Here is a 115343-nt window from a genome sequence, read left to right on the forward strand (position 1 = left end):
CTCTCCCTGCTCTTCCTGGCAGGCGTCCTGATCATGGTCTTCATCGAATCCCCCCTCACCATGCTCGTCACCGCCATCGCCTCGGTGCTGATGGTCTTCGGCTGGTACGCCTGCCGGACCCGCATCCGCGAAATCGCCCAAACCCGCGACGGCTACACCGGAACCGCCCCCGTCATCGCCAACCCACCCGCAGAAACCTTCAGATAAAGCCCCGCACCACCCGCTACTAACGCCACAGCAGCCCAAACAGCCAAAGAAAGCCCATGACAACGGAAACCGAAGCACCCCTGACCGCATCCCACACCCCGCCCGCCGCCGTCGTGAATTCCGAGCAAGGCTCCCGGCAGGCCAGCCGCGCGGACCTGCCCCACGCCGGCGCAGGCCAGGCACTGAAATCAGCCGGGCACGTGATTGTTGATTCGCTGGTGGCCCACGGTGTGGAGCGCACCTATGTGGTTCCCGGCGAGAGCTTCCTGGACGTCTTGGACGGCCTCCATAATTCGGACATAGAAACCATCGTCTGCCGGCACGAGGGCGGCGCCTCGTACATGGCCGAGGCCGACGGAAAAATGAACCAGCGCCCGGGTATTGCGATGGTGACCCGCGGGCCCGGGGCTGCCAACGCGCATGTGGGGCTTCACACCGCCTGGCAGGACTCCACCCCCATGCTGCTGTTCGTCGGCCTGATCCCGTTTGCGCACCGGGACCGCGAGGCGTTCCAGGAGTTCGACATCAAGGCCTGGTTCGGTACGGGGGCGAAGCGGGTCATGGTCCTTGACCACGCGGAGCGGGCGTCCGAGATTGTGGCCGAGGCGATGTTCGCGGCCATGAGCGGGCGGCCTGGCCCGGTGGTGGTGGGCCTGCCGGAGGACATCATCCGGCACGAGATTGAGCCCGCGCTGCACCCAGCCATTCCGGTGGCGGCCGGCGGCATGAGCAGCACAGACGCTACCGCACTGGAGGCTGCGCTGGCGGAGTCCCGGAAGCCGCTCTTTGTCACCGGCGGCAGCGACTGGACGCAGGCCGCCGCGGACCAGCTGACGGGATGGCTGGAGCGGCACCATATCCCGGCAGCGGCTGAATGGCGGACGCAGGGCACGGTCTCCTTCGATTCCCCGTCCTATGTGGGCCCGATCGGCTACGGGCGGCCGCGCCCCACCTACGACCTGCTGGAGGAAACAGACCTGCTTGTCTTTGTGGGGACAGTGCCGGGCGACGTGATTACGGACGGGTTCGTCTGCCGGCAGGACTGGAATAAGAAGAACTTCCTGGTCACAGTGGACCCCTCACTCCGGGGCCGGTCGGGGCCTGTTTCACGGCAGATCCTGGCCAAGCCGGCGGCCTTTGTCCGCGACCTTGCGGGCCTTGACCTGCCGGTGAAGGACGAGTGGAAAACGTGGACGGACCGGATGCGGGGCGAGCAGGAGCGGTTCGCCGCACTGCCCCCGGCCGTGCCTGCAGCGGGCGCGGCCCGGATGGATACCCTGATGGCCAACCTGGTCCCCAGGCTGGCTGAGGATGCCATGGTGACCTTCGGCGCGGGCGAGCACACCAACTGGGCCCACCGCTATTTTCCCACCCGCCGCTACGCCTCCATGATCAGCGCCCGGAACGGGTCCATGGGCTACTCCGTTCCCTCGGCCATCGCGGCATCGCTGGCCGAACCCCGACGGCGGGTAGTCACCATCGCGGGGGACGGGGAGTTCCTCATGAACGGCCAGGAACTGGCCACCGCCGCCCAGTACGGGGCCACGCCGCTGGTGATCGTCATGGATAACCAGGAATACGGCACAATCCGCACCCACCAGGAGCGGCACTATCCCTCCCGCGTCTCCGGGACCCAGCTGAAGAACCCGGACTTCGGCCTGATGGCCCGCGCTTTCGGCGGTTACGGGGTCACCGTCACCGAGGACAAGGACATTCCGGCTGCACTGGACGCAGCGCTTGCCGCGATCGATGACGACGGCGTCTTCGGCCTGATCCATCTGATCGTGGAACAGCGCGTCAAGGCTTACTGAGCCGGGAGCGGACGGGGCGCGGACGACGGCGGGACATCCCGCCGTGGTCCGCTTTCCTTTCGTGGGCGGTGACGAAGGCATTGTGTATTGCGGTGAAGATCCTTGGCAGTGGCGCTGCCTAGCCGAGTCCCTGGAGGGTGGCGGAATATCTGCTGGATGCTGCGGCTTGTCGCTAGTGGGCCGCCGTCGGCTTGACGTCCCGCCGCGACACAGCGCGCGGGCCCCCTGAGCACGAGGCACTGGCGACGCGCGCGCATTCACGCAGCACACACCACGCAGCACAAACCAGAAGGAGCACCATGACTACCGGCGCAGGAACAGCAGCGGGCAACGGACGGACGGCCCTCGTCGTGGGAGCCACCGGCATCGCGGGCTCCGCCCTGGTGGACACCCTGGTTGGCGAGGGCTGGGCCGTCCTTGCCCTGTCCCGCAGGCCCGGCCCCGAGCGCACCGGCGTCAAGTGGCTCTCCGCAGACCTGACCTCGGCTGCCTCCCTGACCGCTGTGCTTGGTCCGGAGAACCCCTCGCATGTCTTTTTCACGGCGTGGTCGCGGCAGGCCACCGAGGAGGAGAACATCGCCGTCAATGCCGGCATGGTGCGTGATCTCCTCGCAGCCCTCCGTGGCAAGGACGTGGCCCACGTTGCCCTGATGACCGGCCTGAAGCACTACCTCGGACCGTTCGAAGCGTACGCCGCCGGAGAAATGCCGGACACGCCCTTCCATGAGGAGGAACCGCGCCTTCCGGTGCCGAACTTCTACTACGCGCAGGAAGACGAGCTCGGGGCAGCCGCGGCGGAGCAGGGGTTCACGTGGTCAGTGCACCGCGCGCACACTGTCATCGGTCATGCGGTGGGCAACGCCATGAACATGGGCCTCACCCTCGCGGCTCAGGCCACCCTGTGCCGGGACAGCGGGGAACCCTTCGTGTTCCCCGGATCCGAAACTCAGTGGAACGGACTGACTGACATGACGGAGGCGGGCCTGCTCGCCGAGCACATGCTCTGGGCCTCCACCACTCCGGCAGCCGCTAACGAGGCCTTCAACATCGTCAACGGCGACGTGTTCCGCTGGCGCTGGATGTGGCCCAAACTCGCAGCCTACTTCGGCGTGGAATGGGAGGGGTACCAGGGGGAGCCCCGCCCCCTCGAGCAGTCCATGGAAGGGCGGGAAGACCAGTGGCGGGAGCTTGCCGGGCGCCATAACCTCAGCGAACCGGAGCTGGACCGCGTGGCATCCTGGTGGCACACGGACGGTGACCTGGGGCGCGGCATCGAGGTGGTGACGGACATGGGCAAGAGTCGGGATGCCGGCTTCACGGGATACCGGCGGACGCTGGACGCCTTCACGGCACTCTTCGACCGCTACCGCGCCGAAAACCTGATTCCCTGACCGCAGCGCCACTACGCTCTGCGAGAACCGGCCGAATTCCTTCCTTCCGCCCCGGCCTAACTCCCAGCCAGCGGACGTAAACTGACCTTCGCATCACGTTCCGTGAGCCCCGAGTCAGGGAGCCGCTTTGCTCTGGAAACTGCTTGTTGAATACCTGCGGCCGCACCGGCAGCTGCTGATCGCCGTCGTGGTTTTCCAGCTGGCGCAGTCCATCGCGTCGCTGTACCTGCCCACCCTGAACGCGGACATCATCGACGAGGGCGTGGCCAAGGGGGACACCGGCGTCATCCTCAACCTCGGCGGCCTGATGCTGGGTATCACGCTGCTGCAGATCGTGTGCTCCATCATTGCCGTGTACTTCGGGGCGAAGGCCGCCATGGGCGTGGGCCGGGACCTGCGCGGGGCCATCTTCTCCCGGGTGGGGGAGTTCTCCGAGCAGGAAGTCACCAAGTTCGGCGCGCCCAGCCTGATCACCCGGTCCACCAACGACGTCCAGCAGGTCCAGCAGCTTGTGCTGATGTCCGCCACCATGCTGGTGACCGCGCCGATGCTGAGCATCGGCGGCGTGATTATGGCCGTCCGGCAGGACGCACAGCTGTCCTGGCTGATCGCCGTCAGCGTCCCGGTGCTGCTGATCGCCGTCGGCCTCATCATCATCCGGATGGTGCCGCTGTTCCGGAAGATGCAGAAGCGGATCGACACCGTGAACCGGGTGCTCCGCGAGCAGCTCACCGGCATCCGGGTGGTCCGCGCGTTCGTCCGGGAGGACATCGAGACCGCCCGCTTCGCCCGGGCCAACGAGGACGTCACGGACACCGCGCTGCGTGCCGGCCGGCTGATGGCGCTCGCGTTCCCCACCGTGATGCTGGTCCTGAACGTCTCGTCCGTGGCGGTGATCTGGTTCGGCTCGTTCCGGATCGAGGACGGCTCCATGCAGGTGGGCACCCTCATCGCGTTCCTGAGCTACCTGATGCAGATCCTGATGTCCGTCATGATGGCCACGTTCATGGCCGTGATGATCCCGCGCGCCTCGGTCTCCGCGGACCGGATCGGCGAGGTGCTGCACACCGAGTCGAGTGTCCGGCCGCCGAAGAATCCGCTCAGCAGTGCTGTGCGGCGCGGGGAACTGGAAATGCTCGACGCCGGATTCGCCTACCCGGGTGCCGATCAGCCCGTCCTCTCCGGGCTCAGCTTCACGGCCAGGGCAGGGCAGACGACGGCGATCATCGGCAGCACCGGCTCGGGCAAGACCACCCTGGTGAACCTCATGCCGCGGCTGTTCGATGCCACCACCGGCTCCGTGCGGATCGACGGCGTGGACGTGCGTGAGCTGCACCCGGACCTGCTCTGGGGCCACATTGGGCTGGTCCCGCAGCGGCCCTACCTGTTCAGCGGCACCGTCCGCAGCAACCTGCAGTACGGGAAACCGGACGCCACCGAGGACGAGTGCTGGGAAGCCCTGGAGATTGCTCAGGCCAAGGATTTCGTGGAGGAGATGGAAGGCGGGCTGGATGCGCCCATCTCCCAGGGCGGCACCAACGTCTCCGGCGGCCAGCGGCAGCGGCTGGCCATCGCCCGGGCCCTGGTGAAGCGGCCCGAGCTGTATATCTTTGACGACTCGTTCTCCTCCCTGGACACCGGCACCGACGCCCGGCTGCGCCAGGCCCTCAAGCGCAGCACCGCCGGCGCCACCCTGGTGATCATCGCCCAGCGCGTGTCCAGCATCGTGGACGCGGACCAGATATTAGTGCTCGACGACGGCAGGATCGTGGGGCGCGGAACGCACAGCGGGCTGCTGGCAACGTCCGAAACATACCGGGAGATCGTCTCCTCCCAGCTCGCAGCGGAGGAAACGGTATGAGCACCACGAACCGGCCGACGTCGGGCGCTTCCCACAGCGCCTCCACTAACAGCGCCGCTCCCGGCGGAACCGCACCCGGGGCCAAACCCGGCAGTGCCGACGTCGTACGCATTCCGCGTCCGGCGGGCGGACCGGGCCGCGGCGGGCCGTTCGGCGGGATGAACATTCCGGCGGAGAAGGCCATGAACTTCTGGCCGTCGGCCAAACGGCTGATGGGGAGGCTGCGGCCGGAGCGGGCGTGGCTGCTGCTGGTGCTGCTGACGGGCGTCGCGAGTGTGACGCTCTCGGTGATCGGGCCGCGGCTGCTGGGGGAGGGCACCAACCTGATTTTCGCCGGGGTGGTGTCCAAACAGCTGCCCGCCGGGGTGACCAAGGAGCAGCTGATCGCGCAGCTGCGGGCGGTGGGGGAGAACCAGAAGGCGGACATGCTCACGCCGATGGCGCTGACGCCAGGCACCGGGATCAACTTCGCGGCGCTGGGCAGCGTGCTGATGTGGGCGTTGGTGCTGTATGTGCTGGCGTCGGCGTTTATGTGGGTGCAGGCGTATGTGCTGAACGGGGTGGTGCAGCGGACGGTGTTCGGGCTGCGCGAGGAGATCGAGGGGAAGATCCACCGGCTGCCGCTGCGGTATTTCGATTCGATCCAGCGCGGCGAGCTGCTGAGCCGGGTCACCAACGATGTGGACAACATTTCCCAGAGCCTGCAGCAGTCCATCAGCCAGGCGGTCACCTCCGTGCTCACCGTGGTGGGTGTGCTGGTGATGATGGTGATCCTCTCGCCCACGCTGGCGCTGATCGCGCTGGTGACCATTCCGCTGACGCTGGGGATCACGGCGCTGATCGCCAAGCGCTCGCAGAAGCTGTTCGTGGCGCAGTGGAAGAACACCGGGGAGCTGAACGGGCAGATCGAGGAGACCTACACCGGGCATGCGCTGGTGAAGGTGTTCGGCCGGCAGCGCGAGGTGGAGGAGCGGTTCCGGCAGAAGAACGTGGAGCTGTACGAGGCGAGCTTCGGCGCGCAGTTCATTTCCGGGCTGATCATGCCGGCCATGACGTTCATCGGGAACCTGGTGTATGTGGGGATCGCGGTGGTGGGCGGCCTGCAGGTGGCGTCCGGGGCCATGCAGCTGGGCGATGTGCAGGCGTTCATTCAGTATTCGCGGCAGTTCACCATGCCGCTGGCGCAGCTGGGGTCCATGGCCAACCTGCTGCAGTCCGGGGTGGCGTCCGCCGAGCGGGTGTTCTCGCTCCTTGATGAGGACGAGCAGTCTGCTGATCCTGCTTCTTCGGGGGTTTCTGTTGACGGGGCCGGGCGGGGGCGGCTGGTGTTCGAGGATGTTTCGTTCTCGTATTCGCCGGACAAGCCGCTCATTTCTTCTTTGAGTCTGGTGGCGGAGCCGGGGCAGACGGTGGCGATTGTGGGTCCGACCGGGGCGGGGAAAACCACGCTGGTGAACCTGATGATGCGGTTCTACGAGCTGGATGCAGGGCGGATAACGCTCGACGGCGTGGACATCACCTCGGTGCCCCGGCGCGAGCTGCGCTCGCGGCTGGGCATGGTGCTGCAGGATACGTGGCTGTTCGGCGGGACCATCCGGGACAACATTGCGTACGGGCGCCCGTCGGCTACCGAAGACGAGATCCTGGAGGCTGCCCGGGCGACCTATGTGGACCGGTTCGTGCGGTCGCTGCCGGAGGGGTACGACACTGTTTTGGAGGACGAAGGTTCGAACGTGTCCGCCGGGGAGAAGCAGTTGCTGACGATCGCGCGGGCATTCCTGGCCCGGCCATCGGTACTGATCCTGGACGAGGCGACGTCTTCGGTGGATACGCGGACCGAGGTGCTGGTGCAGAAAGCGATGAGTGCACTGCGGTCGGACCGGACCTCATTTGTGATTGCGCACCGTCTGTCCACGATCCGCGACGCCGACCTCATCCTGGTGATGGAGGCCGGCCAGATCGTGGAGCAGGGCACGCACGCTTCGCTGCTGGCTGTGGGCGGGGCTTACGCGCGGTTATACGAGGCGCAGTTCGCGGCTCCGGTGGCGGAGGTTTAGGTATCGCGCAATCGCGCGTCCCGGCCCGCCCCGCGGCTGACCGCGGCGTCTACTGCAGCCAGACGCGCAAGATCCACGCGGTTGGCGGCGCCGGTCTTTCGCAACAGGTTCGAGATATGGGAGCTGACCGTCTTCTCGCTGATCATCAGGACCCGGGCAATTTCGCCGTAGGTCCTGCCGGCCACGACGTACTCCAGGATGTTCAGCTCCCGTGGTGTGAGCCCCGGGAGCCGCGCTGCAAGGGCCAGCGGTGTGGACTTGACCGGCATCAAAGGTATCCTTGCCTGGGCGGCCAGGAGCTCGAGGGCTGCCTGGACTGGCGCTGCTTCGAGTTGGGCCGCCAGCGCGTGTCCACGGTGAAGGAATTCAGCTGCACGTGGCCCGCGGTGGTGCCCGTGCAGCAGCAGGGCCTCCACAGTTCGCCTGCAGGCATAGGCTTCCTCCCAGGGCAGAAGCGCGTCCCTGAGCGCGTCGGCGGTTTTTCCCCACTGCGCTGCGCTGCCTGGCTCATTCCTCGCCCGCCCGAGCTCTGCGATGTATAGGGCGTTGAACGCCGCCACCTGGCGTTTGTAAAGTTCCGAATGCCCCATCCGTTCGTGGAGTATTTCCGGGAACCTTTCCTCGAGGCGGTGGGCTGCCGTCAGGAGTTCGGACGTGGGAAGGCCATGGTCCCTCGCCTCCTCGACCTGATCAGCCAAGGCGCGTGCGGCGACGGGCAACAGCCATTCGCACATGGTGGGAGGCGGACCGGGGCTGGTGGCGCCGGTCATGGCTGCCGAGAAGGCACGCCCGGGACGTCCGGCTGCCACATGGACTTCGGCGCGCACGGCGTCGAAGGTGAGGTTGAGGTAGCGGGAGTTTTCCTTGTATAGCTCCTCTGCCCGCTCAAGATAGACCGCAGCCTCGTCATGGCGCCCCTGCATCTGTGCCAGGCGGGCCGCCGTCAGCCTGGCATCCACGTCCCCCATCGGTCCGGGATCAAGTCTCATGGCTATCCTTAACGCCGCCCGGCATTTCCGCCACGCGCCGATGGCCAGGTAACTGGCCGCCTCGGTCCCCGCAATTTTTGCCGTATACGCATGCGGGGCTCCCTGCTGCATCAGCTCCTGCCTGGCGCGGCCCAGGAGGTCCGCGTACTCCGCGCTGGTCCACGGGCCCTGCGCATTTCCTGTCCAGTATGTTGCATGGACGAAGCCCCAGAAATCGCGGGCCCGGATTGCCTCCCGCGCGCCTTCGGCGGCCAAGCTCCGGGCAGCGGAAAACCGCTTTGCGGCGAGCTCAGCCATCGCCGCAGCAGTCAGTGCAAAGGACAAGGCACGGTGATCGCCTGCCTCGCGGGCCAGCGCGAGCGATTCGGCTGCAGCAGCCTCAGCGCCCGGCTCGCTGTGCCACATACTCGCGTGGGCGAACTCGGCCAGCGCCAGTGCATGTTGCCAGCTTCCCGGCACTGCGGCGGACAGCCTGACTGCCTCCCGGATGTCCGCCATCGGAAGAAACGCCTGCCCGGTGGAGAACTGGAGGTGCATGCGGCGCACCATAAGTTCGGAGGCTTCCAGCGGCTCCGTCACCGGGTCCAGGTGTGCGAGTAATTCCTCCGTTGCTTCAAGTTCAAGTGCCAGTGCGCCCGCATCCCGGGCTGCGGCCCGGAGCTTGTCCCAGAGATCCCGGGGCCACCCCAAAGCGTCCGGAAGGGCTGCATGCAGCCGGATCGCCCGCTGCAGGAGCCGGAGCGCATCACTGAATCCGCCTTCCGCCGCGGCCATGTCGGCGGCAGCGATCGCCCATCGCTGGGCCTCTGCAGGCCGGTCCGCCGCGGCGTAGTGATCGGCGAGCGCCACGGCATCGCCCGCGGAGGGCCCAGACCCAGTGCCCAGCCTCTGTTCATGGACGGCAGCGAACGCCGCATGCCATCGCCGCCGCTCGCCCGCATCCAGCCCCTGTTCCAGGGCTTCGGCGATGATGGGATGGTGGAACCAGTAGTTACCATCCTGGGTAACGTCCAGGAGGCCCTCCTCCACCGCTGACTGCAGGAGGGGCAGGACACCTGAAGGCCCGACGGCGGACCCGGCTATGGCGCGCAGTTCCGTACTGCTGGCCGGCCGTCCCCCGAGTGCCATGATCTGTGACAACTCACGGGCTCCGGACGATAACCCCCGCCATGAGCGCAGGACCGCGGATTTCAGATCGGGCGGAAAACCATCGGGAAGGCCCCGCGACTCGGCGGTGAGCCCCGCAACCAAGAGACGGTTGAGGTAGGGGTTCCCTGCCGAACGGGCGAAGACGTCAGTGACGAGCGACTGGTGCGGAGGTGCCCCCAGAAGTCCCCTGAGCTGTGCTTCGGTGTCGGGCCGGTCCAGAGGTTCGAGCCCATGTATATCCACCCGTGGCAGCCGCCGGACATCGGTCATCCAGCGATGGAAAGTACCTCCGGCCCGGCCTCCGTCAGTCCGCACGGTGCCGATGACGCCGAGGGGCCTGCCGCTGGGTCCTGCCACCAGGTACATCAGGACATCGAGGGTGCTTTGGTCAGCCCAGTGGAGGTCATCGATTGTCAGGATCACTGGTGAGAGCCGGCACAGCGCGGTCAGCCATTCGTCTATCAGGACAAGGACATCCGGGCGGGAATCCCCTGAGAATGCCACTGCCGGTGGCACTGGACCGGTGGTGCCGGCTTCCGCCCCGCGGAATGCAGACCGCAGTGCGAGGAACGGCACGTCCATGGACGACAAGGGCAGGGCACCGCCACGCAGGATGAGGGCGTTCGACGAGGCTGATGCGACAGCCCGTGTGACAAGCGCCGTCTTGCCGATGCCGGCGTCCCCGGTGACGATGTACGTCCTCGCTGTCCCGACGCACACGCTGTTGATGATGCCGGTGAGTTCGGTAAGGTCTGCTTCCCGTCCTACCAGTTCAGGACCGCCGGCGTTCCACACATTCGCCACAAATCCAGCTTGCCACCGCCGGGCCGCACGGGTACAGATCTGAGGGTACGCGGCCTCCTTTTAAGGGGGACTGCCGGATGTGGACGACGCACTGCCAGGCGGACAGTGGATTTGTCAGACAAACTGCTTTCGAAAGGACATGCCATGTCCGCGTCAATCAAATCATCAAACGCCTTGGGAGTCCTCCTGCCGCTGCTTCTTCTCGTGCTGGCCCCCGCTGCCTATACAGACACCGGCAGGAACGCGCCCGTCTCCTACGACGGGCCCAGCTTCGAGAATTGCCCGCTGACCAGGATCGGAACCCAGCTGGTCCGCTGTGACAACCTCACCGGCGCAGGGGTGTCGGCACCGTTCTGGATCCCCGAACAGTAGGGAACCCTGACACTCCGCATACATCGTGGCGGCACCTCATCGCCTGCAATGCCTGGACCAAGCGCTCTCACATATCCGCGCCGACGAACGAGCAGTTTTCATGACAGGCGGGCAGATCCTCGACTGGCAGCCACGACCCAGGGCTTGGTCAGCGCCATCCCGGGCTAATCGCTAAGAGGGAGGGCGACGCAGAGCAGAAATCGCATTGCCGTCGTCATCTTCCTCATAGAGACCACCGGAATCATGCCCAGGTGGGAGGTCTGCAGGTGGCGTCCGTGGCGATGCAGCTGGGTGACGTGCAGGCGTTCATCCAGTACTCGCGGCAGTTCACCATGCCGCTCGCGCAGCTGGGGTCGATGGCGAACCTGCTGCAGTCCGGGGTGGCGTCGGGGGAGAGGGTGTTCTCTTTGCTGGATGAGGAGGAGCAGTCGCCGGATCCGTCGGGTACTTCGGGCAAGGCGTCCGACGGCGGCCGAGCGGTCCGCGGCCGGCTTGAGTTTGAGGCGGTGTCCTTTGCGTTCTCGCCGGATAAGCCGCTGATTTCGTCGCTTTCTTTGGTGGCGGAGCCGGGGCAGACGGTGGCGATTGTGGGAGCGACCGGTGCGGGTAAGACCACGCTGGTGAACCTGATGATGCGGTTCTACGAGCTGGATGCGAGGCGGATATCGCTCGACGGCGTGGACGTCACCTCGGTTGCCGCGGCGCGGGCGGGGCTTATGCGCGGTTGTATGACGCGCAGTTCGCGGCTCCTGTGGCGGAGGTCTAAGGAGCGGGCGCGGCCTCTTGAGACCGCGCCCGCCGGAAAGTACGCCACTGGATGGCAGTTACGTCTCCGTATTTAATTTAGGTGTTCGTTGGCGGTAGAGCCTACGGCAGCCTTCACTGCAGCAACGAGAGAGTGGACGTCGGTCTCGGTGGTGTCCCACGAGCACATCCACCGGACTTCCCCGCGTGCCTGGTCCCAGTCATAGAAGCGGAAGGATTCCCGGACTTTCGCGGCTGCCCCCGATGGAAGGACGGCAAAGACGCCATTGGACTGAGTTGGTTGCGTCAGCGAGACGCCGTTAATGGCCGAGATTCCTTCGCTGAGACGTTGAGCCATGTCGTTGGACTGAGAGGCGGACCGCAGCCACAGGCCATCCGTGAGCAGGGCTATGAGTTGCGCAGAGACGAAACGCATCTTTGAGGCCAGTTGCATGTTCATCTTGCGCAGGTAGCTCATGCCCGGGTCGGACTGTGAGCCGAGCCAGATAACGGCTTCGCCGAACAACAGCCCGTTCTTAGTGCCGCCAAAAGACAGGACGTCCACACCGGCGTCGGTGGTGAATGCCCGCAAAGGAAGCCCGAGATGTGCTGCAGCGTTGGCCAGCCTTGCTCCGTCCAGGTGCAGTTTCATGCCCTTCGCATGGACGTGTTCAGCGATCCGTCGGATTTCGTGCGGCGTGTAGCAGGTGCCCAGTTCGGTGGTCTGGGTGATTGATACCACCAGCGGTTGTGCCCGATGCTCGTCTCCCCACCCCCAGGCTTCGGCGTCGATCAACTCCGGGGTGAGTTTGCCGTCCGGGGTGGGGACGGGGAGGAGCTTTATGCCGCCAATCCGTTCCGGGGCGCCGTTTTCGTCGGTATTGATATGCGCTGTTGCTGCGCAGATGACAGCGCCCCAGCGCGGCAGCAGGGCCTGCAGGGAGAGGACATTGGCCCCTGTTCCGTTGAAGACCGGATATGCGGTAGCAGCTGCGCCGAAGTGGGACTTGATGACCTCCTGAAGCGCTGCTGTGTAGGCATCCTCGCCGTATGCGGTGACGTGGCCTTCGTTGGCTGCCTGAACTGCTTCGATGATTTCGGGGTGAGCTCCGGCGTAGTTGTCCGAGGCGAAACCCCGGTAGGTCGGGTCGTGCAGACGCGTCGACAGTAGCTGCCGGACGCCTGCTTTGGAATCAACGCTGACGCTCATGCCTGGAGGCCCACGAGCTGGCCGGCAGTGAGGGGCAAGCGCTGCCCGTTGATCTTTTCTGCCTCTATGCAGAAGATCTGCTGAACAGCGTCGGCAAGGACACTGACATCGGTGTAGCCCGGGAATTTTCGTTGCGGCTGGGCTGCGCGCATCCGGTCATCCACCAGGGCCTTGACGACGAAGACCACGGCGGCTGAGTGCTGAGCGGAGTGGGGGCTTTCATTTCCTTCCTGCAGGTGCCGGAATCCGTCGGCTACTGCCAGGGTCCATGCCTCGGCGGCGGACTTGACGGCGGCATAGGCGGCGCCGCCTGCTGTCGGCGAGGAGGCGGACTGTGCGGACACCACGGCCAGGCGACCCGCAGGGGAGGCAGCCAAATCGTCGTAAAAAGCGCGGCTGGTGTTCCTCAGCGTGGTGAGGACGCTGGTGTGCAGGAAGTCCCAGTCTTCATCCGTCTGGCCCGTAATTCCGGTACCGCCTCGCCACCCTCCTACAAGATGGATGAGGCCGTCCACGGGACCCAGGTCGTTCCGGACAGACGCCGCCAAGTCCTCAACGGCCTGCAGGTCCGCGAGGTTGCAGGCATAGCCCGCGACGTTGTTGTACGCGGCCGCGAGCTCCTGCACCCGGTCCTCAAGGATGTCCACGGCGGCCACGCGTGCCCCTGCTTGCGAGAGGGCATGGACTACGGCGACGCCTGCGGCGCTTGTGGAACCGGCGACGACGACCGTCCGTCCCGAGAGGTCCTGGCTCATGCGCCCGCCTGGCCGTCGGTCTTCACGGGGCTCTGCCCGGTGATCCCGGCGGTTGATTCGATGACGGGGCGCATCTTTTTCTCCAATGCTTCATAGAACATCGAGAGGGGGAACTCGTCGTCAAGGATCTGGTCCGTTAGCCCCCGGGGTGGGCCGTCCAGCGGAAGCGCATCCGGTCCCTTGGCCCATACGGAGGCCGGGTGGGGGGTGAGGGTTTCCGAGACGAGCTCGTAGGCAGCGAGCCAGTGTGCGGTCTTCGGACGGTCGATTGAACGCCAGTAGAGTTCTTCGATGCGGAGACCCAGCTCGACGACCACCCCGGCGACGTCCTTCCAGTCGATGCTCAATTTTCCATCGGTCCAGTGCAGGACCCGGTGCTGGTGCATCCAGGCGAACAGCAACTGGCCGCCCACGGCGTCGTAGTTACGGACCCGGTTGCCTGTAATTGCGAAGCGGAAGATGCGGTCGAAGATCACGGCGTACTGGACCAGCTTGGCGTGCTTGCGGGCGTCTTCGGAAGCCGTTTCGTCCCGCTCGATGAGGACGGACTCGCGGAAGGCGGTCAGATCGCAGCGGAGCTCCTCCAGGGAGTACAGGAAATACGGCATCCGCTGCTTGATCATGAACGGGTCAAAGGGCAGGTCGCCGCGCATGTGGGTCCGGTCATGGATCAGGTCCCACATCACGAAGGTCTTCTCCGTGAGGTGCTGGTCGTCGATGAGTTCCGCGGCGTCAGCCGGCAGGTCCAGGGAAGTGATGTCGGCAGCAGCTTTGAGGACGCGACGGAACCGGGCAGCTTCGCGGTCCGCGAAGATGCCTCCCCACGTGAAGGAAGGGGTGCTCCGGACCGCTACGCTCTCGGGGAAGAGAACTGCGGAGTTCGTGTCATAGCCGGGCGTGAAATCGATGAAGCTGATGGGGACGAACAGCTTGTTGGAGTAGTTTGCTGCCTCCAAGTCAGCCACGAATGACGGCCAAATGACCTCGATGAGGACGGCCTCGAAGTAGCGGTTCGTGCTGCCGTTCTGCGTGTACATGGGAAACAGAACCAGATGCGGCAGCCCGTCGATGCGCCACTGCTCGGGGTGGAAGGCTACCAATGAGTCGAGAAAATCCGGTACGACGAAGCCCTCGGACGCCCACCGCTGGAAGTCCAGCACGAGCAGTTCAAGGTAGTCCGTGTCGTGGGGGAGGTGCGCGCGCAGGTCGTTGATGGAGCCCGTAATGATGCCGACATTCTGGCGGGCCTGGTCATGGTCAGCGGGTTCCGGAACGGAACCGTCCTGCACTTGAACCTGCTGCAGCCCGACGACGGCTGCCTTCAGAGCCTGCCATTCGGGGAGTGTCTTGAGGTCTTCTGCCCGGACGGTTGTCACTTCAGGAGTTGCGATTACAGACATGCTGGTTCCTTCCAAATTTGGGGATTCCTGAAGAAGCTAGCAGTGCGTAAGCATCCCTGAAGGATTATTCGGAAATGCATAAGAAATACTTTTGCTCACGGACTCCTCGTCAGTGCAATGCGTGCGTCTGACCTGGGGGTCGATGGTTTTAAGACAACCCAGGAACGGTGCATCACAATCAGCAAGCAGCGGTATCCGGACGAGTCGCGGTTCGGCCTGTGCCACGTGTGGCATCGGTCGAAGTTGCCTGCTCACTGCCTCTTGGCGCGCCATAGCAGATCATCAGGACTGCTTAGTCACTGGGCCTGAATAGATCAGCAACTGTTGTGCTCGGCGCGGATTGCCACCGCCTATGCGTAAGGATCTGGCCCGTCAGACGTGCAACATTCGTCGCGCCAAATGTCGCTTCCCTTGCCCGTGTTAGCTTGATCACCATCCTTCCCGGCCCGCGGGCTTCGGAAGGCCCAAACTCACCGCAGCTACCTTTTCGGAGGCACCATGGGACTTGGCTCCCACACGCAAGTAAGTGATCGGGCTATTGATTTCGAAGAAGAAATCAAACCCGATGGAACACAGGGGTCCTCCCTTGCGATAGCGGCAGATCGCCCTATCGACGAATCCACCAACGAACTCAAGCGCGGGCTAAACCACCGCCACCTGCAGATGATCGCCATCGGCGGTGCGATTGGTACCGGGCTGTTTGTGGCCTCGGGCAGCACCATTTCCCAGGCGGGTCCCGGCGGTGCGTTGGCCGGCTACGCGCTGGTCGGGCTGATGGTGTTCCTGTTGATGCAGTCACTGGGCGAGATGTCGGCCAAAATTCCGGTTGCCGGTTCGTTCCAGTCCTTTGCCACCCGTTTCGTCTCCCCGTCCTTTGGGTTCGCGATCGGCTGGAACTATTGGTTCAACTGGGCCATCACGGTGGCCGCAGAGCTGGTCGCGGCCGGAATCGTCGTGGACTTCTGGTTCCCGGGGGTCCCGGGATGGGTGTGGGCCGGGATCTTCCTGCTGGCACTCACCGGGCTCAACGCCCTCTCGGCGAAGGCCTTCGGTGAGTCGGAGTTCTGGCTCTCACTGATCAAAGTCAGCGCAGTGGTGCTCTTCCTGATCGCCGGTGTGCTGATGATTTTCGGCATCCTCGGGGATAACTCTCCGGGACTGAGCAACTGGGAAAACCGCGATGATGTGTTCCACGGGGGTTGGGTTTCGATCATCTCTGTCTTCATGGTTGCGGGTTTTTCCTTCCAAGGCACCGAGCTCGTAGGAGTCGCCGCCGGCGAAGCGAAGAACCCGCGCCGCGAGGTGCCGAAGGCTATCCGCACTGTCTTCTGGCGCATCATGCTTTTCTACATCGGCGCCATTTTTATCATCGGCTGCCTCATACCGTTCACCGATCCGAGCCTGCTGGCTTCCGGTGAGTCCGATATTGCATCATCACCCTTTACCCTGGTCTTCTCCCGCGCCGGAATCGCCTTCGCGGCGGCCTTGATGAACGCCGTGATCCTGACCGCAATCCTGTCCGCGGGCAACTCCGGACTATATGCCTCCACCCGGATGCTTTACGCCATGGCCCATGACGGCATGGCACCGAAGATCTTCGGCCGGACCAATTCGCGTGGTGTGCCGATCGCGGCGTTGCTCGCGACGGCGGCCGTGGGACTCTTCGGGTTCCTCTCCGCGATCGTCGGGCAGGGCGCAGCATACTCGTGGCTGCTGAACATGTCGGGCCTGTGCGGCTTCATCGTCTGGGCGGGAATCGCGGTCTCCCATTACCGTTTCAGGCGCGGCTTCCTGGCCCAGGGAAATAAAGTCAGCGACCTGCCGTACAAAGCATCCCTGTTCCCCATTGGCCCCCTGCTGGCCTTTGCCCTGCTCATACTGGTCATCGCGGGACAGAACTACGAGGCTGTGCTTGCCGGACGGTCCGTGGAGGTGCTTTCCTCCTACCTCGGGTTGCCGGTCTTCATCGTTCTATGGCTGGGTCACCGCTACGTCACCAAGTCCAAAGTTGTGCCGCTGCTCGAGATGGATCTCACGGCACCTAAGGACGTCGAGGACGAACCTATAGGCGCCACCCGGTAACCAGACGAGAAGGAGCGAAGCCGGGTGCGAACAGCACCCGGCTTCGCTCCTCCCTATCGATCAACGGCGGGTGCTGCGGCGCTCGCCCGGCAGGCACGTGAAGAAGGCTGGCTGCTGGACCGGCGCAAGCGGGACGACGAGCCATTGGCCGCCATAGAATTCCACATACGAATCCGAGGGGCACCGTGCGTAGGCTTCTTCTCGTGTCATGTTGATCAGTCTTTCTCGCTACGTCATTTGTCGCTGGGATGGGAACTGCTTTTTCCTCTTTCGCCGGAGGTGGGCTTGTCATCCATCGTCCCGTCATCGGCAGGTAGGCGAAACGCTATTTCTGGATGGTTCTAACCACCCCTTTTGGTAGGTGACCCGATTGGGCCCGACCATCCTGGTATGTAGGCGGCCGGCGGGACGGTTCCGGGCCCGTCAGGGTGGGCCGAAAGCGGGCCTGACCCGGGTGAAAAAATTGTGGTTGAGTGGGGAGCATGGCTTCCCCTATTGAGGATTATGCGTTGCTGTCGGACCTTCAGACCGGGCCACTCATAGCCCGGGATGGCAGCGTGGACTGGCTGTGTTTCCCGCGCTTCGACTCGCCGTCGGTGTTTAGCCGGATCCTGGGCACCGAAGAGCATGGCCGCTGGCTGTTGGCCCCCAGTGAAGCCGACGCTGAAGTTGTGGAATGGCGCTATATTGACTCGACCTTTGTCCTCCAAACCACTTGGAAGACCGGCAGCGGATCCGTCCTGGTCACCGACTTCATGCCGCTAGGGGACAGCGGGTAATCCCTTGTCCGCCGTATCACCGGTGTGGAAGGCAGCGTGGAGATACGCCAGGAACTTCGGATCCGGCCGGGATATTCGACGGTCCTGCCGTGGATGAGCCGGGTCCGCGACCAGGAGCCGACGGCGGCGCCGGTCCTGTTGGCCATGGCCGGTCCGGATGCTCTCGCACTGCGGGGGCCTCATCTTCCGCACGCCCACGCGCACGCCCACGAGGGGGAATTCCTCGTGTCAAAGGGCGAGCAGCTTGATTTCGAACTGACGTGGTTCCCGTCGCACCGCCCGTTGCCCGCAGCCACTGACGTTGATGTGGCCCTCGAGGAAGCCACTGACTATTGGAGCCGCTGGGGAAGTCACTGCCAGCAGGACGGCGTCTACGGGGGTGCGGTAAAGCGTTCGCTGCTGGTGTTGCGGGCCCTGACGCATTTTGAAACGGGCGGCATCGTCGCGGCACCCACCACGTCCCTCCCCGAGGATTTCGGCGGGCCGCGGAACTGGGACTACCGGTACTGCTGGCTGCGCGATGCGGCCTTGACGCTGGAATCGATGCTGACCCACGGCTACGAAACGGAGGCGCTGCAGTGGCGCAACTGGCTTCTGCGGGCCCTCGCCGGCGATCCCGAGCAGATGCAGATCATGTACGGGGTTGGGGGAGAACGGGAGCTTCCTGAACGCGAGCTGGCCCACCTCCCCGGCTACGAAGACTCCAAGCCTGTGCGGATCGGAAATGCTGCAGTATCGCAGTTCCAGGCTGACGTTGTGGGCGAAGTGATGGTGGCACTGGAACGACTGCGCATGGCCGGCGGCAAGGAAGACCATTTCTCCTGGGCCCTGCAGAAGGCGCTCCTGGGGTTCGTCGAAAAACACATCGACGACAAGGACTTCGGCCTGTGGGAGATGCGCGGCGCCGCACAGTACTTCACACACTCACGCGTGATGATGTGGGCCGCCTTCAACTGCGGGATCCGGGCCATCCAGCTCCACGGACTGCCTGGGGATGCCACAAAGTGGGAGAAGCTGCGGGACCGGTTACGGGAAGAGATCATGCGCGAGGGCTTCAACCAGGACATCAATTCCTTTACGCAGACCTATGGCGGAACGCAGACTGATGCGGCCCTGCTCGTGATGCCCCAGGTCGGCTTTCTCCCATACAACGACAAGCACATGCTCGGCACAGTCGCACGGCTGGAAGAGGAACTCCTGACCGACGACGGCCTGTTGCTGCGCTATAGCACAAAAACGGGCGTTGACGGCCTGGAACCGGGTGAACATCCTTTCCTCGCCTGCTCCTTCTGGCTTGTGGAGCAGTATGCGCGCACAGGGCGGCAGGACGACGCAAAGGCCCTGATGGACAGGCTCGTGGGCTTCGCCAACGAGCTGGGTCTGCTGAGCGAGGAGTACGCAACGGACGAGGATCGGATGGCGGGGAACTTTCCGCAGGCCTTCTCGCACCTGACGCTCGTCCGGGCAGCAGATGCCATGCACGGGGTGGACCGGCTCAGCCTGGCGGTCGACGCGCCCGATTAATGGCCCGTCGTCGGAGGGTGCCTCAGCCGGTAGCGGGGGCGGGCGGTAGGGGTGCCCACGAACGCTTTGGCGCGCAGTCGGGAACCTGGTGTACGTGGGCATCGCGGTGGTGGGAGGTCTGCAGGTGGCGTCCGGGGCGATGCAGCTGGGCGATGTGCAGGCGTTCATTCAGTATTCGCGGCAGTTCACCATGCCCTTGGCGCAGCTGGGGTCCATGGCGAACCTGCTGCAGTCCGGGGTGGCGTCTGCTGAGCGGGTGTTCTCGCTCCTTGATGAGCACGAGCAGTCGCCGGATCCGTCGGGTACTTCGGGCAAGGCGTCCGACGGCGGCCGAGCGGTCCGCGGCCGGCTTGAGTGTGAGGCGGTGTCCTTTGCGTTCTCGCCGGATAAGCCGCTGATTTCGTCGCTTTCTTTGGTGGCGGACCCGGGGCAAACGGTGGCGATTGCGGGAGCGACCGGTGCGGGCAAGACCATGCTGGTGAACCTGATGATGCGGTTCTATGAGCTGGATGCGGGGCGGATAACGCTCGACGGCGTGGATGGCACCTCGGTGCCGCGGCGTGAGCTGCGCTCTCGGCTGGGGATGGTGCTGCAGGATACGTGGCTGTTCGGCGGGACCATCCGGGACAACATTGCGTACGGGCGGCCTGCTGCTACCGAGGCGGAAATCATGGAGGCGGCGACGGCAACCTATGTGGACCGGTTCGTGCGGTCGCTGCCGGAGGGGTACGACACGGTTTTGGAGGACGAGGGTGGCAACGTGTCGGCGGGGGAGAAGCAGTTGCTGACGATTGCGCGGGCGTTCCTGGCCCGGCCGTCGGTGCTGATCCTGGACGAGGCGACTTCTTCAGTGGATACCCGTACCGAGGTGCTGGTGCAGAAGGCCATGCGGGCTTTGCGGTCGGACCGGACGTCTTTTGTGATCGCGCATCGACTGTCCACGATCCGTGACGCCGACCTCATCCTGGTGATGCAGGCCGGCCAGATCGTGGAACAGGGGACCCACGCTTCGTTGCTGGCCGCGGGAGGGCGTATGCGCGGCTGTACGAGGCGCAGTTCGCGGCTCCGGTCGCGGAGGTTTAGTGGCGCCGGCCCCGGTACCACTATGTTTATCGCGGGTTTTGTCGACGTGGTAACCGCACCGAATGCATGGTGTGGAAGAAATGCACCACTGACGTCATCAACTATTACTCAAAACTGACAGTACGGGGTCAGCCGAAACGACCGGTTGAGATTCGACTTTGGCCGTCAATCCAGTCCCAGGTGTATGTCGCAGTCTGTCTATGGTTGACCACAGTGCCGTGCTTTGGTGCAAAACGACTTCGCTTGACGGCAACTCGGGCGCCATTCAAGATGCCGTGGACCGTGGACCGTGGACCGTGGACCGTGGACCGTGGACCGTGGACCGTGGACCGTGGTGGCGTTCGGGGGCCAGCGGTCCGTGCTCCTGTGCGGCCACCAGCTCTTGTTCACACGTAGCCCCGAACAGGCGCCTTTCAGTGCGCAAAGTCCGGGTGGGCAGGTCAGCGGCCGACTCCCGCGGCCCTCCAAACCAACCTCGCCCACCTCCCGCTCGCGGCCCCACCAGCGCGCTGTCGCCGTAGTGACAGAAAGGTTAAACTTCTCGGTGGCCCCGCGCAGAGACCAGGCACTACCAACAATGCAGCTGAGCCAAAAAGGCTTTTCCGGGTGGGAATGGGACACAAGGATCTTGCACCCGGAAATTTCCTCCTATTCCGTCAGTTCAATCCTTGTCAGCAACGTACCGGGACGGTGTAGCTAGCTGTCCTGATTCTCACGGCTGACGCCGATGAGGGAAGCGTTTCGGTTGCTTCGCGAAACCTTCCAAAGGACATCAGAGTAGGTTCGTGCGTACCACGCCGCGAGCCCATGGTCCGTGAGTTGGAAATCATGCTTTATTTCGCGAGGGTCGAGCGAAGCTTTCTCTTCCAACGCTTCCAGAAAATCTCGGGGCATAGCCTTGCGGACGGTTACACCGTTGGCTTTCCGCACAAACCACCGTTCGTTCCCACCTGAATTCGATTCGACGAACCACCCGTGATTGCCTGTCATCGGTGAAGAGGGGATCTTGCGACGCCATAGCAAGTTATCGAAGTCCAAGTTGGCCTTGCGTTCGCGAAGAGCATCAATCACTTCGTCCGCATAAGACGGTTTATCCAACACGTCTTCCGAACCTGCAACAACGTCAACGCCTTCTGGGAGCGGTTCCGCAGTTGGACTGTAGGCTCGGTCCGCCGTCTGGCACGCATAAAGCCAAGAAGGCGAATGTGCCGGTTGCCGAGCTGGCAGACCTTCGCCCTGCAGGCCGAGGGCCTCATCGACGGGGGAGCGGACGCCTTCCTCATCGAAACCAGCCAGGAGCTCTTGCAGACCAAAGCCGCCATCAACGGCTGCAAACAGGCTATCGCACCGGCGTCATTCGGCTCCCCATCTTCGTCGAGGTGACTGTCGAGTATCAGTCGGCAGCTTCGTCGGCTAGGACGGCGCGGCTGTCAAAAACCGTAGTCGCTGTTTCAACCAGGTCACTGAGCCTGACGTCCAAGGCTGCGCTGATCATAGAACCGCCAAAATCAACGTCGACTCGAACGACTTCATCTTCTGTGTTTTTCAAGCCCAAGGCCACCGAAGAAACGAGGTAACTATCTTCAACGGACGTCGTTACGTCAGTTATATCCGCTCTGATATCAGTAGATTGGACTGCGTTCACAGACACGGACCTTTGGATGCCATGAAGGTCGACCTGCAGAAGCGTTTGATCTGCAATGAGTTCTCTTGCTTGGTCCCAGGACTTGGATGATTGGGCGGGAGCCCGCTTCAACTTGTGGGCGTCCCAAGCGACCGCGATCCGTCGAGCGGACTCCGGAAGTCGCTTGCTGAGAACGGTTCCCACGAAGGACCAACTTTCAGCGGGCACGCTTTTTGCTGGAACCCCGTCGAGTTGTTGCTGGTCGTCCATACCGGCACCGTCGCGACTATCCGTCGCGGGAGAGTCGTCAGTGATCCAAAGTCCGGAGTAGGCACGGCGGGCAGACCATGAATCCTTATTGGCCTCCACGAGGTCGGTCAGATCGAAGCCCTGTAGCGGGGCTGACATACGTTCTAAGTCCCGTAAGTCGAACAGCGTTCCGAACCGTCCCCAGAATTGAGCGGTCGGACGGTTATCGGAAAGAAGCAAGGCAGGTAGAAGCCACTCGAGTTCCTCGGGATCCAATTCGCCGGCAAGCATGTCTATTTCTTGCTGCTTTTCGGCGAACTCTTCTTCACCCATCTCCGAAAGCGCTATCAGGCCGGACAAGGCTTTGATCCGGAATGCTATCCGCCCGTCAAAGTGCGAGGAGATGATGTCCATCTGGCGTCTGACGTCGTCTGACGCTGGTTCGTCATTCTGGTCGTCAAAGTCATCAAGGGTGTCAGGAGTGATTAGTCCGCGGGCACCCTTAACAAAGTTGGTTCGCACTAGTTTCGCGAGCGGCGACGGCGCTTCGCTCGATAGGACTTCGGAGTTGAACGATGTCCCTATCGCAATGAGCCCTTCGGGTTTAGAAGCCGATTCCGTTTCCGCCTCAGCTATTAGTTCTACCGGCACTTGTGCCGTGTCCAGTGTCAGAACTGCTGGGTGGGTCGAGGGCAGGAACGTCATATCGTGCGCTGCAACGACGTCAGCGAGGCCATCCCGAAGGAATATGGGACGTTTCGTTTGACTGTGAGCCCAGATCGCTTCGAAGTCTGGGATCGCGCTATGGGCGTAGTATCCGGTGTCCAGCAGCTTTATCGAAGGATCTGCAGAACGTAGCTCGTCGGCAACTACAGTCTTGACTCGCCGAACGTAATCCCTGGGGTCTCGGGTGTCCGTTGCTGCTTCCAGCCGCTCCGTGAAGGTGGTCATTCGATTTCCTTGCGTTTGAGAAGGGTCCAAATGGACTGAACTTCATCCCCGGTTAAGGACAGCTCGTCCTGTCTTTCGCTCCACACGATTATCCAGAGACGGTCCCTGACGACTTGGGCGTCATCTACATTGAAGGGGTCAGCACCGACAATCTCCGGGTGAGCCTCGAAGGCCTCTTGGACTGTTGCTGTGGTAACAAGATCAGTCCAACTCGTGACTGCAAAAGGGTGGGTGGTGGCGTATATGAACTGATCGCCACCGTCAGTGCTTCCATTGACCTTCTTGTACCGGTACGCCGCATACGCTATTGCCACCATTTCAAGGAACATCGATCGCAGACCGCTATCAGACGTGTATCTCTTCCCCTCAACCCAGACGGGTACCGGTGGGTTCCGAAGTTGCGATCCTGCTATGTCGAACCGTTTGATACCCTTCGGGCCGTCCTTGTATCGGACTTCGCACATGCCGTTTTTGTGGTAGACGATCCATGGAAGATCAAAGTAGGTCGTGCTTTCTAGCCAGCGTTTAAAGAGAAATGCCCCTTCTCGACCAAGCTCCTGCGTTTCTTCCGCGGACATACTTCCCCTGAGTGCGTGCCATTAATCTCGTTTGGCACAGGCTATCAGCGCCACACAATGCCGTATCACCGCCTCACCTGCAGCGGGTCCTACAAGTACGGCCGCTCCAGCTCGAAGCCTCTTCCCTTGTGGAAGTGGGAGCAGTAGAACTCGATGACAATTCCCTCGGATTTGATCAGCATATCGACGGTGTGAAGTCGGTCGCCTTGGAGGAAGAACGGTGGAAGCCGCTGCGCTCTGTTTTGTCGTTCCCTGCTGCTACCGTTCGAGAAGTATTCAGCGACTAATGGGGGAACCATGTCAGACGTATCATCCGGCACTGCACCGGAACCGGAAAAACCGAAGAAAACACCCGGACGCTTTACTAAGCATATTGCTTTGGCGTGCACTTGCCTTTTGATCATGGCCTTCGTTCCCACGGAGGCTTTCCCGGTCAGTTTGCTACTAGCGGGCGGCGTGCTCTGGATACTGCTCGACTTCCTGAAGCAGTACAAGAAGGCTTTTGGTGCTCCCGCCGAAGGGTTCAGCATCAGCGCCGGAAATACTTATCGGACCAGCTTCGGTGCCCCGCCCCTGCCAGCCACCGGCTTGAAGCAGTACGCCGATGAGGTGTACCTGGCGAATGCGCAGATGCTCGCAGACCTGCAGCGACTCTGGGCTATGGATACCTTGGCTAAGGAACGCCATGAAGTGGACTTGGTGCGCAATATCGGTTCGGCTCAGAAGGAGTTGGCTGCGATGAAAGCCGAATTGGCTTTCGTTCAGGGCGAGGTTCTGGACGTCCGGCAAGTCGCCGACAGGCACAACGTGGGGTTTTACGACTACGAGCATCCTGCCGAGACGTCCGTGAAGCTCGCGGACGAGTTGGCGACCGTCCGTGCACGCATCAAAGACAAGCTGCGTGAAAAGACTGCTGTGACAACCGTCTCTGGCTTCACTTTCAACGGTTCAACAAAGGAAGGCAGCAAGTTCGTCCGCGACCTCTCTGCGCTGTTGCTTCGTGCCTACAACGCTGAGGCCGAGAACTGTGTAAAGACCGTGAAAGCCGGGAATCTGCACACTGCTGCAGCACGCCTTGAGAAGGCACGTGAGCAGATCGCCAAGCGGGGCACCATGATAGGACTGCAAATCACCAATGCCTTCCACTCATTGCGCGAGAAGGAACTTGAACTTGCGGCACGGCACCTGGAAGCCGTCGCCATTCAGAAGCAAATGGAAGCCGAAGCGCGAGCCGAAGCCAGGGAGGCTGCTAAGGCGCAGCGCGAGTGGGAAGCGCTTAAGGCCAAACAGCAGAAAGAGGTCGATCATTACGCCAATGTTCTCGTCCAACTTCAGGCCGCGGGAGACGTTGAAGGTGTCCAGCGTGTCCAGGAGCAACTCGAGGACGCAGAAGCAAAGCTCGCCGACGCAGAGGACAATGCGCTCAACACGCGCGCTGGGTATGTCTATGTCATCTCGAATCTCGGCGCATTCGGTGACGGGGTAGTCAAGATCGGCATGACGCGCCGCCTCAACCCCATGGAACGGGTGCGCGAACTTGGTGATGCGTCGGTCCCGTTCCTCTTTGACGTCCATGCCCTGTTCTTCTCCAAGGATTCAGTCGGGATTGAGACTATGCTCCACCAGCACTTTGCTGCGGAGCGGGTTAACCTCGTCAACCTGCGCCGGGAGTATTTTTATGCTTCCCCTTCGGACGTAAAGAACGCTCTGGTGGAGCACCATGTGGAACTCGTCGAATACCAGGAGAATGCGCCCGCAGAGGAGTTCGCCGCGTCCAAGGACCTGCGCGAGGCAAAGTTGGTTCCGGCCGCCGTCTAGCATCACCTGCGGCACTGGATTGGAACGGACGACGGCGGGAAGTCCCGCCGTCGTCCGTTCCAATATCGAGAAACCCACACCCGTGGTCCGTGGGACGAGAAGCTACGCAGCCATCTCCTTAGGAACCAGGCTCGGTCCGCGCTTGGAGCCCGCACGACGACCAAAGCGATTCGCCATTCCCGCCGCCGTAGTACACAGACACACAGCGCAACGTTCCAGCCCCCACCCGTAATCTGTTTAGATGCCTCGTTTCGCGCTTGATATTGAGTCCGTCCCCCGCCCCGCACGCGCCCAGGAGCTGCTGGATGCGGTGAACCACCGGGTCGTCATTGCCGACGGCGCCATGGGCACCATGCTGCAGGGCCGGGAGCTGTCGCTCGAGGAGGACTTCCTGGGGCTGGAAGGCTGCAACGAGATCCTCAACCACACGCGCCCGGACGTCCTCGCGGACATCCATGACGCGTACTTCGCCACGGGCATCGACGCGGTCGAAACCAACACGTTCGGCGCCAACTGGTCCAACCTCTCCGACTACGGCATCGACGACCGGATCGAAGAGCTCGCCCGGAAAGGCGCCGAGATCGCCCGCGAACGCGCCGAAGCGGCAGAAAAAACAGATGGACGGATGCGCTGGGTCCTCGGCTCGATGGGGCCGGGCACCAAGCTCCCCAGCCTCGGGCACACCACCTACGATTACCTCAAACAGACCTTCGCTCTACAGGCCGAGGGCCTCATCGACGGGGGAGCGGACGCCTTCCTCATCGAAACCAGCCAGGACCTCCTGCAGACCAAAGCCGCGGTCAACGGCTGCAAACGGGCCATCGTGACCCGCGGCGTCCGGCTCCCCATCTTCGTCGAGGTGACCGTCGAAACCACCGGAACCATGCTGATGGGATCCGAGATCGGCGCCGCGCTCACCGCCCTCGAGCCGCTCGGCGTCGACGCCATCGGCCTGAACTGCGCCACCGGGCCGGACGAGATGAGCGAGCACCTCCGCCACCTCTCCAAGCAGTCCTCCGTGGCCATCGCCTGCATGCCCAACGCCGGCCTGCCGGTCCTCGGCCCCAACGGCGCGCACTATCCGCTCTCACCCACCGAACTCGCCACCGCGCACGAGCAGTTCGTGCGCGAATTCGGCCTCGGCCTCGTGGGCGGCTGCTGCGGCACGACGCCGGAGCACATGGCCGCCGTCGTCGAACGCCTTGCGCCCTTCCGCACCAAAGCCCCGGTCACCAGCAGCGGGAACGGAACTACCGCCCGCACCCCCACCGAGCGTGAAGCAGGCATCGCGTCCCTCTACCACCACGTGAATTTCGACCAGGAGTCCGCGTACCTCGCCATCGGCGAGCGCACCAACGCCAACGGTTCCAAGGCGTTCCGCCAGGCGATGCTCGACGAGCGCTGGGACGACTGCGTGGACATCGCCCGCGAGCAGGTCCGAGTCGGCGCGCACCTGCTGGACGTCTGCATCGACTATGTAGGGCGCGACGGCGTGGCGGACATCAAGGAGGTCGTCTCACGTTTCGCGTCGGCCTCCACCCTCCCGCTCGTCATCGACTCCACGGAACCGCCGGTGCTACAGGCCGGGCTCGAACTCATCGGCGGGCGCCCGGTGGTCAACTCCGTCAACTACGAGGACGGTGACGGCCCGAACAGCCGCTTCGCGCGCATCATGCCGCTCGTGAAGGAACACGGCACCGCCGTGATCGCCCTGACCATCGACGAGCAGGGCCAGGCACGCACCACCGAGGGCAAGGTGGCCATCGCCTCCCGCCTCGTCGAGGCCCTGGTGGGCGAATGGGGGATGCGCGTCGAGGACATCATCGTGGACGCGCTGACCTTCCCCGTGGCCACCGGCCAGGAAGAAACCCGCCGGGACGGCATCGAAACCATCGAGGCCATCCGCCAGATCAGCACCAAGTACCCCGGCATCAACACCACCCTCGGCGTCTCCAACGTGTCCTTCGGCCTCAACCCGGCAGCGCGCATGGTCCTGAACTCGGTATTCCTGCACGAGGCCGTGCAGGCGGGCCTGACCAGCGGCATCATCGACGCCGCCAAGATCGTGCCGCTCGCCTCCCTCCCGGAAGAACAGCGCAAGGTGGCCCTGGACCTCGTCTATGACCGCCGCGAATACGACGCCGACGGCAACGTCACGTATGACCCGCTGGCCATCATGCTGGACCTGTTCGCCGGCGTCGACACCGCAGCGCTCAAGGACCAGCGCGCCGCCGAACTCGCCGCCCTGCCCACCGGCGAACGCCTGCAGCGCCGCATCATCGACGGCGAAGGCAAGGGCCTCGAAGCGGACCTCGACCTCGCCCGCAGCGAAGGCCTGAGCCCGCTCGGCATCATCAACGACCAACTGCTCGAAGGCATGAAGGTCGTCGGTGAGCGCTTCGGCGCGGGGGAGATGCAGCTGCCGTTCGTGCTGCAGTCCGCCGAGGTCATGAAGAACGCGGTGGCCCTGCTCGAGCCGCACATGGAGAAGTCGGACTCCTCGGGCAAGGGCACCATGGTGATCGCCACCGTGCGCGGCGATGTGCACGACATCGGCAAGAACCTGGTGGACATCATCCTCACCAACAACGGCTACAAAGTGGTCAACATCGGCATCAAGCAGGGCATCGCCGAGATCATGGCCGCCGCCGAGGAACACAACGCCGACGTGATTGGCATGTCCGGGCTGCTGGTGAAGTCCACCGTAGTGATGAAGGAAAACCTCGCCGAACTCCAGTCCCGCGGCCTCGCAACGAAGTGGCCCATCATCCTCGGCGGCGCCGCCCTGACCCGCGCCTACGTGGAGCAGGATCTGGCGGAGCAGTTTGAAGGCACCGTGCGGTACGCCAAGGACGCCTTCGAGGGCCTGGCCCTGATGGAGCCCCTGGTGCGCGTTGCCCGCGGCGAGTCTCCTGACGCCGTCGGCCTTCCGCCGCTGAAGAAGCGGATCCACAAGGGAGGTGCGAAGTTCACGGTGACCGAGCCGGAGGCAATGCCGGGCCGGTCCGACGTCGTGGCCGACAACCTGGTGCCCTCGCCGCCGTTCTGGGGAACGCGCATTGTGCGCGGCGTTTCACTCCACGACTATTCGGCCTTCCTCGACGAGCGCGCCACCTTCATGGGGCAGTGGGGGCTCAAGCCCGGCCGCGGCGAGGACGGCGCCTCCTACGAGGAACTGGTGGAACGCGAGGGCCGGCCGCGCCTGCGGTACTGGCTGGACCGCATCCTCGCCGAGGGCATGCTCGACGCGTCCGTCGCCTACGGCTACTTCCCGGTGGTCGCCGAAGGCGAACAGGTGGTGGTGCTGCACCACGATACAGATCCCGACGGCGTCCTCGGCACTGCGGGTCTCCTCGCCCCCGACGGTGGTTCCGGCGGTCCGATCGGCACCGACCGGCTGCGGTTCGACTTCCCGCGCCAGCGCCGGGACCGGCACCTGTGCCTCGCCGACTTCGTGCGCTCGCGCGAATCAGGCCAGATCGACGTGCTGCCGGTGCAGCTGGTCACCGCCGGCTCCAAGATCGACGAGTTCACGTCCAAGCTGTTCGCCGGGAACCACTACCGCGACTACTACGAGCTCAACGGCCTGGTCATGCAGCTCACCGAGGCGCTCGCGGAATTCTGGCATGCCCGCATCCGTACTGAGCTGGGTTTCGCCGCCGAGGAGCCGAAGGACACGGCCGGCTACTTCAAGCTGGATTACCGCGGTGCGAGGTTCTCGCTCGGGTACCCTGCGTGCCCGGACATGGAGGACCGCCGCAAGGTGACGGAGCTGCTGAAACCCGAGCGGATGGGCGTGGTCCTCAGTGACGAGCTGATGCTGCACCCCGAGCAGTCCACCGACGCGTTTGTGTTCCACCACCCGGAGGCGAAGTACTTCAAGGTGTGAGCTTGGGTTCGGTCCCTGGCCTGGGTGGGGCGTGGTTCTGAAGGCCGATAACAACGACGAAAGAAGGGCCGAATCCCCCAATGCGGGTCCGGCCCTTCTGCTTGGATAGTTCGGGCCCCGCCCGTCAGTGGCCTTGAAAAGCCTCAGCAAGCCACCACGAGCCCCCGTCCGAGGCGATTTTGGCATCGATCACCAGAGGGCGGGTTTGGGTTCCTGCCTGAAATTCCGCTACCCAGTCCTTTACCGGTTCAAGATCCTCTACCTTTCGGACCGCCACGCCTTGGGCGCCGAACCCGCGGGCAATCGCGGCAATGTCAGTCTCGGGGAACGTGACGCTGCCCAGGTCAGGGGAGTTATCCATCTCCGCGAAGTGGTGGACCTCCGCACCATAGGCGTCGTCGTTGTAAATAATGCACACCAAGGGCAGCCTGAGACGGACTGCCGTTTCCAGTTCGCTGATTCCCATGAGAAACCCGCCGTCGCCGGCGCCGAGTACCGGTAGCCGGGTGGGCTGGGCAATCGCGGCTCCGATGGCAGTGTAGAGGCCGAGACCGACGGCCTGGAATGCCTGGGTAAAGCAGAAACCAAACTCGTCGGGAACCGACAGGTACTGGCTCGGATATCCCATAAAGTTCCCGGAATCTACGGAAACGATCCTTTCGGCAGGAAGGATCGAATCCAGTTCACGGCTGAGCACGCGGGGATCAATCAAGCTGGTCGTGGAAAGATCCGGTGTCTCCACGTCCCGCCAGCGGGACTCCTGTTTGATGGCAAGGGCATTTTCTTCGGTGCGGAACTTTTCTTGAGGAATCGGCTGGACAGATCTTAGCTCGGAGAGAGCATCCTCGGCCGTCAGCGCCGAGTCTCCCAAGACCCCCAGCGAAATCTTCCGGTTGGCACCCAAGGACGCATCCTCGACGTCGACCTGCACAACGTTGGCGTCCGGAGAGATCAGGCGCCCGTGCCGCATGGTCCACATGTTCAGCGTGCAGCCCCATCCGACGATGAGGTCCGCACGGCTGATCAGTTCGGCAGTGAGTGGTGAAGAGAAGCCACCCGAAATGCCGAGGTTGAATGAGGCTCCATTAAACAGTCCGTTGGCGACGGCCGAGGTGGCTACCAATGCCCCGGCATGCTCAGCCAACTCAAGTATGGCGTCCCTGGCACCCCGGCCGCCGCGACCGGCCACAAAGACCGGACGCTCGGCCTTCTGAATGAGCTGAACCAGCTGCTTGACCATTGCTGGATCGGGACGGAGCCGTGCGGGTTCCTGAAGTTCCACGGCGCCCACATTGTCTGGAGCAGACGCTGACTGCACGTCCAAAGGCAGACTCAGCACCACTGTCCTGCGCTCATTTACCGCTGTGCGGTACGCGCGGACCGTATCGGCCACCGCAGATTCAGGAGAATGGATTCGTTCGGCCACCGCGCCGACACTGCGGGCGAGCCCGTCCTGGTCGATTTTGAAGTTGGACCGGACCGCAGCGCCCTGTGTATCGGCCGTTAGTACGATCATCGGGGTCCGGCTCTTCGCGGCTTCACCGACGCCGGTAATAGCGTTGGTCAGGCCGCAGCCCTGATGCGTAGTGACCACGCCTACCTTGCCCGACATCCGCCCGTAAGCGTCGGCCATCGTGGCCGCACCGCCCTCGTGCCTCGCTGCTGTGTACGGAACACCTTCTTGAACCAGCGTGTTCGTGACATCGAAGTTGCCGCTACCCACCACGCCAAAGACGTGGCCCACGCCAAGTTTGGCCAGTGTCTGGCCGACGAGGGCCGAAACGCGCACGTCCCCGCTCATGACCGTTCCACCAAGGCGTACACACGTGCCGGGCTCCCGGTTCCACCGACAATGGGAAGCGGGGCAACAGTGATCATTGCTCCGACAACGGGGAGCTTTTCCACGTTCCGCAGAGACGTTAACCCGTATTTATCGGCCCCCAAGAGGTAGTCATGAGCCGGGAACATTGGGTCAAAAGTGCCTGCCTGACCAGCATCGATTCCAACGGTTTCGACGCCAAATCCGCTAACGCTGTCGTGCTCTGCGAGCCATTTAGCTCCACGCGCGGACACACCCGGGGTGTGGGGTCCGGCTTCATCAGCATTGATGAAGTCAGTGGTGCTGCCGCCACGGCGGGACCACCCTGTCCTGTAGATTACCCAGCAGTTCGCCGGAAACGCTCCGTGTTCGCGTTCCCATGCCTCAAAATCCTCAGGCTCAAGCAGAAAATCAGGGTTCTGCTCCGCTTCCGTGGTCTTGTCAATGACGACCAGCGGACCGACAAGGCGTGACGGTTCAATCTCATCTACTGATTTGCCGTCTTTTCCGGAGATCCAATGCACGGGGGCGTCCAAATGAGTGCCCGCGTGTTCACCGATTGAGACGTCGTTCCACGCCCACGCGGGGCCCGCCTGATCATAATGGCTCACGGGCGAGAGGCTGAGCCCGACTGTATTGGCAAACGGATCGGGAAGGCTCAGAATCGGTGTCTCGCTGGATAACGGCGTGGTCAGGTCAACGAGTTGTATCGAACCGTCGGCGAGAGCTCCCGCGAGCCCTGATAGTACAGACATATATTTTCTCCTTATTACCGCGGGCCGCGGACGATTGATGCCCTGTTCCTGAAGCATGCCATCAGGCTGTCGCCTCACGGCCCGTGTTCAGGTACTAGCGCTGCGGGATTACCGCGATGCCTTGGATTTCGATCATGGCCTCTTTTTGCCACAGCCGCGTGACGCCGATGCCGGCCATGGCGGGGTACTGCGTGCCCGCCATTTCGCGCCAGATCCGCCCAATTTCACGGCCGTTGGCCATGTAGTCGTCAACGTCCGTGAGATAGATGGTCACGGTGACGAGGTCCTCTGGCTGTCCGCCAGCCTCACGCAGGGTGGTGAGCACATTGGAAAATGCCTGCGTGAACTGTTCCACGATGCCGCCGGGAACGATTTTCATGTTCTTGTCCAAGGCAGTTTGACCGCCCAGGAACACGGTGTTGTCTGCAAGCACGCCGTGCGCGTAGCCCGATGGTTTAGGCAGTGATGCCGGGTTGATCGTCTTGTGGCTCATGCTGTTCCTCCTCGTTGTTGCAACTGCAAAAACTTCTGAAATGCCTCTGTGCAGATCATTTCCGCCGTGCTACATTGAGGATATGTGACGATCGCAAAAAAGTCGACATATAGTTTTCCTGAAGGGACATCAGCAATGAAACTTGCCACCTTGCGCACCGCCACCGGAGGTACGACGGCAGCGCTCGCCACGGACGCTGGTTCGTATCTTGAGTTGCCGGCCAGCGACGTCGGGGCGCTCCTGGCTCAACCGGAATGGCGGAGCATCGTGGAGGTGGCCGCTGCATCTGCAGAGCAAACCGCCACTGCGGCCGCTGACGCTGACTTTGCCCCGCTATTGCCCCGTGCCGGGAAAGTAATCTGCTGCGGCCTGAACTACGGGGACCATATCGAGGAAATGGGGCGGGATATGCCCGAACACCCCACGCTTTTTGCCAAGTATGCAGACACCCTTCTGGGCGCGTCAGACGATGTGGAAGTCCATGGCAGCGGCCGGGTGGACTGGGAAGCCGAGCTGGCTGTCGTTGTTGGTTCTGACCTGTTCCGTGCAGACCAGGACCAGGCGCAGGCAGCCATCGCCGGATACACGATTGCCAACGATGTCTCCATGCGGGATTGGCAAAACCGAACCCTGCAGTGGTTCCAGGGAAAAGCCTTCGACCACACCACTCCGGTGGGCCCCGTCATGCTGACCGCGGACGAGGTCGACGGCGACTTCGACGTCCGTGGCTACGTCAATGGCGAGCTCGTACAACAGGGGAACACCAGCACGTTGGTGTTCGGCCCGGCGCAGCTCCTGTCCTATATCTCGCAGTTCACTGTCCTACGACCGGGTGACCTGGTACTCACCGGAACGCCCGGGGGAGTGGGGATGGGAATGACCCCGCCCCGTTTCCTGAGGGACGGCGACGTCCTCGTCACAGAAATCGATGGCATAGGCAGGCTGGAAAACCAGTTCCGGATCCACGCCCCCGTATCCGTCAACACGTAGTCCCACACCAACTGATTAGGAGCGACCAATGAGCCAGACCACCACCGAATACCGCCTCGAAGGCGACAATTCCATCTACGCCCAGGCTGACGGCAAGGTCATCCCGGTCGTCACCCGCGCCGGAGAGGAAGACACCAACACAGCGCAGTCCGGCGACTGCATCCGCGTCTCCGGCGTAAGCATCCAGCACACTCCGGCAACCAAAATCTGGTTCGGGCAGGTCTCTAACACCCCCGGCTACCGCTCGCTGCCGCACCATCACGGCGAGGCAGAGACCGGCGGCTACGTGCTCCGCGGCCACGGGCGCATTTACTTCGGCGAGAACTACCAGGAGTTCCTAGACATGAAAGCCGGCGACTGGGTGTTCGTGCCGCCGTTCATGCCGCACGTAGAAGCCAACATGTCCGTGACCGAGGAGCTGGTCTGGCTCACCGCGCGTACTCCGGAGAACCTCGTGGTCAACCTCGAGGACGTCGCCGACGAAACCCTCGCCGGTTACCGGAGGGCCTGAAACGCCATGGTCACTGGAACCCTGACCTCCGAGACCTTCCTCAAGGCCGTCGAACTGACGCCCGTTGAAGCTGAATTCTTCGACGAAGCCTACGAAGCAACCACCCAATACGTGCCTTGGCCCAAGGCTTACGGCGGGGACATGGTCGCCCAAGCCGCAGCCGCGATGATGCGCTCGGTGGACACTGACAGGCAGCTCCACTCCATGCACAGCTACTTCATGCGACCGGTGGATATCGGTTCGTCCGTTCGCTACGAACTGGAGCGTCTGCGTGACGGGCGCGGGTACTCCACCCGCACCGTCCGCGGCTTCCAGAACGGCAAGCCGGTCTACGCCGCAATGGGTTCCTTCCAGGTCCCCGAAGACGGACCGGACTTCCAAGCGGAGGCTCCCGCCGCCGTCGAACCCGATTCGCTGCGTTCCGCTGCGGAGGTGCTGCTGGACACGACCGCAAGTCCAGCTGCCGAGTACTGGTCCACGGGACGCAGTTTCGACATGCGTCATATTCCCGGGCCGGTCTACGTCGAGCTTGAGGGCGGTTCTGTGCCGCAGCAAGCCATCTGGGTTAAGGCCTTCGATACGCTGCCCGACGATGCGGACCTCCACCGCACCGCCCTGGCCTACGTTTGCGATTACACGATCCTGGAGCCGCTGCTCAGGGTCAACGGTCTTAACTGGTCCAGCCCAGGGCTTGCTACGGCGAGCCTTGACCACTCCATGTGGTTCCACCGCGACGGCCGGGCCGATGATTGGGTCCTCTACGCCCAGGAGGCCATTTCCGGCCAAAACAACAGGGGCCTGGCCATGGGCCGCTTCTTCGACCGGCAGGGAACACTCCTCGCCACGGTCGCCCAAGAGGGCATGATCCGCGCCGGCGCCTAAAACACCACCCATCAGCTTCAACGACGCACCAATGAAAGGAACGGCCATGAGCATGATGCCCTCGGCACACGTCGACACGTTCACCCGTGACCACTTGCCGCCCGCCGAGACGTGGCCGGCGCTCGAGTTTACCCTCCCGGAACTCCACTACCCCGAACGGCTAAACGCTGCAACCGTGCTGATCGACGACGCCGTCGAGACGTTCGGTGCAGACCGGCCGGCCCTCAGGACTCCAGACGGCGCTGTCTGGACCTACGGACAGCTGCAAAAGCGCTCCAACCAAGTGGCCCAGGTCCTCACGGAAGACCTCGGCGTCGTGCCCGGGAACCGCGTGCTGCTGCGCGGCCCCAACAATCCTTGGATCGTGGCTGCCTGGCTTGGCGTGCTGAAAGCAGGTGCGGTGGTTGTTACCACCATGCCAATGCTGCGCTCCAGCGAGGTATCTACTCTGATCCAGCTCACACAGCCGGTAATCGCGATCTCCGATCACCGCTTCGTAGACGAGCTCGCGGTAGCTGCAGGGGATGACCTCACCGTCCTGACCTATGGAAGGCGCGACGGCGACGACCTCGCCGCGCTCTGCCAGGCCAAAAGCGGGGAATTCATGGCTGTGGACACCGCCGCGGACGACGTCGCCCTGTTGGGGCCGACGTCGGGCACCACCGGTGTGCCGAAGGTGACCATGCACTTTCACCGGGACATCCTGGCGAACGCAGACACCTTCGCCCGCTATATCTTGGAGCCCACTGCGGACGACGTCTTCGCCGGTTCGCCTCCCCTTGCCTTCACATTCGGGCTTGGGGGATTGGTCGTCTTTCCGCTGCGGTTCGGTGCGTCGTCGCTCCTGACCGAAAAGGCCGGCCCGGTGGAACTCGCCGAGAACGCGGCGGCCGCCGGCGCCACCATCCTCTTCACAGCCCCCACGGCCTACCGTGCCATTCTCAAGGAAAAGCGCGGCGACCTGCTTCGCAGCCTACGCATCGGAGTCTCCGCCGGGGAGCACCTGTCAAAGGAAACGTGGGATGCAGTGCATGCGGCCACAGGTTTGCGCCTGGTCAACGGCATCGGTGCCACCGAAATGCTGCACGTCTTCATTTCAGCCGCCGGAGACGAGATCCGCCCCGGCACAACAGGTCGCGCTGTCCCAGGTTTCAGGGCCACCATCCTCGACGAGGAAGGCAACGAGCTCGGCCCGGGAAACATCGGCCGCTTGGCCGTCATCGGTCCCACCGGTTGCCGCTACCTCGATGACCCCCGGCAGGCGAACTACGTGGTCCGCGGCTGGAACGTCACCGGGGATACGTTCTCCTTGGACGAGGACGGATACTTCACTTACCAGGCCCGCTCGGACAACATGATCGTCTCCTCCGGCTACAACATCGGTGCACCCGAGGTTGAGGCCGCGATCGACCAGCACCCGGATGTGGTGGAGAACGCGGTAATCGGCCGACCAGATCCTGATCGTGGCAGCATCGTGTGCGCGTTCATCGTCCTGCGCGAGGGCGTCATTGGAGACGCCGTAAAACGCAAGGAAATCCAGGACTTCGTGAAGCAGACCATCGCCCCGTACAAGTACCCGCGGGACATCCGCTTCGTCACCGGACTGCCACGCAATCCCAGCGGCAAACTCCAGCACTTTAAGCTCCGCGACGGCCTCCTCAACGAGGACCCGACGAACAAAACACAACAACTTACCACCGCCGGCCAGAGCCAGGCCTAAGAAGGAGCATCACCATGAAAATCGCAATCGTTGGAGGCGGCCCCGGCGGTCTCTACTTCGCAGCATTGATGAAGCAGCTGGACCCGTCGCACGACATCACCCTCTGGGAACGCAACGCTGCCAGCGACACCTTTGGCTTCGGCGTCGTCTTTTCCGATGAGACGCTCGGCGGCATCGGCAACGCAGACCCCGTGGTGGCCGAGTACATGAGCCGGCGCTTCGCCCGCTGGTCCGATATCGACATTCACTTCCGCGGCGAGATGATCACCGTCGGCGGTCAGGGCTTTGCTGCCATGAGCCGCAAGGAACTGCTGGAGCTGCTGCAGCGCCGCTGCATCGAACTGAACGTCGACGTGCGGTTCAGCACTCTGGCCCCGGCCATCGAGGAACTCGAAGCCAACTACGATCTTGTCCTCGCTGCAGACGGCATCAACTCCCAGATCCGCGCCAAATACGCCGACTTCTTCCAGCCGGACCTGGACCCCCGCACCAACAAGTTCATGTGGCTCGGAACGGACCAGGTGTTCGAGGCCTTCAAATTCTTCGTGAAGGAAACCGAGTGGGGCGTCATGCAAATCCACGGCTACCCGTACTCGGATGAGGGCTCCACGTTTATCGTGGAAATGCACGAGGACGTCTGGCACGCTGCGGGCTTCGACGAGACCGCCAGCGAGATCTTTCCCCCTGGTGTTTCGGATGAGAAGGCGATCGCCAAGATCCGGGAGATCTTCGCCGAGGAACTGGACGGCTACGAGGTCCTTTCCAACAATTCCAAGTGGATCAACTTCACCACCGTCCGCAACCAGAGCTGGCGCAAAGGCAACGTGGTGCTGCTCGGCGACGCCGCCCACACCGCACACTTCTCCATCGGCTCAGGCACCAAACTCGCCATGGAAGATTCTCTGGCCCTGGCTGCCTGCCTCCACGAGCACTCCGATGTTGAGTCTGCACTGGTGGCCTACGAGGCGGAGCGCCGGCCCGTGGTCGCCTCCACCCAGCGTGCCGCGCAGGCGTCGCTGGAGTGGTTCGAGCGGATCGGGCAGTACAAGGACCAGGACCCCACACAGTTCGCGTTCAACCTGCTCACCCGCAGCCGCCGCATCACGCAGGAGAACCTGCGCCTGCGCGACCCGGAGTTCGCCCACGCGGTGGACCAAAACTTCGCCGAGTCCCAGGGCCTCACCGAGGTCGCACCAGCCATGTTCCAGCCATTCCGTGTTGGCGGGTTGGAGCTAAAGAACCGCATCGTGGTCTCACCGATGGACATGTACTCCGCGGTTGACGGCGTCCCGGGCGACTTCCACAAAGTCCACCTCGGTTCCAAGGCGCTCGGTGGCGCCGGCCTGGTGATGACCGAAATGGTCTGCGTCTCCGCAGCCGGCCGCATCACACCCGGCTGCAGCGGCCTGTACACCGACAGCCAGCGGGACAGCTGGAAGGAAATCGTGGATTTCGTCCACGCCCACTCGACAGCCAAGATCGGTGCCCAGTTGGGCCACTCCGGCCGCAAGGGTTCCACCAAGCTCATGTGGGACGGCATCGATCAGCCCCTGGAATCCGGCAACTGGGTGACTGTCGGACCGTCCGCGCTGCCCTACGGCCCGGAAAACCAGACGCCCGCCGTGCTGGACCGCGCAGGCATGGAAGCCATCAAGGAAGAGTTCGTCGCCTCCACCCTCCGCGCCGAGCAGGCAGGCTTCGACCTCCTGGAAATCCACGCCGCCCACGGCTACCTGCTGTCATCCTTCCTCTCCCCGGTATCCAACAAGCGGACGGACGAATACGGTGGCAGCCTGGAGAACCGGCTGCGGTTCCCGCTGGAAGTGTTCGACGCCGTCCGCGCGGCTTGGCCGCCAGCCAAGCCTGTGACGGTTCGCATCTCCGCCACAGACTGGATCGAAGGTGGCAACACATCCGACGATTCCGTCGAGATCGCCCGGGCCTTCGTCGCCCACGGCGCTGCCGGTCTGGACATTTCCACCGGCCAGATAGGCAAGGAAGAGAAGCCCGCCTTCGGCCGCAGCTACCAAACCCCCTTCGCTGACCGCATCCGTCAGGAAGTAGCTGAGCCGGCGGGAGCCGCCGTGATCGCCGTCGGTGCGATATCCAGTTACGACGACGTGAATTCAATCCTCCTGGCAGGCCGCGCAGACCTCATCGCCCTGGGCCGGACCCACCTCTACGACCCCCAGTGGACCCTGCACGCTGCCGCTGAACAGGAATATCAGGGCCCCGGCGCTGCCTGGATTCCGCAGTTCCGCGCCGGCCGCCGCAAGCCGCCGAGCGCCCGCACCGACGCTGTCCGTCCACGGCTGTCCCTTTTGAAGGAACAGGATTCCGACGCGGCCAATACCCACATGCGCTGGACGCCCGCTTCCGCCGCCGCCTCGCTGTTGGTGAAGTAGCCATGGCCACCCCTACCGTCAACGATTGGAAAGTTCCGACGCGCACGACAGGCCTGGTGTTGTTCTGCTGCTGGCTCGCAATCCTCGCTGAAGGCTACGACGTCGGCGTCCTAGGAGCAGTACTGCCTGCGCTTGCCGAATACAAGGAATGGAGCCTCAGCCCGCTGCAATTAGGCGGACTGGGATCCTATGCCCTGATCGGCATGCTTATCGGTGCACTGTTCATCGGCACGCTGAGTGACCTCGTCGGCCGCAAAAAAATGCTCATCGCCTCCATGCTGATCTTCTCGCTCACCCAGGCGGGTGCAGCTTGGGCGCCGACACCTGAGCTGTTTGGATTGTTCCGGCTGGTGGGAGGTCTGGGCATGGGCGGCGTGATCCCTGTGGCAGCAGCACTGACCATCGAGTACTCAGCCCCAAACAAACGCTCTTTCAACTATGGCCTCATGTACTCCGGATATTCACTCGGCATCGTGGCAGCCGCTCTGGCCGCACTGTTCGTGCTGCCCACCGGGGGATGGCGTGCCGTGATCTTCATTGGTGCCGTGCCGGTGCTTCTGGTGCCGGTGCTTTGGAAGTTCCTCCCGGAATCCCTCGAATTCCTCGAGTCCAAGGGCCGGAAGGCGGAGGCCAAGGCTCTCGCTGCCAAGCTGCACATCACCGACTATGTCCCGGTTGTCCCAGTGGCTAGCCGGCAGCAGGGTTCATCCCCGGATCCGTGGTGGAAGACAATCACGACGATGTTCTCACCTGCGTATCTGCGTTCCACGGTGTTTTTCTGGATCTCGCTGTTTTGCGGCCTGCTGCTCGTTTATGGTCTGAACACTTGGCTGCCAAGCATCATGAAGAAGGCCGGCTATGACCTCGGCTCATCTCTCACCTTCCTGTTGGTCTTCAGCCTCGCATCGGCCATCGGTGGCCTTATCTTGGGGCGTGCAGCGGATAAGTACGGCAAGAAGCTCATCCTCGTGGTGTTCTACATCCTCGGCGGCCTGGGCATCATGCTGCTTATTTTTCCGAACACTATGGTGGTCAACCTGCTGTTCGTGGCCTTCGCCGGCATCGGTTCCATCTCCACATCGCTGGTGCTCACGGGTTACATCGCCGACTACTACCCGGCCAAGATCCGCGGCACAGCCACCGGCTGGGCCTTGAGCTTCGCACGGCTCGGTGCCATCTCCGGCCCCCTGATAGGCGGCTGGATCGCTGGATCCAATCTGCCCTTCGAGGCGAACTTCGTGATTTTCGCGGGCATCGCGATGCTGGCGGCAGGTGCCGTTGTGATGATTCCCAAGCCCAAGTCCCCGTCCCCCGTACCAGCCCCCAGCGGGGACCCGGACGAAGAAAACGCCCTCGAGGCGCACTAAGGAGAACCATGGATCACGCTGGCATGCTGGAGAACGCCTCAATGGAGACACTCTCCCTGGGAAGTGCCGAGTTTCCGGAAGCGACCGTCGAGCGCACCGTCGAGTGGGTGGATACCGACGCCTCCGGGCACCAGCACAATTCGGCCATCCTCCGATGGGTCGAGGCCGCCGAGGCCGAGCTCTTCCGGAACCTTGCACAGCCGGCTTACTTCCCCAGCGCACCCCGGGTCCAGCAAGTAATCAATTACAAGGCCAAGCTGTGGTTCGGCCAGCGCGTCACTGCCACGGTAAAAATCCGTGCGCTTGGCCGGACCTCGCTGACGATGGCTTTCGAGGTCCGGGGGTTCACACCTGGCATTGCCGACGCCGGCACTGACGACGGCGGCACGGTGGCCGCAACCGGGACAGTAACCACTGTGCACGTCCCCCAGGGTGCTGCCGCCGCAGAACCGTGGCCCGTGGACTTTGTCAGGGCCGTCCGCGGCGGCAGCGGCAGAGGGCCCGACATTGGTTTAGTTTGATCGCCAAATCAACTGCAGGCCCTCGTAAACTCGGGGGTCTGCAGGGATCCAGGTTAGAGGTGTTCATGGCTCCAGAAAATGCCGTTACCGACGCCCTCCCCATGCCCAGACACCAGCACATCATCGTGACGGTATTTGGCCTGTACGCCCGAGGCGACCGGGGAGCTTTCGCCGTTTCGGATCTGATCACTCTCTTGAGCGACCTCGGAGTTGAGTCAGGAGGGGTGCGTTCCTCGGTCTCCCGGCTCAAAAAACGCGGTGTTTTGGAAAGTCTGAGGCAAGGCCGCTCTGCGTCATACAGGCTGGCGGCCGGGCTGGAGGACGTTTTCCGCGCAGGTGACGAGCGTATCTTCGCCCGACGTAGAGCGACAGTGGATGACGAATGGATCCTGACATCATTCTCGGTTCCGGAGTCGCAGCGACATCTTCGCCACCGGCTGCGGACGATTCTGACAAGGGTCGGCTGCGGCCAGGTGGCGCCAGGACTATGGATCGCGCCCGGAAATCTGGCATCCGAAATCAGCCCGCAATTGGAACGCGCTGGCCTGGCCGACTACGTGGATCTCTTTCAAGGTGCGCATCTGATGGCTGGCGAGATCCGCCACAAGGTCGGCCAGTGGTGGGACCTCCCTGCCCTCGACGCCCTGTACGCGGACTTCGTTGAACTCAACAGACAAGTGCTGGATCGCTGGGAGCAATTCCCAAACACCAACGATGGGTCCCACGAAACACTGAGGCAGGCGTTCGTCGACTATGTTCCCCTGGTGACACAGTGGCGCCGACTGCCATACATGGATCCAGGGCTGGCTGAGGAATATCTTCCAAAGGATTGGTCAGGCCTCGCAGCTGAGGCACTCTTTACCAAACTGCGCGAGTTGCTCGGACAACAGGCCGAACGCTATGCGCACTCCGTCATCGGCCGGCCGTAGACGTTACTAATGACTTACCAGCCGGTCGCGGCCGTGGATGAGTTCCTGGGCGTAGGCGGCCGCCAGGGGAGCGGCAAGCCGGTGAATGGCTTGGAAGGTCTGCCGGACTAAGGGCCCGCGCCAATTTTCCGGCAGGTACTCCAGTGGCAGGTTCGGGTCCCGATAAGGAAAGCGGCGCCATACGGTCAGCATCGGTACGTAGAATTGGAACGCGTACCGTCGGAGTTCGGCCGTGGATTCGGCCAGCGCGGCTTCCGGGTTGTCGCCCACCAGACCCGACCAGACTTCTCCTGCGCCGTCGTAAAGGGCCAGGAATTCGCCGAACTGCTCATCAATGGCTTGCAGGTCCCACCATTCTGCGATCTTAGGCCGCATGGGTCCATCAAACAGGTAATCGCTCTTGAACAAATCCACGTACTGCATGAGTCCCCGCGAGGCGAGCCGCTCCCGGGCCTGGTCCAGGATCTGGTGTGGGGCGATCCATACGCCCGAGGCTACGCATCCAAAACCCAAGGCGGACAATTCGGTGCGCAGTTGGTGGCGCCGGTTCCGCAGGGATTCCGGGACGGAGAAGACTGCCATCACCCAGGCGTCCAGCGGGGTGGCCCGCTCAGGTGCGAAGATCCTCCGGTCCCCTTCGCGGAAGACGTCCATGACGGAATCGGAGAGTTCGTACTTTGCCACACCGTCCCTGCGGACACTCTTGAGGACGCCTTTGGCTTTCAACCGGGAGACGGAGGATCGGACGCCGGGAGCGTCATAGCCGAGCGTTCCCAGCATGGAGATCAATACCGACACCGGCAGGGCGTCGCCGGAGCCGCGGCCATAGAGGCCGTAGATGGTGACAATGAGTTGCTGGTGGCGCACCGGTGGTGCGGGGACAGCCAACATGGGTTAAGCCTCGTTTCTGCGCCAGGGGGTGAGGCGGCATACATCTTCATCATAGGGGCGGGAACCGCCGGGCTCGGCGGTGAGCCCGGCGGTGGCTGTACCCGCACCTTTGCCGTGGGGACCCGATTTTCGCTAGCGGGTTCCCTGTGCCACCATCCACGCGGCTGCGGCCGCCCAGTGCGACGCGGACGGGTCGATCGCCGCCAGGTGGTCCATGCCTTGGACTTCCCGGTAATCGACTGGGGCGCCGGCGGCGCGGGCTGCCTTGACGAAATCACGGCTGTGCCCGACGGGCACACGTGCGTCGACATCGCCGTGGAGCACCAAAACTGGACAGCCGAAAGGCAGCTGCCGCAGTGGTGATGCTGCGGCGTACTCGGATGACAGATCAGCAGCGCGGGCACCCATGAAGGCTACAGCGGCGTCCTCGCCGAGCCTTTCGTCATCGACCCTGGACACGTCGGTCACCGGGGCCAGTGCGACGACGGCATCGGCTGCCGCAGCGTTCAACAGGGCCAACTGGCCGCCGACGGAGTGCCCCACGGCGACAAAGGGAACCGCGCCGTTCCACTTCCTCCAGTGCTTCCTGACCAGAGCCATGGCGTCCGCGACATCCTGCACTGTACCCGGCCACCCCCCGCCATTGCCCATTCTGCGGTACTCGACGTTGGCCACGGCCATTCCACGACGCAGCGTATCGGCTACCAGCGCATCCATCAACGTGAGGTCGAAACGGTCACGCCAGTAGCCGCCGTGGATCAGAACGGCCACGGCGGGAGGCCGTCCCGTGCCGGTGGGCAGGTGGAAATCCACAAACTGGGGTTCCGCACCTCCATACGCAATTCGCTGGCGTCCTGTTTGTGACGGCTCTAAGGACGTCGATGTCATGGTGGCCTCCTTGCCCGGTCGCAGCGCGCGGCTCGGTCGGGTGTCAGGCGCCAGGAACTGAACCCTGCGGCAGGAAGTCCACACCGCGTAATGCGGACCGGCGGACAACCTCGTCCGGGTCGGACAGGTTGTGCAGCTCGTCGAACAGCCGCGCGAGCTGGCCAGACGGGCTCACCCAGAAGAGGGCCTTCGCTGCAGCGTCCGCCTTGTTGAAGTAGGCGTGCGCCAGCCCCATAGGCATCCGGACGGTGTCGCCAGGACCGGCTGTCATCCACTCGCCGTCGAGGTACAGCGTGTAAACGCCCTCAAGGACATGGATGTGCTCGTCCTGCGTGGGGTGAACGTGAGGCGGAACGCCGGTTCCGGTGGGGTCGAGCGACAGCCACGCAAAGCTCGTTTCGCTCTCTACTTTCGACAGGTACGTATGGCCGAGTACGTTCCAGGTCTTGTTGCCCATAGCCTCGCTGGCAAGGGTAATGCCTTTTTCCAAGCGGCCGAGAACAATTTCCTGATCCTGTTGGGGTTCCATGGTGACTCCTTACTTAGCGCTATTACTGACAGCGTCAGCCTGACAGATTCAGCAGGAAATGTATAGACCCTATTGCGATCGTCAATTTTAGTGCATATTATGTGAGGCGTACCACATTCAGCTTGGATGGCAGATAGCCGGAAGCCCCTGGCCGGGCGTCGTATGCACCCCGTCCCTTGCGGGCATATCCCCGAAACCCCAACACTTTTCGCAACTACAGTGAGGTAGTTTGATGACCCAGAAAGCAATGAAGGGCCTCTCCGTTCATACCCTCGGCACTGGCGGAGGGCCGATCGTGTCCAGCAGCCGGGCAGGGACCAGTACCGCTATCCGCGTCGACGACGCCACCTATGTGATCGACGCCGGGATGGGCAGCATCCGAAACTACCGCAGACACGCGTCCTGGGGCGAGCTCCGCGGCATTTTCCTTACCCACCACCATTCGGACCACATCTACGACCTCGGCTCCTACCTGCTCACCGGATGGCAGGTTCCTGGCGAAGCGTTCTCCCGCCCGGTGCAGGTTTATGGTCCCGGGCAACCCCCTCGGACACCGGCAGTGGATGCCGAGCATGCGATGTTGGTGGACGCCCGCACCGCAGGGCGTTCGATGGCAGGCACCAAGGACATCGTAGATTCATTGCTGAATACAGTGTTCGCCTCCGACGTCGTCATCCGGATGGCTGATGAAGGCCGCTCGGATCCTTCGGAATGGGTCATAGGCCACGACATCAAAATTCCAGCCGAAGCCCAGTCCGACCCCGTATTGGCCCGGCACCCGGTCATGGAACCCTTTGAAATCTATAAGGACGAACTGGTTCGTGTAACTGCCATCCTGGTGGACCACCGGCTCTGCTACCCGGCCTTCGGCTTCCGCTTCGATACAGCCTACGGCTCGGTGGTGATCTCCGGCGACACCGCATACTCGGAAAACTGCATCCGGCTGGCCCAGGGCGCAGACATTCTGCTCCACGAAGTGATTGATTTGGACGCTATCCTGAATACTTTCCCTGACAGCGAGACACGCGAAGGAATCGCCGTCCACCTTCGGGAATCCCACACACCCTTTGACGAGGTCGGTAAGGTCGCGCAGGCAGCCGGCGTGGGCCGACTCATACTGCACCACATCGTCCCCAACGTTCCGGGGGCCGCCGACACTGCCAAAATGGAAAGTTTCGCTCGAAAGGACTTCTCCGGGCCGGTCACCGTCGCGGAAGACAATGACATCTTCACGGTGGCAGCCCCTCCGGGAAGCACAATCGACGCTACCGGATGGGCCACTGTCCCTGCCGTAATGAAGGCCGAGGTCCGGGCATGAGCGCTGACAAGACGTTGGCTCCTTACACACTGCGGGCAGCGGTCAGCAACCGCCGCATGAACCGCCGGGCATGGCTGGTCACAGGCCTACTTGTCCTCTTCCAGATCATCAACTTCGCTGACAAAGCCGTACTGGGCCTGGTCGCCGATTCGGCGATGCGCGACCTCCAGCTTTCGGCCGGCGAGTTCGGCTTCATCGGCAGCGCCTTCTTCTTCCTCTTCGCGATCGCAGCGGTTCTGGTCGGCTTCCTGGCCGGGAAAGTACCCACCCGTTGGATTCTTCTCACCATGGGCATTTCATGGGCGGTGCTCCAGTTTCCGATGCTCTTCGGCGGCGGCGCGGCGATCCTGCTGGTCACTCGCATCCTGCTGGGCGGCGCGGAAGGACCAGCAACACCTATCACTCTCCAACACGTCCACGGCTGGTTCCCGGCGAAGGAACGCGGACTCCCCAGCTCCATCGTGGCCATCGGATCCACCCTGGGCCCCATTATCGCTGCCCCCATTCTTGCCGGCATCATCGCCCACCCTGATCTGGGTTGGCGCTGGGCTTTCGGATTCCTGGGAATTGCTGGGCTTCTGTGGTCCGTGTTGTGGTTCCTTATGGGAAGGGACGGGCCCTACAGCCATACCGCGACCACGGCACACGGGGCCGATCCGGCTGCAACGTCTGAGCCGGCACCGGACGGGGCCGGCAGCCCAAAACAGCCTGCCGCGGAGGCTGCCAGCATTACTGAGCGTGCCGATATCCTCAAGCTTGTTCCCATCCGGGCCGTTCTTGGCTCAAAGATGTTCATCGTCGCTGTCCTGGCCGGCGCCGGCTGTTTTTGGACTCAGGGGTTCCTGACCACATGGTCTCCGAAATATCTGGCGGCAGTCGTTTCACTGCCGCCGGCAACGATCGGTCTGGTCTCGACGTTTCCGTGGATCATCGGCGCTCTGGCCCTGTTGGTTCTCGGCTATTCCTCGCGGTTTCTGATGCGCAGGGGTGTCACCGTCCGGTGGGCAATGGGTGCCTTGTTCGGGGGCTCTCTCCTGCTGTCAGGCGTCTGCTTCCTTATCCTTCCATATGTCTCCGGTGAGACGGCAGTGGCCGTCATGACCCTCGGCGCGGGCCTGGCCATGATTTATCCGCTAGCCCCAACTGCCGTGGCCTTCTGCATCAGTTCAAAGCAACGAGCCGCTGTCATGGCAACCCTTACCGGGTTGGCGTCAATTGGCGGCGTGATAGCCCCGGCAATGGTCGGCATGCTTATGGACAAATCCGGCTATGTCCCGGCACCCAAAGGTATACCCGAGAGTGTCGAAATGGCCGCTCGGCTGGCCGACGGGATGAACAGCTCCTTTGGCCTCATCGGGATCTACCTTGTCGTGGTCGGAATCGTCTGCGTGCTGTTCCTGAACCCGGACCGGACAGCGGCTTCCCTGCAGAAGAAGTTCGTCTTCTAGGGCTGTCAGTAAAGCTGCATCAAGCGGCGCCAGGAGGGCCGGCCTGGACGTTTGTCCCGGCCGGCCCCACCGGCAGATACTTCCTGAAGCCGTCCCCGGGTGCTTTGAGACGGCGGGTGCGGAAAGCAGTTTGTTCGGCTGAAGCGAAGGGAGCAGGGCAGCTGCCGTTTGTTCGCAGGGCCGAGGACTCCCATCCAGACAAGAAATCCGAGAACCAGACAAATCAACGGCAATCCATCGAACAACGACGTTCAACCGAAGCATGGAAGGCCGCAAAATGCATCTTTGGAAAACCCTGCTCCTCCCGAACTCCGGACACGTGCCGGCCCGGGTCCCGTCACCAGCATTGCCCTGCCAGCATTTTCCCACCGGCCACATAACATCCAGCGCTTGGGAAGGCTGGTGGCACGAGGAAACCCCTCACCATGGGACATCCAGCCGTAGCGCCGTTGCTGAGTCCGAGGCAGGCAGTGCTGGATCCATCGTTCGAGGGGTGCCTCGGGCCGCAAACGGGGTATGAGAAAACCATCCGCCACTTAAGTCCGCGAGTAGCGCCTCGAGTGTCGGGGCAGCGTTTGGGCTGGTTTCCCCGAAGTGTCCTCAGACCCTGAGTTCAAGCCTGTCGCTGTCCTGGGCGGAGGGGGCCTGCGCGGCGTGCCCGCTGGCGCCGAACGTCCCGCCGGTGACCGGCTTCACCCGGCGGAGCGCGACAAGGATGGCCCGCCCAACCGCCAGGATGCCGATCATGGTGGTGACGGCGCGTAGGGTGTCCCAGCCCACCGTCGACGTCACCAGCGAGTAGAGCAGGAAGCTGGAGAGGTTGGTGCCCAGGGGTGCGCCGGGCGCGGACGCGGCCGGGTTTCGTCGCAGCCGGGATGTCGGGGAGGCGTGCGCGCCGCCGGATCGAGCCCGCGGGTGGGCTCATCCATCAGGAGCACCTCAGGCGCGTCCGCGGTCTGCAGTGCGATGGCGAGAATCCTGCGCTCCCCGGCGGAAAGGTCCCGCGGATGCTCCTGCCCGACCGGCATCCGGACGCCGCCCGCCACCGGGCAAGGCGGGGCGCCGCGGTATCAGGCGTGGTCCTGGGCGGCCCGATCGGCACCGACCGGCTGCGGTTCAACTTCCCGCGCCAGCGCCGGGACCGGCACCTTTGCCTCGCCGACTTCGTGCGCTCGCGCGAGTCAGGCCAGATCGACGTGCTGCCGGTGCAGCTGGTCACCGCGGGCTCCAAGATCGACGAGTTCACGTCCAAGCTGTTCGCCGGGAACCACTACCGCGACTATTACGAGCTCAACGGCCTGGTCATGCAGCTCACCGAGGCGCTGGCGGAGTTCTGGCATGCCCGCATCCGTACTGAGCTGGGTTTCGCCGCCGAAGAGCCGAAGGACACGGCCGGGTACTTCAAGCTCGACTACCGCGGTGCGCGGTTCTCGCTCGGCTACCCCGCGTGCCCGGACATGGAGGACCGCCGCAAGGTGACCGAGCTGTTGAAGCCCGAGCGGATGGGCGTTGTCCTGAGTGACGAGCTCATGCTGCACCCCGAACAGTCCACAGACGCGTTCGTGTTCCACCACCCGGAGGCGAAGTACTTCAAGGTGTGAGTCGCAATGCGGCGCAAAGAAAAGCTGAAGGGACTGAGCCCGGTGACGGACTTAGTCCCTTCAGCTCCAGCTCGCAGGGTGAGCTGGTCATATCGTGGGTGTGTTATTTCTTTCCGGAGAGGAACATTGCCTTTTCCAGCGGTGTCACGGTGAGTGATTTGAGCTGAGCTGTCCCGCCTTCGGCGAAGAGGGCCATCTTGTCGGCTCCCGGGTTGGGGAACACCTGGTCGGTGATGGTCTTCAGGCCGTTCTGGGCGAACACCTCCACGGAGGAGCGGTCGAGGTAGATCCGCATGGTGACGCTGCCGTTCTTGTCCAGCGTGACGGCGGCGTCTTCGACGGAGGCGAAGGCCGGGTGGAAGGTTGTGTTTCCGGACTTAGTGCGGTCAACGAACATCTTCCCCGTCGTGGCGTCGTAGCCGATGACGGTGGACGACTGTCCGTCGCCAAGGACGGTGATGCCGGATTTTGTTGCGGTACCGGGGGCGAAGGTGATGTCCACCTGCTGCACCTGGCCTGCCGACTGTGCAGGCAGCGGGTGCGTGCCTGCGGAAATCGGGCCGCCCTTCTTGTCGTTGTAGCTGACTTTCCCTCCCAGTTTTTCCACTTGCTTCACGGCGCTTTGGGTGAGGCGGGGGCCGTCGGGGGTTTGGGTGAGTTTCACTTCGCGGGGAAGGGCCATGGCGCTGCGCCAGGGGCTGGTTGGGATGTTGTTGGCGTAGTCCCAGTTGTTCATCCAGCCCAGCATGATCCGCTTGTCATCAGGCATGTTGCCGAAGGATACAGCGGCGTAGTAGTCCCGTCCGTAATCCAGCCAGTCATAGGACTCCAGCCGGGACGTCGCTGGGGCGGGGCTTGCTGTGAATTCATCAGCGAGTATGTGCCCCCAGCCGAACCGGTTGTTGTCGACAACCTTGATTTGCGCCTGCTGGCCAACGAATTCCTTCACATTCCAGGACGCCCAGTCCAGGGTTTCACTGTCGTTGCCGGTGGCCGTACGGACCACCTTCCCGTTGACTACCAGGTTCACCGTTTCTTCATCGGACCTGGGAATAGCGGCGGTGTCGGTGAGCATGACGTGGTCAAGGGTCAGGTGCCCCCACCCGCCGGTAGCTTGGTCAACGATACGCAGCTGGGCGTTTTGCCCGGCGAATTCGGAGACGTCCCATCCTTTCCAGTTGAGCAACCCTGAATTGTCGCCGGCCAGGGAGCGGACCACGTTGCCATTAATGAGCAGCTGGACGGCCAGGGTCTGTCCGGAATCGGCGGAGCGGTTGCCGCCTCCGACCAACATGCTCATGAAATTCTTCGTGATGGGGAATTCGGGTGATGTCAGGGTCCCCTGGCGGTCATCACCGGGTACCGTACCGGTTTCAAACGTGTTGATCCGTTTGGCACCAATGTAATAGTCCCCACCGCTCGTGGCCGGCTGGAAATTGGGGGTCAGGTCTCCCGTCCCGGTCCAGCCCGCATCAGCCAGCGTCGTCCCCGCGGGAACCTCGAAGCCGTCAAACTTGAGCTCTCCCGCGGGTGGATTATTGTCCAGCTTGTCGGAGACATGGGGGTGCTTGCCTCCCCCTACGAGGAAGTTCAAGTAGTCGTCGGTCACGCTGAATGTGGGTGACTGCATGGATCCGAGGGGCCAGTCCCCATCATTGAAAGAGTTGATTAGTCCGCTGCCGCTGAATCCGGTCACGGGGCTCTGACCGGGCAGCGAACCGGTCGCTGGGGCGGCGCCGAAGGGGCCATTCTTCCAGTTGCCCGGTTCGTTGTTTACCCTCCAGCCGTTGTAGGTGCCGTCGTTGAATCCGGCAAGGGGCTTGCCCGCCGGCATGGTCGTGGCGGGTTTGGTGGTTTCAGAGGTGAAGGTCGTGCCATCGAAGTTACCTACGAAATACTGGCCCCCGGACCCTCCGGCGACACCGCCCGGGTTGATGTTGACGACCATCACCCACTTGATGTTGTTGGTGTCACCGTCCACGGCCAGGGGGAAGAGGTCGGGGCATTCCCACTGTCCGCCTGTGGCGTTGGCGGGTCCGAATTCGCTAAGTGCGGTCCAGTCTTTGAGGTTGGCGGACTTGTAGAGGACAACCTTGTGTTCCTGGGCTTCCACCGCCGTCATGACCCAATAGCCTCCGCCGGCCGGGTTGTCGTACCAGAAAACCTTCGGGTCGCGGAAGTTGGCTGAGTTCCGGTTCAGGACAGGATTGCCGTCGTACTTAGTCCATGTCTGGCCGTCGTCCAGGCTGTAGGCCAGGGACTGGGCCTGCAGGCCGCGGTGCGGGGACGCTTCCTTGTAGGCACTGGTGTAGATCGCGATCAGGGGCGGGTTTTCCGGGGTGCCCAGTCCGGACGTGTTGTTTTTGTCCACGACGACGCTGCCGGAGAAGACATCTTCCTGGGCATCGGTGGAGATGGCCAGCGGCTGCTCTTCCCAGTGGACGAGGTCCTTGGACGTGGCGTGGCCCCAGGACATGTTCCCCCAGGTGTTCCCGGAGGGGTTGTGCTGGTAGTACATGTGGTAGACGCCCTTGTGGAATACGAGCCCGTTGGGGTCGTTCATCCAGTTCTTTTCGGGCGTGTAATGGATAGCCGGCCGGTGCAGCTCATCCCCGGTTTCGGCGGCGGACGCGGGCATGGCACCAGCCAATGCAGCGGCGAGCGAGAGGCTGGCCAGTGTCAGTGCAGAGACGCTGCGCGTGCTCCGCGTCGTGGATTGTTTCATGTTGCTTGTGTCGCCCTTCATCGCGCGTGTCTAGCAAGTAGACAACGTTGTCAATCAATGCGATGGACTCTAAGAGATGTCTATTGGACAAGTCAACGGTCATTTTGTAACCGATTTCCTGAGTCTGTTTACAGTGCTGGGCACGGGAACGACGACTGGCCCCGCGTCCGCAGGACGGGGGCTGAGGCGTATGGATGGGCGGCCCTTGAGGGAAAAGCCTGGTGGCGCCTACCGTATGGCCGCTGTTTGCAGCGGGGCTATAGGACCGGGTTGAGCCAGGTCAGCTCCGAGGCGTCACCTTCGATGTGACGGGCCAATTCCTCGTTGAACCTGGCTCCATAGTCGGCGGTGATGTGCGCCTGGAACGCGGCTTCATCCCGGTAGACCTCGAAGACGAAGTATTCCCGCGGATTCTCTTCGCGGGTGTAGGGAAGAAACAGTTCGTTGCCTGGTTCGTTCCGGACGTGCCGGGTCAATTCGACCATCATTTCGGCAACGCGGGCCTCACTGCCGGCTTTGACGGTGAACTCGGCATACAAGGTTTTGGTCATGATCTCTCTCTTGGTTGGTTTTGCAGAGGTTTAGTTTTTATGGGGAAGGGAGTTATGCCGGCGGACGGATTTCGCCGGAGCCCCTTTGGATGAGCTCGGACGGGACAATGTAGGTCCGCGGAAGTTGATCGTCGCCGTCGATTCTGGCCAGAAGCCGTTCGGCCGACTTGACGCCAATTCGCTCGGGGTGTTGAGCGATGACGGTAACCCCGGGGTCCATCATGTCGGCAAGCGTAAAGTCGTCAAAACCGACAAGTGCCACACGCTTGTGTACGCCGAGCTCCTTCAGCGCGCGCATCGTTCCGAAGGTGACGAGGTTCTGGCTGGAGAAGATTGCCGTCGGAGGATCCTCGGATCTCAACAGTTCCAGGGCTGCCCGCCTCGCTGCTTCCTCATCATGAAGATTGTCGATGACGGGCAGCGCGGAGGTGGGAATTCCTGCCCCACCGACCTCCTCGAGGAAGCCCCGCCGGCGCTCCCGTGCGGTTTGGATGTCTGTCCGGTCACCCAGGTAGGCCAATTTGGTGTGTCCGTGCATCAGCAGATGTGCGGCCGCTTTGCCCGCGCCCACTGCGTTGTCGGTGACCACAGCATCAGCCTCAACCCCTACCGGCTCCCGGTCAATAAAGACCAGTGGCAGGTTTCTGGAGTGCTCCGGAATCATGTACGCCTGGTTTTTAGCGATCGGTGTCAGGACAAGGCCGTCGACCCGCCTGCCCAGGAAAGCTGCGATGATGGCCTGCTCCCGTTTAGGGTCGTCGTCGAGGCTGGCGGCGAAAACGGCTATTCCCCGGGCGCCAAGAGCATCCTCCATGGCCCGGTGTATCTCGCCGCTGAATGGGTTGGAGACGCTGGGCAGCAGGAGGCCAACCGAGAGCGTCCTTCTGCCCGCCCGCCGGAGACTGCCGGCTGTGACGTCCAGCTGGTAGTTGAGCTGCGCGATGGCATCGAGCACCTTTTGCCGGGTGGCCTCAGACACCCCGGCTTCGTCGTTGATCACGCGTGAAACGGTTTTGATTCCGACACCCGCGAGTGCCGCGACGTGGCGCATGGTGGGTCGCGTCGGGGACAGAGGTGGTTGGTAACGATCGGACATCGTTGTCAAGAAAGTCGCTCCTTCTCGTTCTTTTCCTATTGACTCTAGCGTGTGATCCTGCTTACCTCGTTATGACATCGTTGTCGAGGCCAGCTAGGGCCTCAAACACCAGGAGATTCAATGTTGAGTTCCAAAGCACCTCGTTCAATGGCCACCCGCCTGTTCGCGGCAGGAGCGGTCCTGACGCTGGGAGCGGTCAGTCTTTCCGCCTGCGGCGGCAGCTCCAGTAGCCCCTCAGCCAGCGGAGGCTCCGCTGATGAGAAGGTCGGCGTCTCCCTGATCGTGAAGACCACCACCAACCCGTTCTTCGTTTCCATGCAGGACGGTGCAAAGAAAGCCGCCGAAAAAGACGGGGTTGACCTGAAGCTGGCAGCCGGCAAGGCCGACGGTGACGAAGACACACAAATCCAGGCGATCGAAAACGCCATTTCCAAGGGTGACAAGGGCATCCTGATCACCCCCAACGGCCCCTCTGTCGTTGACGCCCTGAAGAAGGCCAAGGACGCGGGGCTGTTCGTCATCGCCCTGGACACCCCGCCGGACCCGGCAGACGCCGCCGACATCACCTTTGCGACGGACAACTTCGCCGCCGGCCAGCTGATCGGCAAGTGGACTGCGAGCCAGCTTGGCGGTAAGAAGGCCACCATCGCGCTGCTGGACCTCTTCAACGACAAAGTTGTCTCCGTGGACTACAACAGGGACCAGGGCTTCCTGACCGGACTCGGCATCGACACCGCGGACAAGAAGAAGAACGGTGACGAGGCCAAGACCGGCAAGTACACCGGCGGCAAGGGCGGCGACTACGAGATCGTCGGCAGCCAGGCGACCGAGGGTAACGAAGACGGCGGCAGGACCGCCATGGAAACCCTGCTGTCCAAGAACCCCAACATCAACGTGGTCTACACCATCAATGAACCCGCCGCAGCCGGCGCCTACGAGGCCCTGAAATCCGCCGGCAAGGAAAAGGACGTGCTCGTGGTTTCGATTGATGGCGGCTGCTCGGGCGTGAATAACGTCAAGGCCGGCGTCATCGGTGCCACGGCCCAGCAGTACCCCGTCAAAATGGCGGAGCTTGGAGTGAAGGCCATTGTGGATCTGGCCAAGTCGGGTAAGAAGCCCGAGAACTCGCCAGGCCTGGACTTCTACAACACCGGCGTTGAGCTCGTCACCGACAAGCCGGTCGACGGCGTCAAGAGCATCACCACCACCGCGGCCTCCGACATTTGCTGGGGAAAGTAACCCCACGCTTCACAGGATTTGCGGGGAGGCCCGAAGCCTCAGTGGGCCTTCCCGCACCCCCACTACCCAGCCAGCTGCGCCCCAGCAACAATCATCAAAGATCAGGACTTACCGTGACACAACAGCAAACCGCAGGCCCGCCCAACGCCGGGCATGCCGACCTGGCGGAGGAATTCCTTGACCGCCAGACACCGCTTAGCCGGATGCGCAATATCCTCCACCGTTACCCGGCCGTCAGCCCGGCCCTGGTGCTTCTCATCGCGGTGGTCGTGTTCAGCCTCCTCAACGACAGGTTCCTGCGGGTTGAGAACCTGTCACTTATTACCCAGCAGGTCGCCGTCGTCGGCACCCTGGCCATCGCCCAGACGCTCATTATCCTCACGGCGGGCATCGACCTTTCCGTCGGCGCCGTGATGATCCTGTCGTCGATGGTCATGGCTCAGCTGGCCGTCAACAACGGAGTACCGGCACCTGTGGCGCTGCTTGCGGGCCTGGTTGTCGGGCTCGCGGCCGGAGCGCTGAACGGGTTCCTGGTGACCCGATTCCGCCTCCCGCCGTTCATCGTCACCTTGGGCACGCTGAACATCTTCATCGCCCTGACTCTGCTCTACTCCAATGGAGCAACTGTGCGCGGATCGGCGATGCCGGCCCTGATGACCTGGACCGGGAGCACCTTCCCGCTTGGCCCGGTCAGGATCTCGACCGGCGTGATCATGATGCTCCTTCTCTACATTGCAGTCGCCTTCATCCTCGGCAAAACCGCGTGGGGCCGGCACGTGTACGCAGTGGGCGATGACAAGGAAGCGGCCCGCCTGGCCGGCATAGCCGTAAACCGTGTCCTCATGAGTGTCTACCTGGCAGCCGGCGCCGTACTCGCCGTTGGCGCATGGATCCAGATCGGCCGCACCAACGCCGCGAGCCCCAACGCTGGCGTGGACCTGAACCTGGATTCCATCACCGCCGTCGTCATCGGCGGCACCAGCCTCTTCGGCGGCCGCGGCTCCGTCTGGGGAACCCTCCTGGGCGCCCTGATCGTCGGCGTCTTCCGCAACGGACTCTCCCTCGCCGGGCTGGACGTCCTGTACCAGACCCTCGCCGTCGGCGTCCTGATCATCCTCGCTGTGTCCGTCGACCAGTGGATCCGAAAGGTCAAGTCATGACCATGACAGAATCAGCAGCCCCCCACGCCGCCACCCGCGAGCCCATCCTGAAAGCCAGGAACCTCGTCAAGACCTTCGGCCGCGTCGTAGGCCTGGACGGCGTCAGCCTTGACCTGTACCCGGGCGAAGTCCTGGCAATTATCGGCGACAACGGCGCCGGAAAATCAACCCTGATCAAATGCCTCACCGGAGCGGAAGTACCGGACTCCGGGGAGCTCTTCGTTTCAGGCCAGCCCGTGCACTTCAAGCGACCGCAGGATGCCCGGACCCATGGCATCGAGACCGTGTACCAGAACCTGGCGGTCTCGCCCGCGCTGGATGTGGCATCCAACCTGTTCCTGGGCAGGGAGGAACGCGTGGCCGGACCTCTTGGCAGCATCTTCCGGGTCCTGGACACCAAGGGCATGCGCCGCAAGGCAAAGGACGAGCTGACCAGGCTGGGCATCTCTACGCTCCAGGACGTCACCGTCCCGGTGGAGAACCTCTCCGGCGGCCAGCGTCAGGCCGTGGCCGTGGCACGCGCAGCAGCCTTCGGCTCCAAGGTAGTGGTGCTGGATGAGCCGACGGCGGCACTTGGCGTCAGGGAATCCAACCAGGTACTACAACTGGTCAGGGACCTCCGGGACCGGGGGTTGCCCGTCATCTTGATCAGCCACAACATGCCACACGTTTTTGACGTGGCAGACCGCATCCACATCCAGCGCCTCGGCAAATGCGCGGCCACCATCACGCCGCAATCACACAACATGACTGACGCCGTCGCGATCATGACCGGTGCAGCCACCGCCTGAACACCTGCCATCCCTAGGTCAGTCCGCGGAACCGGGTCACGGGTCCGCGGACTGACGTCCCTTGAACAGCCCCACAACATCAGATCCCCACGAGAGACAGACCATGGATTACCTCACAACAGCCCGGCATGACCCTCATCAGACCCTTGACGTCATGGTCGTAGGCGAAGCGCTGATCGACGTGGTCACAACCTCGCACGGACGGGTGGAACACCCTGGCGGCTCGCCCGCCAACGTCGCCTACGGACTTGGCCGCCTGGGCGTGGCCACAGGTCTGCTCACGGCCATCGCCCCGGACGCCCGGGGGATCGCCATCGAAAACCACCTCCACAGCGCAGGGGTCGTACTTTTGCCCGGCTCAAAGTCCCTCACCCGTACGGCATCAGCAACAGCAACCCTTGCACCGGACGGCTCCGCCAGATACGACTTCGATATCTCCTGGGACCTGGCTCCTACAGCCCCTGCCTACTTCCCCAAAATATTGCACACCGGATCCATTGCCACCTTCCTCAGCCCAGGCGCCAGCGCCGTCAAAGCACTGCTCGAACAGGCCCACCGGCACTGCATGATCACCTATGACCCCAACATCCGGCCCGCCCTGCTCGGCAGCCACGCGGAAGCTAAAGCCATTTTCGAGGACCTCGTGGCCCTCACGGACGTAGTCAAACTCAGCGATGAGGACGCCCAGTGGCTGTACCCCGGGAATAGCCTGGACGAAACCGCGGCGCACATCCTCGGACTGGGCACCCGGTTGACCGTCATAACCAAGGGCGCCGAAGGTTCACAGTTCACCTCCGCCGCCGCCAACATCCGGATCCCAGCCGTGAAAACCACAGTTGCAGACACCATCGGCGCGGGGGACTCCTACATGTCCGCCCTCATCCTGGGCTTCCTCACCCGAGGAACCGAAGGCTTCGCCCCGGCCGTCCTGGAGCAGCTGGGACACCTCGCAGCCGCAGCCGCGGCCATCACTGTACAACGTCCAGGAGCAAACCCACCGACCCTTGAGGAACTAAACGCCGCAGCTGAAACCAGTAGCCCATGGTCCGAGATGAGTGTTGGGGACGTGCCGAAGGTGCAGGCCGCGGGCTGAAACATTCGCGCCTCGCATCGGTCTAAACGTCTGCAGGACCCGTATCAGTTAATCCGTCACGGTAGGGCCTCAGGGCGAGCGAAAACTGTGCGACGACTTGATCGATGCCGCGAGGTCCGAGCGGAAGAAGCCCAACACCTCCGCAGCACGGGCCGCGTTGTTGGATGATGTCGCGACAGCACCGGCGAAGACCGTGCTGATCGCGCAGTCGGCCGGGAGAACGCCGAGGATGCGCACGCCGGGCTGCCCGACCAGTTCGCTGAGCTGCTGCAGGCCGAGATCGACCTCTCCCTCGGCGAGCAGGCGCGCCACGGGCACGCCTGGACGGGCCTGCACAAGCCGGTCGCCGACCTCAGCGGTCATGCCCCAGTGTTCGATCATTCGCAATAGCTCGGTGCCGCTCGGTCCGGTGGAATATCCGATGCGGCGTGCCGCGCGCAGGGCGCCGCGAAGCTCGTCCGCATTCGCGAAGGCCGTGCCTTCGGAATATGTGGCTGCATCGGCGGTGCTTGCGGGCACGCCTACGGCGACCTCCGACAGTACGATCGGGGCGATGGATGCCGGATCCACGTGCCCCTCGGCAGCGAGGCGTTGGAGAGCGTCCTCGGCGAGGAACACAAGGTCGAACGGCTCGCCGGCGGTAACCCGCTGGGCGGCGTCCACTCCGCCTACGGATTCGATCTGCAAAAGCGGTAGCCCCGCGGCGGCGGCAGCTTCAGCGAGGTCGGCGAGAACGTGGCGGGTGGCCATCGACGAGATCGCCCTCACGCGGCATCCTCGAAAGTCTCGGCGTCTACTTCGGCAGCAGATGCTGGCGCATATCGCGCGCCAGAGATGGTGGCCGTGCCAATCAGCTCACCGGCCCGCGTCAGCAGCGCGCCGTCGACGGTGATGTCGGCCGCCGCCATATTCTCACGCAGGTGCGCGACGCTCGTTGTTCCCGGGATCGGGAGAACATGATCTCCGCGGGAGAGCAGCCACGCCAGCGCGAGCTGTGCCGGGGTGCAACCGGCCTCCGTAGCCAGCTCACGCCAAGAGGCCAGCAGCGTCGCATTCGTACCCCAGTGCTCGGGCTGGAAGCGCGGCATGCTGCGGCGGATGTCGTTTGGGGCCAACTTACCTGGGTCCTCGATCGCGTCGGCGAGGAAACCCCTTGCGACCGGCGAAAACGCAACCAGTGTCACGCCGTCCTCGCGGGTGGCGTCGAGCATGCCAAGCTCGGCATTGCGACTCCACAGCGAGTACTCATTCTGCACGGCCGCGATCGGGGTGACTGCCTGCGCCTCGCGCAGTCGCGCGACCGACACCTCGGACAGGCCGATTGCGCCGATCTTGCCCGCGGCGACCATCTCGGCCAGCGCGCCGACGCTATCGCCGATCGGCACCTTCTTGTCCCAGCGGTGAAGGTAGTACAGGTCGATGTGGTCGACGCCGAGGCGCCCGAGCGAGGCATCGACTTGCGCCCGGAGGGTCTCGGGGCGTCCGTCGATGACTTTCACGCCGTCGACGGACGCCATCCCGCACTTGCTCGCCAGGAACACCTCGTCGCGGCGCCCCGCGATCGCCCGGCCGACCAGCTCCTCATTGCGGCCGCCGCCGTACAGGGTCGCCGTGTCGAGCAGCTGCACGCCGTCGTCGAGCGCCGCGCGCAGGAACGCCAGACCGTCCTCGGCGCTTGGGGGCACGCCATAGGCGTGGCTCAGGGACATGCAGCCGAGGCCGATCTGGGGGAGGTTCACGCGAGCTGCTCCTCCAGCGCTCCGAGCACGCGGTAGCAGTCGATGACCTGGCGGAGCGACGAGTTCGGCTCCCGCCCCTCGCGGATCGCGCTGACGAACTCGCGGTCCTGCAGCTCGATGCCGTTCATGCTCACGGCCACCTTCGAGACGTCGATCTGCTCGTCGCGGCCGTTGAAGAGGTCGTCGTAGCGCGCGACGTACGTCTCGGTGTCGCCGATGTAGCGGAAGAACGTGCCGAACGGCCCGTTGTTGTTGAACGAGAGGGACAGGGTACAGATCGCGCCCGACTCGCTCTTGAGCTGGATTGACATGTCCATCGCGATGCCGAGTTCGGGGTTGATCGGGCCCTGGATCGCGTTCGCCTGTACGATCTTGCCGGCCTGGTAGGCGAACAAGTCAACAGTATGCGCGGCATGATGCCACAGCAGGTGGTCGGTCCAGGACCGGGCCTCGCCCTTCGCGTTCGTGTTGGTGCGGCGGAAAAAGTACGTCTGCACGTCCATTTGCTGCACGTTGAACGAGCCCTCGGCGATCCGGTTGTGCACGAGCTGGTGGGAGGGGTTGAACCGCCTCGTGTGGCCCACCATGGCGACGCGGTCGGACGCCTCGGCCGCGGCGAGCGTCGCCTCGGCGTCGGCGAGCGAGTCGGCGAGCGGGATCTCGACCTGCACGTGCTTGCCGGCCTTGAGGACCGCCTGTGTCTGCGAGGCGTGCAGACCCGTGGGCGTGGCGAGGATGACGGCATCAACGTCGTCGCGCTCGAGCACGGCGTCCAGCCCGACGACGGCGTTGGCGACGCCGTACTTCGAGGCGACACCGTCCGCCTTTTCCTGCGAGGTGGCGGAGACCACTGTCACCTCGGCGTCCTCAATGTTCGTCAGGGCGTCAAGATGCTTCATGCCGAAGGCGCCGTTAGCGCCGACGACCGCGACGCGGATCTGGTCGGTCATTCGTTTCTCCTCAGGTAGGTGACGGATCAGGCGCTCGGGTTCGAGATGACGAGGTGCCCGACAGCAGTGTTCGACGCCGGCACGTGGTAAAAGCGGTGGTTCACCTCGGGGCTCTCGCCTCGGAACTGATCATCCATCGCGCCGCGCGCGATGAGCCAGTCGACGAGCTCGATGCCCTCGGAGCCCGCCTCATCGACGTACTCCATGTGATCCCACTCTGTCAGGCCCACGGGGTCGGCGATGAGGTGGTCGAGGAACGCGTTGTCCCACTCCTCATTGATGAGGCCGGCGCGCGGACCCTGCAGCTGATGGCTCATGCCGCCGGTGCCCCAGATCTGTACGTTGAGCGGCTCACCGTCCCACTTGTCGAGGGCGCGGCGGAGCGCACGCCCGAGTTCGTAGCAGCGACGTCCGGACGGCACCGGGTACTGCACAACGTTTACGGCGAGGGGGATGACCTTGACGGGCCATTCCTCGACATCGCCGTACACGAGCGACAGCGGCACCGTGAGGCCGTGGTCCACGACCATCTCGTTGACGAGCGTGAGGTCGAAGTCATCCTGGATCACGGACTGGGCGATGTGTGCGGCCAGCTCGGGATAGCCTTTGACGTCGGGCACAGGGCGGGGGCCATAGCCCTCGTCCGCGACCGGGTACTCCGCGCCGGTGCCGAGTACAAAGGTCGGGATGATCGAGGAGTCGAAGGCCGTCGCGTGGTCGTTGTAGACGAGGATGACGACGTCGGGCGTATTCTCTTTGGCCCACTTGCGGGTCCACTCGTAGCCGTCAAAGACCTTCTTCCAGTACGGCTCTTCGGTCTTGCCGTGATCCATCGCCGCGCCGATCGCAGGCACGTGCGAGGTGAACAACGCAGAAGTGTACTTTGCCGGCGCGTCGGGGCGCATGACCTCGGACTTCTCGGTCGGCGCGGGAGGGGTCCACCCGTCGAGATCCTTCAGCCGCACGCCCTCGGGGCGGCGTCCGCCGCCGATCATCATGTCGCGGTAGGCTGCCTCGCTCATGCCGGTCATGGAGCCGGCCATCTGCTGGAAGCTCAGGCCGTGCGTGGCGCCGATCTTGCTGAGGAAGTAGATGTTGCCGCCCTCGGCCATCATCGCGTTCAGGTCCATGTCCAGCACGGCCTGGCGCTGGGCGGGGCTCAGCGGCCACTCGTCGAGATAGGCCTCGCGGTCGGCGAGGTAGCGTTCGCGGTTCTGGGGCTTCATCAGCGACATCGAGAACTGGTTGAGGTGGTATCCCTTGCGGGCCATCTCCGCGTCGAAGATGATGGTGCCGGGTACGTCCTTGTACGGTTTGTCGAGTGTCATGTCATGCTCCTTCGGGCCAGTAGAGGCGGCGCGGGTTGTCCACGAGCAGCTTCTGCTGGAGCTCGGACGTCGTCGCGATCTGCGGGATGTAGTCGACCAGCAGCCCGTCGTCGGGCATGTGGTCCTTGAGGTTGGGGTGGGGCCAGTCGGTTCCCCACAGCACGCGGTCGGGGAACTCCTCGACCACGCGTCGGGCGAACGGCACCACGTCGGTGTAGGCGTGCTGTTCGCCGTCGAGAGCGCGCGGTCCGGTGACGGACAGGCGCTCTGGGCAGGAGACCTTGGTCCACACATTGGTGTTCTCGCGCATGAAGCGCAGGAACAGTGCGAACTCAGGGCCGTCCGGGTCCTTGCTCACGTCGGGTCGGCCCATATGGTCGACGACGACGTCGGCCGGGATCGCGGAGAAGAAGTCGTAGAGCTCCGGCAGGTCCTCGGCTTCGAAGTAGATGACCACGTGCCAGCCGAGCGGCGCGATCTTCGCGACGATCTCCTCGAGCGAGTCGGTGGGCACCCGGTCGACGAGGCGCTTGACGAAGTTGAAGCGCACGCCCCGCACGCCGGCAGCGTGCAACTCGGCGAGCTCCCCATCGGTCACGTCGCGGCGGACCGTGGCGACGCCGCGGGCGCGGCCGCCGCTGCGCTGCAGCGCGTCGACGAGGGCGCGGTTGTCGGCACCGTGGCAGGTGGCCTGCACGATCACGTTGCGCTCGAAGCCGAGTTGGTCGCGCAGCGCGAAGAGTTGCTCCGCCGAGGCATCGCAAGGGGTGTACTTCCGCTCGGGGGCGTACGGGAACTGCTCCCCGGGCCCGAACACGTGGCAGTGCGCGTCCACCGCGCCGGCCGGCAGGCGGAACGTGGGCTTGGTGGGGCCGTCGTACCAGTCGAGCCAGCCAGCGGACTTCTCGAAGCCTCCTGTGGTGTCTCCGTGCGCCATGGTCACTTCTCCACGTACTCGAGGCCGGCGGCGGCGAGCGGCTCTCGCATGTTGTAGATGTCGAGCCCTAGCACGCCCTCGCGGAACTTCACGCGTTTGGCTTCCTCGTTATCCTCGCGCTTCTGGCTGGCGTCTGCCACCGCTCCGACAAGCTCGCGCGGGACAACCACGACGCCGTCGACGTCGGCCACGACCACGTCGCCAGGGTTCACCACGGCGTTCGCGACGACTACGGGGATGTTCACCGATCCGAGGGTGGCCTTGACCGTGCCCTTCGAGTTGATCGCGCGAGAGAAGACCGGGAAGCCCAGCTTCTCGAGGTCGGCGACGTCGCGCACGCCGCCGTCGATGACGAGGCCCTTGCAGCCGCGCGCGGTGAGCGAGGTGGCGAGCAGTTCACCGAAGAAGCCGTCCTCGCTTTCGGTGGTGCAGCCGGCGACGATCACATCGCCTTCCTGTACCTGCTCGGCGGCGACGTGGAACATCCAGTTGTCACCGGGCTGCAGCAGTACCGTCACGGCCGGGCCACAGAGCTTAGCGCCAGTGTAGGCCGGCCTGATGTAGGGGCGCAGGAGCCCGACTCGCCCCATCGCCTCGTGGATGGTGGCGACGCCGAACTGCGAAAGCCGTTTGACGTCCGCGGGATCCGGACGTTCGATGTTGGTGCGGACGATGCCGAGGCTGTTCAGTCGCATTTGATGGTCCTCTCAGAGCTCGCGCGCAGTAAGGGCGCGGTCAAGCCGTGGGTAGACGCGGCGGGCGTTGGCTTCGAACACCTGCGCGCGCTGCGCGTCGTTCAGGTTCGGGGTGGCGTCGACGTAGCGCTTGGTGTCGTCGAAGTAGTGTCCGCTGCGCGGGTCGACGTCGCGCACGGCGCCGATCATCTCGCTCGCGAAAAGGATGTTCTCGGTCGGGACGACCTTGGTGAGAAGGTCGATGCCCGGCTGGTGGTACACGCAGGTGTCAAAGAACACGTTGTTCAGCAGGTGCTCCTCGATTTCGGGCTTGCCCAGCGCCATTGCGAGCCCACGGAAGCGTCCCCAGTGGTAGGGAACGGCGCCGCCGCCGTGAGGGATTACGAGCTTCAACTCGGGGAAGTCGCGGAACAAGTCGCCCTGGAGAAGTTGCATAAACGCTGTGGTGTCGGCGTTGAGGTAGTGCGCTCCGGTCGTGTGGAAGGCCGGGTTGCACGACGTGCTGACATGCACCATCGCCGGGATCTCGTATTCGACGAGTTTCTCGTATATCGGGTACCACGAGCGGTCGGTCAGCGGCGGGGACGTCCAGTTGCCGCCGGACGGGTCCGGGTTGAGGTTCACGGTGACGGCGCCGAGTTCCTCGACGGCGCGAGAAAGCTCGGCAACGCTCGTCGCGGGATCCGCACCGGGGGACTGAGGGAGCATCGCCCCCACGAGGAAGCGGTCGGGGTAGAGCTCGCTGACGCGGGCGCACAGGTCGTTGCAGATCCGGGCCCAGGTCTCGCTCACAGCGAGGTCTCCGATGTGGTGCGCCATGAACGAGGCGCGAGGGCTGAATACGGTGACGTCGCTGCCGCGCTCGTTCATGAGCTTGAGCTGGTTGGCCTCGATGGTCTCACGGATGTCGTCATCGCTGATGCGCAGGGTGGCAGGGTCAGGAGCGTCCGCACGTCCTTCAGTGAATGCGATCTGCAGATCACGCCAGGCTCCGAGCTGTGTTGGAGCTGTTGTGTAGTGGCCGTGGATGTCGATAATCACGCGAGTGTCGTCCTTGTCACTAAGTGTAAGCGGTGCGAGTAGCTGCACTCGTTGGATCAGTGCTGCCCCAAACTGACTTTAGGGGTGTTTGTCACTGTGGTCCAATAGATATGCAAAGAAGAACCCATAGATAGGATCTATGGCATGACGTTCACCGACCTCAACCAGCTCCGGACATTCGTTACGCTCTATGAGCTGCGCAGCGTCACTGGCGCCGCCAGGCGCCTACACGTGACACAGCCCACGGTCAGCCATTCCCTGAAGCGGCTCAGGGAGCGGTTCGGCGACGAGCTGTTCCGTCGCGAAGGGAACGACATGGTGCCGACCGCGAAGGCGACGCAGCTGTTCGGGCCCCTACACAACGCCTTGGCACAAATAGACGCGACCGTCATGGGATCGGACGTGTTCGAACCGACCGGATTCAGCGGCGAACTCGTCCTCGGACTCACCTCGATCGGCGAGCAGACGTTCCTCCCACCGATCATGACCGCCCTCGGGCGGGTGGGCGCCGATCCGCGAATACAGGTAGAACGGCTCGATTCGGACGAGGTCGAGAGCGCGCTGATCCGCGGCACCATCGATCTGGCACTTACCGTGTCGAGGATCGCAACACCGCGGCTGTGGAGGACGCACGTGCGTTCGGTCGAATACGTGGCTCTGTCGTCCGGGTCGCATCCGCTGCCCCCGACCGGGCCTGGCATGTTCGAGGGGAGGCGCTTTGTGCGTGTGTCCGCCCGTGGCGGGCACGTCTATCCTGTGCAGGCGCTGACCGAACACGACTTGATGTCCCAGGTGGTGCTGACCATGGAGGAATACGGCACCGTGCCCGCCGTGCTGGAGGCGACGGATTTGGTCGTCCTGCTGCCTCGCCATGTCGCGGGGGTGTTCTGCGGCTGGTTCCCCCGCCTTCGCATCGCCGAACTGCCCTGGCCCGCGCAGAGCACACCGGTGGAGTTGTACACGCGGCGCGAGGCCAGCCTCTCGCAGGCGCAGCGATGGTTCCGCTCGCTGGTGCTTGAAGCGGTTGCGGCGGATGAATACAAGTTGTAGTCATCAGCGTCTGCGGAGCGGCTCAAAATCGGACAGGCCTCGCGGAGGCTAGCGTTTCGTCCTGTTCCAACTGGCCTTACCCGGAGCGAATGGGCTACGCACATGGATCGACCATGACGAGTGCGGGTGGATCGTCAGAATCGCGTGTTCCCACCAGGCGCGGGCTTCGTTTGAGAGCTTCGGCAGAACCGCATCCTTGTCAGCGTCGTCCTCTGGACGGGGACGCAGCGCCTTCCAAACCAGCTGCACCTCGGGCGCCCCGGTCGGAATACCGTCGACGTCGATCACTGCACGATCCCACGGCAGTTGCAGTCGGGGATCTCGTCGATAAACCCAGGCGCTATCCGTGCCGTCCTCGACGTCGATCTGCAGTACCCATGCGCCCTTTGCGTCATCATGGATACGGATCGGCTGCAGATCGGCATCCATATCAGCCTCTGCCCAAGGGACAACGCCGTCGCCTGACGGAGCCCACGCGCTAAACGGCGCCGGCAAGGCCTGCACCACTTGAGGCAGGTCGGCGATCGTTGTGCTGACATCGATATTGTGATGCTCGCGAGTGTTAGTGCCGAGCCAGTGGTCGAGCGCCACCCCTCCGGACAACCACCAACGCGCCGATGACGGCCCGAGCAGATCTTCCACGACTCGCAGGGGCAGAGGTTCCCACTGCGTCGCGAGGGTGGGTGTGGATGAGGCCATGGCTCAAGGCTACCCGCGGGCGGCGGTGGTTTGTCGAAATGCGCATCTTCATCAATTCCGGGTGCAAATTTCTGGCCGGGTTTCCCCTCGGTGTCCTCAGACCCTGAGTTGAAGCCGGTCGCTGTCTTGGGCGGGTTGGGCCCGTGCGGCCTGCCCGCCCGGGCTTCCGCCCGCACTGGAGACCGGCTTCGCCCGCCGGAGCGCGACGAGTATGGCACGCCCCACCACAACGATTCCGATGATCGTGGTGACGGCACGCAGGGTGTCCCAGCCCGCCGTCGACGTCACCAGCGAGTACAGCAGGAAGCTGGAGAGGTTGGTGCCCAGCGGCGCACCGGGCACGTAGGAGATGCCGGTGCCCGCGCCCACCGCGAAGGGCCAGAACCATAGGTTGGTCAGCAGGCCGAACAGGTAGGACGCCACGGCGCCGTAGCCGCACAGCATCCACAGTTCCGCCCGGCCGCGCACCCGCCGGGGGAGCAGGCCGGCCCCGGCGCCCACCCACGCACAGGCGAAAATCTGGAACGGCGTCCACGGCCCGGTACCGCCCCACAGAGCACTTGAGAGGGCGATCGTGGCGGCGCCTAGCAGCATGCCGAAACGGGCACCGAACGCCCGGCCGGCCAGGATCAGCAGGATAAAAACAGCTTCAACGCCCCCGACGCCGGTGCTCGCCACCCGCACCGCAGAACCTACCGCGGCGAGGACACCGAGCAACGCCACCGTGTGCGCGGAGCGCACCGAGCCGTCCATGGACACCACGATGGCCACGACGGCGAGCGGCGCAATGGCCAGCGCCGCGTAGGGGAGGGCCGCGGCGGCATCCGTCGGGAGGGCCGCGGCGAGCAGCGGCCAGCAGAACGCTGCGAGGGCCAGCAGGTTTGCGGCCGCGAGGATGGCGAGCTCGGCGCCCCGTGGCATGTGGAGCCGGTGCTGTGTTTCGGCGCCCTGGGTGTCTGTTTGTTCGACGACCCGGGGCCTCGCTCCGGCACCCGCTGGCCGCGGAGCCGCGAGGGGCGGTTCGGGTGCTTCGGTTACCGGAGAAGCGGGCGCGACGCCGTCACGCATCGGGAGGATCCGGGCACCGAGGTTGTGGGCAAAGTCGTGGTCGTGGGTGGCGATGAGGACCGCCGCACCGGCGTCCGCCGCGGCACGCAGCGCCGCCGAGACTGCTGTGCGTGCCGCAGGATCGAGCCCGCGGGTGGGCTCGTCGATCAGCAGGACTTGGGGATTGTCCATGGTCTGCAGCGCGATGGCGAGGATCCTGCGCTCGCCTGCCGAGAGGTCCCGGGGATGCTCGTGCCCGATGGGCATGATGACGTCCCCCCGCAAACGGGCCAGGTGTGACTCCGCAGAGCGTGGAGGAGCCTCATCACTGCCTGTGCGGCCCCGGCCTGACTTACGCGCAGCGCGCGCCTGACGCCGCTCGGCCGCGCGGAGCTCTCCTGCAACGGTGTCCCTCGTGAAGAGGTCGTCCGAGGCGTCCGGCACCAAGGCGATGCGGCCGCCGTCGACCACGTCGCCGTCGACCGTTCCTTCACCACGCGTTCCTTCACCGAGCGCGAGCGCCACCAGGAGGGACGACTTCCCGGCCCCGTTCGGTCCCACCAGAGCCGCCACTTCACCGCGGTGCAGCGTCAGGGATGCGTCGCGCACCAGCGGCTTGCCCTTGCGGTGCACCGCGAGGTTCGTGGCAGTCAGGACGGACACGCTGTCCGCCGGTTGTGTCGCCGTCGGACGGACAGCGGCAGGAGGCGAAGGCGGTGAGGGCGCGGCACCCGGCATCAGGGCGCCGTCGTCGATGGTCCACCACGAGTCGGCCACGGGCACGAGGGCTTCCGCCCGGTGCTCCGCCACGATGACGCAGACGCCGGCACCTCGGGCGAGGGTGCTGAGCACGGCGATGACGTGTCCGCGGGCTGCGGTATCGAGGTCGGCCAGGGGCTCGTCGACCAGGAGCAGGGCCGGCTGATCCACGACGGCGGCGGCGATGGCTACGAGCGTTGCCTCACCGGCCGAAAGAGTGCTGATATTCCGGTCCAGTAGCGCCGATACTCCGATCCTCTCGGCGACTTCCAGCACTCGTGCCTTGGCAGCAGCGGATTGCATGCCGCGTAGCTCCAGGGCGAGGCCGATTTCGTCCCGGACCCTGGTGGTGGCGAAGGCGGCGCGGGGATTCTGCAGGACGACGCCGATGAGGCGGGCGGTATCGCGCGGCGGTGTGGCGGCTCGGTCCGCTCCGCTGACGCGCAGCGTGCCGGAAACTTCGCCGCCGTCGACGTGGGAGAGGAGGCCGGCGATGCCTCGCAGGATGGTGGACTTCCCGGATCCAGTCGGCCCGGTAATGACCGTGATAGTCCCGCTTGCGGGCTCAAATTCCGAGATGCGCACCTGAGCCTCTCCGATGCGGAGTTGTGCGTCCCGAACGAGGACCGGTGCTTCGAAGCTGCCGCCGGGTTGCTGTGCGGCCCGGCTCCCGAAACCGCGCAGTTCAAGGGCCGCGGCAACCCGGCTGGCGTGCTCAAGGGTGCGCTCGAGCACGGGCACCAGGGCGCGGGGTCCAAACTTTTCGCTCCGCAAACGGAACGCAAGGCGCACGGAGGTCACGGCGTCGGCAAGCGCCGGAAGCGCCGCCCACGCCACCACCAGCGTCCGGGCCACGCCCTGCATAGGGCCGCGGCGGGCCAGGTACACAAAGCCGCGGGCCACGTCCATCCAGGCGTTCAGCAGGCCGAAAGCAAGGAACATCCCGGCAATCGGCAGGGCGGAGAGGACCGCGGCCCAGAGCCCAGGCGCCGTGACCGGGCCAAGGAACACCACATGGGCATACGGGGCAGGCAGCCGCATCGCCGGGAGATCGAGCAAAACCGGTTCGCCAAGGCCCGCCCCGTTGAAAAGGACGCGGTAGATGACCCGCGCCGCGACGAAGACGACGGCGAGAGCCGCCGCGGCGCGTAACGGCGCGGGTCGGAAGGTCATGCCGCGGGGGCGGCCGGTTCGCCGTCGACCTGGAAGAGTAGTTCCAGGCTCTGTCCCGGGCTTACCTGCAGGGTGGCGAGGCCTTCCTGGGCGTAGGCCCAATCACCGGAGGCGGGCTTGGTCCAGAGTGACCAGTAGGCAAAAGCGGCGGGCATCTTGCTGCAGTCTTCCCGGTACGTGCCGCCCTTGTGGGTGATGTCGAAGTCCGCCGCGGGCACACCGTTGACACGGCACACGAGTTCGGTGGGGTACTGCGTGGTGCCCTCGGTCTTCACCTTGGCCTCGTCGAGCACCTTGGACGCGGCAGTCGGCGCATCCACGGGCACGCAAACGGACTTATCAGCGGCGGACTGCTTGAGGGAGCCCGACTCAATGATGACCTTCACACCGGGGCAGGGCTCGGCGGCGCTGGCTGCAGCGGTTGCGGGGGATGGCGTTGCCGAGGGGGTTTGCTGGGTGGCGGCCGGCGTAGAACAGGCGGCGAGGGTAAGCAGGAGACCGGCGGCGGCGAGGGAGCTCGCGGCGGCGGTGCGGATCGTAGTCAAAGTCACCTGTCAAGGGTAGGGCGTTGCTGATCCGGATGCGGAGGGCGTCACGTTGTGTGACGTTAGGTCTCCACCACGGGCGAGGTCGCTGGATCAGCGCGGGGCGAGGACGCAGAACTCGTTGCCCTCTGGATCGGCGAGGCATACCCATGGCGCGTCGCCTTGGCCGACGTCGGCGTCAGTAGCGCCCAGCGTCTTCAGCCGTTCGACCTCTGCGGCTTGATCGTCTCCGGGATACGGCATCAGGTCGAGATGGACACGGTTCCACCATGCCTGCAAGGCGGGCGTCCGAAGGAACTCCAGATACGGCCCCACGCCCTTGGCCGATCGCAGCCGCGCATGATCGTCGGTCACCTCATGCAGGGTCCAGTCCATCGTCTCGCTCCAGAACCGGGCCATAGCCCGCGGATCCGCGCAGTTGACAACCACTGCGGCGATCGGATCGGTGTCGCGGTAGATCGATCGAGGCTCCAAAACGCAGAACACGTTGCCCTCCGGGTCGGAGAGGACGGTCCACGGCACGTCGCCCTGGCCCACGTCGGCGGGCGTCGCACCGAGCTTCAACAGGTGCGCCACCAGCTCCGCCTGATGTGCGGCAGAGGTGGTGGCCAGATCCAGATGCGCGCGGTACCTCACTGTTTCGGGGTCCGGGACAGTGACCACATCGACGCAGACGGCGGCCGGGTCCGGCCAGACGAAGCCCACGGGTTCAACGTTGGTCACACCGGGTCCTTCGCTGGAAATACCCCAGCCGAGCGCATCCGCCCAAAACCGCCCAAGCGCTAAGTCATCCCTAGCCTTGACATTCACCTGAACAAGCCGCAGTGCCATACCGCCAGACCCTATCCCAGCCAATACCTGAAACGGGAGGCAAGCTTCGGTTGTTCAGAGCCGCGTACAGATTCAGGATCGGGGCTCCCCGCCTAAGGCTCGACGAGTGTCAGGATTGTGTCCGGACGGACGCCGTCGGATTTCATGGCTTCGGCTGCCGCTTCAGACTCCATAATTCGTTGGAATGTTTCCATATCGGGAACCTCGGCGATCAGGCCTACCCGCTGGCTCTTTGCGGGGTCAATGAACGTTCGAACCGTGAGGCCCAAGGGCCCGAATATTTCTTCTCTCTTTGTTGACTTGAGCCAGTGCTCAACGTCATCTACCTCGTGGAAAATCAACAGAGTTGGCATCGTTGCCTTCGCTTTCCAGGGTTGCGCCAGGAGCCGGGCTGGATAGGGGCCGTATGGGACATCCTGATCACGCTGAAAGTACCACGGCGTCGCATGCAGTGGTAGCTGTAGCGGGACGGGTTGATGGCTGACCACTGACGCTCCGGCTGTTTCACGGCTACTGTCGAGACATGCGCGCAGCGACGCAAAGACTTGCCCCTGCGGATGAGGCGAACCTGGTGCTTGACCACGCCGGCCAGGTCAACGTTTTCCTCGTCGCTGCACTGCTCGCGCCCGGCGGCTTTGTGGATCCGGACGGCACACCGGACGTGGCAGCGTTGAGGGCGGTCCTCCGTGAACGGACTGCGGAGTTGCCGGCGCTCCGCAAACGAACCGCCCAGGCTGGCCGCGGCCACTCCTGGATCGAAACCACGCCGGACATGGAGCACCACATTCGGCTCGTCGAGCCGGTGGATGGTCTTACCGGACTTGAGCACAGATGCGCCGAACTTATGGGCCAGCCGCTCGCAGGGGATCGGCCGTTGTGGGAGATCCTGGTGGTACCTGGCGCCACACCGGGAGGACTCGGCGTCGTGCTGCGTATACATCACGCGGTGGCCGACGGGATGACGGCGGCGCTGATTGTGCAGCGGCTCTTTGATCCCGGCGAACCGTGGCAGAACCCGTCGACCGAGCCGCATTCACTTGGGCCAGCGGAGGCTCCCCTGTACCATCCACGGAACGGTCCGCGCAGCACACTTCGTCGACTTGCGACGGGGCTCAGCCGCATCCGCAAAACGTTGTGGGGCCGTGAAGTGGGCCGCACAGTGCTGCTCGGGGACCGGAGCGCCCACCATGGGATCGCTTTCCTGCGGACAGAAATTGAAGCCCTCGAGACGGCGGTGCGTCCGCGGGGTGCCACCGTCAACGATGCACTGCTCGCTGCGTCGGCGGCCGGCTTCCGGGCAGCCTTGATGGCGGCCGGTGAGCCGGTTCCGGCCTGGTTGCCGGTCTCGGAGCCGGTGGCTCTGCGGCGCCGCGGCACTGCAGGGAACCAGGTGGGAGTCATGCTGGTGCGGTTGCCGCTCGGCGAGCCCGACCCCGATGAGCGCTTGCGACTCATCGCAGCGCAGACCCGTGAGGAGAAGCTGCTGGCGAGGGACCAGGGCACGCTGGAGTTCATGCGCGGCCCGGTCGGCGCGCGCGTCATGGACCACATCGCCCGGCGGCAGCATCTGGTGGGCGGCTTCGTCACCAACGTGCCGGGTGCGAAAGGAACTTTTCTCCTCGCGGGGGCTCCGGTCATCGCGCTCTGGCCGGTTGCGGTCCTTGCCGGCAACGTGCGGCTCGGCGTCGCGGCGGTGTCCTACGCCGGCAACCTGTGCTGCGGCATCCACTTCGACGCCTCGAATGTCCCCGGCGATGTGTTTGCGCAGGCCATGGGGGAGGAGATGGCACGCCTGGGCAGGTGAGCGTTGTGCTTAGAACGGACCAACGCCGAACGGGCCCGCAGCCTGACGTCGTTCCGGGGAGTTCCTACCCGAACCGCACGGCATTCCACTCCAGGATTCTTGGATCGGCGAGCCCCTCGGTGACGAAGGGATCTTCGGCAATGAAGCGCTCGGCGTCCTCGAGTGAGGCAAAGATCCCCATCGACCCGCCGGCCATATCCGGTGTTTGGAACGGGCCAAGCGCGATGAGCCCGCCGCCAGCGGCATGGAAGGCTTCAAAGTAGGCCTTGTGGCGGGGATAGACCTCAAGAAGGCGCGAGCGGTCGACGCCGTCACGCACGTTGTACAGCACCACGAATTCCATAGGCAGGATCCTACGCCGGGGCGGCAGGGGGGATATGCGTCGGGATTTTCCGACATATACTGATTGTGTGCTTCCTGATGTCTTCGGCGCTGTCTCCAACCCGGCACGGCGCGTCATCCTTAATGAGCTCTGCCATGGGCCGAGGACAGCGGGCCAGCTAACCGGGCTGCTTGAGCTCAGCCGCTCGGCAGCGTCTGAACACCTGGGCGTGCTTCGCGAGGCCGGCCTTGTTCGGGAGGAACGGCACGGCCGCAACCGGCTGTACCACCTCCAGCCCGCAGGCCTCGCCGAGGTCAGCGACTGGGTCAAGCACATCGAGCATTACTGGAACCGGCGCCTCGACGCGCTGGGAGAACTTCTGGACGAGGAGAAACCGTCATGACCGAGAACGCCATCCGGCTCGAGCGCCGCTTCCCGCACCCCAGTGCAGCCGTCTGGGACGCGCTGACCACGCCCGAACTGCTGGCCCGTTGGTGGGCGCCGGGCGACATCGCCCCCGTCGTCGGCCACCGCTTCACCATGGACATGGGCTCCTGGGGACAGCAGCAGTGCGAAGTCCTCACCGTGGACCCCGGCAAGTCGATCAGCTTCCTGTTCTCCGAGGGCATGCTGGATACCACCATCACGTGGTGGCTGGAGCCAGACGAAGGCGGCACCGTCCTTCACCACGAGCACGCCGGTTTCCGTCTCGACACGCCCATGGGCAAGCAGGCCATCGAGGGCATGGGCAACGGCTGGCCGGGCCTGCTGAAACGGATCGACGGCGTCCTCGCCGGGGTCTCCTGACGCCGCCCGACAATAATAGGAAAGCGGGGCTCGGAATGGCGGACATGTCACCAGCCAAGGTGGAAGTGAATGACGCCGTCGTCCAGTGCCTCCTCCGGGACCAGCGCCCCGACCTTGCGGATCTTCCGCTTGTGCGCGTTGCGAATGGCTGGGACAACGCGACCTTCCGGCTCGGCGATGACCTGGCCGTCCGGCTGCCGCGCAGGACTGAGGCCGTCCCGCTGATACTGCACGAACAGCGCTACCTTCCCGGCATCGCCCTCCGCTCTCCGGTTGCGGTTCCTGGCGCCGTCCATGCCGGCCGGCCGACGCCGGACTTTCCCTGGACATGGAGCATCGTCAGCACAAACCACCCGCTGCCTCGTGGTGGGTAAAGTCCTTTCAACCGGTCAAAGGTCGTCCAGTTTTGGGAAGACCTCAGCCTCGACGGCTGGGGACCCCCCGTTGCCGAACGGTGTATCCCTCATCGTTTGCGCTGGTCGGAGCGGCCCGTGTATGAGGCATTCAGCCCGTTTTGCACTAAGTCCGTCGGATGGTTTCCCTGCCGTTGGCTTTACCGTTGCCCCCGTACGGTAGGTCCTTCGTGACTGTTTGGGCCGGGCAACGGCGGGCTGGAGGATGTTTCTCCCGGAGACCCGAGCCTCCGCATCATCTCCTGAGTACGTTCCGTCCAGCGAAACGGCCCTCCTTATATAAATGCCGCTTTTGGATCCCGTCAGGGAATTTCGCTGCCTCCCACCTTTGGGATCTGCGAAAGAAACCGCGCGGATGGGCTTCTCAGGACCCTCTTGTGTCGCTACGCTTGAAATAGTCGTTGTTTCTCCAAGCGGAACGAGATACTTTGAGTGAGCACCCACAACCTCTGACCGGGATCCGGGTACTGGATGTTTCGACCATTCTGGCTGGCCCCTTGTGCTGTCAGATTCTCGGCGACTATGGCGCCGACGTCATCAAGATTGAGCATCCAACGATGGGTGACAGCATGCGCGGTCACGGTGAAAGCAAGGACGGAGTGCCCATCTGGTGGAAGGAAGTGTCCCGCAACAAGCGCACGCTAGCGCTTAGCCTGAGCAAACCCGACGGCGCGGAAGTTTTCAGGAAGCTGGCCGCCACCGCCGACGTGGTGGTGGAGAATTTCCGCCCAGGAACGCTGGAACGGTGGGGCGTGGGGCCCGAGGTCCTGCACCAGCTCAACCCGCGCCTCGTCTTGGTCCGGCTGACCGGTTTTGGTCAGGAGGGGCCCTATTCCTCGCGTCCCGGATTCGGCACCCTGGCCGAGGCAATGAGCGGTTTCGCGCATCTGACGGGTGAAGCCGGAGGGCCGCCCACGCTGCCGGCTTTCGGGCTGGCAGACAGCATCTGCGGGATCGCAGCGTCCTCAGCCGCACTTATGGCACTGCGGTACCGGGATCAGACCGGCGAAGGTCAAGTGGTGGATCTGAGCATTCTGGAACCCATCATGACTGCGGTGGGACCAGGGCCGTCGGTCTATCAGCAACTGGGCATAATAGGGCAGCGCAACGGCAACCGTTCCACCAACAATGCGCCACGCAACACCTATCTGACGAGGGACGACCGGTGGGTTGCCGTCTCCACGAGCGCGCAGAGCATCGCAGAGCGGGTGATGCGGATCGTGGGCCACCCAGAGGTCATCGACGAGCCGTGGTTCAAGTCCGGCAGCACCAGGGTCCAGCACGTCGAAGAACTGGACGGCTACGTCGGATCCTGGATCCGGGACCGGGACCGGGAGGAAGTGCTGGAGGTTTTTTCCGAAGCCGGGGCGGCTGTTGCAGCTGTGTATGACGCCAAGGACATTGTGGAGGACCCGCATATCCGCGCAACCAAGATGCTGATCGACGTCCCAGACCGGGACTTCGGCACCGTGCTTCAGCACAATGTGATGTGGCGCATGAGCAAGAGCCCCGGAAGCATCCAGTTCACAGGGCGTGACTTGGGCGAAGACAGTGAGAGCATTCTCCACGAAATCGGCTACAGCAGGGATGACATCGCGTCGTTGCGGGAAAGCGGAGCAGCCAAATGAGCGATAAATTGATCGACGTCGTGGCAGGAGGGCTACAGCTAGTGGATCTGGGCCGCCAGCTTCGGGTAGGGATGCCGCAGTCGCCCAATCACCCGCAGTTCTGGCACACGCTGCCCCGGCGGCACGGCGACGTAATCCGCGCCGACGGCGGCAGCGCCGCCAATGACATGATCACCACGGGAACACACGTTGGCACGCATATCGATGCGCTGGCACACGTAAGCCAGGACGGCAAGCTCTTTGGCGGCGCCGATGCGGGAGCCTCCTGCCTGGGCGGCAAATACGTGGAACACGGCGTACACACGATAGCTCCGATGATCCGCCGCGGAATCCTGCTGGATGTACCCGGGTATCTGGGCCTGCCGGATCTCGAGGGCGGCTACGAAATTACCGTCGCCGACCTCCAGGGCACGCTCCAGAAACAGGGCACCGCGCTGGAATCCGGAGACGTGGCGCTGATCCGATCCGGCTGGGGCAAGAAATTTGCCGAAGGCACGGCGTACGTAGGCGGAGCCTCGGGCGTCCCGGGTATTAGCGAGGATGGTGCCACCTGGCTGGCATCCCAGGGCATTCACGCCGCCGGTGCCGACACCATCGCGTTCGAGCGGCTCGCCCCTGGCGGCGGGCATGCCCAACTCCCGGCGCACCGCGTCTTCCTCGTCGAGAACGGCATCTACATCGTTGAGGCGCTGGATCTGGAAGAACTGGCCGCAAAAGCAATCCATGAGTTCACATTCGTCCTGGTCCCGCTAAACATCTTCGGTGCCACGGGTTCTCCCGTGCGGCCCCTGGCGGTAGTACCGGCATGAGCACACCGGACGAGGCCACGCTCGGACAGCAGCTTGCCCGGTTCGCCGCCGCGGTGCGCTACGAGGACCTGCCCGCCGAAGTTGTCGAAAGTATCAGGTCCCGGGTGCTGGACATCCTGGGCATCTGCGCGGCTGCCGCGCCGCTTGAGACGAGCAGGGGAGCGAGGCAGTGGGCGCGGGACCAGGGCGGCACTCCACAAGCCAACGCTGTGGGATTGGAGAAAGCCCTGCCTGCCGCAGTGGCGGCATTTGTCAACGGCGTGCTGGCCCATTCGCTGGACTACGACGATACCCATCTGCCCTCGGTACTGCACCCAAGCGCGAGCGTCGTTCCCGCCGTCCTGGCAGCGGCCCAGGCTAAGGGTGCCACCGGCCCGGAAGTAATCCGGGCCACCGCCATCGGGCTCGAGGTGTGCGTCCGGCTCGGCATGGCAGGATACGACAGCGCCACGCAGAACTCCGTCTTCTTTGAACACGGCCAGCACGCCACCTCCATCTGCGGGGCCATGGGGTCGGCAGCCGCGGTAGCAGCCCTCTACGGCGGCGAGGCCATGATCCTGAATGCCCTGGGAGTCGCGGCTTCCATGGCCTCGGGCATCATCGAGTCCAACCGGACCGGTGGAACCGTCAAGCGGATCCACTGCGGCTGGGCCGCCCATTCTGCGGTCAGTGCCGTCAACCTCGTGCGCTACGGACTCACCGGACCGCCAACCGTGCTCGAAGGCCGATTCGGCTTCTACCAGGCGTGGCTGCACGGCCAATTCGACGCCGAGGCCATCACCGAGGGCCTCGGCGAGCACTGGTCCATCCAGGACATTTTCTTCAAGCCCTACCCTGCCAACCATTTCACCCATGCCGGGGTGGACGCAGCGGCAGCGCTGCGGCGTGCGGGGATCCGGCCTGACGACATCGAATCATTGGTCCTGGGCGTGCCGGCTCCGAACCTGCGCACCATCGGGGAACCGATCGAGGTCAAGCGCCGCCCGGAGACGGGCTATATGGCCCAATTTTCCGGGCCCTATGCAGTGGTGGCCGGGTTACTCGGCGGCGGGGGACTGGAAGTAGGCCTGGACGACTACACGGATGACCTGGCCAGGGACCCCTACCGCCGCTCGCTGATGGCAAAGGTGGACGTCATAGCGAACGAGAAGTGCACGGCAATCTTTCCCATGCAGTTCCCAGCAGTACTGACCGCCCACCTGACGGATGGCCGGACGATCGTCGAGGAGGTCCTGACCAACCGGGGCGGGCCGAAGCGTCCGCTGAGCTTCGACGAACTAACCCGCAAATTCCGGGACAACGCCAGACGCACCATGGATCCCGACGCCATGAGCCGCCTCGAGCGGTCCTGCCGACACCTGGAAGAGTGCACGGATATCGGTGAGGTCTTCACCGACCTCGCAGCAGTCGACCCCGCTGGACTCCCCATTTCACCCATTAGCTAGAACCCGGGTCATCACATCAGGCACGGGTTCCCCTGGGCCTGGCCGAAGTCAAAGAAAGGCACGACATGTCCACCTATGATCTCGTGATCAAGAATGTCAAAGTAGTCCGCCCCGACCAGGAATCCGTGGAATCCCTCGATATCGCGATCAAAGACGGCAAGTTCGCCGCCATCGAGCCCGCCATCGATGCTGCCTCCGCGGCCGAGGTGCTCGACGGACAGGGAAAGCACCTGTTCCCCGGCGTTGTGGACGCCCACCAGCACTGGGGTATCTATAACGAACTTGGCGTAGACACGGATAGCGAGAGCCGTGCAAGTGCCCAAGGCGGCGTTACCAGTGGCCTTACCTACATCCGGACCGGCGCCTATTACATGAACAAGTCCGGCCCCTACAAAGAAATCTTCCCGCAGATCCTCGAGACGGCTGCCGGCCGGGCCTTCATCGACTACAGCTTCCACGTTGCTCCCATCCTCAAAGAACACATCGACGAAATTCCAGACCTGCTGGACATGGGGGTGCCCTCGTTCAAGATCTTTATGTTCTACGGAATTCACGGACTTCATGGACGGTCTGCGGACCAGAGCAAGTTCCTGATGATCCCCGAAGACGAGTCCTACGACTACGCGCATTTCGAGTTCATTATGCGAGGGATCGAGAAAGCGCGCCGCGACCCTAAATATGCGGCGGTGAAGGACCAGATTTCACTCTCGCTGCACTGCGAAACCGCCGAGATAATGCGCGCCTACACCAAACTGGTGGAAGAGGAAGGAAAGCTCAAGGGACTGGAGGCCTACAGCGCCTCACGTCCGCCGCATTCCGAGGGCTTGGCCATCACCATCGCGTCGTATCTCGCCTATGAAACCGAGCTGCCGAACATCAACCTGCTGCACCTGACGTCGCGCAAGGCCATCGAAGCGGCCATGATGATGCAGGAAACCTTTCCCCACATTAATTTCCGCCGTGAAGTCACCGTGGGCCACCTGCTGGCCGACTGCGAAACCACCGGGATCGGGGGCAAAGTCAACCCGCCTCTGCGGCCGCGCGAAGACGTGGAAGCCATGTGGGACCACATGTTGGCCGGCCACTTCTCCTGGGTGAGCTCGGACCATGCCTGCTGCCGTGACGAGACGAAGTTCGGCGATCCCCGAGATGATGTCTTCTTGGCGAAATCAGGCTTCGGTGGCGCGGAATATCTGCTGCCCGGGATGATTTCCGAAGGCCGCAAGCGGGGATTGTCCTACAACAAAATTGCTCAGCTCGTCGCCAAGAACCCCGCGGAGCGCTTCGGACTTGAGTCCAAGGGTGACCTCGCTGTCGGATTCGATGCCGACTTCTGCCTTGTAGATGACACCGTCAGCTACGCAGTCCACGCGGACGATTCACTGTCCAGCCAGGAATACACGCCCTTTGAAGGATATGAGCTGACGGCACGCGTGACCGACACATATCTGCGCGGTGGCGCCGTCTTCCGCGACGGCAATATCCTCGGTAAACCGCGGGGGCAGTTCGTTAAGCGCTCCGGAAACTAAGGGAACCCGCCCGGTCAAAGGGGTGGGAACGGCTGGACGCCGTCCCCGCCCTTTTGCCTGGACTGCCGGCGAGAAGCTGGCGGGCGCTACCGATGGTCGGTGCTGCGGCGAAGTGTTTCCTCGGCACCCCGGATCACGGCGGCGTCGATCATCCGTCCGGCAGAGTCCACCGCGACCCCGCCCTGTGATTGCCGGAAGCGCGCAATGATGTCCCGGGCGGACGCGACCTCGTCGGCGCCGGGGGTGAAGACGTCATGGATCGTCGCGATCTGGCTTGGATGAACCGCCGTTCGGGACCTGAAGCCCAGCTCCAGCATCTTGCGGCTGCTTTGCTCGAATGCCGCAAGGTCACGGATGGCAGTCGACGTCGGAGCGACCGGCGGCAGGAGCCCCGTGGCAGCGCAGGCGATGACAAAACGTGCGCGGATCGAGTCCAGGGCGGCCTCCGAGTGAGGGCCACGGGTCATTCGCAGGTCCGCCATCAGATCCACCTCTCCGATGGCGAAAGTCAGGAGCCGTTCACTCACTGCCAGGGCCTCGAGTTCCAGCAGGGCCGCCGCGCTTTCCACGAGTCCGATAACGCCCACGGATTGTGGAGCGGTTGCGTTCCCGCCTTCCAGCCGGCTGAGGCACTCGGCCGTTTCTGCAAGGCTGGCAACGGTGCATTTTGCGAGAAAAATGCCGGCTAGGGCTGGCGTGAGGACTGCGTCCAGATCCGCTGCAATGCTCTCGGCGCTGATGCGTACCCACCATTGCTGACCGGAGGCTCCCTCCGGCGAGAGTACTGGGGCCCGCGTTGTGAGCCAGCGTCTGACACCGGAGCGGGCTTCCGCCTTGCGCGCATGCGGGACAGCGTCCTCCAAATCGAGGATAAGAGCATCGGCGGTACCAGCCGCCGCCTTCGGGAAAAGCTCGGGTTTATCTCCCGGTATGTACATGAAGGAGCGGGGCAGCACGCTGTAGCGGGAGGGCATCATTTAGGGTCTTCCTCGGGGCGGATAAACAAGGTAACGGCCGGGCAGATTAGGGGCGGCCTGGTTGGCGGAGGAGTCGGCTAAGAGAGAAATGCTAACGGCTGAGCAGACCGGTAATCCGTCGGGCTGCAGCGGTGACCTTCTCGGCATGTTCGTCCAGGTCGGTGGAGTCGTAGCGGAAAATGGGGCCGCAGGAACTGATGGAGCCGAGCACATTGCCAGCTTTGTCGAAGAACGCGGCGGCAATGGAGGCCGCACCGGTGTTGCGCTCGTTCTGGGACACCGCATAGCCATCGTCGCGGACTTTGTCGAGTTTGTGCCGATACTCGGGCTCATCGAACCCGGCGTGCAGCGCTCTTAGTTGGGCTGCCGCCTCATCCACATACGCTTCCGGCAGGTACGCCAGGATGGCCCGGCTGGAGGCGCCGGAGTGTAGCGGATGCCGCACTCCGATCTCCACTATCATCTTGATTTCCTGGGGGCTTTCGTACTGGTCCAGGTAAATCCTGGAGTGGCTGGAGAGCACCGAAAGGGTGGCCGTTTCGCCGGTCTTGTCCCGCAGTCCGCGTAGGACCGGCGCGGCGACGGTTCGGAAGTCAGACTGGCTCCACGCGTTGTTCCCCATTCCGATGGCTGCCGGCCCCAGTGCATAACTGGACGACTGCGAGAGGGTCTGCAGTAAACCGCGTGAGCTCAGAGACCGCAGAATCCGGTGCACAACGGCCTTGCTCAGTCCCAAGGAGCGGGCGATTTCCGAAACCCCCAGGGCACCGTCAGCCCTGCTGAACAGCAATAGGACATCCGCCACGCGGTCCGCTGATTCGGTGCCCCCATCGGTGGGGCGCACTTCAATTACATTCTGTTGCGGCATTTTGGTCCTTTCTCCGCTAAACATTCTACGCATAGTGCTCCGCTGAGCGGAATGATGAATGCGCAAAGAAATACCCTTCTGACCCTAGTAATGCGGGCTCTTACCGTGGAACAATAAGCGAACGAGGGCCGGAGGGAGACAACCCGGTTCGCTGAACGGAACGTCAAGAGAAACTTTCTATTCCTCTGAGCGGAACAGCCCCGAGGTCTTGATAGCGAAAGGTCGCCAAGAACATCATGGCTAAAAAAATTTTGACCGCGGCAGTGGCGGTAGCCCTGCTGGGAATGACGGCGTGCTCCACCGGAGCCGGCACCAGTGGCGGCTCATCGGATCAGGGCGGCAAGACCATCAGCATCGGTTCGGTCCATCCGCTCAGCGGTAGCCTCGCAGGCGTCGGCGGACTCATGAATGACGGCGCTAAACTCGCTGTCGAGGATATTAACGCCGCGGGTGGGATCAAGTCCCAGAACGGCGCCAAACTGAAACTGACTGACGGCGACAGCAAGGGAAACGCGCAGACCGGCCAAAGTGAAGCGCAGCGGCTCATCAGCGACGGCGCAGTAGCGCTCGTGGGCACGTACCAGTCGGACGTCACTCAGAACGTAGCCTCGGTGGCGGAGCGCTCGAAGGTACCCTTCGTTATCGACGTGGCGGTCGATGACAAGATTCTCGCGCAGGGGTACAAGAACACCTTTAGGATTCAGCCCGATGCCAGCGGCATGGGCACCTCCGGCGCCCGGGACCTCTTGGCGATGGGCAAGGACACCAACACCCCGATCAAGACCGTGTCCTACATCCACATTGAAGGCGCCTTCGGCGGCAGCGTCTTTTCGGCGTTCAAGAAGGAAGCTGAAGCGCAGGGCATCACTGTCGCCAAGGAAGTCACCTACTCCGGTTCCAGCTTCTCCGACGCCACCACCCAGGTCACGGATGCCGCGTCTGTCCACCCGGATGTCATCGTTGTGACCGGCTACTACCCTGATAACCTGCTGATCGCCAAGGCCATCAGCGCGCTGAAACCGGATGTTAAGGCGGTGTTCGGCATTGCCAGCGGCGCTTTCGATGACAATTCCTTCCCGGCTGATGCCGGTGCCGCCGCCGCCAACATCCTGAGCGCCAACTACCACTACAGTGCCACGAGCGCCCGGGCAGAAGACATCCGCAAACGTTTCCAAGCGAAGACCGGCAAGTCCATGGAAACCGCGGCCATGCTGTCCTACCAGGCTGTTGAGGTGATTGCCGCGGGTCTTGAAAAGAGTGGCTCCGCCGACCCGGCCAAGCTGCGGGAGGCCATTGCCGGCATCAGCGTCACCGATCCGCTGCTGGCGTTCAGTGGCCCGATCGAATTCGATGAACGCGGCCAGAACAAGAATGCCACGGTGATTGTCATGCAGGTTCAGGGCGGCAAGGTCGAACAGGTATTCCCCAAGAGCTTCGCCACCAAGGACGTCGTATTCCCCGTCGTGGCCAAGTAGCCAAAGTGGGAGCCATGTTAACCAAACCGGACGCGGCTTCCGCAGCGCACGCTGGAGGACGCCGCCGTCTGCTCCAATCCGAGGGCTGGAGAGTCGCCCTCGGCGTTGGGGCCATCGTGGTGGCGGCGTTGGCCGCGATCTACCTCATCGGAGGTGTGGACCCTACGCTCGTTACGCAGTCTGTCGTCACCGGATTGCTGCTCGGCGGCGTCTATGCCCTTGTGTCTTTGGGCCTGACGCTGATCTTCGGTGTGCTGGGGATCGTGAATTTCGCCCAGGGGGCGATGCTCACCATGTCCATGTTCCTTGTCTATTTCATGGTCTCCTCCCTCGGCATTAATGCCTACCTGGCCGTGGTGCTGACGGTACCGATCATGTTCGTGTTTGGCTGGCTCGTTCAGTCAGCGCTGATGAACCGGCTAACGGAGGACGCGGGCCACGAGAGGCCGTTGATGGTCACCCTCGGATTGTCCCTGCTGATCATTAACGTCCTGCTGATGATTTTCGGCGGCCGGCCCCTCAGCGTGGAGGCTCCAGTGAGCGGTTCCCTCCCGCTCCTCGGCGCCATCGCGGACGCCTCCAGGCTCATCGCCTTCGGCGGTGCGATCGTTGTGGCGGCGGCCCTCGCGCTCGTCCTGAAGAGGACGCCGCTGGGCCTGGCCATCCGGGCTGTGGCATCCAACGGCACGGGTGCCGCCCTGGTGGGGGTAAATGTGCGCCGGATCTATTCGATGACATTCGGGCTGGGCGCGGCGGCGGTCGCCGTCGCCGGCGGACTCATGACCCCCTTCACCAGCCTGATCCCCTCGGCAGGGGACCAGTTCACCACACTTGCCTTTGTCATCGTCGTGCTGGGCGGGCTCGGCAGCATTCCCGGAGCGCTTGTGGGCGGGCTCTTCGTCGGCCTGCTGCAGACCGTGGGCACCCTTTACCTGCCTGGCAGCGGTTCGCTGCTGCTGGTCTTCGCCATGTTCGTCCTCATTCTTTTCCTTCGCCCACAGGGACTGTTCGGAGCACAACGATGACGACGACGGAACAAAGGCCGGGGACGGCGCCGCTGCGGAAGCGAGCGCTCGAGAGCGGCGCCCGCCGGCAGTACCTGTACCTGGCGATCGGCTTCATGGTGTTCTTCTTCCTGCCCTTCATCCTCCCCGCCTCGGCGCAGCCCATCGTCATACGCACCCTGGTCTTCGCGCTGATGGCGGTCGGCTGGAACCTGATGAGCGGCTACGGGGGCATGTTCAGCTTCGGACACGCGGCCTTCTTCGGCGTAGGAGCCTACACCGACGCCTACCTGCTGACGGAATATGGCATTTCACCCTGGATCGCGATGATCGTCGGCGCGCTGATCTCTGCCGGCGTCGGAGTGCTCATCGCTTATCTGTGCCTCAGGTATAAGTTGGCAGGTTCGTATTTCGCCCTGGCAACCTTTGCCTTCGCGCAGATGTTCCTCCTGCTGACCGAGAACCTGGAATTCCTGCACAAGAGCGAGGGAATCAATATCCCGCTCCTGCCCCAGGAGTCGTGGGCGATGGTGCAGTTCGACCAGGACAGCCCTAACTATTACTGGATACCACTGGTGCTGCTCGCCTTGGCCGTGGCCGTTACGATCGCCTACGTGCACTCCCGCGCAGGGCAGTTTACCCAAGCCATCAGGGACGATGCGACGGCGGCTGAATCGCTTGGGATTAAGGTCATGAAGTACCGCCTGATCACGGTGGCCCTGAGCTGTGCCATCACCGCCGTGGCCGGTGCTTTCTACACCCAGTACTACCTGTTCATCGGCCCGGACCAGGCGTTCGGCATGCATGTGTCCACCGACGCCCTTATCCCCGCCGTGATTGGCGGGATGGGAACCATCTGGGGTCCGCTGGTGGGGGCGGCCGTCGTCGGGCCGCTGTCCGAACTGGTGGCCGGCGTGCTGCGCAACCCGCCGCCGTTCCTCGGATTCCTGCAGGGGACGAGCGGGCTGGATGTCGCGGTCTACGCCGTGCTTCTGATTGTCATCGTAATTTTCCTGCCCAAGGGTATCTACGGAACCATCCGTGAGAGGTTGCGCAAATGAGCCTGCTACGCGTGGAAGGACTGGGAAAGTCCTTCGGCGGACTCCGGGCCCTCCGGGACGTGGATGTCGAGATCCCCGAGAAGGAATTCTTCGGCATCATCGGCCCGAACGGTGCAGGGAAAACCACCCTGTTCTCGGTTCTGGCCGGACAGATCCGCCCTACGGCGGGCAAGGTCACTTTCAACGGCGTGGACATTACCGGCTGGTCCGCGAACAGGATCGCCTCCCGCGGGCTGGTGCGCACTTTTCAGCTGATGCGTCCCTTTGAAAGCATGACGGTGCTGGAGAACGTCGCAGTGGCCTCGCATAACAAATACCGTTCAGTGGGCAAAGCGCGCAGGCATGCCGCCGCCGTGATTGAGCGGGTCGGCCTGGAGCGGTATATGACGTCCATGTCCGGTACGTTGCCCACGGCAGGGCTGAAGCGGCTGGAGTTGGCCCGGGCCCTGGCCCTGGAACCCCAGCTCATCCTCCTGGACGAGGTCCTGGCTGGCCTGGTCCCCACTGAACGGGCGCCCATTATCGAGCTGCTGCGCGATATCCACCGCGAGGGCGTCACCGTTATGTTTGTCGAACACATCATGGCCGCCGTCATGACGCTCTCCGAACGGCTGCTCGTCATGCACGAAGGTCAGCAGTTGGCCCTTGGCCTTCCCGAGGATGTTATTCAGGACCCCAGGGTGATCGACGCGTATCTGGGAGAGGACTACTCATGATTCTCGAACTGCACGATGTGTGCGCCGGTTACCGGAAACTCGAAATCCTGCACAACCTGACTATGCACATTGAGGCCGGGGAAATCGTCTCGGTCATCGGAGCGAACGGCGCCGGAAAAACGACCGCGTTGCGGGCCATCGCCGGATTGATCAGCACCAGCAGCGGCCGGATCCTCTTCGAGGGCAAGGAAATCGGGAGGGAGCGGCCGGACCAGATCGTCAGAGACGGGCTGGTTCACGTGGCTCAGGACCGCGCACTTTTTGGCGGACTGCAGGTGATCGAAAATCTGGTCATGGGCGCCTACACCCAGCCCAAGACCTCCGTCAGCGAATCTCTCAATCAGGTATTCGAGCTCTTTCCCATCCTCAAGGACCGCAGGACCCAGCGCGCCGACACCATGTCCGGCGGCCAACAGCAGATGCTGGCCATCGGGCGCGCCCTCATGGCCAGGCCGAAGTGCCTGACCCTGGACGAACCTTCGATTGGGCTGGCGCCCAACCTGGTGGCGCAGGTCCTCGCAGCGATCACGAAGATCCGTGACACCGGAGTGACGGTGCTGATCGTTGAACAGAACGCGTCCCAGGCCCTGGCCATCTCCGACCGGGCGTACGTCATGGAAAGCGGTTCCATTGTCATGGAAGGAAGCGGGCAGGAACTGGCGGACAGCCCTGAGGTCCGCAAAGCCTACCTGGGGATGTAGCTGAAAGGATATCCGTGGAATACCTGGTCCATATCGACATCAACTGGCCACCCGAGGCTCCTGAGGCGCGCCGCAGCGAGATATTCGACCGCGAGCTCGCCCAGGGCCAGTTACTGGCCCGGGCGGGCAAGCTGCGAAGGCTCTGGCGCATTCCCGGCCGCTGGGCCAACTGGAGCCTGTACGACGTCCGGGATGCCACCGAACTTCACGAGGCGCTGACGTCCCTGCCGCTTTATCCGTGGATGGATATCCAGGTTCATCCACTCGCGGAGCACCCCAATGACCCCCGGGCGCTGGGGATCCTGCACGGCACCGAAGAAACGGGAGCGAAAGAAGAATGATGCGTCTGCTGGCAATTACCCCCCTGTGCGTCAGCGACGAGGAACTGGCCCGGCGCCAGCAACGCTATGACCGGCTGGCCCCACCGGATGTCAGCGTCACGCTGCTCAACCTGGGCACAGGCTCGGAGGTACCGCGCGCCTTCGATACCGCCGCGGATATAGCGGCGTCCGAGGCAGCCCTGGTGCAGCGGTTCCGCGCGGCCGATGCCGGCGGCTACGGGGAGGTGGATGCGTTCCTGCCGGACTGTGTCCTGGATCCCGTCGTCGATCTGCCGAATTCCGGGATCGCCACGCCGGTATTCGGGCTGCTGAAGCTGACGGCCCACTTTTTGCTTAGCCTGGGGGCCACAGTGGGGGCCGTGGCACGCAACGAGCCGATCGCCCGGGAGCTGGACCGCAAATTCGCCTCCTACGGGCTGGGCCAACTGCAGGGCATGACGTCAGTTCTGGGGCTCTCGGTGGACGACATCTCCCAAGACGCGCTCTGGGCCTCGGCAGTGTCCACCCAGCTGCAGACCATTGACGCGGAATTCGTAATCAACGGATGCTCCGCCGTCGAGGTCCTGAAGCCCGCCGGCCGGCCGAGGCTGGTCGACCCGACGGCGACGGCGCTCAAACTCCTGGGCCTCAGCACAGCGATCGAAGCCGCCCCTCGCCGGCAGGTGAGGCTGTGAGGCCGGGCGGAACATGAGCAGCCTGACCGAACACATTGCCGCCATCGACGAGCTGGCCGCCTTCGCCGCCGGCCTCAGCTACTCGGACCTGCCGCTCCCGGTCAAGGAACGCCTGAATCTGATGCTGGTGGACCTGCTCGGCGTGACCGCCGCCGGGGCGCGGACACCGGAAATGGCGAAGCTGGCCAGCACCTGGGGGGCCGAACAAGGAGGCGCTCCCCTCATTGGCGCCGCCGCAGGTACCCGTCCGGAGACCGCGGCCTACCTTAACGCCGTGGCCGCTTGCTGTCTGGAACTGGATGAAGGCAATAAGCATGCCCAAGGACATCCGGCCGTCCATGTGCTATTCGCGGCGATCGCGGCAACCCAGCTGGCCGAACATCCCGTCAGCGGAGAACAGTTCCTGGCCGCCGTTGCCGCCGGGTATGAGATAGCCGCCAGATTCGGTCGCGCCCTCGACCGCAACAGTGTCTGGCACACCCACGGCCATTGGGGTGCCACCGGCGCAGCATGCGCCGCAGCACTGATCCTCAGGGCCACCCAGGAACAGATCGCGGCTGCCATCGATGCCTCCACAGGCCTCATGCATGTCACCCCGTGGAGCGTGGTCCTGGAAGGCAGCTTCGTCCGCAATTTGTGGGCAGCCGGCGCCAACCTTGGGGGTCTGAATGCAGCCAGGCTCGCCATGGCCGGCCTGGCGCGAAACAGCGGCACCGCCGCCCAAACCCTCGGGGAGGTCGTCGGGTTCCTCGATGCCCAGGCCTTGGCCTGGGACCTGGGCCGGACGTGGCTCATCGCCAAAGGGTACGGCAAGCGCCATGCATCGTGCTCCTACACGCATGCTGCCGTGGACCTGGTCCAAGGCCTGAAGCAGGAGCGGGACTTCGTGCCCGACGACGTGGCCGCTGTGCTGGTCCGAACCCACTCGCTAGCCAAGCCGCTCCTTGCCCGGAATCCCACTAATCGCCTTTCCGCAATGTTCTCCTTTCCGTTCGTGGTCAGCGCAGCCCTCCTGAACGACCGGTTGGAGCCGGATGTGCTGGAGCCCGGGACTCCAGGCTTCGAGGCAGCCAACGATTTCTGTGAGCGGGTCACCATGGAAATCTCGGCGGAATTTGACCGCCGGCTTCCGGCGGAGCGATGGGCCGAGGTCCGGATCGACCTCCGCGACGGGACGTCCCTCTCCCGGGCACAGCCCAATCCGCTCGGCGATGTGGACTACTTCCCGTTGGGTGCCCCGGAGATCGCGGCGAAACTTGTTGCCCTGATCGGACGCCCCGACACCGACTCTATCCAGGCCGCCGTCGACCAGCTGCAGCACAGCCCCGATGCCAAAGCCACTCTGGCCACCCTTCGCGCCATCTAGGCCACAGCTGCCGGATGCCCTGACCGTTACCCTCGTACGCCCGTCAGCGGCGTCTACCTGCAAGGAAAACAATATGAGTGATGAACGATTTGACGGACCGGACCTGGTAGTTGCGGGTGCCGGTGGCGGGCTGATCGCCGCACTGCGCGCCGCGCAATTGGGGCTCTCCGTCCTGGTCATAGAAGCCAACGAACACTTTCGCCGTGGAAACAACACAGCAATGTCCACCGCCATGATTCCCGGCGCCGGCAGCCGCTGGCAGGCAGCGGCTGGAATCGAAGACTCCCCGGAAATCTTCGTTGCCGACATCATGTCCAAGACCCGTGGAGAGGCCGATCGGGACCTGGCTGTCTCCCTCGCCAGCGTCAGCCACCGGTTGGTGGAGTGGATGGCCGATGACCTGAAGATGCCCATATCCCTGGTAACTGATTTCCCCTACCCCGGGCATTCCCGCTTCCGCTGCCACACCGTCCCCGGGCGCATTGGCACCGCCTTGCTGGATTTTATCCTGAACCAGGTCTGGGCCTCCGAGCTGATCGACCTGTACGTGCCGGCGCGCCTGGCCGACGTCGTCGTGACCGACGGATCGGTGACCGGCGTCGTCGTGCAGACCCCGGACGGCACGGAGGAAATCCCCACGCGCGCCGTCCTGCTGGCCACGAATGGTTTCGGCGGCAACCAGGAACTGGTGCGACGGTACCTGCCCGAGATTGCAGAGGCGGTGTACTACGGCAGTGAAGAATCCAAGGGGGACGCCCTGCGCATAGGGGAAAAGCTCGGTGCAGCCACTGCCTTTTTGGATGCCTACCAGGGCCACGCCGCCTTGGCGATGCCCTCCGCCACTCTGGCGGGATGGGCAACGGTGATGCATGGCGCCTTCCTGGTGAACAAGAACGGCGAACGCTTCGGTAACGAAACCATTGGATACTCCGAGTACGCCCGCGAATCATTGCTCCATGCCGACGGCCAGGCCTGGATCATCCTGGACGAAAGGATTCAGAGGGCCTGCCAAAGCTTCCAGGATTTCCGTGACACGGAAGCGTCCAACGGGGTTCGCTGGGCTGACAGTGCGGCAGAACTGGCAGCCGTTACGGGCATCGAACCCACGGGCCTTGGAGACACACTGGCGGCCACCCGACGCTGTGCCGACGGCCAGGCCACAGATGTCCACGGGCGCACCTTTTGGGAAGCCCCGCTGGCCGGCAGGCTGGGAGCGATCGCCGTGCGCGCGGCGCTCTTCCACACCCAAGGCGGCCTGCGCGTAGACGGAGACGCAAGAGTCCTCCAGGAATCCGGGGAACCCATCAGCGGGCTCTATGCCTCTGGCGGAGCCGCCATGGGAATCTCCGGCCACGGGGCCGCCGGTTACCTAGCAGGCAACGGCCTTCTGCCCGCGCTGGGCCTGGCCTTTCTTGCCGCCGAACACATCGCTGGAGAGGCTGCCGGAACCTGAGCTGTCCGTCGGATTACCCCCGATACTGACCTGAGGCAACGACCTCAATGAGGCAGGCATTGAGGATGAACCGCGGAATAGTCCATGGGGAATGTTCCCTCGGCGTCATCTCGCTGGCAGGGAATAGGCCTTCGCTGGCCTATTCCCACCCCGGGCAGGCCCACGGCGCGGGTTTGAAGCCCTGCCTTGGAGAGGGAGGGTGTTTCCCTGGATGGAGAGTTCCTGCGTCATGTGTTTCCTGCCTGCGTCTTGATGCGAGCAGTATGGTGACGTGCGCAACACCCTCTTTAGGTGCCCGGGTTTGTGACGCAATCGGGGAGCCATTGCCTCGTTGTAGTGCGCGGTCCAGTATGGAAGAACTGCGACGGCCGCTACGGACCGGACTACCTGCCATATGGCTCAAGGGGACATACATGGACCACAGCACCAGTTCTGTTTCCCCGAACCGACGCGCGCTGCTGAAGGCGGCCGGGATTGGGGCGGCCGGTGTTGCCGCCATTCCGCTCCTCACCTCATGCACCGGCGTGTCCGCACAGCCTGCGTCATCGACGGCGGCACTGCTGCCGGCCCCGCCGGGACAGGTCGAACCACTGCCGGCCCCGCCGGGCCAGGTCGAACCACTGCTGGACCGGCCGAAAGTTACCAGTGCGCTGGGCCAGCTCGAGGGGCTGATCCGGGATGCCATGGAGCGCACCGGGCTGCCGGGGATGGCCGTGGCCGTGGTGTATCAGGACGAGGTGGTGTACTCCAAGGGCTTTGGGGTTCGGGAGGTCGGAAAGCCGGAGGAGATCGGACCTGACACGGTGTTCCAGGTGGCTTCCGTGTCCAAGCCGCTGGCGTCCACAGTGGTGGCAGGCGTGGTGGGACAGAAGGTCTTCAGGTGGACCGACGCCGTCATAGAACACAACAAGGACTTCGCGCTCAAGGATGACTACGTCACGCGGAATGCCACCTTCGCCGATCTGATGTCACACCAGAGCGGGCTGAAAACAGGTTCGGGTGACCTGCTGGAGGACCTCGGATTCGACCGAGCGTACATCCTCCGCCACCTCAACCAAGAGCCGCTTGATACGTTCCGGTCCAGCTACAACTACAGCAACTTTGGCTTCACGGAAGCCGGCCAGGCAGCAGCCGATGCGATGAAGATGTCCTGGGAGGACTTGGCTGACGACGTCTTGTTCCGGAGGCTGGGAATGTCCGCCAGCAGTTACCGCCACTCGGACTATGAGAAGGCTGCAGACAAGGCCACCCTTCATGTGCCGCTGGGGAACAAGGAGTGGACGGCAAAATACCGCCGCGACGCCGATTCCGAGGCTCCGGCCGGTGGCGCAAGTTCGTCGGTGCGGGACCTGGCGCAGTGGCTCCGGCTGCAGCTTGGAAACGGCAGCTACGAGGGCCAACCAGTGATTGATCCCGTAGCCCTCCAAACAACCCGCGTTCCGCACGCAGTGTCCGGGCCTGCGCTGGCTCCGGCTGCCCGCTCCCGTTTCTACGGGCTGGGCTGGAACGTTTCCTACGACGACCAGGCCCGTGTCCAGTTGGGACACTCCGGAGCGTTCAATCTCGGCGCAGCCACCGCCGTCTCGATGCTTCCCGGCGAGCAACTGGCCATTGTGGCACTGACCAACGGGCGCCCGCAGGGGATCCCTGAAGCAATCTGCGCCGGCTTCCTGGACGCAGCTCAGCACGGATCGTCCACTGTCGACTGGCTGACCTTCACCGCCGGTGTCTTCAAAAGAATTGACGAGTCCGACAAACCTGAGGTCGACTACACCAAGGCTCCGTCCACACCCTCTCCCGCCAAACCAAACAGCGCTTACATGGGCACCTATGACAACCCCTACTTTGGCCAGCTTGTGGTTCTCGAAGACGGCGGGAAACTGGCCATGAGAATGGGGCCGCCTGGCAGTCCCACCACCTTCCCGCTCACTCACTTTGACGGTGACACGTTCAGCTTCGAATCCATCGGCGAGAACGCCAATGGCCTGGCCGGCGCACTGTTTGCAGACCCAGGCAGTGGCTCCTCGCCCCGCGTCACCCTGGACTTCTACAACAGAACCGGGCTGGGGACCTTCACGCGAGCCTCCTAGGGCTGCTGAGGTTACCTCGCAAAACCGTCGGCGCGGTGAACTCCTGGAAGCCTTGGAGTTCGTCTGCGGTGGGCGGATTGGCGCCCTGCCGGCGGACGGTGATGGCGGCAGCTCTTGATGCAGTATGTCCCAGGGTCTCCAGTACGGCAGGTGCCAGCCCGTCCGTCCCGCGGGCCAGCAACCCGTAAATCAGCGCCGCCATGTAGGCGTCGCCGGCGCCGATAGTGTCAGCCACCACCGATGTAATGGCCGGGATGTGCATCTGAGTCTCCCGCGTTGCCAGCAGGGATCCCTCGGAACCGCTGGTAACCACGGCCAGCCCTGCACCGAGTTCGAGGATTCGGGCCGCGGCGTCCTTGAGGCCACGCCCCGGGTAGAGCCACCGCGCGTCCTCGTCACTGAGCTTGACCACGTCGGTCAGCGGCACCAGGTCCTCAAAGATTGAACGGGCCTCGGCCTGGCTGCCCAGGAGGGCAGGCCGGATGTTGGGATCGTAGGTGACCATGCAAGCGCCGTGGGATTGATGGAGAAGGGTCTTGACCGCGGCGGCGCCGGGCGCCAGGAACGTTGCGATCGAGCCCGTGTGGAGCACCTTGGGGAGATATGCGGGAGCTATGGGACCCAGTTCCCAGCTGATATCGAAATCGTACGTGGCGGAGCCATCGGCCCCGAGGACGGCGGTGGCCGATCCGGTGCGGCCCAAGCTCTTGGAACCCTGGAGCAGTTCGACGCCGGCGCTGCCCAGGTGCGCTTCAATCGAGGCTCCACGTTCGTCGTCGCCGATGGATGTCAGGAGGGCGGCTCTCACGCCGAGCCGTCCCAGCCCGTACGCGACGTTCATCGGCGATCCTCCCGGATGCTCGATCATGCCGTCGGCCGAGGCAACGACGTCGACCAACGCTTCGCCGACAACGATGACATCAGGGGCGTCCGCGGGATCGCTGCCGGAACGGGTCTTGAGCATGGAGGGCCTTTCGTGGAGCCGTCCGCGGGCCCGGGTCAGGGCCCGCGGACGGGGCAGGGAGGAGGAGGAATCTGGTGCAGCTCAGCCGTACGTGGCCACGCTGAGGCTGTTCAGGGTGGCCGGGCCGCCGTTCGCGTAGAGGGAGAGCTCGGTGCTGGACTCGTCCGGGAAGATGAGGTCAGTCAGCGTGAGGCGCCCATGCTGGGCGAAGACCTCAACGGAGCAGCTGTCCACGTACACCGTCAGCTGGTACATGCCATCGACAGGCAGGATAGGTGCGCACTCCACTGAGGCGAAGGAGTCATGGAAATCCGTCAGGCCGGACTCCCGGCGGTCGAGGATGAGCTGGCCGGCGCCGGGCCTTATGCCGATGCGGGTGCCCTTGGTTCCGTTGCCGCGGACGATCAGGCCGAATTCCTCGGCAGTGCCCGCCGTGAACCATGCGTCGATGCGCTGGACCCGGCCCTGTGGGCCCTCGATGAGGTGCTGGCCTTCCGGAAGTTCACGCGCGCGGGACTCAAACTCGGTTTTGGGCGGCAGGGCAGTCATTTCCTCCGCAGGGTGCTGGAGAAGCCTGCGGTTGCCGTCCACTGTGGCGAGGGTGACTTCCCGGACCAACGACATGGGGCTGCGCCATGGGGCGGTGGGGATCTCGTTGCCGTATTGCCAGTTGTTCATCCACCCGATCATGAGCCGCCGCCCATGCGGGACGTTGCTGAAGGACACGGCGGCGTAGTAGTCCCGGCCCCAGTCCAGCCACTGGTACTCACCCAGCCGGTCCGGGTCCTGAAGTCCTTCAGTCACGGTGGTGGCCGAGGTGAACGTGGTGCCGTCGAAGTCTCCGACGAAGTACTGCCCGGCCGAGCCGCCGTTGGGGCCGCCGGGGTTGAGGTTTACGGTCAGGACCCACTGAAGGTTCTGCGGATCGCCGTCGACGGGGAGGGGGAAGAGATCCGGGCATTCCCACACGCCGCCGGTGGCGTTGGCCGGGCCGAAGGTACTCAGCAGCTCCCAGCTCTTGAGGTCGTGGGATTTGTACAGCACCACTTGGAAGTCCGTCGCTTCCACGGCGACCATGACCCAGTAACTGCCGGCACCGCCGTCGTACCTGATGACCTTCGGGTCGCGGAACTCCGCGGATCCGCGGCTCAGGACGGGGTTGGCGGTGTGTTTGGTCCACGTGTAGCCGCCGTCGCGGCTGAAGGCGAGGGACTGGGCCTGAAGGCCCTCATGGGCGGAGCCCGGTTTGAAGGCGCTGGTGTAGACGGCGACCAAGGGCGGAGCCGCGCCGGTCCCGAATCCGCTGGTATTGTCCTGGTCGAAGACGATGCTCCCGGAGAAGATGTCTTCTTCCTCATCACAGGAGATGGCGACGGCGTGTTCGGTCCAGGTGGTCAGGTCCGGGGAGGTGGCGTGTCCCCAGGACATGTTGCCCCAGACGTTATCCAGCGGGTTGTTCTGGTAGTAGAGGTGGTAGAGACCGTCGTGAAAAATCAGGCCGTTGGGGTCATTGAGCCAGGTGTTCCGGGCGGCGTAGTGCAGGGCCGGCCGGAAGGTGTCGGCCGTGGTGGCGGTCGCGGCAGTCATGAAGGTGAGGTCTCGTTTCTGTGCAAGCGTGGGGAGCCCCCTGAGCAGGGTTCCCTGAAGATGGGGTGGGCCGGTTGCGCCGGCCCACCCGGTTCTGGAGCTAGGAGTTCTTTTTGTAGCGGTCGTAGGCCTGCTGGTAGACCTCGATCATTTTGTCGACGCCGACGTTCTTGAGCTGGGAGACGTAGCCGTCCCATTCCTGCTCGATGCCGCCGGAGACGATCCACTTGGCCATGTTCTGCTTCACGAGGGACGTGGTGTCGGTCTGGATGGTGCTGATCTGCTGCAGTTCTTCGTTGGAGAGGGCGACCGGGGGGTAGCCGTCGTTGCCGGCGAAGGGCTTGTAGAACTCGTCGACGTTCTTTTGGCGTACCGCGGCACGCGGTTCGGGAGCGACGACTTTCTTGAAGTTCTCGGCGGTGTTGGCCTTCGGGCCGCCCGGAGCAACCTTCTGGCGGCGTTCGCCTTCGCTGGTTCCGGCCGCGGCTGGGATCTGGGTCAGCAGGCCGCTGGTGTCCTTCTGCAGGGTTTCACCAATCGGTCCCCAGTTGGCCTGGGCGGACTGGATGGGGTCATAGAGGTTGTCAGCCCAGCGCATGGTCGCTGCCGGGTATTTGTTGGTCCGCGTGATGGCGAACGCGCCGCGGGCGATTTCCTGGTTGTTGGACTGGCTGGCGATCCGCTTGCCGTTCACGCCTTCCAGGACAGGTACCAGGGAGTAGTTGTTGGTGCGGTCGGCGCCCACCATCTCGGGGATTTCCCACCAGACGAAGGAGCCGAGGTTTTCAGTGGCGGCCTTGCCCTTGGCCAGGTACGCCTTGTCATCCTGGGAGAAGGACTCGGGGTCAATCAGGCCTTCCTGGTACCACTCGTGCAGGGTCTGGATGGCTTTTTTGTAGCCGTCCTGCGTGGGGGTGAAGATGACTTTGCCGTCCTGGACGATGCGGTGATCCATGTTGTCCGGCACTCCGCCCAGGGCGGCGATCAGGTCAACGATGTCCCCGCACCAGGAGCCGGGCATGAAGCTGAGCGGGATGGTCTTGCCGGTACCGGAAGCGTCCTGCGTTTTGAAGGCCAGCAGTGCGTCGTGGAACTCAGCGATGGTTTTCGGCATGGGTATGTTGAGCTTTTTCAGCCATCCGGTGTTGATGGCCAGTTCGTCGGGGAACTGGACCAGACCCAGTTCTTCGACGGACGGCAGGGAGTAGATGTGCCCGTCCGACGAGGTGATGGCGGCCTTGATGTCGGGCCGGTCCGCGAGCAGCTTGGAGAGGTTCGGTGCGTTCTTCTCGATGAGCCCCTCGAGGGGGATGAGCGTACCGCTGGCGGAATAGGTGGCGATCTCGGCGTCGGTCAGACCTGTGTTGAAGAACGCGTCGGGCAAATCGCCGCTGGCGAGGATGAGGTTCTTCTTTTCCTGGAAGACCGTTTCGGGCAGGTTTTCCCAGTTGATGTGGACGTTGGTGGCCTTTTCCCATTCCTTCACCACGGTCATGGTGTTGTAGTCCGGGGCCAGCGCTGCCTTGGTGCCGGAGAACGTCAGGTCGAGTTGCTTGCTGACGATCGGGAAGCCTGTTGCCTGGAAGCCGAAGTCCGCGGAAGCGTCTTTGACCTCCTTGGCGCCGGAGCCCCCTGAGCAGGCGGTGAACGTCAATGTACCGGCCAGGACGGCGCCGAGGACGGCGTATTTGCGGCTAAATGCCATGGTCATTCCTATTCTGAGATGGGTGTGCTGCCGTCCGGGGGCGGATGCCCCAGGCGGTGGGTAACGGGGGAGGGGGTCTACTTGACGGCGCCGATCATGGCGCCCTTGGTGAAGTGCTTCTGCATGAATGGCAGGGCAATCATGAGTGGCAGGCTCGAGACGACGATCATGGCGTACTTGGTGAGCTCCGCTATCCGTTGCGCTGCCGCATAGGATGCGATGTCCCCGCCGGTGGTTCCGGTGGAGGAGACGTCTGACTGGATGAGAATGTTGCGCAGGACGAGCTGCAGCGGGTACTTGGAGTCGTCATTGAGGAATATCAGTGCGTCGAAGAAAGAGTTCCACTGGGCGACTACGTGGACCATGATCATGAGCATGATCAGTGGCTTGGACAGCGGCAGCACCATTTTGAAGAAGAACTTGAAGTCGGTTGCCCCGTCCATCTGGGCAGCTTCGCGGAGTTCGTTCGGGATGGTGTGTTCGAAGAAGGACCTGGCAATGATCAGGTTCCATACGCCCACCGCGCCGGGCAGGACCACGGCCCACACGGTGTCCAGCATGCCCAGATCGCGGACCACCAGGTACTTGGTGATGAGTCCGCCGTCGAAAAACATGGTGATCACGAACAGGAGCATGAGGATCTTCCGGCCGGGCATGTCCTTGCGGGACGGGGCATAGGCGCCGCACAGGATGGTGCTAACGCTGATGGCCGTACCCAGGACGGTGTAGATGACGGTGTTGCCCAGGCCGTTCCATATCCGGCTATCGGCGAAGATCCGCTCGTAGCCTTCAGTGGTGATGCCGGAGGGGAAGAGCCAGACCTTGCCTTCATAGACGGCGTTCGGATCGCTGATGGAGGCGATCACGATGAAGTACAGCGGGTACACCACGGCCAGGATGGACAGCAGCAGCACGGCGCTGGCGCCGATGTTGAAGGCGCGGTCGCCATATTTATCCCGCAGGGTCTGCTTGGGGCGGCCCTGGCTGATGGTCCGGACTGGGGTGTCGGTTGTGCGGGGGTTGGTTGTCAAAGACATTTCGGCATCACCACAGGGTCGCTTGGTTGGCCCGGCGCGCAATCGTGTTGAAGACGAGCAGCAGCGCAAGGTTGAGGAGGGAGTTGAACAGGCCGATGGCGGCCGAGTAGCTGAACTGCGCCTGCTGCAGTCCTGCGTGGTAGACGTAGGTCTGAATGATCTCGGACGTCGAGAGGTTCAGCGGCGTCTGCATCAGCAGGGCTTTTTCAAAACCGACGTTGAGCAGGTTGCCGATGGCAAGGATGAACAGGATGGTCACCACCGGCATGATGCCCGGCAGGTCGATATGCCGGATGCGCTGAAGCTTCGAAGCGCCGTCAACCTTGGCCGCGTCATGCAGTGCCGGTTCAATGGCTGCCAGCGCCGCCAGGTACACGATCATCGAGAACCCGGCGTTCTGCCAGACATCGGAGATCACGTAAATGGGGCGGAACCACTCCGCCGAGCCCATGAAGAAGATCGGCTCGCCCCCGCCCAGCTGGATGGCGTTGTTCACCAGGCCGGATCTGGGGGAGAGGACCACGAACATGATGCCCACCACCACGACTGTGGAAATGAACGCGGGCGAATACAGCACCGTCTGGGTGAACTTCTTGAACCTTTCACTCTGGAGCTGGTTGACGAGCAACGCCAGGATGATGGGGATGGGGAAGGCAATCAACAGCCCGAGCACGGCGATCCACAGGGTGTTACCGACCACCTGCCCGAACTGGTACGAGTTGACGAACCGGATGAAGTGCGTGAGGCCCACCCAGGGGCTGTCCGTGAATCCGTCCACCGGGTTGTAATTCTTGAAAGCGATCTGGACGCCGTACATCGGCCAGTACTTGAAGACCAGGATGTAGATCATCGCCGGAGTTAGTAATACGTATAACTGCCAGGCACGGGAAATTCTCTTCAGGCGGAGCGAAAGTGAATTTTTGCGCTGCGGCAACGGCGCGGCAGCAGGACGCCCGCGTTTGGCCGGGATGGTGCGGCTCATGGCATCTCCTTAGGGTGAGTCACTGAATTCCGTTCAATGAGGGGGCAGTCCATCAGCTCGACCCGGCCGTCGGGTTCCGCATCCTGGAGGATCAGGTCAACCGCGCGCCGGCCCATGGCGACGAACGGCAATTCAAAAGTGGTCAATCCCGGGCGAAGAAACGGCGCCAGGGTCGCCTGGTTATCGAACCCCACGATCGAGACGTCGTCGGGGATTGTGAGGCGCAGGTCCGAGGCGGCCTGGTAGGCACCCCATGCGCCGCGGTCATTGGCGCAGAAAATTGCGGTGGGCGGGTTGCTGGAGGTCAGAAGCTCCATCGTGTACTTGTAGCCGTCTTCCTCGCCGCCCGAGCCGAAGCGAACCAGCGACGGATCAACGTCCAGCCCCGCTTCCTCAAGCGCCGCGCAGTAGCCCTGGTAACGGCCGACGGCGGCAGGAAGGTCACTCTCGAGGGTTTCGATGTTGATCATCCCCACTTTGGTGTGGCCCGCCTCGAGTAACCGGCTGGTGGCCGCGTACCCGCCTTTGACTTCGTCCGGGGCGACGCTCGGGACCTTTCCGGCCCGGTCCTGCGAGTTCAGCACTACCGACCGGACGCCAGCCAGGGCGTCCGGAACTTTCAGCCGCCGGTGGTACATGGCGGCGTAAACCACGCCGGCAACCTTATACGAGAGCATGGCGTCCAAAGATGCGGCCTCTAGTTCCGGATCGCCACCGGTGTTTATTGAAAGCAGGAGGAGCCCGTCCTCCCAGGCGCGCTGCTGGGCGCCTTCGATGATGGCGCCCGCAAAAGGGGTGGTGGCCACGGAATCGCCGATGAACCCGATCATGCCGGCTACACCTTCGCGGAGAACTTTGGCGTGGGCGTTGGTGCGGTAACCCAGCTTGTTTACGGCGTCCCGAACCCTCTGCTGGGTCTCCTGCGAGAACCGGGACCCAGCGGCCGAGTTCAGCACCAAGGACACTGTTGCCTGCGAAACGCCTGCAGCGGCAGCGACATCATGCATCGTCGGACCTGTTTTTGGCCGTATTCCAGCCATGGGCACCTCCTCGGGCCGTTTACAAATGGGAAGGTTATTCGTATAACTGGGAAAACTGTAACTGCTATCACATTCGGCGTCAACAGGTGCTCGGCTTCGGAGCTGCCTGGGGGTGTCTGATAGACACTGCCACCGGCTACTGAGCCTGCGTAGCGTGGTGGTTGTGGACAGAAAAGAAGACATCCGTGAGTTCCTGGTCTCGCGCCGCGCGAAGATCAGTCCGGAGCAGGCCGGCATCCCCACCTACGGGGAACTGCGGCGTGTTCCGGGCCTGCGCCGGAAGGAAGTGGCGCAGCTCGCCGGTGTCAGCACGGACTACTACACGCGGCTGGAACGCGGCAGCATCCGCGGCGTTTCCGATTCTGTGCTTGAGGCCGTGGCCTCAGCTCTTCAGCTGGACGAAGCTGAGCGGGCACACCTGATGGATCTGGCGCGGACGGCAAATACGCCGTCGCGCCGTACACCCCGCCGGCCTTCCCAGCTGCGGGTCCGTCCCGGCGTGCAACGTCTGCTGGACGGGATGACCGGGGTGGCCGCCATGGTCCAAAACGGCCGCAGTGACGTGCTCGCTGCCAACCTGCTGGGCCGGGCACTGTATGACGAGGTATTTAACTCAGCCGTGTCGTTGGGTCCGGCCAATCCCGGCCGGCTCCCGAACCAGGCCCGCTACCTCTTCCTCGACCCCCGGGCAGCCGACCTCTACCCCGATTTGCCAGCGGTCGCGGCCACCACGGTCGCGATGCTCCGGCTGGAGTCCGGCCGGAACCCCCACAACCGGGCCCTGAACGAGCTGATCGGGGAGCTGACCACGGGCAGTGGCTTGTTCGCGGCGCTGTGGGCCGGGCATGACGTGCGCATCCACACCACCGGAACGAAGCGTTTCCACCACCCGGTGGCGGGGGACCTGTCCCTGCAGTTTGAAACGCTGGACCTCCGTTGCGACGAAGGACAAACGCTGTTCGCATTCACCGCCGAGCCAGGCTCCGCCTCCGAAAACGCGCTGGCCTTCCTCGCCAGCTGGGCAGCATCGCCGCCCGCAACCACCACCGCCGGCGATCCTGCCGGCGGATCCACCGGCCCCGTGCGCGCCCCCGCGCAGCAAGGCCGCAACCCAGGAAAGACAGAACCCTCACATGACTGAACAGAACACCATCCCTGAGAACGACAACATGACCGGCAAGAAGGTCTGGTTCATCACAGGCGCAGGCCGTGGCCTGGGGACCGGCATCGCGAAGGCCGCGCTCGCCGCCGGGCACGCCGTCGTCGCTACCGGCCGCAGGCCCGAAAAGCTCAGCCAGGCCATCGGCGAACATGAGGATCTGCTGGCAGTGAAGCTCGATGTCACCGATCCCGCCGCTGCGGCCGCTGCTATTCAGGCAGCCATGGACCGGTTCGGCCGGATCGACGTCCTGGTGAACAACGCCGGCAACTTCTACGCAGGGTTCTTCGAGGAAATCACCCCGGCGGACTTCCGGGCGCAGATCCAAACCACCATGTTCGGACCCATGAATGTCACCCGCGCGGCACTGCCGGTCCTGCGGGCACAGCGCTCGGGCCTGGTGGTCATCATCTCCTCAACCGCCGGCCTCGCAGGCGGCGAGTTCCTCACTGCCTACGCCGCGTCGAAGTTCGGCGTAGAGGGCTGGGCAGAGTCTCTCGCCCCCGAGGTGGCCCCGTTCGGCATCCGCAGCATGATCGTGGAACCAGGCTTTTTCCGCACGGAACTGCTCACCCCTGAGTCCGCCCGCTACGCCGAATCCACCATCGAGGACTACGCCGAGCGCACCGAACAGACGGTCAAGACCTGGATGAGTATGGACGGCCAGCAGGGCGGGGACCCGGCCAAGCTCGCCAACGCGCTCATCCAGTTGGCCGAACTGGACGAGCCGCCGCTGCGCTTCGCCGCCGGAGCAGACGCCGTCGCTACGTTCGAAACCCGGGCCAAAGCGCTCCAAGCTCAGGCGGATGCCCACCGCGAACTCTCCAGCAACCTCGCGCACGACGACGCCTGATAAACGGAAGCGGTCGACGGCGGGAGGTCCCGCCGTCGACCGCTCTCTGCTTTGCTCCCACCGGGGAGTAGGTGGTCCCTACAGGTATGCCTTGACGCTCGCGCGCAGGGCTTCGGTGTGCTCGTAGATCTCTTCCAGAGAGTTAATGGGAACCCGCGTCTCTTCCCTGTTGTCGTCAAAAATGCCGATGTACTTCTGGGTGCGGTTGAAGTGCAGGCGCGCGATTGGCTTGCGGTTGTTGTCGTCCAGGAGCACCGCGAAATACGATTTGGCATCCCTCTGCGCTACACGAGCTGGCTTCACTTCGCTGCAGACGATGGCCCGGACGATCTGATAGCCCTCGATCTCCTCCAGCGTCGTTTCCAAGCCGTCAGCTTCGGCCAGATCGGCTTCGGCCACGGGTGCGCTGGTGACGCTGGCCGCTATTGCTGCGTCGTCATTTTGTGGGAAGCCGGGAGCACCTAGCGCCTTCTTCAAACGCTCGTTTACCTGGTCGTTCAGGAACTGTTTGGAGGCTTTGGCCACTAGGGCAGTGAACTGTTCGCGTACCTTTTGCGTATAGGGTCCGGTATATACGCGACCCGTCAGGAACTTAACCCACTCATCCTCGGGCTCCTTGAATTGCGATGCAAGTGTCCGCTTGAGTTCGCCGATGTATTTCAATTCTCCCGCCGCGCTAATAATCGAGTCTAGGTCGAAGACGTCCTTGGACAGCTTCTGCAGCTCCGGAATGAGAGATTCGTCGATATCGTTCAAATCGAGGACGAGGAACGGTTTCGCATCCATACGGTTCGGTGCATCGAGATCCGTGAAGAACTGATAAACCTCACCGTTGGTGAGGATAGCGATACGGGCACTTGTAACAGCAAAGTACCGAAAAAGTTGAGAAGCGTGCTCGATCTTCACGGGCTCCGTGGACTTCTTGCACTCGATCAGGATCTGAACCTCGCCGTCTTTGACGATGGCGTAATCGATCTTCTCACCCTTCTTCAGCCCTACATCCGCAATGAACTCTGGGACAACTTCCATGGGGTTGAAGACGTCGTAACCGAGGATTGTGGAAATGAAGGGCATGACAAAGGCATTCTTTGTCGCTTCTTCCGTTTGAATCACACCTCGCTGCTGGCGCACCTTTGCTGCCAATGCCGCAAGCTTTTCTGCAAATTCCATATTTCCCCCTTGAAATTGTCGATGCTGCCTACCGTAGCGCAGCATCAAGAGATATGGGGCTCGTCTTCGATTGAGGTTTCGCTTAACCGCGCAGCAAGTACCTGGCTACACCCTGGGGGTTTGCCAGGGCGAGGAGGTGGCCGCCCGGCACTACGTCCGGCTCGATGCCGAGGCGTTCACGGGCCACTCGGCGCTGGAAGTCCAGGGGAAAGAACCGGTCCGCCTCGCCGGAAAGTACGCGGGTCGGGACTTTCGGCCACGCTGTGAAGTTGCAGACCGATTCAAAGACGGTGTTTGCTTCAGGGCGCTGATGCGGCTCCCCTTCAGCGGCGATTGCCGCGGGAACGTCGTGCAGGAAGTAGGTGTCCGTGTCGAAATCGGTGCTGTAGCCGCGGGCCTTCGCCGCGCTTTGCTGCGCCGCAGCCCACCCGGTGTTCTCCCACCACGCGCCCGGCGTCTCGCCCGGCTCGGGGACCATCGCATTCACCAGCACCAGCTCCCCGACGGAAGCCATTTCGCACACCAACGGCGCGGTGAAGCCACCCAGCGACTGGGCCACGAGCACCACGTCCGGGTGCTCGCCGATGGCGTCCACCACCAGGCTCGTGTACTCGCCGAGCCCGGCGCCTTCGTCGTCGCCGGGTAGATCAACCGCGACGGCTTGGTGGCCGGCGCCCTGCAGCAGGGGAACGACGCGGCTCCAGTACCAGGCTGCGCCGCCAGCGCCCGGGATCAGGACGAACGTACTCACTGCAGCACCAGCCACAGGCCGACGGCGGGACCGCGGTCCCGGACGAGCAGCCGGCTTGTGTGCCGGTTTTGTGTTGGTGCGGAGCTCATTGCACTATTCTCACCCCATCTGTGGGCTCCGCCACTCCTTTCTAGCCGTCACCCCTCAGCATTCGGCACCGGCCCGGGATCTTCAGCCCCGTCACCTACCGTTGGCTCACCGCCGGGACGCCGAAGATGGTGTCCAGCAGCCCGTTGCGGAATTTTCCCTGCGGGTCGTGTGCGGATGCCAGTGAACGGAAGTCCGCAAAGCGAGGGTAGAGGGACTCCCAGTCGTGGGCCCCGGGGGTGAAAAGCTTGCCCCAGTGCGGCCGGGCCCCGAAGGGCCGAAGCAGCTCTTCGAGCCTCGGAAGCAACGCTTCCACCTGCGCCTGCAACGGCTTCCAGGTAAAGTGCAGGGCAACGCTTTGCTGCCGGTAGAAGGGGCTGAGCCAGAATTCGTCAGCGGCGCCGGTCCGGATTTCGGAGACAAACAGCAGGGGCGCAAGTTTGTGACCCAGGCTCCGCACCGCCTCGATTGCAGCAGGTGCCTGCTCCAGGGGCAGGATGAATTCGCTCTGTAGTTCCTCGCCGTTGCTGGGGGTGAACTCGTGGCGGAAGTGAGGCAGCCGGTCCAGCCATGGCCCGGGCTCATCCATCTGGACGGTGCAGTTCTCCCCCGACATCCCCGGCAGCGGGTGCCGCGGGAGGGTGGCAGCCGTGGCGCCGAACAGTTCTCCGACGGGAGGCTCCGAGTCCAATGCCTTGAGCCAGACTTGGCTGATGGTATCGCCCAGATAGTCGGTGAAGAGACTCACGCTGTAGGCGCTGGATACAAGCGGGGCGAAATCCGTCAGCGCCCGCTTCCATGGCAGGTTTTCCCAAACGCGCTGACGCATGCTGAAGCTCGGCCGGACGGCAAGCTCGAGGCCGGTGACGATCCCCAGAGCGCCAAGGCCCACCACGCTGCCCAGGAACTCCTCTCCGTCCGTGCGGCCCAGCGACACCCGCTCGCCGGAGGGCCGGACCAGGTCAATGCCCTCCACTGCTCCGGCCAGCGAGGCGTTGTTGACACCAGATCCGTGGGTGCCCGTCTGAACTGCCCCTGCCACGGATATGTGCGGCAATGATGCCAGGTTGTGGATGGCCAGCCCGGACTTTTGCAACGCACGGCATAGGGCGCCGTAGCTCACTCCGCCAGTGACGCGGACCGTCTGCCGTTCCGAGGCCAGCGCGATGTGCTGCGGCAGGGCGTCCAGCAGGACGTGCACGCCGTCAGTGTCCCCTACGCGGTTGAAGGAGTGCCGCGAACCCAGGGCCTTGACGCGGCTGGAGCGGGCCACCACCTGGGCGAGCTCATCCACCGACTCCGGGCGCACGACGTCCGCTGATGCGTACTTGAAATTTCCTGCCCAGTTTTTCATGCGCTCGGCTTTCGGGTGAATTTTAGGGTCACCCGACCTACTGTGAACGCTAACAATTACTCTGTCAAGCCCTCCACCGCCTCTTGTTGAGGCAGCAGGTAACATCGTCAGCAGGCCATCCGCCGCGGCAGCCGCTGCCGACGATAGCTGGGAGGCTTTGAAAGGGGAGCGGTGCGCGCAACAGTCAAGGACGTCGCGCGTCGCGCCGGAGTGTCCCCGAAAACCGTCTCAAACGTCATGAACGGAATAGTGCCCGTCAGCGGCCCCACGCGGCTCAGGGTTGAGCAGGCCATGCAGGAACTGGACTACGTCCCGAACCTGTCCGCGCGTGGATTGCGCAATGGGAGGTCCGGTGTCATTGCCCTGGCGTTGCCGGACCTCGCCACCCCCTATTCGGCGGAAATCGCGCACAGCATTGTGGAAGTGGCGCACGAGCAAGGGTGGATCGTCCAGATCGAGGAGACCGGCTCTGATCCCCAGCGGGAGCACGAGCTTATGGTCCGGGCCCGCTCCAACCTTATTGACGGTTTGATCCTCAACCCTGTGGTGCTGGACGAAAGCGCCGTGCGGGTGGGTGTCACACTGCCTCCGGTAGTCCTGCTGGGGGAGGTCTCGCAAAAGCTTGCTGACCGGGTCTTCGTGGATAGTGTCGCTGCCGCCCGCGACATGACAATCGCCCTGGCACGACCCGGACGCCGACGGATCGCCGTCCTGGGAACCACTGAAGGCCGGGGATCGGCTGCTGCGATCCAGCGAACTCAGGGCTACGAGAAGGCCCTCGGGCTCCTTGGCATCGAACGGGACGAGTCACTCCTGATTCCCTGCGAAAAGTGGACGCCGCAGACTGCCGCCGAAGCGCTCACCGCCTACCTGGACGCCCACCCACTTCCCGAGGCACTGTTCTGTTTCACCGATTCCATGGCCATCGGTGCCCTGAGTGTGTTGTGGAAGAGGGGCCTGCGCATCCCGGAAGACATTGCGGTGGCCGGCTTTGATGACATCGCCGACGGCCGCTACGCGGTTCCGTCATTGACCACCGTCTCCTTCGACAAGCGTGCCATCGCCAGCCAAGCCCTGCGTCTGCTCACTGAGCGGATGGCCGACAGGAGCCACAAGCAGCGCGTGGTTTCCCTTGACTACACCATTGTGGAGCGGGACAGCAGCCGCGCCTGAAACGAGAGCATTCCACCACTTGTTTGCGCTAACAATTTTCTCTTGCCCCGCTTATTACATCGATGTAATGTGAGACCTGCGTCACCCAGCTGCTGAACAGTGGCCCAAGACGGGACGCACCGGAACCGGAGCTTTGAGCAACACGAGTAACAAGAATTGACCTTTCAGCGGACCCATCCAAAGGAGTGACGGGTGAAGCAGTTTGAATCCTTGACCGGGAAGCAGTTGTCCCGGAGACAGTTATTGGCGGGGTCGGCGATTTTTGGCGGCGGCCTCCTGGCCGCAGGCCTGACGGGCTGCGGCGGCGCGGCCCAGGCCGCTACGGTCCAGGACATCGGCTTTTGGCACCTCCTGTCCGGCGGTGACGGTGTCAAGATGCAGGCCATGATCGACGGTGCCAACCAGGCCAACCACGGCTTCAAGGTGCACCCCACGGTGCTCGCTTGGGGTCCGCCGTACTACACCAAGCTGGCCATGGCTTCGGCAGGCGGGCGTCCTCCCGAAGTCGCCATCATGCACGCCAGCCGGGTGCCCGGATATGCTCCCGGTGGACTCATTGAGCCCTGGGACCTGGATCTGCTCGCAGAAAACGGTGTAGCAAGCACCGACTTCGCGCCCCGAATCTGGGAGAAGAGTCAGCAGAACGGCAAGGTCTTCTCCATCGCGTTGGACTCTCACCCGTTCGTCATGTTCTACAACACGGACGTGGCCGGCAAGGCGGGGGTCCTGGGAACCGGCGGCAAGTTGCAGGAGGTGAGCTCGCCGCAGGAGTTCAAGGCCATGGCATTGGAAATGCAGAAAGTCACGAAAGCCCACGGGTTGTCCTTCGGCTACCTGGGCAGCGGTTCGCAGATGTGGCGTCTCTTTTACACGCTTTACAAGCAGCACGGCACGGACATGGAACTGACCCCGGGCCAGCCCATGAGGGTTGACCGGGACGCGGCCATTGAATCGCTGGAGTTTATGGCGTCCCTCTTTGATGACACCATCGCAGCCCAGGCCGGGGACATCAGTACCGGAATCGCGGAGTTTGCCCGAGGAGACTCCGGAATGCTGTTTAGCGGCGTATGGGAACTTCCCACCATGAAGAAAGCCGGTCTGCCCGTTGATGCGGCCACCATTCCAACCCTCTACGGAACGCCGGCGGCCTACGCGGACTCTCACTCGTTCGTCCTTCCACGCCAGCTCAACCTCAACGAGGAGAAGCGGCGCGACGTCTACAAGTTCGTCAGCGACGTCCTTAAAGGGTCCTTGTCCTGGGCCGAAGCCGGGCACATTCCCGCTTTTCAGCCGGTGGTGCGATCCCAGGCCTACCGTGAGCTCACGCCCCAGATTCACTACGCCAACGCGGCGGACATCATCGCCTACGACCCCGAGGCCTGGTTCAGCGGCTCCGGCTCCGACTGGCAGACCTACTTCGCGGAGACCGTCCAGAACGTGCTCCTGGGACGGGACAAGGCGTCCGCAGGCTGGGACGCTTTCGAGCTCCGCACCAACACTCTTCTATCCCGCCCCAACCCGGTCTAGCCGGCCCACGCACACCGAGCGATAAAGGAGTCCTTCATGAGTTCTTCACTAGCGTCCCGGCGCAGCACCGGTCAGCCGGACCTCGCCCCAGGGATCCCACCCCAACAAAAGCACCGCCCATCACAGCGCCGCACCCGGAGCAACCTGAGCGGCTGGGGGTTCGCCGCCCCCTTCCTGGTTTTCTTCTTCGCCTTCCTCGTCTGGCCCATCCTTTACGGCTTTTACATGAGCCTCACAGGCAAGTCCCTGACCGGCGCCAACGACAGCCTTATCGGCTTCGCGAACTACGCCGAAGCCCTTGCCGACGCCGACATGTGGCACTCGCTTGGCAACACGCTCTACTTCACGGTGATCAGCACAGTGCCGCTGGTCCTGGTTGCCTTGGTAATGGCGGCACTGCTGAACATCGGGCTACCTGCCCAGTGGCTGTGGCGGCTCTCCTACTTTGCGCCGTACCTGCTGGCTTCCACAGTGGTTTCCTTGTTTTTCACCTGGATGTACAACCCCCAGTTGGGGCTTATCAACGAATCCCTGTCAAAGATCGGCCTCCCCAAAGTTGCCTGGCTGAATGATCCGAATGTGGCCATGTGGGCGATCGTGATCGCCACGCTGTGGTGGACCGTGGGCTTCAACTTCCTGCTCTACCTGGCAGCCATGCAGAACATTCCAGCCCAGAACTATGAGGCTGCATCCCTGGATGGTGCCGGAGCGTGGAGGCAGTTCTTCTCCATCACGCTGCCGCAGCTGACCCCCACCACCGTCATGATCGTCCTGCTGCAGATCCTCGCCTCCCTCAAGATCTTCGATCAGGTGTACCAGATGACCGCCGGAGGTCCGGGAGGATCCACCAGGCCAGTGGTGCAGTACATCTTCGAGACCGGCTTCACCGGTTACCGGCTGGGCTACTCCGCAACCATTTCCTACATCTTCTTCGGACTGATTGTGCTGGTCTCCGTCATGCAGTTCGTCATCACCCGTCGCAGGAGTGCATAGCCATGGCAACCCCCACCCTCACCCGCCGCACGTCCGGAACCGCGGCCGCCAACGCCGCCCTGACCATCCGTCAGCCACGCAAGAAGCCGACCGTCGGCAGGATCGCCGCAATCGTCGTCGCGGCCTTGATCGCGGTCCTCTGGCTGATCCCCTTCGCGTGGGCCACCGTCACCGCGTTCAAGTCCGAGACGGATGCCGCCGCTCCGAGCGTCAGCTGGGTGCCGCCGTCGGGCTTTACCTTTGACGCGTTCGCCAAGGTGTTCCAGGACGGCAACATCCCGCTCTGGACCTGGAACTCGCTGCACACTTCGGCGGCTATTACGGCCATCACGCTGGTCATCTCGGCGTTGGTTGCATACGCCCTGTCCCGCATCGACTTCAAAGGCAAGAAGGTGCTGATGACGGTGATCATTGCCTCCATCATCATCCCGCCGCCCGTGCTGATCATCCCGCTCTTCTACCAAATGCTTGCGCTGAACCTGATCGATACCTCGTGGGCCATCATCCTGCCGCAGGTCATCCACCCCGCCATGGTGTTCGTCCTGAAGAAGTTCTTCGACCAGATCCCCCGTGAGCTCGAGGAAGCCGCCGTGATGGACGGCGCCAGCCGCCTGCGGATCTTCACCCAGATCATCCTGCCGTTGTCCCGGCCCATCCTGGCCGCCGTCGCGATCTTTGTGTTCATCGGTGCGTGGAACAACTTCCTATGGCCTTTCATCGCCACCAACGACGGCAATCTGCTGACCCTCCCGGTGGGCCTCCAGACCATCAAGAGCGCCTACGGCATCCAGTACGCGCAGAACATGGCGTCCGCGCTGCTCGCTGCTCTGCCGCTCATCCTCGTCTTCCTGTTCTTCCAGCGCCAGATCATCAAGGGCGTTGCGACGACGGGACTCGCCGGCACCTGACCCGGCACTTCCGCTGACCAACAGTTTCAGAACACAACCAAGGAGATACATGTCCCGCGCACGCATCACCCTCGACCGCGACTTCACCATCGGCGAGGTACCCCGCCGGCTCTTCGGCTCCTTCGTGGAACACATGGGCCGCTGTGTCTACACCGGCATCTACGAACCCGGCCACCCTGAGGCCGACGAAAACGGCTTCCGCCAGGACGTCATGAAGCTCGTCAAGGAACTGGGTGCCACCGTCATCCGGTACCCCGGCGGCAACTTCGTCTCCGGCTATAACTGGGAAGACGGCATCGGCCCGAAGGAAGGCAGGCCCAGGCGCCTGGACGGCGCCTGGCACACCGTGGAAACCAACGCGTTCGGCCTGCACGAATTTGTGGACTGGTCCCGCCAGGCCGGTACGGAAATCATGGAAGCCATCAACCTGGGCACCAGGGGAGTGGACGCGGCACGCGAGATCGTGGAATACGCCAACCATCCCGGCGGCACCTACTGGTCCGACCTCCGCGCCAAGAACGGCCATAAGGATTCGTTCAACATCAAGCTTTGGTGCCTCGGCAACGAGATGGACGGGCCATGGCAGATCGGCCACAAGACCGCGGAGGAGTACGGCCGCCTCGCGCAGGAAGCCGCCAAGGCGATGCGCTTTGTCGACCCGGACATCGAACTGGTGGCCTGCGGAAGTTCCAGCTCCAGCATGCCGACGTTCGGCGACTGGGAGCAGACCGTCCTCACCCATGCCTACGAGGAGGTGGACTACGTTTCCCTTCACGCGTACTACCAGGAGCACGAAGGTGACGTGGGCAGCTTCCTGGCTTCCGCCGTCGATACTGACTACTTCATCGAGTCGGTGATAGCCACCGCGGACGCTGTGCGGGCCAAGGGCAAACACAAGAAGCACGTCAACCTATCCTTCGACGAGTGGAACGTTTGGTACCAGCGGGGCCTGGACACCGAGGACCAGCCACACAATGTGGCCAATGTCGGCTGGCGCGAGCACCCCCGCGTCATCGAGGACAAGTACAACGTGACCGATGCCGTGGTGGTTGGAACGCTCCTCAACTCGCTGCTCCGGCACGGCGACCGTGTCAAGATTGCCAACCAGGCACAGCTGGTCAACGTGATCGCCCCGATCTTTTCGGAGGAGAACGGGCCAGCCTGGAAACAGACCATCTTCCACCCGTTCGCGCGGATGGCGGAGCTGGCCAAGGGACAGATTCTGCGGCTGTCCGTGGATTCGGACAAGTACGAGAACGCACGCTTCGGCGGCACCGACCTAGTGGACGTCAGCGCCACGTGGAACGAGGAAACCGGCCGGGTGGCTCTGTTCTTCGCGAACCGCGGACTGGAAGAAGCTGCCGACGTGGAGGCTGCGCTGCGCGGTTTCGATGCCCGCCAGGTGCTCCGTGCCGAGGTCCTCCAGATTCCCGAGGACGGCGACCGCTTCACCATCAACACCCAGGACCTGCCTAGCCGCGTTGGTCTGACGGCGCTGCAAGGCGTCAAGGCGAGCGGATCAGAGCTGCGCCTGACACTGCCCGCCCTGTCCTGGGCTGTGGTTGAGCTGGACGTCGTCAAGAATTGACTGAATCCCGCGCCAACTAGGGGCGGACGACTGCGGGAGGTCCCGTCGTCGTCCGCCGAGCGGCACGTGGCCGTTCAGGATGCCGACTGCATGTTGGAGGTTTCTAATTCGCGCTGGGAAGGTTGTACGAGCGAACTCACTCAGACGTCGAGAGGAACAGACCAGTTGTTCATCACTTCAGCCATGCAAAATGGCATTATCGGCGGCCGGCATGCATGAGCGTTTCGAGATGGTCGTGCCTCTCCGCTGGTCCGATCAGGACGTCAACGGGCACATCAACAACGCCCGCATCGTGACCTTGATGGAGGAGGCGCGCGTGCGGTGGCTGAACATTGACGCAGCCGCTGACGGGCTGGACTCGTTCCGGTGCCCCAAGGTGGTGGCCTCCCTGAACGTTGAGTACAAAATGCCCGTCAGCTACGAGGATGAGCTCACGCTGGTGCTCGACATTTCCAGGGTGGGCAACGGATCCTTCACCGTCCGCCATACCGGGATCCAGCAGGGTGCCGCCGCCTTCACTGGCACCACGGTGGTGGTCCCGCTGGACGTTGGGTCCAACCGCCCGCGGAAACTCACCGCCGCTGAGACCGCCTACCTCGCGCGGTACGCCGAGAAGGCGCCGGTGGCGGGGTAGCCGCGCCCCTATTGAACTAGCCAAGTGATCGGACGACGGCGGAGGCACCGCCGTCGTCCGCTCACCTTTTGCCCTTAAAGGGGAGTCCGACGCGTCAGCTACTGAGGTTCCAGTGCGCGCGGATGGCCTCGACAATTGGACCGGCCGCGACGTCAACTCGAAAAGCCACGGGCGCGGTCCCTGTCTCTTCGATAACCGCGTCGCGGTATACGCGGCCGCATGCGGGGCACAGCGTGTAGAGGTCCTCGTCGGCAGGCCATGCCGCCAGTTCGGCGGGAACCGGAGTGTTCTCTCCGATGTGGACGGGGACGCCTTCTGAGTTGGCCTGAATCAAACCGTCCTTGCTGACGGTGTTCCCGCACAAGCAGGTGATGGTGGTGACATCATGACCTGTCACTTCGGCGGTTTCCGCGTCCATGATGACCTCCCCGGCCTGGAAGAGACGTGCTGCTATCAGCTTAGGCCTGGTGGACCTATCATGGACCTTCCGACGGGCTTAAACTGGCCTCCCACGGGACACTTGAACTGCCCGCACAGCTGAGCCGGTCCGAGGAAGAACTCCGTGTACTAACGGAAGGCCGACCCGTGGAAACAGACGATAACAAAGCGCTCGTGCGGCGCTTCTACGCAGCGATTGACGCCGGGGACGTCGATGCCATGGATGACGTGGTCGCCGAGGACTACCTTGACCACAATCCGCCATTTCCTGGGCTGCCGGCAGGACGGGAAGGCCTGAAACAGGCCTTCCGCATCTTCTGGACGGCGACGCCGGGCACCCACCAGATCGATGACCAGGTCGCCGAAGGGGACAAAGTGGTCACCAGACTGACCGCCACCGGCAGGCATGAAGGTGAACTCCCCGGGCCCATGGCTCCGACAGGCGCCGAGTTGCGGGAGACGGCCGTCGCAATCCACCGGATCCAGAACGGAAGGATCGCTGAGCACTGGTCAGCCAGGGACGACCTCGGACTGATGCAGCAACTCGGCGTGATCCAAATGCCAGGAGGCTAGCTGACGGGGCTCACGTCCAGCGCGTACTTGTATAGATGTATACAAGTATGATGGACGCGGAGGTCACCACATGGCAGATTCACCGTCCCGGAACACCGGGGCACACGTTGTCTACGCGGAGCTGAAGCGGCAGATCCTGAGCCTTGAGCTGAAGCCCGGGGCGCGCATCTATGAACCGGCAATGGCTGAGGCGCTGCGGGTGAGCCGCACGCCGCTGCGGGAGGCCATCCGGGGGCTCATTTCGGAGAGCCTGCTGGAACAGCAACCTACCGGGGGCGTGCTGGTGCCGGTCCTGGATGAGGCAGTAATTTCCGAGCTGTACGAGGTGCGGGCGGCGCTGGAATCGCTGATGGCACGCCAGGCGTGCGTGAAGGCGACGGCCGCCGACATTGAAGCGCTCAACGGCATTCTTGAGCGGAACGCCGCCATGGTGAAGTTTGCCGATGAAGCCATGAAACAGGGCATGGCGCTGCACGCAAAGATCGCCGGGATCGCGGGGAATTCGTGGGCCCGGCGGTTTCATGACCAGGTCTCCAGCCAGATGGAGCGCTACCGCCACTTCACCAACAGCACGCAGCAACGGCGGGACCAGGCCTTGGCACAGCACAGGATCCTGGTGGACGCGGTGGCCGCCGGTAACCCGGAAAAAGCCGCCAAGCTCGCCTTCGATCACGTCATCGGAGCCCGGGATGCGGCGCTGCGTGCCATCACGGGCAACAGCCTCCACACCGCATGATTGGTGAACTCGGCCGCCGCTCTGCCACAGCCCTCCTCACGCACTCCGCCCTGATCCAGGCCGTCACCTTCCTGGTCCGTCCCGCCGCCACGTACCGGGCGCTTGAGCTGGATGTGCCCGCTTTCGCGCTGGGTCTGCTCGCCGCCAGCTACGCCGTCTTTCCCCTCCTGCTCGCGGTCCCCACGGGCGGACTGGTGGACCGCCTGGGCGAGCGCCGGCTGATGGCTATCGGATCCGCCGTCGTTCTTGCCTGCTCGATCTTCCTGCTGCTGTGGGGATCATCCATCATCACCCTGGTCATCGGAACCGCTCTCCTCGGCGCCGGGCAGCTTGCCTGCGTCGTGGGGCAACAGGCCGTCGTGGCCAACAACGCCGCCTCAACCAGGATGGACTCCGCCTTCGGCTACCTGACCTTCGCCGCCTCGCTGGGGCAGGCCCTGGGGCCGTTGGCGATTTCCCTTGTGGGAGGCGCCACCGTCCGCCCCGACACTCAGGCGATCTTCTTCCTCTCCGCCTGCATGAGCCTGGTGCTTTTCGCGACCACTTTCGGCATCTCGGCCAAAGTCAGCGGCGGCAACAGGAATGCGGTTGTAGGTGACGGTGATGGCGGCCAAGGCAGCGTTCTTTCGCTGCTGAAGACACCCGGCGTCGCCCGGGCTGTGGCCACCAGCGCCACCGTCCTGGCCGTGGTGGACCTGACCATGGTCTACCTCCCCGCACTTGGCGCCGAGCGCGGGCTCACTGCGGCAACGGTGGGCCTGATGCTCACCACCCGCGCCGTGTTCTCCATGGTTTCCCGGCTCGTGTTGGGGCAGATGTCCCGGAAGCTGGGGCGCATGCGCCTGATGGTGTTCAGCCTTGCGCTGTCCACAGTCGCCCTTTCCGCGGCCGCAGTTTCGATGCCGGCGTGGCTGCTGTTTGTGGTCATGGCTGTGCTGGGTTTGGGGCTCGGTATCGGACAACCCCTCACCATGTCCTGGCTTTCCGCGCAGGCTCCGGCGGGGCAGCGCGGCCGGGCGCTGGCCTTGCGGCTGGCAGGCAACAGGGTAGGCCAGGTGGTGCTGCCCAGCGCCATCGGCGTGGTGGCGGCAGGGCTTGGCGCAGGAGGGGTTTTCCTGGCGTCAGCAGTGGTGGTGGGCGGGACGCTCCTGCTGCTCCGCGGCGTGCGCCTGGACGGCTAGGCTCTCACCCCAGCAGGTCGTCCTGGTAGCACCAGCGCCAGTCCTCGTCCGGCTCGATGCTCCGCATGACCGGGTGCCCGGTCACTTCAAAGTGCTTGGAAGCGTGGGTGCCGGGCGAGGAATCACAGCACCCCACTTTGCCGCACCGCAGGCACATCCTCAGATGCACCGACGTCGTACCCTCCCTGAGGCAGTCCGCGCAGAACGCGTCCGCGGGCACCTCCGGGGACCGGGCCGACTCGAGGTGGCCGCAGACCCCGCCGGGCCTCGCGATCCCTTCCCCGCCTCCCTCGCCGGAGGTGTCCACCTCGTCGAGCGAGACGTCCAACATGGACTCCTCGACGTCCAGCCGGTCGAGGACGGCACTGAGGACCTCCTGCGCATATTCGCCCCCGCGCCGCAGCTCCAGCACCTTGGCCCGTTCGGCTTCCAGCATGGCAAGCCGCAACCGGGCGTAGCGCTCGCTGGGTGTCGCCGTTTCCGCGGCCGGCCGGCCCAGCCGTTCCCAGGCGGCCAACCCGCGCTCCTGGGTGCGCCGTTTCAGCATGGCCACAACCTCCGGCGGATCGTCGTCCGTGCGCAGTTCCTGCAGGCGGGCCACGCCGGCGGCGGTGGCCTGCTGCATCAGCGAAGCCTGGTTCAGCGCGTCCTCGCGCTGGTCCGGGCCCGGGATCCGCAGGAGGCGGACCAGGGCTGGAAGCGTGAAGCCCTGCAGCGTCAGCGTGCCGCCCACCACCACCAAGGCAGCGAGAATCAGCACGGAACGGTGCTCCAGATCCGCGGGCAGGACCAGCACCGCGGCCAGGGTGACCACGCCCCGCATCCCTGCCCAGGAGACAATCGCCGGGAACTGCCACTGCGGCGCAGGATCGTTCCGCCGCACCGCCGGAATCAGCCGGGGCAGGTAGGTCGCCGGGAACACCCACACGGGACGGAGCACCAGCACCGCCAGCAGGATTAACGCGCAGCCGGCCCAGATCCGGCCGGCGCCGAGGGAATCGTCCTGCACGCCCTCGATGATGGACCGCACCTGCAGCCCGATCAGGAGAAAGACGGAGTTTTCCAGCAGGAACTGCACCGTGTTCCAATTGCTGCGCTGGCTGAGCCGGGCGGCCCCGTTGGGCATGGACGGCGCCTTCGTGCCCATCACCAGTCCGGTCACGACGACGGCGAGGACACCGGACGCGTGGATCGCCTCCGCGGGCAGGTACGCCACGAGCGGCGCTATCAGCGACGTTGAGGTATTGATGGCAACGTTCCGGATCCGCTTGCGGAGCTCGGTCAGGACATAGGCGGCGGCCATGCCCACCACCAGCCCGCCCCCGACGGCGAGCACGAAGTCCCCGGCGATCCCGGCAACGGATACCGTGCCTGAGATGGCGGCGATTGCGGCGCGGAGGCAGATAAGGGCCGTGGCGTCGTTGACCAGGGATTCGCCCTCAAGAATGGTGACGATCCGCCGCGGCATCCGCACCTTCCGGGCAATGGCCGTCGCCGCCACTGCATCCGGCGGTGCCACCACGGCGCCGAGGGCGATCGCGGCCGCCAGCGGGATCTCCGGGAACAGCCACCACACC

Annotated in this window: 97 protein-coding genes and 6 pseudogenes (1 of these 103 running past the window's edge); 58 read left to right on the forward strand and 45 right to left on the reverse strand. The window is 63.7% G+C overall.

Features of this window, described 5'->3' with window-relative positions; genetic code table 11:
• The 5 genes and pseudogenes from AB4Y73_RS16610 to AB4Y73_RS16630 all read left to right on the forward strand — a co-directional run.
• Positions 1-207: pseudogene (locus AB4Y73_RS16610) on the forward strand (amino acid permease); the annotation flags it as partial.
• A gap of 56 nt (positions 208-263) precedes the next feature.
• Entirely contained in the window at positions 264-2018 is a 1755-nt protein-coding gene (locus tag AB4Y73_RS16615; protein ID WP_441873049.1) for a thiamine pyrophosphate-dependent enzyme, read from the forward strand.
• A gap of 299 nt (positions 2019-2317) precedes the next feature.
• Positions 2318-3409, forward strand: a complete 1092-nt coding sequence (locus AB4Y73_RS16620) for an SDR family oxidoreductase (RefSeq protein ID WP_441873051.1) — start codon at positions 2318-2320, stop codon at positions 3407-3409.
• A gap of 127 nt (positions 3410-3536) precedes the next feature.
• A complete protein-coding gene (locus AB4Y73_RS16625; protein ID WP_441873053.1) occupies positions 3537-5270 on the forward strand; it encodes an ABC transporter ATP-binding protein in 1734 nt (577 codons plus the stop codon).
• On the forward strand, positions 5267-7327 hold the full coding sequence (locus AB4Y73_RS16630; RefSeq protein WP_441873055.1) for an ABC transporter ATP-binding protein: 2061 nt from the start codon (positions 5267-5269) through the stop codon (positions 7325-7327). The genes AB4Y73_RS16625 and AB4Y73_RS16630 overlap by 4 nt, the downstream gene beginning before the upstream one ends.
• On the opposite strand, the gene AB4Y73_RS16635 is transcribed toward AB4Y73_RS16630, so the two are convergent.
• Positions 7324-10269, reverse strand: coding sequence for a helix-turn-helix transcriptional regulator (locus AB4Y73_RS16635; RefSeq protein ID WP_441873057.1), 2946 nt, complete (start codon positions 10267-10269; stop codon positions 7324-7326). The genes AB4Y73_RS16630 and AB4Y73_RS16635 overlap by 4 nt on opposite strands.
• A 144-nt stretch (positions 10270-10413) precedes the next feature.
• Here AB4Y73_RS16635 and AB4Y73_RS16640 point away from each other — a divergent pair, with 144 nt between their 5' ends.
• Complete coding sequence (locus AB4Y73_RS16640; protein ID WP_441873059.1) at positions 10414-10641, forward strand: hypothetical protein; 228 nt, start codon at positions 10414-10416, stop codon at positions 10639-10641.
• 245 nt (positions 10642-10886) lie between these two features.
• Positions 10887-11336, forward strand: a pseudogene (locus AB4Y73_RS16645) (ATP-binding cassette domain-containing protein); the annotation flags it as partial.
• A 143-nt stretch (positions 11337-11479) separates the two neighbouring features.
• Here the strand turns inward: AB4Y73_RS16645 and AB4Y73_RS16650 are convergent.
• Genes AB4Y73_RS16650 through AB4Y73_RS16660 form a run of 3 tightly spaced genes read right to left on the reverse strand, consistent with a single transcriptional unit; the run spans position 11480 to position 14750 of the window.
• On the reverse strand, positions 11480-12595 hold the full coding sequence (locus AB4Y73_RS16650) for a threonine aldolase family protein (RefSeq protein WP_441873061.1): 1116 nt from the start codon (positions 12593-12595) through the stop codon (positions 11480-11482).
• Entirely contained in the window at positions 12592-13350 is a 759-nt protein-coding gene (locus AB4Y73_RS16655; protein WP_441873063.1) for an SDR family NAD(P)-dependent oxidoreductase, read from the reverse strand. Before AB4Y73_RS16655 ends, AB4Y73_RS16650 begins: the two co-directional genes overlap by 4 nt.
• Positions 13347-14750 (reverse strand): DUF6421 family protein, encoded by a 1404-nt coding sequence (locus AB4Y73_RS16660; protein WP_441873066.1) that lies wholly within the window; start codon positions 14748-14750, stop codon positions 13347-13349. Before AB4Y73_RS16660 ends, AB4Y73_RS16655 begins: the two co-directional genes overlap by 4 nt.
• A 498-nt stretch (positions 14751-15248) precedes the next feature.
• On the opposite strand from AB4Y73_RS16660, the gene AB4Y73_RS16665 reads away from it, so the two are divergent.
• On the forward strand, positions 15249-16832 hold the full coding sequence (locus AB4Y73_RS16665) for an amino acid permease (protein ID WP_441873068.1): 1584 nt from the start codon (positions 15249-15251) through the stop codon (positions 16830-16832).
• A 60-nt stretch (positions 16833-16892) separates the two neighbouring features.
• On the opposite strand, the gene AB4Y73_RS16670 is transcribed toward AB4Y73_RS16665, so the two are convergent.
• A complete protein-coding gene (locus tag AB4Y73_RS16670; RefSeq protein WP_441873070.1) occupies positions 16893-17042 on the reverse strand; it encodes a hypothetical protein in 150 nt (49 codons plus the stop codon).
• Between the two features lie 272 nt (positions 17043-17314).
• Between AB4Y73_RS16670 and AB4Y73_RS16675 the strand changes: the two are divergent.
• Together AB4Y73_RS16675 and AB4Y73_RS16680 are read left to right on the forward strand one after the other, a co-directional pair.
• Positions 17315-19135, forward strand: a pseudogene (locus tag AB4Y73_RS16675) (glycoside hydrolase family 15 protein).
• Between the two features lie 76 nt (positions 19136-19211).
• A pseudogene (locus AB4Y73_RS16680) lies at positions 19212-20218 on the forward strand (ABC transporter ATP-binding protein); the annotation flags it as partial.
• A gap of 696 nt (positions 20219-20914) precedes the next feature.
• Here AB4Y73_RS16680 and AB4Y73_RS16685 read toward each other — a convergent pair.
• Entirely contained in the window at positions 20915-21319 is a 405-nt protein-coding gene (locus AB4Y73_RS16685) for a hypothetical protein (RefSeq protein ID WP_441873072.1), read from the reverse strand.
• A gap of 123 nt (positions 21320-21442) precedes the next feature.
• Here AB4Y73_RS16685 and AB4Y73_RS16690 point away from each other — a divergent pair.
• Positions 21443-21609: pseudogene (locus AB4Y73_RS16690) on the forward strand (homocysteine S-methyltransferase family protein); the annotation flags it as partial.
• Between the two features lie 2 nt (positions 21610-21611).
• Here AB4Y73_RS16690 and AB4Y73_RS16695 read toward each other — a convergent pair.
• Positions 21612-23042, reverse strand: coding sequence for a hypothetical protein (locus AB4Y73_RS16695; RefSeq protein ID WP_441873261.1), 1431 nt, complete (start codon positions 23040-23042; stop codon positions 21612-21614).
• Entirely contained in the window at positions 23039-23620 is a 582-nt protein-coding gene (locus AB4Y73_RS16700) for a hypothetical protein (protein WP_441873074.1), read from the reverse strand. The genes AB4Y73_RS16695 and AB4Y73_RS16700 overlap by 4 nt, the downstream gene beginning before the upstream one ends.
• 297 nt (positions 23621-23917) lie before the next feature.
• On the opposite strand from AB4Y73_RS16700, the gene AB4Y73_RS16705 reads away from it, so the two are divergent.
• Positions 23918-25438 (forward strand): DUF4041 domain-containing protein, encoded by a 1521-nt coding sequence (locus tag AB4Y73_RS16705; RefSeq protein ID WP_441873076.1) that lies wholly within the window; start codon positions 23918-23920, stop codon positions 25436-25438.
• A gap of 241 nt (positions 25439-25679) precedes the next feature.
• Positions 25680-29327, forward strand: coding sequence for a methionine synthase (metH, locus tag AB4Y73_RS16710; protein WP_441873078.1), 3648 nt, complete (start codon positions 25680-25682; stop codon positions 29325-29327).
• A 124-nt stretch (positions 29328-29451) separates the two neighbouring features.
• Here the strand turns inward: metH and AB4Y73_RS16715 are convergent, their stop codons facing one another.
• The 3 genes from AB4Y73_RS16715 to AB4Y73_RS16725 form a co-directional block, all read right to left on the reverse strand.
• On the reverse strand, positions 29452-31128 hold the full coding sequence (locus AB4Y73_RS16715; protein ID WP_441873080.1) for a thiamine pyrophosphate-binding protein: 1677 nt from the start codon (positions 31126-31128) through the stop codon (positions 29452-29454).
• Positions 31125-31901, reverse strand: a complete 777-nt coding sequence (locus AB4Y73_RS16720) for a cyclase family protein (RefSeq protein WP_441873252.1) — start codon at positions 31899-31901, stop codon at positions 31125-31127. Before AB4Y73_RS16720 ends, AB4Y73_RS16715 begins: the two co-directional genes overlap by 4 nt.
• A 94-nt stretch (positions 31902-31995) precedes the next feature.
• On the reverse strand, positions 31996-32394 hold the full coding sequence (locus tag AB4Y73_RS16725; RefSeq protein ID WP_441873082.1) for a RidA family protein: 399 nt from the start codon (positions 32392-32394) through the stop codon (positions 31996-31998).
• A 135-nt stretch (positions 32395-32529) separates the two neighbouring features.
• Here AB4Y73_RS16725 and AB4Y73_RS16730 point away from each other — a divergent pair, with 135 nt between their 5' ends.
• The 8 genes from AB4Y73_RS16730 (at position 32530) to AB4Y73_RS16765 (ending at position 41719) form a co-directional block, all read left to right on the forward strand.
• Entirely contained in the window at positions 32530-33384 is an 855-nt protein-coding gene (locus AB4Y73_RS16730) for a fumarylacetoacetate hydrolase family protein (RefSeq protein ID WP_441873084.1), read from the forward strand.
• A gap of 28 nt (positions 33385-33412) precedes the next feature.
• Positions 33413-33895 (forward strand): cupin domain-containing protein, encoded by a 483-nt coding sequence (locus AB4Y73_RS16735; RefSeq protein ID WP_441873086.1) that lies wholly within the window; start codon positions 33413-33415, stop codon positions 33893-33895.
• Between the two features lie 6 nt (positions 33896-33901).
• The gene (locus AB4Y73_RS16740; RefSeq protein WP_441873088.1) at positions 33902-34777 is read left to right on the forward strand and encodes an acyl-CoA thioesterase; all 876 of its coding nucleotides are present in this window, start codon (positions 33902-33904) and stop codon (positions 34775-34777) included.
• Positions 34778-34823: 46 nt separating this feature from the next.
• Entirely contained in the window at positions 34824-36497 is a 1674-nt protein-coding gene (locus AB4Y73_RS16745) for an AMP-binding protein (RefSeq protein ID WP_441873090.1), read from the forward strand.
• A gap of 14 nt (positions 36498-36511) precedes the next feature.
• Positions 36512-38902, forward strand: a complete 2391-nt coding sequence (locus AB4Y73_RS16750; protein ID WP_441873092.1) for a bifunctional salicylyl-CoA 5-hydroxylase/oxidoreductase — start codon at positions 36512-36514, stop codon at positions 38900-38902.
• A gap of 2 nt (positions 38903-38904) precedes the next feature.
• Entirely contained in the window at positions 38905-40269 is a 1365-nt protein-coding gene (locus AB4Y73_RS16755; protein ID WP_441873094.1) for an MFS transporter, read from the forward strand.
• 8 nt (positions 40270-40277) lie between these two features.
• On the forward strand, positions 40278-40790 hold the full coding sequence (locus AB4Y73_RS16760; protein ID WP_441873096.1) for an acyl-CoA thioesterase: 513 nt from the start codon (positions 40278-40280) through the stop codon (positions 40788-40790).
• 65 nt (positions 40791-40855) lie between these two features.
• Positions 40856-41719 (forward strand): PaaX family transcriptional regulator, encoded by an 864-nt coding sequence (locus AB4Y73_RS16765; protein ID WP_441873098.1) that lies wholly within the window; start codon positions 40856-40858, stop codon positions 41717-41719.
• Between the two features lie 6 nt (positions 41720-41725).
• Here the strand turns inward: AB4Y73_RS16765 and AB4Y73_RS16770 are convergent, their stop codons facing one another.
• From AB4Y73_RS16770 to AB4Y73_RS16780, 3 genes are all read right to left on the reverse strand, one after another.
• Positions 41726-42610 (reverse strand): PaaX family transcriptional regulator, encoded by an 885-nt coding sequence (locus tag AB4Y73_RS16770; RefSeq protein WP_441873100.1) that lies wholly within the window; start codon positions 42608-42610, stop codon positions 41726-41728.
• Positions 42611-42742: 132 nt separating this feature from the next.
• Positions 42743-43498, reverse strand: coding sequence for an alpha/beta hydrolase (locus AB4Y73_RS16775; protein WP_441873102.1), 756 nt, complete (start codon positions 43496-43498; stop codon positions 42743-42745).
• A gap of 43 nt (positions 43499-43541) precedes the next feature.
• Positions 43542-44027, reverse strand: a complete 486-nt coding sequence (locus AB4Y73_RS16780) for a cupin domain-containing protein (protein ID WP_441873104.1) — start codon at positions 44025-44027, stop codon at positions 43542-43544.
• A gap of 232 nt (positions 44028-44259) precedes the next feature.
• Here AB4Y73_RS16780 and AB4Y73_RS16785 point away from each other — a divergent pair, with 232 nt between their 5' ends.
• Together AB4Y73_RS16785 and AB4Y73_RS16790 are read left to right on the forward strand one after the other, a co-directional pair.
• Entirely contained in the window at positions 44260-45345 is a 1086-nt protein-coding gene (locus AB4Y73_RS16785) for an MBL fold metallo-hydrolase (protein ID WP_441873106.1), read from the forward strand.
• The gene (locus AB4Y73_RS16790) at positions 45342-46793 is read left to right on the forward strand and encodes an MFS transporter (protein ID WP_441873108.1); all 1452 of its coding nucleotides are present in this window, start codon (positions 45342-45344) and stop codon (positions 46791-46793) included. Before AB4Y73_RS16785 ends, AB4Y73_RS16790 begins: the two co-directional genes overlap by 4 nt.
• 600 nt (positions 46794-47393) lie before the next feature.
• Here AB4Y73_RS16790 and AB4Y73_RS16795 read toward each other — a convergent pair.
• Complete coding sequence (locus AB4Y73_RS16795) at positions 47394-47585, reverse strand: hypothetical protein (protein WP_441873110.1); 192 nt, start codon at positions 47583-47585, stop codon at positions 47394-47396.
• The gene (locus tag AB4Y73_RS16800; RefSeq protein ID WP_441873112.1) at positions 47582-47821 is read right to left on the reverse strand and encodes an ATP-binding cassette domain-containing protein; all 240 of its coding nucleotides are present in this window, start codon (positions 47819-47821) and stop codon (positions 47582-47584) included. The genes AB4Y73_RS16795 and AB4Y73_RS16800 overlap by 4 nt, the downstream gene beginning before the upstream one ends.
• Positions 47822-47878: 57 nt before the next feature.
• Between AB4Y73_RS16800 and AB4Y73_RS16805 the strand changes: the two are divergent.
• Positions 47879-48394 (forward strand): annotated as a pseudogene (locus AB4Y73_RS16805) (vitamin B12 dependent-methionine synthase activation domain-containing protein); the annotation flags it as partial.
• Positions 48395-48497: 103 nt separating this feature from the next.
• Here AB4Y73_RS16805 and AB4Y73_RS16810 read toward each other — a convergent pair.
• The 3 genes from AB4Y73_RS16810 to AB4Y73_RS16820 form a co-directional block, all read right to left on the reverse strand.
• Positions 48498-51119 carry a GH32 C-terminal domain-containing protein gene (locus AB4Y73_RS16810; RefSeq protein WP_441873114.1) on the reverse strand — a complete coding sequence of 874 codons (2622 nt, stop codon included), beginning with the start codon at positions 51117-51119 and terminating at the stop codon, positions 48498-48500.
• Between the two features lie 257 nt (positions 51120-51376).
• Entirely contained in the window at positions 51377-51670 is a 294-nt protein-coding gene (locus tag AB4Y73_RS16815; protein ID WP_441873116.1) for a putative quinol monooxygenase, read from the reverse strand.
• Positions 51671-51722: 52 nt separating this feature from the next.
• Positions 51723-52721 carry a LacI family DNA-binding transcriptional regulator gene (locus AB4Y73_RS16820; protein WP_441873254.1) on the reverse strand — a complete coding sequence of 333 codons (999 nt, stop codon included), beginning with the start codon at positions 52719-52721 and terminating at the stop codon, positions 51723-51725.
• A 165-nt stretch (positions 52722-52886) separates the two neighbouring features.
• On the opposite strand from AB4Y73_RS16820, the gene AB4Y73_RS16825 reads away from it, so the two are divergent.
• The 4 genes from AB4Y73_RS16825 to AB4Y73_RS16840 all read left to right on the forward strand — a co-directional run bounded on the left by AB4Y73_RS16825 (position 52887) and on the right by AB4Y73_RS16840 (position 57049).
• Positions 52887-54005 (forward strand): substrate-binding domain-containing protein, encoded by a 1119-nt coding sequence (locus AB4Y73_RS16825; protein ID WP_441873118.1) that lies wholly within the window; start codon positions 52887-52889, stop codon positions 54003-54005.
• Positions 54006-54118: 113 nt separating this feature from the next.
• Positions 54119-55165 carry an ABC transporter permease gene (locus AB4Y73_RS16830; RefSeq protein WP_441873120.1) on the forward strand — a complete coding sequence of 349 codons (1047 nt, stop codon included), beginning with the start codon at positions 54119-54121 and terminating at the stop codon, positions 55163-55165.
• Entirely contained in the window at positions 55162-55956 is a 795-nt protein-coding gene (locus tag AB4Y73_RS16835) for an ATP-binding cassette domain-containing protein (RefSeq protein WP_441873122.1), read from the forward strand. The genes AB4Y73_RS16830 and AB4Y73_RS16835 overlap by 4 nt, the downstream gene beginning before the upstream one ends.
• Before the next feature lie 103 nt (positions 55957-56059).
• Positions 56060-57049: a PfkB family carbohydrate kinase gene (locus AB4Y73_RS16840; RefSeq protein WP_441873124.1), complete on the forward strand. Its 990-nt coding sequence runs from the start codon at positions 56060-56062 to the stop codon at positions 57047-57049.
• Positions 57050-57118: 69 nt separating this feature from the next.
• Here AB4Y73_RS16840 and AB4Y73_RS16845 read toward each other — a convergent pair whose 3' ends face one another.
• From AB4Y73_RS16845 to AB4Y73_RS16875, 7 genes are read right to left on the reverse strand one after another with little or no spacing between them, the layout of a single operon-like run.
• Positions 57119-57817 (reverse strand): substrate-binding domain-containing protein, encoded by a 699-nt coding sequence (locus AB4Y73_RS16845; protein ID WP_441873125.1) that lies wholly within the window; start codon positions 57815-57817, stop codon positions 57119-57121.
• Complete coding sequence (locus tag AB4Y73_RS16850; protein ID WP_441873127.1) at positions 57814-58788, reverse strand: aldo/keto reductase; 975 nt, start codon at positions 58786-58788, stop codon at positions 57814-57816. The genes AB4Y73_RS16845 and AB4Y73_RS16850 overlap by 4 nt, the downstream gene beginning before the upstream one ends.
• A complete protein-coding gene (locus AB4Y73_RS16855; protein ID WP_441873129.1) occupies positions 58785-59738 on the reverse strand; it encodes a Gfo/Idh/MocA family oxidoreductase in 954 nt (317 codons plus the stop codon). The genes AB4Y73_RS16850 and AB4Y73_RS16855 overlap by 4 nt, the downstream gene beginning before the upstream one ends.
• 26 nt (positions 59739-59764) lie before the next feature.
• A complete protein-coding gene (locus AB4Y73_RS16860; RefSeq protein ID WP_441873131.1) occupies positions 59765-61066 on the reverse strand; it encodes a protocatechuate 4,5-dioxygenase subunit alpha/beta in 1302 nt (433 codons plus the stop codon).
• A gap of 1 nt (position 61067) precedes the next feature.
• Positions 61068-62003 carry an amidohydrolase family protein gene (locus AB4Y73_RS16865; protein WP_441873133.1) on the reverse strand — a complete coding sequence of 312 codons (936 nt, stop codon included), beginning with the start codon at positions 62001-62003 and terminating at the stop codon, positions 61068-61070.
• A gap of 2 nt (positions 62004-62005) precedes the next feature.
• Positions 62006-62698 carry a 4-carboxy-4-hydroxy-2-oxoadipate aldolase/oxaloacetate decarboxylase gene (gene ligK / locus AB4Y73_RS16870; RefSeq protein WP_441873135.1) on the reverse strand — a complete coding sequence of 231 codons (693 nt, stop codon included), beginning with the start codon at positions 62696-62698 and terminating at the stop codon, positions 62006-62008.
• Between the two features lie 12 nt (positions 62699-62710).
• Entirely contained in the window at positions 62711-63739 is a 1029-nt protein-coding gene (locus AB4Y73_RS16875; RefSeq protein ID WP_441873137.1) for an amidohydrolase family protein, read from the reverse strand.
• Between the two features lie 144 nt (positions 63740-63883).
• Here AB4Y73_RS16875 and AB4Y73_RS16880 point away from each other — a divergent pair, with 144 nt between their 5' ends.
• Entirely contained in the window at positions 63884-64789 is a 906-nt protein-coding gene (locus tag AB4Y73_RS16880; protein ID WP_441873139.1) for a LysR family transcriptional regulator, read from the forward strand.
• Positions 64790-64837: 48 nt separating this feature from the next.
• On the opposite strand, the gene AB4Y73_RS16885 is transcribed toward AB4Y73_RS16880, so the two are convergent.
• The 5 genes from AB4Y73_RS16885 to AB4Y73_RS16905 all read right to left on the reverse strand — a co-directional run bounded on the left by AB4Y73_RS16885 (position 64838) and on the right by AB4Y73_RS16905 (position 70196).
• Positions 64838-65488: a nucleotidyltransferase domain-containing protein gene (locus tag AB4Y73_RS16885; protein WP_441873141.1), complete on the reverse strand. Its 651-nt coding sequence runs from the start codon at positions 65486-65488 to the stop codon at positions 64838-64840.
• Positions 65489-65584: 96 nt separating this feature from the next.
• Positions 65585-68467 (reverse strand): ATP-binding cassette domain-containing protein, encoded by a 2883-nt coding sequence (locus AB4Y73_RS16890; protein ID WP_441873143.1) that lies wholly within the window; start codon positions 68465-68467, stop codon positions 65585-65587.
• Positions 68464-69018 (reverse strand): hypothetical protein, encoded by a 555-nt coding sequence (locus AB4Y73_RS16895; RefSeq protein ID WP_441873145.1) that lies wholly within the window; start codon positions 69016-69018, stop codon positions 68464-68466. Before AB4Y73_RS16895 ends, AB4Y73_RS16890 begins: the two co-directional genes overlap by 4 nt.
• An 87-nt stretch (positions 69019-69105) precedes the next feature.
• The gene (locus AB4Y73_RS16900) at positions 69106-69843 is read right to left on the reverse strand and encodes a VOC family protein (protein WP_441873147.1); all 738 of its coding nucleotides are present in this window, start codon (positions 69841-69843) and stop codon (positions 69106-69108) included.
• Between the two features lie 92 nt (positions 69844-69935).
• On the reverse strand, positions 69936-70196 hold the full coding sequence (locus AB4Y73_RS16905; RefSeq protein WP_441873148.1) for a hypothetical protein: 261 nt from the start codon (positions 70194-70196) through the stop codon (positions 69936-69938).
• A 170-nt stretch (positions 70197-70366) separates the two neighbouring features.
• Here AB4Y73_RS16905 and AB4Y73_RS16910 point away from each other — a divergent pair, with 170 nt between their 5' ends.
• Entirely contained in the window at positions 70367-71647 is a 1281-nt protein-coding gene (locus tag AB4Y73_RS16910) for a wax ester/triacylglycerol synthase domain-containing protein (protein ID WP_441873150.1), read from the forward strand.
• Between the two features lie 64 nt (positions 71648-71711).
• On the opposite strand, the gene AB4Y73_RS16915 is transcribed toward AB4Y73_RS16910, so the two are convergent.
• Positions 71712-71990, reverse strand: a complete 279-nt coding sequence (locus AB4Y73_RS16915; RefSeq protein WP_441873152.1) for a YciI family protein — start codon at positions 71988-71990, stop codon at positions 71712-71714.
• A 67-nt stretch (positions 71991-72057) separates the two neighbouring features.
• Between AB4Y73_RS16915 and AB4Y73_RS16920 the strand changes: the two genes are divergently transcribed.
• From AB4Y73_RS16920 to AB4Y73_RS16950, 7 genes are all read left to right on the forward strand, one after another.
• A complete protein-coding gene (locus AB4Y73_RS16920; protein WP_441873154.1) occupies positions 72058-72372 on the forward strand; it encodes an ArsR/SmtB family transcription factor in 315 nt (104 codons plus the stop codon).
• Complete coding sequence (locus tag AB4Y73_RS16925; RefSeq protein WP_441873156.1) at positions 72369-72776, forward strand: SRPBCC family protein; 408 nt, start codon at positions 72369-72371, stop codon at positions 72774-72776. Before AB4Y73_RS16920 ends, AB4Y73_RS16925 begins: the two co-directional genes overlap by 4 nt.
• Positions 72777-72820: 44 nt before the next feature.
• Positions 72821-73150, forward strand: coding sequence for a hypothetical protein (locus tag AB4Y73_RS16930; protein ID WP_441873158.1), 330 nt, complete (start codon positions 72821-72823; stop codon positions 73148-73150).
• 467 nt (positions 73151-73617) lie between these two features.
• A complete protein-coding gene (locus AB4Y73_RS16935; RefSeq protein WP_441873160.1) occupies positions 73618-74817 on the forward strand; it encodes a CaiB/BaiF CoA transferase family protein in 1200 nt (399 codons plus the stop codon).
• Positions 74814-75626, forward strand: a complete 813-nt coding sequence (locus tag AB4Y73_RS16940; RefSeq protein WP_441873162.1) for a cyclase family protein — start codon at positions 74814-74816, stop codon at positions 75624-75626. The genes AB4Y73_RS16935 and AB4Y73_RS16940 overlap by 4 nt, the downstream gene beginning before the upstream one ends.
• Complete coding sequence (locus AB4Y73_RS16945) at positions 75623-77071, forward strand: MmgE/PrpD family protein (protein WP_441873164.1); 1449 nt, start codon at positions 75623-75625, stop codon at positions 77069-77071. Before AB4Y73_RS16940 ends, AB4Y73_RS16945 begins: the two co-directional genes overlap by 4 nt.
• Before the next feature lie 65 nt (positions 77072-77136).
• Complete coding sequence (locus AB4Y73_RS16950; protein WP_441873166.1) at positions 77137-78600, forward strand: dihydroorotase; 1464 nt, start codon at positions 77137-77139, stop codon at positions 78598-78600.
• A gap of 86 nt (positions 78601-78686) precedes the next feature.
• Here AB4Y73_RS16950 and AB4Y73_RS16955 read toward each other — a convergent pair whose 3' ends face one another.
• Both AB4Y73_RS16955 and AB4Y73_RS16960 read right to left on the reverse strand, forming a co-directional pair.
• Positions 78687-79577, reverse strand: a complete 891-nt coding sequence (locus AB4Y73_RS16955; RefSeq protein WP_441873168.1) for an HpcH/HpaI aldolase/citrate lyase family protein — start codon at positions 79575-79577, stop codon at positions 78687-78689.
• Between the two features lie 91 nt (positions 79578-79668).
• The gene (locus AB4Y73_RS16960) at positions 79669-80445 is read right to left on the reverse strand and encodes an IclR family transcriptional regulator (RefSeq protein WP_441873170.1); all 777 of its coding nucleotides are present in this window, start codon (positions 80443-80445) and stop codon (positions 79669-79671) included.
• A 236-nt stretch (positions 80446-80681) separates the two neighbouring features.
• On the opposite strand from AB4Y73_RS16960, the gene AB4Y73_RS16965 reads away from it, so the two are divergent.
• From AB4Y73_RS16965 to AB4Y73_RS17010, 10 genes are all read left to right on the forward strand, one after another.
• Positions 80682-81920 carry an ABC transporter substrate-binding protein gene (locus AB4Y73_RS16965; protein ID WP_441873173.1) on the forward strand — a complete coding sequence of 413 codons (1239 nt, stop codon included), beginning with the start codon at positions 80682-80684 and terminating at the stop codon, positions 81918-81920.
• A 14-nt stretch (positions 81921-81934) separates the two neighbouring features.
• The gene (locus AB4Y73_RS16970) at positions 81935-82945 is read left to right on the forward strand and encodes a branched-chain amino acid ABC transporter permease (protein ID WP_441873175.1); all 1011 of its coding nucleotides are present in this window, start codon (positions 81935-81937) and stop codon (positions 82943-82945) included.
• The gene (locus tag AB4Y73_RS16975) at positions 82942-83985 is read left to right on the forward strand and encodes a branched-chain amino acid ABC transporter permease (RefSeq protein ID WP_441873177.1); all 1044 of its coding nucleotides are present in this window, start codon (positions 82942-82944) and stop codon (positions 83983-83985) included. The genes AB4Y73_RS16970 and AB4Y73_RS16975 overlap by 4 nt, the downstream gene beginning before the upstream one ends.
• Positions 83982-84701 carry an ABC transporter ATP-binding protein gene (locus AB4Y73_RS16980; RefSeq protein WP_441873179.1) on the forward strand — a complete coding sequence of 240 codons (720 nt, stop codon included), beginning with the start codon at positions 83982-83984 and terminating at the stop codon, positions 84699-84701. The genes AB4Y73_RS16975 and AB4Y73_RS16980 overlap by 4 nt, the downstream gene beginning before the upstream one ends.
• Positions 84698-85402 (forward strand): ABC transporter ATP-binding protein, encoded by a 705-nt coding sequence (locus tag AB4Y73_RS16985; protein WP_441873181.1) that lies wholly within the window; start codon positions 84698-84700, stop codon positions 85400-85402. The genes AB4Y73_RS16980 and AB4Y73_RS16985 overlap by 4 nt, the downstream gene beginning before the upstream one ends.
• Before the next feature lie 14 nt (positions 85403-85416).
• Positions 85417-85743, forward strand: a complete 327-nt coding sequence (locus AB4Y73_RS16990) for a muconolactone Delta-isomerase (RefSeq protein ID WP_441873183.1) — start codon at positions 85417-85419, stop codon at positions 85741-85743.
• On the forward strand, positions 85740-86417 hold the full coding sequence (locus tag AB4Y73_RS16995; protein ID WP_441873185.1) for an aspartate/glutamate racemase family protein: 678 nt from the start codon (positions 85740-85742) through the stop codon (positions 86415-86417). Before AB4Y73_RS16990 ends, AB4Y73_RS16995 begins: the two co-directional genes overlap by 4 nt.
• A 13-nt stretch (positions 86418-86430) precedes the next feature.
• A complete protein-coding gene (locus AB4Y73_RS17000) occupies positions 86431-87783 on the forward strand; it encodes an MmgE/PrpD family protein (RefSeq protein WP_441873187.1) in 1353 nt (450 codons plus the stop codon).
• A 73-nt stretch (positions 87784-87856) separates the two neighbouring features.
• The gene (locus tag AB4Y73_RS17005) at positions 87857-89236 is read left to right on the forward strand and encodes an FAD-dependent oxidoreductase (RefSeq protein WP_441873189.1); all 1380 of its coding nucleotides are present in this window, start codon (positions 87857-87859) and stop codon (positions 89234-89236) included.
• 413 nt (positions 89237-89649) lie between these two features.
• A complete protein-coding gene (locus AB4Y73_RS17010) occupies positions 89650-91326 on the forward strand; it encodes a serine hydrolase (RefSeq protein ID WP_441873191.1) in 1677 nt (558 codons plus the stop codon).
• On the opposite strand, the gene AB4Y73_RS17015 is transcribed toward AB4Y73_RS17010, so the two are convergent.
• From AB4Y73_RS17015 to AB4Y73_RS17040, 6 genes are all read right to left on the reverse strand, one after another.
• Positions 91310-92290, reverse strand: coding sequence for a carbohydrate kinase family protein (locus AB4Y73_RS17015; RefSeq protein ID WP_441873193.1), 981 nt, complete (start codon positions 92288-92290; stop codon positions 91310-91312). The genes AB4Y73_RS17010 and AB4Y73_RS17015 overlap by 17 nt on opposite strands.
• 81 nt (positions 92291-92371) lie before the next feature.
• Entirely contained in the window at positions 92372-93877 is a 1506-nt protein-coding gene (locus AB4Y73_RS17020) for a glycoside hydrolase family 32 protein (RefSeq protein ID WP_441873195.1), read from the reverse strand.
• Between the two features lie 100 nt (positions 93878-93977).
• A complete protein-coding gene (locus tag AB4Y73_RS17025; RefSeq protein WP_441873197.1) occupies positions 93978-95582 on the reverse strand; it encodes an ABC transporter substrate-binding protein in 1605 nt (534 codons plus the stop codon).
• 77 nt (positions 95583-95659) lie between these two features.
• Positions 95660-96619, reverse strand: coding sequence for a carbohydrate ABC transporter permease (locus AB4Y73_RS17030; RefSeq protein WP_441873199.1), 960 nt, complete (start codon positions 96617-96619; stop codon positions 95660-95662).
• Between the two features lie 7 nt (positions 96620-96626).
• Positions 96627-97601, reverse strand: a complete 975-nt coding sequence (locus AB4Y73_RS17035) for an ABC transporter permease (protein ID WP_441873201.1) — start codon at positions 97599-97601, stop codon at positions 96627-96629.
• A complete protein-coding gene (locus AB4Y73_RS17040; protein ID WP_441873203.1) occupies positions 97598-98608 on the reverse strand; it encodes a LacI family DNA-binding transcriptional regulator in 1011 nt (336 codons plus the stop codon). The genes AB4Y73_RS17035 and AB4Y73_RS17040 overlap by 4 nt, the downstream gene beginning before the upstream one ends.
• Before the next feature lie 196 nt (positions 98609-98804).
• Between AB4Y73_RS17040 and AB4Y73_RS17045 the strand changes: the two genes are divergently transcribed.
• On the forward strand, positions 98805-99782 hold the full coding sequence (locus AB4Y73_RS17045; RefSeq protein WP_441873205.1) for a helix-turn-helix transcriptional regulator: 978 nt from the start codon (positions 98805-98807) through the stop codon (positions 99780-99782).
• A complete protein-coding gene (locus AB4Y73_RS17050; RefSeq protein ID WP_441873207.1) occupies positions 99775-100653 on the forward strand; it encodes an SDR family oxidoreductase in 879 nt (292 codons plus the stop codon). The genes AB4Y73_RS17045 and AB4Y73_RS17050 overlap by 8 nt, the downstream gene beginning before the upstream one ends.
• 78 nt (positions 100654-100731) lie before the next feature.
• Here AB4Y73_RS17050 and AB4Y73_RS17055 read toward each other — a convergent pair whose 3' ends face one another.
• The 3 genes from AB4Y73_RS17055 to AB4Y73_RS17065 all read right to left on the reverse strand — a co-directional run bounded on the left by AB4Y73_RS17055 (position 100732) and on the right by AB4Y73_RS17065 (position 104015).
• Positions 100732-101823, reverse strand: a complete 1092-nt coding sequence (locus tag AB4Y73_RS17055) for a type I restriction endonuclease (RefSeq protein WP_441873209.1) — start codon at positions 101821-101823, stop codon at positions 100732-100734.
• Positions 101824-101905: 82 nt separating this feature from the next.
• Positions 101906-102574: an alpha/beta fold hydrolase gene (locus AB4Y73_RS17060; protein WP_441873211.1), complete on the reverse strand. Its 669-nt coding sequence runs from the start codon at positions 102572-102574 to the stop codon at positions 101906-101908.
• A gap of 184 nt (positions 102575-102758) precedes the next feature.
• Positions 102759-104015: a D-arabinono-1,4-lactone oxidase gene (locus AB4Y73_RS17065; protein ID WP_441873213.1), complete on the reverse strand. Its 1257-nt coding sequence runs from the start codon at positions 104013-104015 to the stop codon at positions 102759-102761.
• A gap of 171 nt (positions 104016-104186) precedes the next feature.
• Here AB4Y73_RS17065 and AB4Y73_RS17070 point away from each other — a divergent pair, with 171 nt between their 5' ends.
• From AB4Y73_RS17070 to AB4Y73_RS17095, 6 genes are all read left to right on the forward strand, one after another.
• Positions 104187-105188 carry a LacI family DNA-binding transcriptional regulator gene (locus AB4Y73_RS17070; RefSeq protein WP_441873215.1) on the forward strand — a complete coding sequence of 334 codons (1002 nt, stop codon included), beginning with the start codon at positions 104187-104189 and terminating at the stop codon, positions 105186-105188.
• A gap of 192 nt (positions 105189-105380) precedes the next feature.
• On the forward strand, positions 105381-106715 hold the full coding sequence (locus tag AB4Y73_RS17075; RefSeq protein ID WP_441873217.1) for an extracellular solute-binding protein: 1335 nt from the start codon (positions 105381-105383) through the stop codon (positions 106713-106715).
• 36 nt (positions 106716-106751) lie between these two features.
• The gene (locus AB4Y73_RS17080) at positions 106752-107708 is read left to right on the forward strand and encodes a carbohydrate ABC transporter permease (RefSeq protein WP_441873220.1); all 957 of its coding nucleotides are present in this window, start codon (positions 106752-106754) and stop codon (positions 107706-107708) included.
• 2 nt (positions 107709-107710) lie between these two features.
• Positions 107711-108616 carry a carbohydrate ABC transporter permease gene (locus AB4Y73_RS17085; protein WP_441873222.1) on the forward strand — a complete coding sequence of 302 codons (906 nt, stop codon included), beginning with the start codon at positions 107711-107713 and terminating at the stop codon, positions 108614-108616.
• Positions 108617-108665: 49 nt separating this feature from the next.
• Complete coding sequence (arfA, locus tag AB4Y73_RS17090; protein WP_441873224.1) at positions 108666-110204, forward strand: arabinosylfuranosidase ArfA; 1539 nt, start codon at positions 108666-108668, stop codon at positions 110202-110204.
• A 190-nt stretch (positions 110205-110394) separates the two neighbouring features.
• Positions 110395-110838, forward strand: a complete 444-nt coding sequence (locus AB4Y73_RS17095) for an acyl-CoA thioesterase (RefSeq protein ID WP_441873226.1) — start codon at positions 110395-110397, stop codon at positions 110836-110838.
• Between the two features lie 94 nt (positions 110839-110932).
• On the opposite strand, the gene AB4Y73_RS17100 is transcribed toward AB4Y73_RS17095, so the two are convergent.
• Entirely contained in the window at positions 110933-111256 is a 324-nt protein-coding gene (locus AB4Y73_RS17100; protein ID WP_441873228.1) for a hypothetical protein, read from the reverse strand.
• Between the two features lie 167 nt (positions 111257-111423).
• Here AB4Y73_RS17100 and AB4Y73_RS17105 point away from each other — a divergent pair, with 167 nt between their 5' ends.
• The 3 genes from AB4Y73_RS17105 (at position 111424) to AB4Y73_RS17115 (ending at position 113766) form a co-directional block, all read left to right on the forward strand.
• A complete protein-coding gene (locus tag AB4Y73_RS17105; protein WP_441873230.1) occupies positions 111424-111849 on the forward strand; it encodes an ester cyclase in 426 nt (141 codons plus the stop codon).
• A gap of 70 nt (positions 111850-111919) precedes the next feature.
• Complete coding sequence (locus AB4Y73_RS17110) at positions 111920-112585, forward strand: GntR family transcriptional regulator (RefSeq protein WP_441873232.1); 666 nt, start codon at positions 111920-111922, stop codon at positions 112583-112585.
• On the forward strand, positions 112582-113766 hold the full coding sequence (locus AB4Y73_RS17115; RefSeq protein WP_441873234.1) for an MFS transporter: 1185 nt from the start codon (positions 112582-112584) through the stop codon (positions 113764-113766). Before AB4Y73_RS17110 ends, AB4Y73_RS17115 begins: the two co-directional genes overlap by 4 nt.
• Before the next feature lie 4 nt (positions 113767-113770).
• Here AB4Y73_RS17115 and AB4Y73_RS17120 read toward each other — a convergent pair whose 3' ends face one another.
• Positions 113771-115343 carry the 3' portion of a Na+/H+ antiporter gene (locus AB4Y73_RS17120; RefSeq protein ID WP_441873236.1) on the reverse strand. 302 nt of this gene lie beyond the right edge of the window, so 1573 of the gene's 1875 nt are visible here — the last part of the coding sequence; its start codon lies off the right edge, out of view; its stop codon occupies positions 113771-113773.

The sequence above is a fragment of the Pseudarthrobacter sp. TAF60_1 genome, assembly GCF_052113505.1.
Classification (GTDB): Bacteria; Actinomycetota; Actinomycetes; order Actinomycetales; family Micrococcaceae; genus Arthrobacter.

Bases quoted from the DNA above. Each gene is read 5' to 3' on its own strand.
- AB4Y73_RS16700 (WP_441873074.1), bottom strand. From the start codon at position 23,620: ATGTCCGCGGAAGAAACGCAGGAGCTTGGTCGAGAAGGGGCATTTCTC.
- AB4Y73_RS16915 (WP_441873152.1), bottom strand. From the start codon at position 71,990: ATGGAATTCGTGGTGCTGTACAACGTGCGTGACGGCGTCGACCGCTCG.
- AB4Y73_RS16660 (WP_441873066.1), bottom strand. From the start codon at position 14,750: ATGTCTGTAATCGCAACTCCTGAAGTGACAACCGTCCGGGCAGAAGAC.
- AB4Y73_RS16965 (WP_441873173.1), top strand. From the start codon at position 80,682: ATGGCTAAAAAAATTTTGACCGCGGCAGTGGCGGTAGCCCTGCTGGGA.
- AB4Y73_RS16650 (WP_441873061.1), bottom strand. From the start codon at position 12,595: ATGAGCGTCAGCGTTGATTCCAAAGCAGGCGTCCGGCAGCTACTGTCG.
- AB4Y73_RS17030 (WP_441873199.1), bottom strand. From the start codon at position 96,619: ATGTCTTTGACAACCAACCCCCGCACAACCGACACCCCAGTCCGGACC.
- AB4Y73_RS16960 (WP_441873170.1), bottom strand. From the start codon at position 80,445: ATGCCGCAACAGAATGTAATTGAAGTGCGCCCCACCGATGGGGGCACC.
- AB4Y73_RS17035 (WP_441873201.1), bottom strand. From the start codon at position 97,601: ATGAGCCGCACCATCCCGGCCAAACGCGGGCGTCCTGCTGCCGCGCCG.
- AB4Y73_RS16640 (WP_441873059.1), top strand. From the start codon at position 10,414: ATGTCCGCGTCAATCAAATCATCAAACGCCTTGGGAGTCCTCCTGCCG.
- AB4Y73_RS16945 (WP_441873164.1), top strand. From the start codon at position 75,623: ATGAGCACACCGGACGAGGCCACGCTCGGACAGCAGCTTGCCCGGTTC.
- AB4Y73_RS16720 (WP_441873252.1), bottom strand. From the start codon at position 31,901: ATGTCTGTACTATCAGGGCTCGCGGGAGCTCTCGCCGACGGTTCGATA.
- AB4Y73_RS16890 (WP_441873143.1), bottom strand. From the start codon at position 68,467: ATGACCTTCCGACCCGCGCCGTTACGCGCCGCGGCGGCTCTCGCCGTC.
- AB4Y73_RS16905 (WP_441873148.1), bottom strand. From the start codon at position 70,196: ATGCCAACTCTGTTGATTTTCCACGAGGTAGATGACGTTGAGCACTGG.
- AB4Y73_RS16775 (WP_441873102.1), bottom strand. From the start codon at position 43,498: ATGACATCGACGTCCTTAGAGCCGTCACAAACAGGACGCCAGCGAATT.
- AB4Y73_RS16885 (WP_441873141.1), bottom strand. From the start codon at position 65,488: ATGGCCTCATCCACACCCACCCTCGCGACGCAGTGGGAACCTCTGCCC.
- AB4Y73_RS17110 (WP_441873232.1), top strand. From the start codon at position 111,920: ATGGCAGATTCACCGTCCCGGAACACCGGGGCACACGTTGTCTACGCG.
- AB4Y73_RS16785 (WP_441873106.1), top strand. From the start codon at position 44,260: ATGACCCAGAAAGCAATGAAGGGCCTCTCCGTTCATACCCTCGGCACT.
- AB4Y73_RS16995 (WP_441873185.1), top strand. From the start codon at position 85,740: ATGATGCGTCTGCTGGCAATTACCCCCCTGTGCGTCAGCGACGAGGAA.
- arfA (WP_441873224.1), top strand. From the start codon at position 108,666: ATGTCCCGCGCACGCATCACCCTCGACCGCGACTTCACCATCGGCGAG.
- AB4Y73_RS16855 (WP_441873129.1), bottom strand. From the start codon at position 59,738: ATGACCGACCAGATCCGCGTCGCGGTCGTCGGCGCTAACGGCGCCTTC.
- AB4Y73_RS16730 (WP_441873084.1), top strand. From the start codon at position 32,530: ATGAAACTTGCCACCTTGCGCACCGCCACCGGAGGTACGACGGCAGCG.
- AB4Y73_RS16955 (WP_441873168.1), bottom strand. From the start codon at position 79,577: ATGATGCCCTCCCGCTACAGCGTGCTGCCCCGCTCCTTCATGTACATA.
- AB4Y73_RS17085 (WP_441873222.1), top strand. From the start codon at position 107,711: ATGGCAACCCCCACCCTCACCCGCCGCACGTCCGGAACCGCGGCCGCC.
- AB4Y73_RS17100 (WP_441873228.1), bottom strand. From the start codon at position 111,256: ATGGACGCGGAAACCGCCGAAGTGACAGGTCATGATGTCACCACCATC.
- AB4Y73_RS16755 (WP_441873094.1), top strand. From the start codon at position 38,905: ATGGCCACCCCTACCGTCAACGATTGGAAAGTTCCGACGCGCACGACA.
- AB4Y73_RS16665 (WP_441873068.1), top strand. From the start codon at position 15,249: ATGGGACTTGGCTCCCACACGCAAGTAAGTGATCGGGCTATTGATTTC.
- AB4Y73_RS17015 (WP_441873193.1), bottom strand. From the start codon at position 92,290: ATGCTCAAGACCCGTTCCGGCAGCGATCCCGCGGACGCCCCTGATGTC.
- AB4Y73_RS17000 (WP_441873187.1), top strand. From the start codon at position 86,431: ATGAGCAGCCTGACCGAACACATTGCCGCCATCGACGAGCTGGCCGCC.
- AB4Y73_RS17040 (WP_441873203.1), bottom strand. From the start codon at position 98,608: ATGCATGATGTCGCTGCCGCTGCAGGCGTTTCGCAGGCAACAGTGTCC.
- ligK (WP_441873135.1), bottom strand. From the start codon at position 62,698: ATGCGACTGAACAGCCTCGGCATCGTCCGCACCAACATCGAACGTCCG.
- AB4Y73_RS16880 (WP_441873139.1), top strand. From the start codon at position 63,884: ATGACGTTCACCGACCTCAACCAGCTCCGGACATTCGTTACGCTCTAT.
- AB4Y73_RS16810 (WP_441873114.1), bottom strand. From the start codon at position 51,119: ATGAAACAATCCACGACGCGGAGCACGCGCAGCGTCTCTGCACTGACA.
- AB4Y73_RS16750 (WP_441873092.1), top strand. From the start codon at position 36,512: ATGAAAATCGCAATCGTTGGAGGCGGCCCCGGCGGTCTCTACTTCGCA.
- AB4Y73_RS16970 (WP_441873175.1), top strand. From the start codon at position 81,935: ATGTTAACCAAACCGGACGCGGCTTCCGCAGCGCACGCTGGAGGACGC.
- AB4Y73_RS16770 (WP_441873100.1), bottom strand. From the start codon at position 42,610: ATGTTGGCTGTCCCCGCACCACCGGTGCGCCACCAGCAACTCATTGTC.
- AB4Y73_RS16655 (WP_441873063.1), bottom strand. From the start codon at position 13,350: ATGAGCCAGGACCTCTCGGGACGGACGGTCGTCGTCGCCGGTTCCACA.
- AB4Y73_RS16670 (WP_441873070.1), bottom strand. From the start codon at position 17,042: ATGACACGAGAAGAAGCCTACGCACGGTGCCCCTCGGATTCGTATGTG.
- AB4Y73_RS16930 (WP_441873158.1), top strand. From the start codon at position 72,821: ATGTCACCAGCCAAGGTGGAAGTGAATGACGCCGTCGTCCAGTGCCTC.
- AB4Y73_RS16740 (WP_441873088.1), top strand. From the start codon at position 33,902: ATGGTCACTGGAACCCTGACCTCCGAGACCTTCCTCAAGGCCGTCGAA.
- AB4Y73_RS17065 (WP_441873213.1), bottom strand. From the start codon at position 104,015: ATGAAAAACTGGGCAGGAAATTTCAAGTACGCATCAGCGGACGTCGTG.
- AB4Y73_RS16980 (WP_441873179.1), top strand. From the start codon at position 83,982: ATGAGCCTGCTACGCGTGGAAGGACTGGGAAAGTCCTTCGGCGGACTC.
- AB4Y73_RS16950 (WP_441873166.1), top strand. From the start codon at position 77,137: ATGTCCACCTATGATCTCGTGATCAAGAATGTCAAAGTAGTCCGCCCC.
- AB4Y73_RS16620 (WP_441873051.1), top strand. From the start codon at position 2,318: ATGACTACCGGCGCAGGAACAGCAGCGGGCAACGGACGGACGGCCCTC.
- AB4Y73_RS17010 (WP_441873191.1), top strand. From the start codon at position 89,650: ATGGACCACAGCACCAGTTCTGTTTCCCCGAACCGACGCGCGCTGCTG.
- AB4Y73_RS16725 (WP_441873082.1), bottom strand. From the start codon at position 32,394: ATGAGCCACAAGACGATCAACCCGGCATCACTGCCTAAACCATCGGGC.
- AB4Y73_RS16910 (WP_441873150.1), top strand. From the start codon at position 70,367: ATGCGCGCAGCGACGCAAAGACTTGCCCCTGCGGATGAGGCGAACCTG.
- AB4Y73_RS16985 (WP_441873181.1), top strand. From the start codon at position 84,698: ATGATTCTCGAACTGCACGATGTGTGCGCCGGTTACCGGAAACTCGAA.
- AB4Y73_RS16745 (WP_441873090.1), top strand. From the start codon at position 34,824: ATGAGCATGATGCCCTCGGCACACGTCGACACGTTCACCCGTGACCAC.
- AB4Y73_RS17080 (WP_441873220.1), top strand. From the start codon at position 106,752: ATGAGTTCTTCACTAGCGTCCCGGCGCAGCACCGGTCAGCCGGACCTC.
- AB4Y73_RS17050 (WP_441873207.1), top strand. From the start codon at position 99,775: ATGACTGAACAGAACACCATCCCTGAGAACGACAACATGACCGGCAAG.
- AB4Y73_RS16780 (WP_441873104.1), bottom strand. From the start codon at position 44,027: ATGGAACCCCAACAGGATCAGGAAATTGTTCTCGGCCGCTTGGAAAAA.
- metH (WP_441873078.1), top strand. From the start codon at position 25,680: ATGCCTCGTTTCGCGCTTGATATTGAGTCCGTCCCCCGCCCCGCACGC.
- AB4Y73_RS17005 (WP_441873189.1), top strand. From the start codon at position 87,857: ATGAGTGATGAACGATTTGACGGACCGGACCTGGTAGTTGCGGGTGCC.
- AB4Y73_RS17115 (WP_441873234.1), top strand. From the start codon at position 112,582: ATGATTGGTGAACTCGGCCGCCGCTCTGCCACAGCCCTCCTCACGCAC.
- AB4Y73_RS16695 (WP_441873261.1), bottom strand. From the start codon at position 23,042: ATGACCACCTTCACGGAGCGGCTGGAAGCAGCAACGGACACCCGAGAC.
- AB4Y73_RS16825 (WP_441873118.1), top strand. From the start codon at position 52,887: ATGTTGAGTTCCAAAGCACCTCGTTCAATGGCCACCCGCCTGTTCGCG.
- AB4Y73_RS17095 (WP_441873226.1), top strand. From the start codon at position 110,395: ATGGCATTATCGGCGGCCGGCATGCATGAGCGTTTCGAGATGGTCGTG.
- AB4Y73_RS17025 (WP_441873197.1), bottom strand. From the start codon at position 95,582: ATGGCATTTAGCCGCAAATACGCCGTCCTCGGCGCCGTCCTGGCCGGT.
- AB4Y73_RS16715 (WP_441873080.1), bottom strand. From the start codon at position 31,128: ATGAGCGGGGACGTGCGCGTTTCGGCCCTCGTCGGCCAGACACTGGCC.
- AB4Y73_RS16840 (WP_441873124.1), top strand. From the start codon at position 56,060: ATGGATTACCTCACAACAGCCCGGCATGACCCTCATCAGACCCTTGAC.
- AB4Y73_RS16860 (WP_441873131.1), bottom strand. From the start codon at position 61,066: ATGACACTCGACAAACCGTACAAGGACGTACCCGGCACCATCATCTTC.
- AB4Y73_RS16925 (WP_441873156.1), top strand. From the start codon at position 72,369: ATGACCGAGAACGCCATCCGGCTCGAGCGCCGCTTCCCGCACCCCAGT.
- AB4Y73_RS16765 (WP_441873098.1), top strand. From the start codon at position 40,856: ATGGCTCCAGAAAATGCCGTTACCGACGCCCTCCCCATGCCCAGACAC.
- AB4Y73_RS16900 (WP_441873147.1), bottom strand. From the start codon at position 69,843: ATGGCACTGCGGCTTGTTCAGGTGAATGTCAAGGCTAGGGATGACTTA.
- AB4Y73_RS17020 (WP_441873195.1), bottom strand. From the start codon at position 93,877: ATGACTGCCGCGACCGCCACCACGGCCGACACCTTCCGGCCGGCCCTG.
- AB4Y73_RS16800 (WP_441873112.1), bottom strand. From the start codon at position 47,821: ATGCCGGTCGGGCAGGAGCATCCGCGGGACCTTTCCGCCGGGGAGCGC.
- AB4Y73_RS16615 (WP_441873049.1), top strand. From the start codon at position 264: ATGACAACGGAAACCGAAGCACCCCTGACCGCATCCCACACCCCGCCC.
- AB4Y73_RS16940 (WP_441873162.1), top strand. From the start codon at position 74,814: ATGAGCGATAAATTGATCGACGTCGTGGCAGGAGGGCTACAGCTAGTG.
- AB4Y73_RS16835 (WP_441873122.1), top strand. From the start codon at position 55,162: ATGACCATGACAGAATCAGCAGCCCCCCACGCCGCCACCCGCGAGCCC.
- AB4Y73_RS16630 (WP_441873055.1), top strand. From the start codon at position 5,267: ATGAGCACCACGAACCGGCCGACGTCGGGCGCTTCCCACAGCGCCTCC.
- AB4Y73_RS16760 (WP_441873096.1), top strand. From the start codon at position 40,278: ATGGATCACGCTGGCATGCTGGAGAACGCCTCAATGGAGACACTCTCC.
- AB4Y73_RS16820 (WP_441873254.1), bottom strand. From the start codon at position 52,721: ATGCGCCACGTCGCGGCACTCGCGGGTGTCGGAATCAAAACCGTTTCA.
- AB4Y73_RS16815 (WP_441873116.1), bottom strand. From the start codon at position 51,670: ATGACCAAAACCTTGTATGCCGAGTTCACCGTCAAAGCCGGCAGTGAG.
- AB4Y73_RS16975 (WP_441873177.1), top strand. From the start codon at position 82,942: ATGACGACGACGGAACAAAGGCCGGGGACGGCGCCGCTGCGGAAGCGA.
- AB4Y73_RS17055 (WP_441873209.1), bottom strand. From the start codon at position 101,823: ATGGAATTTGCAGAAAAGCTTGCGGCATTGGCAGCAAAGGTGCGCCAG.
- AB4Y73_RS16790 (WP_441873108.1), top strand. From the start codon at position 45,342: ATGAGCGCTGACAAGACGTTGGCTCCTTACACACTGCGGGCAGCGGTC.
- AB4Y73_RS16705 (WP_441873076.1), top strand. From the start codon at position 23,918: ATGTCAGACGTATCATCCGGCACTGCACCGGAACCGGAAAAACCGAAG.
- AB4Y73_RS16735 (WP_441873086.1), top strand. From the start codon at position 33,413: ATGAGCCAGACCACCACCGAATACCGCCTCGAAGGCGACAATTCCATC.
- AB4Y73_RS16865 (WP_441873133.1), bottom strand. From the start codon at position 62,003: ATGGCGCACGGAGACACCACAGGAGGCTTCGAGAAGTCCGCTGGCTGG.